Origin of the sequence: Microcoleus sp. BR0-C5, assembly GCF_036705045.1 — a bacterium.
GTDB lineage: Bacteria > Cyanobacteriota > Cyanobacteriia > Cyanobacteriales > Microcoleaceae > Microcoleus.
The window spans coordinates 1-110806 of record NZ_JAUBTR010000006.1; the positions used below are offsets into that span (position 1 = coordinate 1).

A 110806-nucleotide genomic window follows, 5' to 3' on the forward strand; every position below is an offset into this window, starting at 1 on the left:
GAAGAACGCTCACAGTTTGACCCTCAACAAAGATTTAAAGGAGATAAAGCTTACGTTGGAGAAGCTTTAATTACAACTCCTATTAAAAAACCCAAAAATCGAGAATTAACAACTGAACAAAAAGAACAAAACAAAGCATTTTCGGCTAAAAGAATCTTTGTTGAACATCGAATTCGCTCGCTCAAAATATTTCGAGTTGTCCAAGAAAGATTTAGGTTGAATCCCCAAAAATATGAGCAAGTAGTGTTGACGATTTGTGGAATAGTAAGGTTGCGAATTAGAGCGCTAATATTACCATGAGAAATATCTGCTACATCATCAGGTTAAAATCAACGCACATAACTAGATATTTTGGCTTAATTATCAACAATAAATATCTCAAAGCCTTATTAGAGCGTACAGAGTCGCTAATTTAGGATGATTGCATTTACGTCATACAGCCGGCGTTACACAAAGGCTTTAATTGTTTTTGGAGATGTCTATAGTGCATTATATACCGCTCCCAATTGAGAAATGTTAATTAATTTAAGATGGTTAACTCGTGTAACGCTGAGCCTCAAACAAGCATGGCAACTGGTATCTCAATTAAATGAATCAAAATTTAAGTCTAGTTCTGTGACGGGATATAGTTGGTCAGAACACAAAAGTAATTATGGTGGAATTACACAAAGATGGTTAGTAGTAGAGAGCAGTTTACGTCGTGATGCCGACCAACGTAAATTAGAAAAAAAACTCAAAAAAGCTGAGAGTGAGGGTCAGAAAAAGCTGCGAGAGTTATCAAATATTGAATTTGCTTGTGACAGCGATGCCTTGTCAGCAGCCTGTCGTTTATCTACGGAAATAAAATATCATAATTTAACCCAAATTAGTATCAGACAATCGACAGTAAAATCCGGTGCTAATTCGACCAGTTCTGACATTTCTAGCTCCAAGTTAATATTTAAAGTTCAAGCACAACTAGAATTAGATGAAGCGTGCGGTAGCCAAAGCAACCAAAGCTAGTGGCAGATTTATCTTAGCTACTAATGTGCTGGATGCTTCACTATTAAATCCTGATGAAATGATTATAAAACATAAGGAACAGCAGGCAGCAGAGAGAGGGTTTGGCTTTTTGAAGGACCCACTATTTTTTACGGATAGCGTGTTTCTGAAGTCGCCGGAAAGAATCGAGGCTTTAACTTTGGTAATGGGTTTGTGTTTGTTGGTTTATACTTTAGGTCAAAGATTACTCCTGCAAAACTTGCAACTCACTAATAAAACCATAAAAAATCAGTTGGGTAAAGAAACCAATCGACCTACTTTGCGCTGGATATTCCAAAGTTTTCAATCAGTTCATGCCGTTGGGATTCAAGGAGTTCAGCAAGTTTCTAATTTGACAGCCGAACGGTTGGCGATATTAAATTTGTTTCCAGTTACTTGTCGGTCTTATTATTTATTGCTGTGAAATAAAGTCGCGCAGTGAATTAGTAAATTTGATTTAAATTTAATCGATAGTTGATTCAGCAGTGATGTTAATCGTCACCATGTGGGCGATATATGCTGGGAATTAATACTTAGTTTGGGTGTGATTTTTGACGTTTTATAGATTAAGAAGATTTACTTCATGCCCGAACGTCAATTTTGAGGAATGGACAACCGGGTGATGCTTTGTTACACAAATCTTTAGGTTTTTTTACTCACTATTGTCTCGGAAGATCGACTTTGAGCTACTCAATTCGCGTATGTGCCAGTTGGGGGTACGGAATGTGGGTTTAAATGTCTTGGGAATCATGAATCGGCAAAACACTCTTCATGCTTATGTTTCAGAGCAGACTATTAATTCGCTCTGTAATCATAGCCTGCATAGATACTTTCTTTGCTGTGGTGGAGCGGCCAACAGTTATTGTAGTAGATCAAGCTTCTATTCATACTAGCAATGCCATTTTCGAGAAAATTGAAGAATGGAAAGAACGCGGTTTAACTATATTTGAATTGCCTACTTATTCACCTGAATTAAATTTAATAGAGATTTTGTGGCGGTTTATCAAATATCAATGGCTCGAAATAGATGCCTACTCTAGCTGGCAATCTCTTGTTTCATCTGTAGAAAAAATTATTAAAGAATTTGGAGATAATTATGTAATTAATTTTGCTTAACTACTTAAGTAGGTAGGCGCTGTAAAACACAATTATGTAAACGATCGTAAAGTATCCAAATGCCCTAAGCGTGGCTAAGTTAGCCCTGTTTACATACTGTTAGATAGCTGTGTTTAATCCCGCTTACCTACTTAGCTACTTGGTCAGGTTCGATAAGCCTGTTAAGAATATTCGGCAATCAGAGTTTGAGCCTTCTGACTTGATGAAGCTTTAAATGGCGATTGCTAGACATTGTGGTAGAAATTGTGCTATACAGCAATGTCTAGTTACTACTAGACATAATCTAGACAGATTGCTACTATCTGACCAGACAAGCGCTAGACAGGTACTAGACATTACAGACAGAGTACAGCTTAATTTGAGATTGGATGGCAAGCGGGAATTACTCGAAACAATTAAGGAAGTAGCACCAGCAGAGGGCTTGAGCGTTAATACTTGGGTAGTGCGAACTTTAGAGCAAGCGGCCAACCAGGCAATATCAGCGCCACCAATTCAACATCAAACACAAGTGTCCGAAATTTCGGACATCGAACCAGTGCTAGACAAATTGCTAGAAACTAAGCTAGACACTCTGCTACCGGCTAAATTAGCGAAGGATGAGCGGAAAGCGTAAGTTTTAATGGCGTAACCAGCCTGAAACTATTGATGTACAAAGCGTTAAGAGTAGTGCGGATAAAAGGACTTGAACCTTCACTCCTCTCGGAACCAGAACCTAAATCTGGCGCGTCTGCCAATTCCGCCATATCCGCATTTTGACATCTAAATACTATAGCACACCACAGAGCGATGGGTCAATAGATTTTAGATTTTAGATTTTAGATTTTAGATTGAAGGAAGCGACACACTGATAAATCCGCAGGCTGATGACCAAATATAGCCTTTCTCAGTAACAGGAGGTGATCATAGGGCTCCGTGGCCTCCGTGGCCTCCGTGGGCATAGGCATAGGACTCGCCCCCATACCTCACAACGCGATCGAACCGCTATAGCTCGATCGGTCAATCGATTTTAGATTTTAGATTTTAGATTTTAGATAAAATAAAGCGACCCACTGATAAATCCGCAGGCTTATGACCAAATTGCTCGATCGGTCAACATCGAGAAACCCGGTCATTTGGGGACACCGGGTTCAATCGTGAGTTATCGCCACAGCAATTTTCCGTTTTTTTCACTTGTCACTTACTTTTGGCCGAGCGCTTTCCAGGTTGTTTCGTCCACCATGCCGCTAGCGGTCAAACCCTTATTCTCCTGAAAGTTCTTGACAGCCGTAGCAGTGCGAGCGCCAAAAATGCCGTCGATCGGGCCTGGATCGTAACCCTGCATTTCCAAACGCACCTGTAGCGTCTTTACCTTGGAACCGACAGCGCCTTTATTTAGAAGAGTTGGAGGATTGCCGGCAACAGCAGCATTGCTCAGAATTGGAGCATTGCTCTGCACAGTTTCAGGAGCAGACGCCGGATCTGCTGCTAAAGCTGTCCAAGTTTCTTTGTCCACAATGCCGTCTGACTTCAACCCCTTAGACTGCTGAAAGGCACGAACCGCCGATGTAGTGCGAGAGCCATAGGAACCGTCGATCGTCCCCACCTTGAAACTGTGCACCTGCAAGCGCTGCTGTATGGCTGCAACTTCTGGCCCGTCAGCACCCGCCGAGATAGTTTTTTCCTTTTTCACTGGCGCCTGCTCGCCCGCGTAAAAAGGCTTGTTAAACATATCTGCTTGGGACTTTCCCTCCGGCGATGCTGACGCACCCGGATCGGCGGGAGCCGTAAAGTCTCGGCGGTACTCTTCCTGCACCAAGGGTTCGGAGTCAAAAGCAGCAATTGCCTTTCGGGTTAAGCCGGGAGCGAGCAGAGCGAGCAAGCTGAAAATCGTAACAGTAGTCACACGCATAAATTTCATCCTGTTAGTGAGGTTTGACAAGGTTTCCCTGTTTTCATGTTTCTAAATCTAATTGTATTACCCGGACAGCTTTCTGAGACATATAGCAGAAGCAAGAAGGAAGAAGCTCCTTCGACTTCGCGATCGGGTAACAAGAAGTCCGAGGGAAGGGGTAATAGACCGCATTGGTTTAGGCCATTAAGAAACTTCTAAGCGTCTGGCGCGGTTGCTATATCTGCCCCGGTCTCTAGAATTTCGGCAATCGGGACACCAGCACTCAGAAGTTGCGAGTTGGAAGTTACCTGTTAGAAGTAGGGGCCGGTTCGCACTATTCCTAATAAACCCGGTTGATTCCGAGATGTTTTGTTGCCAAAGCCAATATTTTCGTATAAACCACGTCTTTTAGCCTCAGTCTTATGGTACAAAACCTGCCGTCATTCACAAATCTTTACAGGCGTCTTTTGTACAAAGTTGATCTATCAAAGGCGAAGTTTTTTCCTTGAATCCCCCCGTAATATCAATTTCGGTTGTATCTGAGATGTTGCACCATTCTCAATTACTTGTTTAGGAACAGGCTTTTCGGCCTGTTCCACAAGAAAATTCATCTCTTGTGGAATGGGCCGTTTAGGAACAGGCTTTTCGGCCTGTTCCACAAGAAAATTCACTCTTTGTGGAACAGGCCGAAAAGCCTGTTCTTGACAATGGTGCAACATCTCAGTTGTATCGGAATTATTAGACCTCTCTTGACGCAGAGGATACAGAGAAAGGGAAGAGAGAGAGGAATAATTCCGATACCAACGGATTTGATATAAAAAGCAAAACTCGCCTCTTATCGATTTGCGTGTTCTGCCAATAAAGCCTTGGCTCTTGGCTTGTAAATCAGATAAAACAGCGATTCTATGTAGCGGAGCATATCTTCGCGGTTTTCCTTGGACGAGTAGTTCCAGAAACCGTAAGTCCGCGCCAGTGTCAGCAGCTTGGCAGTGTGAATTTTCCAGGTATACGTGCTGTAAACTCGGTCAATCCCTCGCGTTGAAATTTCATACCAATAGTTGGGATTGTCTTCGCATTTCGATAAAAAATCTAGAATTTTTTGGGCGGTTTCCGGGTGGTTTGTCGGGTTGATATAAAACCCATTTACCCCATCTTGAATGATTTCCAGCGGGCCGCCAAACTGCGTCCCGAAAGTGGGAATGCCGGTAATCATTGCTTCGAGAATTGTCAAGCCGAAAGCTTCAAATAATGCTGGCTGAACAAATATACCTTGGGTGTCGGCGATTACCCGGTAGATTTCGCCGGACAGGCTTTTGGAAAGCCTCACTCCCAGCCAGCGAATTTTACCGTGAAGGTTGTATTGGTCGATAATTGCGTAGAGTTTTTTAATTTCTTCTGCTTCTTCGTAGTCTTCGGTTTCTTCTACCCGCAGCTTGCCAGCTACTAGAATTAAGTTGCATTTCTCTTGCAGTTCCTTGCTTTTTCCAAACAATTCTGCTAAGCCTGTCAGGTTTTTAATGCGATCGAGCCGCGCCATCGAAAATAAAGGGCGCTTTTGCGGGTCGTCGAGTTTGCCAAAGACTTGTTCGGGGTCTTCTAGAGTAAACAGCAGTTCGCCCGGCCGATCGCGATCGCCTTGCACCCGGTCTTCTATCCGCGTGTAGGGAAAGTACACACTTTCGTTGACTCCCGGCGGCACTACGTTGAATTTAGGGCTGAACAGTTCAATTCCGTTCACAACATGGTACAAATCCGGCCTGGTAAAACAATGGTAAGATTCGTACTGACCGACACTATCGGGTTGGCCCACAATCTCTTGATAGGTGCTGCTGACAATACAATTAGCTGCATTCATAGCAATTATATCGGCCGTAAACTGCAGCGAAAAATGGTATTTATCCTCTGATTCTTGCCAGTAGAGATTGCTGAACAAATATTTAGATTTTTCCAGCGCATGGGCAATATTGCACTGAGTAGTTTTGAGCTTGCGACACAGCAAAAACGCTACCAAGTTGCCGTCGGAATAGTTGCCGACAATTAAATCTGGTTTGCCCTGAAACTCAGCCAGCACTTCTTTTTCTGCATCGATCGCGTAAGTTTCCAAATAAGGCCAAATCTCAAATCTAGAAATCCAATTTTGAGTCAGTTTGGGATTGAACTCGCGGAAGGGAACCCGCAAAATCCAAGCATTTTCTGTGCCGTGAACTTTTTCCAAACGTTGGTTGCAGGGCGTGCCGTCGCTGTTAGGAATTAACCGGGTGAGAATAATGACTTTAGGTTTGACTCCTAAACTATCGAGGCCGGCAAGATGAATGTCTTCTTGCAATTGTTTCTCTAAACTCTTGGCTTGATCGAGAACATAAACTACCTGACCTCCCGTATCCGGTCGCCCCAAAACTCCTTCTTGGCCGAACCAGCCGTGAGGAGAAACTAGGACGATTTTGAAAATCATCGGGATGCGAGAAATAAATGCTTCTAGGGTTTGCGGATCGGGGGAATCAATTAATTCGTCCAGAATTCCTAGGGTTTCTTGCACGCGGGCGGCGGTATTGCCCCAACCGGCCTCAAAACCCATCATTTGCAGAACCAATCGAAATCTCTCGTAGGGTTCTTCTTCCGAAAGATCGTTGACAAAGGTGAGGGCTTTTTTGACTTGTTCTGAAAGTTTTTCTTGGGATTTTATGCGATCGTTAATTAGTAATTGTACGCCGTTGCAGCGGTGAATCCGCAAGAAATTAAATAGACTTTCCTGCCACTGTCTGGCGTCTTGAAACAGTTTGCTAGAAAGGTATCGGTTGAGGAATTGCACTCCTTTACCGATGTTTTTGGGGTCGCGAATTGTGGGATAATAATCGTAAAAAGAGCCGAAATCTAGTTCTAGAATGTCACCTTCTTGGGGGTGAAAGTGGTTGACGAAATGATCGCGCACGTCGAGCAATTCTTGCACTGTCATCTGCTCAACAGTCAAGTCGTCTGCAACTCGGACTATTTCCATTGTAGCAATTTTGGGTCGCAGCAGGACGCAAAGGCTGCCATCTTCGAGAATAATTTCCTGAACGTAGTAAATTAGTTTGCTTAAAAGAGAAGATTGATGGAACTGTTCAGGCTTTTCGTATTTGGTGCAGTAGGCGGCAAAAGCGTTAACTATGTCGTTTCGCAGTAAATATTTGTTTCCCAAAGCGCGTAAATCGCTGACAAACTGATGCAAGTCGGTTTTTTCTTCGCTGGCGATCACAGCCTGAAAGAGTTCAGACATACATACTCCCTTATTTAAGACTTTTGATTTCCGCTGTGAAATTAGGCGATACTCAAACAGTATCGCCCTCTTTTTTAAGCGGCTACTTTTTTTGTAATTTTAAAGTCTGCAATCTGAACTTGCTATCCTTCAAATGACATAAAACTCCCCGTATTTGTGGCGAATGTAACGGATAAAGGGATCGATCGTTAAAGGTGAACCTGTAACGCGATCGATCAATTCGACAGCAGTGTATTTGCGGCCGTGCTGGTAGATGTTTTGTTTGAGCCAGTTGTGGAGTACGCTAAAATTGCCCCGTTCTATTTCTACGGGAATTTCAGGATTGATTTTTACTGCTGTTTCGTAGAATTGGGCGCTCATCAAGTTGCCGAGGGTGTAACCTTGGAACATTCCGCCGATCGTACCAACATACCAGTGAACATCTTGCATGGCGCCTTCGCCGTCGGTGGTGGGGACAACTCCCAGGTCGTTTTGATAGCGTTCGTTCCAGGCTTCGGGGAGGTCTCGCACTGCTAGTTTTCCCTCTACCATTGCCAATTCTAGGTCAAAGCGGATGGCGACGTGGAGGTTGTAGGTTACTTCGTCGGCATCGGTGCGGATGAGCGATCGCGAGACTTTGTTAATTGCCCGGTAAAATGCGTCAGTGGATACGTGTCCCAACTGTCGCAAAAATATGCCTTGAAGTTGCGGGTAGAAACATTCCCAAAAACCGCGGCTGCGCCCGACCATATTTTCCCAAAGTCGCGATTGACTTTCGTGCACGCCGGAGGAAATGCCACCTGCCAGAAGCGTGCCTTCAAATTCCGGGGAATTTCCGAGTTCGTAGAGGGCGTGGCCAGCTTCGTGGATGCTGCTGAAGAGTGCTTGATCCAGGTGGTCTTCATAGACGCGGGTGGTAATTCGCACGTCGTCTATGGAAAAGTTGGTCATGAACGGGTGCAGGGTGGTGTCTTGCCGTCCCCGTTGGAAGTCGAACCCCATGCGTTCTACAACTTTGCGAGTGAATTCTAGTTGTTGGAATTCGGGGAACTCTTGGTGCAAGCAGGAGTCGTCGGCGGGAGGTTGGGAGGTGATGGCTTCGACTATCGGCACTAATTCTTGACGCAGTTGGGCGAAAAGCGGGCGCAGCAGGGATACTTTCATGCCGTAGTCGCTACGATCGATCAAAGGATCGGCGATGTGTTCGTAGCCGGGGAAAAAGTCGGCGTATTGCCTGCTTAATTCTAGGGTTTTTTCGAGATACGGCTCGACGGCTGCGAAGTTGTTGGCTGCCCTGGCCGCGGCCCAAGCTTCGTAGCAGTCGGCTTGGTGGCGGCAGAGTGCGGACATGAAGGTTGCCGGGAGTCGGGCGGCGCGATCGTAGTCTCTGCGGGCTATGCGGATCAGGCTGGCTGCGGTGGAGTCGTAGGGGAGGGTTTGTTCGTAGAAACGCAAGTCTTCTAGGAGTTCACCTATTTTTGGATCTGTAAATTTTTCGTGGGATATTTGTTTGAGAGTGGCCAACTGGCGGCCTCTGGCACTTCCACCTTTGGGGGGCATATAAGTTGATTGATCCCAATGCAGCAGCGACGAGGCTGATTCGATGTCGTTAACTTCTCTGAGGTGGGCTGCCAGTTGAGCGAATTTTGCTTGAGTTTTGTCTAGGGTTTGCATGATTGGGGTTTATGGTGCTGTTTTGCCTACAAAGGTTGCAGTGCGGCATCCGTCTCCATCAATCATAGCTACCCTGAAATCAAGCTAAAAACCGCACTTCTTCCCGTATTGTACGCAATTTAGAGTCATTTTTGCACAATTTGCGGTATTTATGCGGATTGAGTTCGATCGCCTTGGACAAGTTTTCGATCGCCAGCCGGATACTGGTAGTTACAACTTCCGGGCTGTTTGTGAGCTCGCCTGCTTCTTTTTCTAGGGCGTAAATGCAAGCTTTTTGATAGTACAGGTTTGGATCGTCGGGTGTGAGTGCGATGATTTTATCGTAGGAGGCGATCGCTTCGGTAAAGCGTTGAATTTTTTTGAGGGCGACGGCGCGGTTGTACCAGGCTTCGGTGTTGTCTGGCTGCAACTCTAGGGTTTTATCCCAAGAGGCTATTGCTTCTTCAAAGCGTTGTAAGTTGGCGAAGGCTAAGCCGCGGTTGTAAAAGGTTTCGCTGTCGTTTGGGTTGAGTACGAGGGCTTTGTCCCAGGATGCGATCGCTGCTTCAAATTGTCCCATTTGTGCGATCGCCGTGCCGCGTTTGTTCCACGCTTCGGCGGAATTCGGCCGCAGTTGCAGGGTTTTGTCGTAGGAGGCGACGGCTTCCGGGTATAGTTTTTCATCGGCTAGGGCTAAGCCGCGGTTGTACCAGCCTTGATGCAAGTCTGGTTTAAGTTCGATCGCTTTGTCGAAGGAGGCGATCGCTGCTGTATTTTGGTCGGATTTTCTCAGGGCAAATGCTTTGTTGTACCAAGCTTCGCAGTTGTCTGGTTTGATGGCTATGGCTTTGTCGTAGGAGGAGATCGCTTCTGATAATTTCTCTAAGCTGACGAGGGTGTTGCCGCGGTTCGTCCAAGCTTCGGGGTAGCTGGGATTGAGTTCGATCGCCTTTTCGTAGGATGCGATCGCTTCTGAAAGTCTGTTGACCTTCCGCAAAACGTTGGCGCGATTGTACCACGCTTCGGGATTGTTTGGTTTGATTTGTAGGGATTTGTTGTAGGCTGCGATCGCTTCTTCTAGCTGGCCCAGTTTTTTGAGGGCTACGCCTTGGTTGTACCAGGCTTCATAAAATTTTGGTTCAAGTTTGATCGCTTCTTCCCAAGATTCGATCGCAGCTTGGAATCGTCCCATTGCTTCTAGGGCGTTGCCGCGTTCGTACAAGGTTTGAGCCTTTTGGGTGTTGACTGCTATGGATTTTTCCCCTGAGTCGATCGGCTTTTCTATGCTGGCTAATTTTTGCAAGGGGTTTCACCTCTTTATTTTCTGTCTAATTGATTCTTTTCTTTTTTATATGCGATCTTTTTCGCCTGTGAGTGCTTTCGATCGCGACTATTTGGTTATTTATGGCAATTTTACAGGAATTTGGGGACTTTTTCAATTTTTCTCAGGATAATTCTAGAGGTGGGATTTGTAGGTATAGATTAATACTATTTTTTTAATCTGACTGCGTAGAAGAGAGGAAAGGGCGATCTGGCTGACAGAATTAAGTTAAAAGCATAAATAACCGCGATCGCCAGAAACCCGATTTTTCAAACAAACCGGGTTTCTGAGCATTTATTCGGGGTTAAATGCTATCTGGATCGATGTTCAATTCGCGCAGTTTAGCAGCTAAACGTTGAGCAATTTGATTGGCTTGTTCTGCTCTTTGATCTGCTTGTTCTGCTCTTTGATCTGCTTGTTGTAGGCGCTGACGATCTAATAACCTCTCTTCTTCTAATTCCGCATAGGAAAGAAACTTTTCTCCATTAGGCCGATAAATTTCTAACCCATCTTCTCCCAACTCAAATCGCACACCTAATCTCGGACTAATCCATCCCTCCATCGGCTCAATAACTTCTAAATTTCCCTCAATTCTTTGCCAACCTTCCAACTCATTTCTTTCTGGATCGTAAAGGTAATACTCCTCAACTCCATGACGCTGATAAAATGAAAGTTTCTTATTCATTTTAGTGTTGCTGTCGTTGTGGGAGCGAATCTCAAAGACGACTTGAGGGCCAATATTATCCTCTCGATATTGTATGTAGGAAAGGCGATCGCCCTTTGGCCTCCCAAATATCACCATCGTATCAGGTGCTTGAGAAATTTCCGGTTTCCCTTCAACTGGATACCACAGTAAATCGGCAGCTACAAAAACGTTTTGGTCATCTTTAAACAGCGATTCGCAACCTTCTTTGATTTTGACAATTAATTCGTATTGAATTGTGCTTTCTGCCATTGGTTGACCGTCGCTGGAAGGATAAATGATTTCTTGGGTTGTGACTTGCATAGTCGTTGTCTCCGAGAAGTATCTAAGTTTAATTGTACTATTTATTCAGATCAGCCGGCGGTTGAAACCGCGTCTACACCAACCAAGTAGCAGCAGAGGGGGACTAAGAAATAATAAGAGTGTTTGTGATGCTGTAGGGGCGGGTTTTACCAACAATAATTGCCTAAAACCGACAATCTCATAAACCCGCCCCGCCCAAGGGCAAATCCCTATTCTTGAATCAAGGCTTGAAACCGAGTATGCGATCGAATGCTATCAAAATCCGAGTCAGTTTTTGCCATTTCTCGGTATTTGTCAGGATTCAGATTGATGGCTTGCTGCAAATTCTGAATCGCTTGGTCAATTTGACTCTGTAACGCATAGCAGCAAGCTTTATTATAAAATGCAGATGTGTTATCTGGTTGAATTTCTAAGGCTTTGTCGTAGGAGGCGATCGCATCTTCTAGCCTGCCTAAATTACCCAGTGTATAGCCCCGATTGTTCCAGGCTTCGTGTTGATATGGTTGAATTTCTAAGGCTTTGTCGAAGGAGGCGATCGCTTCTTCTAGTCTGCCTAAATTATGCAGTGCAGAGCCCCGATTGTTCCAGACTTCGTGTTTATTTGGTTTGAATTCTAAGGCTTTGTCGAAGGAGGCGATCGCTTCTTCTAGTCTGCCTAAATTATGCAGTGCAATACCCCGATTGTACCAGACTTCGTGTTTATCTGGTGTGAGTTCTAAGGCTTGGTCGAAGGAGGCGATCGCCTCTTCTAGCCTGGCTAAATTACCCAGTGCAATGCCCCGATTGTTCCAGGCTTCGTCATCATCTGGTTTGAATTCTAAGGCTTTGTCGTAAGACGCGATCGCTTCTTCTAGCCTGCCTAAATTACCCAGTGTATAGCCCCGATTGTACCAGGCTTCGTGTTTATTTGGTTTGAATTCTAAGGCTTTGTCGAAGGAGGCGATCGCCTCTTCAAGCCTGCCTAGATCACCCAGTGCAATACCCCGATTGTTCCAGGATTCGTCATCATCTGGTGTGAATTCTAAGGCTTTATCGTAGGAGGTGATAGCCTCTTCTAGCCTACCTAAATTACCCAGTGCAATACCCCGATTGTTCCAAGCTTCGTCATCATCTGGTGTGAATTTTAAGGCTTTGTCGTAGGAGGCGATCGCCTCTTCTAGCCTACCTAAATTACCCAGTGCAATACCCCGATTGTTCCAAGCTTCGTGTTTATCTGGTGTGAATTCTAAGGCTTTATCGTAGGAGGTGATAGCCTCTTCTAGCCTACCTAAATTACCCAGTGCAATACCCCGATTGTTCCAAGCTTCGTCATCATCTGGTGTGAATTTTAAGGCTTTGTCGTAGGAGGCGATCGCCTCTTCTAGCCTACCTAAATTACCCAGTGCAATACCCCGATTGTTCCAGGCTTCGTGGTCATCTGGTTTGAATTTTAAGGCTTTGTCGTAGGAGGCGATCGCCTCTTCTAGTCTGCCTAAATTACCTAGTGCACTGCCCCGATTGTACCAGGCTTCGTGTTTATCTGGTTTGAATTCTAAGGCTTTGTCGTAGGAGGCGATCGCTTTTCGATACTCTTCAGCAAAGCTATATAATAAAGCCTGTTCAAAAAACAATTCAGCTTTTTGTTCAGGTGTTTGCCTATCCTCATCAATTAAACCTTTAATCCTCACCAATTCCTGTTTGTGTTCTTGGGGAGTCAAAGCTAAATAATCTTCTTGCTTCGATCTTTCCGAACAAGCTTGCATGGATTCCAGTTGCAAACTTTCTCCATCCATCGACAACTTAAATAAACTCGATCGCCAATCAAAGAAATCCGGTGCTCGTTCAATCAAATAATTAACGGCAAAACGAGGTAAGATAAACACAAAACAAATATTAAAATTATCTCTAAATCTTTCCCGCTGCTGGTTGAGATTGATCAAAACCGGTGGCACACCCCGCCAACTATAGGAATAAATTTCCTCACTTTTCCATCCCAGTTCTCTTTTTTCTTGTTCATACTCATAAAGTGAATATTCTAAGCCTGTCACAAACAAAATATTAATTTCATCTCGCTTTGGCAAATCTTCAATTATCTTATAAAAATTATAAACAGACTTATCCAGCGGTAACACCTGAATCTTTTTCTGGGATAAATCTTCTCGAACTTGCGTAATCAATCGTTCCCCCTCCGCCGGCACACACTCAACAAACAACAACCGGAAACCATTCGTCCGTTTGAGAGTGCGTAGCAGAGACTCATATTCTTCCTCTGCTGTTGCTGGCGGTAAATCGGCATCCCAATCAATTATTTCTGGAGTCATGGCTCAATTTCTGGAAGTGGTGCAAGACTATCTTGAAATTGCTTAATTCCTTTAATCAGCGGGTGAACGTCATGCCAATACTGGATTTCACCTGCTTCATCAAAGTAACGGTATTCCAAAATACAGCGGTTAAACAATAACTTGCGGCATTCATCCTCATTTTTGATTTCTTTTGAGCGTGAAACCTCAGCTAAAATTTTCCATTCTCCATCGTTTACATTTCTGCGAAAAGGATCTCGTGCTTTTGTAATAGCTCTTTGCACGGCTTTTGGAGAAATCGGCAATTCTTCAGTACGCTGAATAGCTTCTTCCATTAACTGTAACATATTTCGGACATGACCGCCACTCATCAAGCAAATTTGATTGAGTATTTCTAGGTTTTCAAACAGTCCAGTTTCCAGAGACAAGTTAGGAGAAAAAGGGCTGACTCGTTTACAAATCAACTCTTTCATTTTATTCAATCCTGGTTCGTAGATATTGCCATCACGAGTTCGCACCATAATCATCGGCAAAATTTCAGTGTTATCGTAATTGGAGGCTAACTCATTGGCACGATCGGAATACATCATGGAAATTGGTAAAGTATAGATAACGTGACAATCTAATCCTTTAAGTTGTTCGCAGCGGTTGATAAAAATGTCATCATGATTGTTGCTGCCTTCAGAGCCATTCAATATCACGATTCTGTCTAAATTATCCACAATAACTGCTAGTTGAGTATAGCCTTGAGGCAGATTTTCTTTAGCGCCAGCAATGTATTCATTTAGCGCAGTAATTAAAGTTGTTGTGTGAGGGTTTATTTTGCGGCGAATTTCTTGGCGCAAACTTGGTACAGCTTTAATATTTGCCGTGAGTTTGGTAAACAAAGTAATTTGAGATTCTAGACTGATAGAATCAAGGTTTACTTCCATTTGGGCCAAATCTTTTAATTCATTTCCTCGACTTTTTACCCAATTTAATAAAGCTTGAGATTTAGAGTTTGAGCTAAGTTTTTTCAATAAATGTTTGGTACAAGCGAGGAGAATATCGGTATATTCAGTATCTTCTGGATCGATATCTTCTTCTTCGGCGGCGAAATAGACTACAAAACAGCCTTTTGTTTGTAAATATTGTTGAAGTCGCAGCAATTCTGTTGATTTTCCCGCACCGCGATGTCCAGTATATAACTGACAAGTCATCCGTTCCGATCGCCGCTGAATCTTTATGCCCAAATCTTCTATAATATTCCCATCTCCTCGCGCTTCCTGACAGTCAACATACTGCGGATCATTTGCGGGCAAAGGATAGAATGGGTCAAAGGCATTGTAGAGGTTCGTTATTAATTTTTCGGATTCTTGAGTCATAATTTTATATTGTTTATAGTAGATTTGTCGTTGGTGGGGGCGGGTTTTTGAGATTGTCGGTTTTAGGCAATTCTTGTTTGTAAAACCCGCCCCTACAGGATTTATCAGGCTTGATATTTTTTCAGAATAGCAACTTTTTCGGGGAAGATTTCGATCGCCATTTTGTCATCATAACGAGTCGCGAGCGATCGTCTCACTTCGCCCAAAAACAGCGGCTGCGACAGCCCAGGTTCGGGATGTACAACTGTACGAACCCGGATTGTCATGTAGTCTCTGCCGCGTCCAGACCGCCCTGGAGAGTACAAATCTGCTGCTACTTGTCGCATCGTTGCTTCTAATTCCGATTCTGTGATCGAAGGTGGCACAGTAACTACTGTTTGAGCGCCGCCTGTATCGTAAACTAAAGAATAGCGCACCGCACCCGGAATTTCTGTGCGAGTAAACAGTCCCAAACCGAGACCGAATATACTCGCAGCAATTACTGCCATAAAGCTTGTCACTCCTACCAATCGGAAGCGAAAACCCCATTTGAAGATAAATGCTATAACTGTTAGAATAGCCAAGGCTCCTGTCAGAATTCCCGCCCATTGGGCGTACATTAAAAGGTTAGAATTTACGTTCATTTGATGATTTGTTGACTGTTGACTGTTGACTGTTGACTGTTGATATTAGTTACCGATACCCGATGCCCAATGCCCTGTTTTGCCAATGCCCAATGATTAATTAAGGGTTTCGGGCCACAAGCAGATAAGTCATCATATCGCCTTTCCCCTTCACTGAAATCACGCCACGCTCCTCAAAAACGTACTTACCCCGCAGGCGCTCGTAGGTAGCAACTGTCACCTGAATGCTGCCGGGGACGCCTTGAGATTCCATCCGGGAAGCTGTATTTACCGTATCTCCCCACAAATCGTAAGTAAATTTTTTAGTACCGATTACCCCAGCTTCTACCGGGCCTGTGTGGATGCCGATGCGAATGCTGAGTGGCTGACCTCCCTTGGTACGCATCTTTGTCATTGCTGCTTGAATTTCCAGCGCCATTTCGGCGATCGACTCGGCGTGGTCCTCGCTGGGCGTCGGCAAACCGCCAACCACCATATAAGCATCGCCGATCGTCTTAATTTTCTCAAGCCCGTAGCGCTCGGCCAACTCGTCAAAAGCCGAAAAAATCTCGTTGAGCAACTCCACCAATTGGGCCGGCGATAAATGAGCCGAAAGCTGAGTAAAACCGACCAAATCGGCAAACATCACCGTTACCTCAGCGAAACTGTCTGCGATCGTAATTTCCCCGTGTTTCAGGCGCTGCGCGATCGCCTTCGGTAAAATATTTAACAGCAAACGCTCGGACTTTTCCTTTTCCAGGGCCAACTCCTGTAAATACGCTTGCTCCTTATCCCGCAGCCGCTTCTTTTCCAGACAAGCGCTAATCCGAGCCTTGAGCAATACCGGATTGAACGGTTTAGAAAGATAATCCTCCGCCCCCAACTCAATACACCGGACGATACTATCGATATCGTCCACCGCCGAAATCATAATTACCGGGATGTAGCGCAACTTCTCGTCCGCCTTCAGACTTTCGAGCACCTGATAGCCGTTCATTTGCGGCATCATAATGTCTAGGAGAACCAAATCAAAAGGAACGCTTCGCAACATTTCCAGAGCTTGGAGACCATCTTCAGCAACAGTCACCAGATGGCCTTGACGCTGAAGTCGGCGGGCCAGCAAATCGCGGTTTACCTCATTGTCGTCAACAACCAGCACGCTGCCCTCGTCACCTTTCATGTCAGGGCCTCTTTCAGAAGCGTTTCAATTTTACCCAAAAGTCGGGGAAACTCCACCGGTTTGGTGTCGTAGTCATTGCAGCCGGCGGCAAGACACTTTTCACGATCGCCCGCCATTGCGTGAGCCGTCAGCGCAATCACCGGAATCCTGCTAGTTTCCGGAGCTGCCTTAATTTGCTGCGTTGCTTGCCACCCGTCGAGCACAGGCAGACTCATATCCATCAGAATCAAATCTGGTACTTTCGCGAGCGCCATCGACACTCCCTCAGCACCGTCAACAGCAATAAAGACCTCGTGTCCCTTGCGGGCCAGACGCCTGGAAAGCATATCTCTGTTCATTTCGTTATCTTCGACCAACAGGATTTTAGCCATTGGTGTTCTCCTTGCCTTTCGAGTCGTACCTGCGATCGAACCTGTCATTGACTATAGAGCGAACATCGCGCAACAAACTATCGCAACTGTAGACTCCCTTTTGTAGTACCCGCTCGACGTAGCCGTTTAGCTGCTGGCTTTCGGCCGGTGTCAAGTTTTTCCCCGTGAGCACCACAATCGGTATAGGATCTCCCGAATGGGATTTGCGAATTTCCCCGATCAACTCAAAACCATCCATTTCTGGCAACATCAAATCCAGTAATATCAGGTGCGGGCGAGCAACTTGTAGCCGATCGAGAGCAGCGCGTCCGCTGTCAGCTTCCGTTACTGCCCAGCCTTGTGTTTCTAGTACGCATCGCAGTATTTCGCGCGTGGCCACGTCGTCTTCCACAATTAGAATCTGACAGGTCAAATTGTTACTTGCAACGCCGTCTTGGTCGCGTCGGTACTTGTTCAACAAGGCAGCCAGCCGTTTGCCGTCCACTGGTTTGGTGAGGTAGTCCGAGGCACCCAATGCAAAGCCGAGGCTTTTGTTGCCCACAAAGGATAGCAGGATTACGGGAATTTCGGCAAGCTCAGGATCTGCCTTCAGCGCTGAGAGTACCGCCCAGCCGTCCATTCCTGGCATGATCACATCCAGGGTAATGGCGTCTGGCCGTAGTTGCTTAGCGAGCCGGAGAGCTTGCTCGCCGCCGCCGGCGACTTCTACGTGCAGTCCTTGGCGACTGAGGGTGCGCTGGATTAAATCCCGCGATATCGGGTCGTCATCAACTACCAGCACCGTGCCGACCGCGGGGGCGTCCAGATGGCTAGTGCTGTCGTGGACATTGTTGGGGATTTCCGGCTGTTTGATGACGCTGGGCAAGAGCACGGTGAAAGTGGTGCCGGAGCCCAAGGTGCTGCTGACCTCAATGCTGCCGCCCATCATCTGACAGAAGCGCTGGCTGATTGCTAGTCCCAAACCGGTGCCACCGTACTCGCGGGTAGTCGAGGCATCAGCTTGGATGAAAGGTTGGAAAACTCGCTCCAATTGCTCTTGTGTCATGCCGATGCCGGTGTCGGCGACGCGGAAACTTAAAAATTCGGAGTTGGAAATTAAAATTTGGGAAGATTCCTCTTGATTTTTCATTTTTAATTGTTCATTTTTAATTCTTTCCACTCCGATCGCAATTCTCCCGTTTTGTGTGAACTTGGCAGCGTTGCTGAGCAAGTTAAGCAGCACTTGCCGCACTTTGGTCATGTCCGCGTGCATGGTGTCGAGGTTGTCTGGACAGTACACTTCTAGGGTATTACCGTTTTTCTCTACCAGCGGCCTGGCCGTGGCAACAGCACTTTCAATTAAGCTATGGATGTCGAAGGTTTCTAAGTAGAGATCCATTCGGCCTGCTTCAATTTTAGAAATATCTAGGATGTCGTCAATCATGGACAGCAGGTGTTTGCCGGCGCTGCAGATTTTTTCGAGGTCGGGGACGAAAGCTTCATCGCCCAATTCTTCGGCTTCTTCTTGGAGCATTTCGCTGTAGCCGATGATGGCATTGAGGGGTGTGCGAAGTTCGTGGCTCATGTTGGCGAGAAATGTGCTTTTTGCCCGGTTGGCTGATTCTGCTGCTTCTAGGGCCAACTGCATGGCGGATTCTGCCTGTTTGCGATCGGTGATGTCTTGGACTGTGCCTTCGTAGTACAAAACCCTGCCGTTTTCGTCGCAGATGCTGCGGGCGTTTTCAGAAATCCATATCGTGCTACCGTCTCGGCGGTATATTTGGGATTCAAATTTTGCCACTTGGCGGCGCGCGCCCAATAGGGCTATAAACTCGGCGCGCCGATTGGGGTTAACGTAAAATTGACGGTTGATATCGGTGAGTTCGGCGAGCATTTGGGTACTGGATTCGTAGCCGTAAATTCGGGCTAGTGCGCTATTGCCGCTGAGGTAGTACCCGGTCGGCGTTGTCTGGAATATGCCTTCGACTGCGTTTTCAAAGATGCTGCGGTATTTTGTTTCGGATTGTCTCAAGGCTGCTTCTGCTCGCTTGCGCTCTAGGACATTGGCGAGCATTTCTCCTACCATTTTTAGCTGTGTTGATATTTCGGTTGCTCGACCTGCTGTTTGCTTTAAGCCCTCGAATCCGAGAAATCCTACTAGGTTTTTACTACAACCAATTAGGGGAATAATTATCAGCTCTTGGATATTTTTTAGCGGTTTTTGTGATTCTAAATTATTGAGGGAAGCGCCCATTGCAGGTATTGAGGCGGTTGCTGTTTGATTGACTGTTTGGGAGGGGGAGTCTGTCTGGAATTGGGCTGAATTTTTACCGATAAAATAGGCAATTTCGGCGATTGCTGAGGGCGGGAGTTCGCCGATTTCTGGAATATTAAGGCATTCGGCGCGATCGAGCTTTTCTGCAATCCAAGGGATTTGTGCGATGTCTATTGGTTTGTCGGTGCTGTTTTTGACTGCCGGAATGCTTTCGCCGCACCACTCGTAGGTTTTGTCGGCGCGGGTTTTGTCGAATGATAACAGGTAGATGTAACTGCGGTCAAACCCGCTCAATGTGGCGATCGCTTCCAGGGTTTGATCGATGCCTTTGTCTATTTCTGATAAGGGCTGGCTGATGAAATGGGTTGACAAACGGGCAATCAACTGAGCGAATTCTATTCTATACTGCAAAGATTGTTCTACTTTTTTGAGTTCGGTAACGTCTCGAAAGCTCCAGACTCTACCGATTGTTTTCGCTCCGACTTTTGAGGGCAACGAATTTAATTCAAGAATTCTTCCGTCTTTAAATTCTAATAATTCGCTGATTTGAGTATCTGAATCTGCAGACACTTTGAGCAGGTTTTGGAGAAATCCTTGCGGGTCTTTTAATTGTTCCCTGTCGAAGGGGAATCCTGTTTCGAGCGTGTTTTTGACTACTGTGCCGAAGCTCGATCGGCTCAACTTTCCTTGGCTGGCGGACAAACCCCACATCTCTAGAAATTTCTGATTATAATTACATATATTGCCGTTGATGTCAACCGCCAGAATTCCTGCATCTGTAGATTTTAGAACTGCTTGCAGTATCGAGAGCGATTGCTTGTGTTCTCTAATGTCAAAAATGTCAAAAATCTCAAAAAACACCAAAACTGATATTTCGCTGCCCTCAACTGCGGGATGGAAAAAATAGGAAACTGGTAAAATCTTGCCGTCGCGACACAAAAACTCGTCGTCCCAGTTGTTGCAAGGTTGACCGGAAGCGATCGCCTGTTGTAAATCTAGTGTAGGTGCGATCGGCCTATCTTCAGTCTTGCGGGGCGACTGTTTCGGAGCCGTCAAAACTTGGGATTTGTTGCCTTTGTTTTGCTTCCCGATGCGCTCTAGCAGGGAAACGCCTGCAAGTTCCGACTCTCGCCACCCCAGCAAGCGTTCGGCTTCTGGATTCACCGAGATTACACAGCCCTTTGCGTCAAGGATACACAATCCCGCTCCCCAACTGTTGACACTCGCCCGCAGTCGATCGAATTCTGAAGCTGTTGGAGAGTCTTGAGGGGAATGGAGCGAGTCAGTTAAATCCTTGAGCGCCACTGTCTCCAAGTTAAAACAATCTTCCTGCTCAAGTTCTTGCTGACTCTGAACTTGGTCATAGCTAAAACTTACCTGCTCTAATAAAAGCTGCCACTGCTCAGCAGTGGGAGGGGTAGACTCGCCGACTAAACCGAGCTGTTCGAGTTGGCGCTGGAGGTGGGGGTGCATATTTTCTGGCGCTTTGTAGGCAACTTTCTACAGTATATCTTTTTAATTAATAGTATATATAGCAATCCTCGCATCATTTGCATAATTATTGTAGGGGCAATCCCACGCCCGGTTGCCCGATAGATAGGGGGTAGGCAAAGAAAGGCACTACCCCTACAAATTTATCTGAATCATTTAGGATTGCTATATACGTAGGTATACCATTAGGGGACAAGTACGCGATCGAAATCTATAACAGGTTTTATAGAGAAGCCGAGGGATCATCTCTGCTCTCCAAAATCTTTCAAACTGCCCTAATTATATTATTTCTCAGAACTTTTAAGGGTGGTCCACAAACCTCTGCTCTGAATGTCGGCAGCACGCTAAAAAATAATAATAATATCATCTTATCAAGTCAATACTCAGGAAAGTTTGGGTAACGATAATACAAGCTTACGCGGGGCAAGGAGCATAAAAAAGTCGAATTCAATGCCATCCCTGGGTGGATCTGACATTAATTTAATTATCCACAGTCTATCAAAGTCCTAGAGTATCAGCCATTGGGCCATAGAAAAACTGTTCGAAGTATTAATCAAGTGAACTTACCCTCAAAAACTAGGTGGCAGCCAAAAAACGATCGCGGACGCGGGTACTGGACAGGAAAAATTCTTATTCCCATGCCAGCGGAAACAATTTCAGGACTTTTCGTATTTACTCATAAATTAATTAGGGTGATCTAACCCGCCCTAATCTTCTACCTCTATAGCAATCCTCGCATCATTTGTGAATTTATTACTCCCGATCGAGCGGGTTCGGGGAGGCTTGGGGTGGGGTAAAAATTTTACGACTCTTTTAATATTACTATATATTATATTAGAAAAACATAGTAAAAAAAACTGAGTTTATAAAGTGATAAATTATGTACCCAATCTCCATAACTGCTAGCGAAATAATCAGCAAACTGCGGCGGAGAGAAATAAAATTGGCAGGCATAGAAAATAACTGTCAAAAAAGCTTATTGGTCAGACTTTTCGGTTGAGATTGAAAGGTCGGGGAAAATAGCTGGCAGCCGAATGGTAAAAGTAGAACCTTTGCCCTCCTCGCTCAATGCAGTAATGTCTCCGCCCATCATTTCGCAGAATTTCTTAGTAATCGTCAGCCCCAAACCAGTGCCGCCATACTTCTTAGTAGTTGAGGAATCGGCTTGGGTGAAAGGCTCAAAGATTCTGGCTAACTGTTCGGGACTCATGCCAATGCCGGTATCTTTGATTGTAAAAACGATCCATTCTTGAGGGGAAGACAAGAGAGACAAGGTATTTTCAGCTTGACCATCTCCTCTATATGCTCCAAGTCTTTTGCATCTCTTGGCAGCCTCGGCGGGGGTTTCGACAGAGCGAGTAACGGCGAAGGTAATCGCGCCGGCGCGAGTAAATTTCGAGGCATTGCTGAGGAGGTTGAGCAGAGACTGCCGGAGTTTAGTCAAGTCGGTGTGCATCGAGCCAATATCCTTGGGGCATTGTATTTCTAGCATATTGGTATTTTTGTCTGCCATCGGCGCGATCGTGGCAACTACTTCCTTAACCAGAGTTGCAATGCTGAAGGTTTCGAGGTGGAAGTCGATGCGGCCTGCTTCAATTTTGGTCAAGTCGAGAATATCTTTAATCAGCGCGAGTAGGTGCTGGCCGGCCGTGTTAATTCTCTGGAGGTCGTCGATGAACTCTTCGGCACCAAGGTCTCGGGCGTCTTCTTGCAGGATCTCGCTGTAGCCGATGATGGCGTTGAGGGGGGTTCTGAGTTCGTGACTCATGTTAGCGAGAAAAATGCTTTTGGATCTATTTGCAGCTTCGGCGGCTAATGCGGCCCGGCGGAATTCTTCGGAACGCAAGCGTTCGGTGATGTCGGTGGTCATGATTAAAACGCACTGAGTGCTGCCGAGGTGGATGAGTTCCACTGACATCAGCCAGTCGCGCACTTCGTCGGCTTTGGTGCGAATTTTGATTTCTTGGTTGCTGATCGAATTTTGTGATTGCAAAATCTGGGCGAGCCGCCCCCCGTCTTCTGAATTGACAAACATTCCTAAGTCGCTGGGAGTCCGGCCGATAAATTCGTGCCGCAGCCAGCCTAATGAGCGCAAAAAGCTTTCGTTGGCATCGAGGAAGCATCCGTCTGTGAGGGTGCAGATGCTGATCCCGACTGGGGAGGCGTGAAAGGCCTTGGAAAATCTTTCTTCTGAAGAACGCAGGGCGGCTTCGGCTTGCTTTCTGTCTGTGATGTCTTGGACTGTGCTGGTGATGTAGAGGGAGGTGACGGCGGCTTGTTCGTAGACTGTGCGGTTGCTACCGTCGGGGAGTATGAGCCTGTAGTCGATGCTGTAAGGCTGTTGCTGAAATAAAGCGGCTTCGATCGAGGTTTTGACTAATTCTTTGTCTTCAGGGTGCACGTATTCCAAGAAGCCTTGAAGGCTGGGTTCAAAAGTTCCCGGTTCCTCTCCCAGGATGCGATAAATTTCCTCTGACCACCGCAATTGCTGGGTATTGCGGTCTAAGTCCCAGTTGCCTAGCTGGGCGATGCGCTGGGCGTTAGCGAGGCTGGCTTCGCTGGCGCGCAGGGAGGCTTCTGCTTGGTGGCGTTCGGCGACGGTGGCAGCTAAGACTAAGCCGGTGACGGCGATGACGGCGATGAAGGCTTGCAGGGATAACAGTGCTTGGGGGATACTGCTGGCGTGTTTTAGGAAGGGGCCGCTGCCTCGGGCGATACCCCAGATGGCGAAGCCGCAGAGGATGAGGTTGGAGAGGGCGGTGTAGCGCTGACCGAATCGAAAGGCAGCCCAAACTACTAGGGGAAAGGGTAAGTATTCGAGGGGATAGCGGGCGTAGGCGGCGCGGGTGCGGGAGCAAAAGACGAGCCAGCCGACTGCTAGTAGCAGCAGCAGCCAAATCGCTCGTTCAACTATCTGTTGGCGATGGGTGGGGACTTTGGGCAATTGTTGCCACGTCAGTAGCAGCGGGGCGACGAGCACAATTCCCATAGCGTCTCCTACCCACCAAGTCCCCCAAATCGTGCCAAAATCGCTCCAGCTAGATAAACCGGTCAGGCATACGAGGATGCTGCCGATGGTGGAGTTGATCAGGGTAGATCCCAAGGCTGCTAGTCCGACTATTCCTAAAACGTCTTTGAGCCGATCGAGCCTAGCGCTAAAGTTAATGCCCTGGAGTAGATAAGTTCCCGTCCACGCTTGCAGGGTTCTGGCGCCTGCCGAGATCAATGCCGTGCCGATGTTGGCCGACGGTACGCTCATGCTGAATAGGAAGCCTCCGATCGCGATTCCCGGCCACAGTTGTCGCCCAAACAGCAGCAGGGCGACTTGGGCAATTCCTGCTGCTGGCCACATCGGGTAAATTTCTGAACTGAGGGTGAGGCTGGAAATGGCGAATTGCGAGGCCCAATAGTAGACCAGGGCGATCGCGCCTACTGCGAGGAAGTACCGCCAGGAATGTCCTTTGATTGCATTAAGGAACTTTGTCTGCATTGTCGTTTGGGGAAAAGGTGAACGGTTGTTGGGATCTCAGTATGTGGCACGGGACAGGCACAGGGTAGGGAAAATGTTTCTATTAGGTGATGGTAGGTCATGAGTGGTAGGTACTGGGAGAAGCTTTTGAGCTAAATTTTTGTGGCCGTTGAGGGAGCGGTTTTTTTGTTCGATCAAATCTGCCCATGAATTTCGGGAGTGTCGCTTTTTTGTAAATATATCTCTAATGGCTAAGCAATTGGTTTGTAATTTTTTGGTTTTTGTTAAAAATTTATTACCAAGCGAGAGCGGGTGTCTTTTTGTGTCGGGCGATCGTAACTCAATTCACCATCACATCTTGCATCACGATCAATAATACCTAAAATACCTAAAATACCAATAACAGCGACGTAAAATCTATGCTTTTAGGTCTGTTTGGGGTAAGCAAAACGGTTTCTGATTAGAAGTGCAGGCGGTAGTGATTTTCCCTTGATTTTTAACCAATCAATCGAGGCTTCAAGTCTTTCGCTTGAATACAGTGAAAGCGGAGAATTTACAGCTAATAAAAATATTTTTTATTGTCTATTTCTCCTTGGCTGTTGCAATATCTAAGGTTAGTGTCAAACGCTCTTGAGATTCTTTAAGGGCGTCTTGGGGGTTGCGGCCCAGAAGGGTTGCCTCTATGGCGCGACCGAGGTTTTCTGACAGGCGGGAGTAACCTGATATAATGGGTCGCGCTCTGGCTGAGTTCATTTGTTCTAAAAATACTCGCAAAACAGGGTTTTTTTCCACAAAGCTTTGATAAGCTTGGCTCTGTCTCGATTTTAAGTTAATGGGCAAGTAACCTGTTCCCAATGCCCATGCTGTTTGGAATTCTTCACCTATAACGTATTCTAAGAATACTAGGGCTGCTCGCTCTCGTTCTGGCGAGGTTTTCATTAAAAATAGGTTTTCACCCCCTACTACGGCTGCGGGGCGTTTGAGGATCGGTAAAGGCATTGCTGCGTAGTCGATCGCACTTTGCTGCAACTGTGCTAGCGTCCACGGCCCCGTGAGTTGCATGGCGACTTTCCCGGCGATGAAATTGTCGAGTTCGTAACCGCGTTCGGGTGCTGACAATATTGCTGAACCTTCTTTTAACAAGTCGCTCCACAATTCTAAGGCGGCGTGAGAACCGGGATTATCTATTTGGGGTACAGGACTTTGAGGTATTTCGCCTTTGAATTCGCCGCCTGCGCTGAACATGAATGGCAGCCAGGTAAATACTGTCCATTCTCCTTTGCCTAGGGGGATCACTATGCCGTGTTGGTCTGTGCGGCCGTCTCCGTTGGTATCTCGCGTGAGCGATCGGGCTACTTGCTTTAATTGCGCCCAATTCTGGGGCACTTTTTTGATTCCTGCTGCTGCAAATAAGCTGGGACGGTAAAAGATGGCGACGTTGTTTGTGCCTAGAGGAACTGACCAAGTGTGTCCGCCAAGTTCCATTGACTCGAAGAGGGCCGGGTCGATTTCGGCTTTCCGGGGCGATTTGTCGAGCCAGTTTTCTAAGGGTTCAATTGCGTCGAGTTCTGCTAGTTTTCCTGCAATTGAGGGGCCATTCCACAGCACATCCGGCGGTGCATTTCCAACTATTGCTGTGAGTATTTTTGGTAGTTGTTGGTCGGGCTGACCGATGTAAACTGGTTTGATCTGGATGTTGGGATGTGTTTTGTTAAATTGGTCTGTGAGGGTTTGAAATACGTCGCGGTTTGGCGGAGGATTGATGCCGTGCCAGAGTGTGAGTTCGATCGGTTCGCCGTTTTTTGATGCGGGTGTGATGCTGTTTTGACAACCGCTTAATATTAGCAAACTTAAAGTTAGGAAAATGCAGGCTGCACGTTTTGTTTGCAGTCGATAGCGGTTGTCATTTGAGTAGGTACACGGCAGTCCCAAGGCGTGAAAAATTAAGACCAAAACCCATAAGAAATCTCGCTTGTCGTCGAGTCTATATCCCCCTAAATCCCCCTTAATAAGACCCACTTTGAGAATATTTCTTGTCCCCCCCTTATTAAGGGGGGTTAGGGGGGATCTAGACTTTGATACAAACAATAGAGACGATCGGTTTAACGTTAAGTTGTCACCTCTTGGCAGTGCCTTGTCCCTACTGTATTTCAGATAATTAAAAAATGCTGCGGTCGCATTGTGTAGCTGTCGGTAAATTGCTGTAGCGAATTGAGATAAAATCATTTTCAATAAAAGCGGATAATTACAGAGTAAAACGAGCTAAATCTAGAAAATCTGCTGGTAGCTGATTTCTCTCTCCATCCGAGGTGTTTTGAAACAAAACGGTGAAAGCTCCTGCTCCTAGTCTATCTTGCGGCCACATCCGATAGCAAGGAATTTCTGTCAGGTGCGATCGATATTTTTCTAAATGAGGAACAGTGACTGGCCGAAATTCGGGGAATTTGCTTAACAGCCATTCGATGACTTGTTCATTTTCTGCGGTTGAATAAGTGCAGGTCATGTATGCAAGATAACCTTGGGGCGCTACAATTTTAGCAGAATTGGCTAAAATTCTTTTTTGGCGGTTGGCATTGCTGTTGATGGTGACATGATGAAAGCAGCCGGGTGCTTTGTCTCCTTTTGCTAAGAGTGATTGACCGGTACAAGGAGCATCTACTATTACTAAATTAGCCGTTTGTGGCATCTTTTCGGCAAGTATTTTGGAATCGACGTTAGCGGCGGCGGATGGTTGAATTTGGCAGCGTCTTAAATTAGAGATCAGCATTCCCATGCGTTTGCCTATGACTTCGTTGCACAACAGCAATTCTGGGTTTAATGTTTTCCAGGCCAATATACTTTTTCCTCCGGGGGCGGCGCACATATCTAAGATTAGTTTGATTGGCTGGGGTATTGTTAATAATGTGGAGGCGGCGAAGATTGAGGAAAAGTCGAGACAGTAGTAATGTCCTGTTTGATGTAAGGAATGTTTTCCCGGCTTGGATTCTAAGACCAGTCTATCTACAAATTCTGGTTGCCAAGCCACAGGAGTTTCTATATTAAATGGGTTTTCTGTTGGTTTTGGTTGCAGCCACAAGATGGCAGGATTAAAAGGTTGGGGTTTGCTGACTGCTTGAATAAATTTTTCTTGTTCTGCGGTGTCTGTAAATAAGCTGCGGCTGAGTTTAAGCAAGAGATTCGAGGGTTTTTCCATGTTCGAGGAGATATGATCGCAATTTTGACAACTTTACCACCTATAGATTGTAGGCGATCGTCCTTCGGAACACCCCTCTCTCACTTTAATCAAGCAGTCCTAGGGTGGGTCGCCATTAAAAATCCCAAAGAGGGGGGGGAGGGGGTTTTGATCGTTTGTCGATGGGTAGCAAATATGTGGATGAACCCGCCCCTACATGAATGGTAAAATTATTGGTATAATCTTCAATAAAATCCGTAGGGACGGGTTCACCGCTCAATTTTGCCACCCACCCACCAATCATCTGAATAAACCCGCCCCCACCCCAGCAACAGCCCCAAATAACGCTTAGATTCCATCAATATCTTGTTGATCAAACCTTAACCCTACAAAATAGGAGCAATTTTTTATGACGAAATCATTACCAGGAAAAAAAAGTGTTTTGGTTCAGATTAGAGATGATGCTAATGCGAAACTTTTTTCCCCAGAATATCAAGCAGATATCCAAGCTATAACCGCCCTCTCTATTGCCAATATCAATGCAGACACTGCGATTTCTATTGCCAACCAAGATTAATTCAGAAAACGCTAACAAACAAATAAAACTACAAGAAAATATTTCTATTCTCCAAGCCTTGCAACATCACGCCACCCTTGATGTCACAAGGGAACAAGGCGAATTAAACCGAGGTTTACAGCAATACCTCGCAGAAATGAATATCGCTTTTCAAGGCAATGAAGGTATGCTTAACCGCGAGTTACAAGATAAATTAGCGCATTTTAATTGGGATTTTCAAGCCAATGAAGGCAAACTAAACCGCGAACACAGCGCCCAATTCGAAGTATTGCGCGCCGAATTGCAAAAATTCTGCATCGCCGAACAGCGTCAACTCCAACTAGAATTAAAACAGTTAGATGCTCTCTTAGCACGAGAGATTGCTCAGGCAAATCGCGAAACAGCAATTGCCACCATTGTCAAACAAAAAAACTTAGAGAATTCTCCAATTCTAGTCACCGCCGAAAACATTATTGCCAACATCAACCCCGAAGATATACCCATTTTACGAGTTTTCTTATCACCGCCAGTCTTGACTCACGATGCTGCTAGACCAAATCAAAACTTTCCGGTATCTGAGGAATTTTTAAGCAATTATCTGCGAAACTTCCTAGACAAGTATATCACCGAGGGCCGGTCAGTGCAATTTATGGGCGGTTATTGGCGGAGTAATGTTTTTCGGGAAGAAGCGGCGGCGGAAAACTTATTTGCAGGTTTGCGGGTAATTCCCACACTCATTTTAGACTCATCCGCCACGCCCGATGACTTTTATTTGCGCTTTGGCTTTTGGCATATTAATTTCAAAAAATATCGTTACCAAACCCCAATTCATCAATTACCTTGGGTTGAGGTATTGTATGATTTTGCCAAACAACGGGCTGTGAATTGGCAAGGGAAACGACAAGCGTATATAGACTCTGGTAAGCCTGTGGCTGATTTTGATAGCCGTTATGGTGAGGAAACAGTTCAAGGCTATCAGCAAAATTTACGAATTTCGGAAATTGAACGCCGTGCCCTAGAGGAAGGAGAAGATTTAAGCGAAATTCATCGCCCTTATCATTTGCACAAAAATGATTACAATGATTTGGCCGAATTTATCGGGATATTCCATGCTTTAATCGCGGGGTTAATTGTTGATGAATATTGTCTGATATTTCTGCCTCCCAACGAGCAAAAAACACCTTTGCTGCCGCAGTTACTCCCGGAAATGTTGGCAAAAATGCCCGCAGAGGAACAGCAGACTGTCATAGAAATTGCAGTGGGTTATTATCAGGCATTATATGACAACTTGGCTGAAGAAGAGTCGGCATTAATTCCTGATTTGCGTTTGGATTTAGCTGTATCTCTGTTGAGTTTGACTGACAAGCAGTGGGCCACAGCACAGTTATATTTGTCTGTCCAAGATTGGTTAAAACTGCATGGTTTGCCGATTCCAGAACAAAGTCAGTTATTAAATGCTTTGGCTGCGGCTTTAACCATTGATGATTTGCCCTATGTAACAAAGCTAAATCAATGTTTGCAAGGTTGGGGGGCGGATTTACAACTAAGCGTCATTGAGTCTTGTTGGCAACGGGGTTTACAACGAGCAAACAATGGGGAATATTCCTCGGCAATTACCGATTTTTCTCAAGTTTTACAGTTAGATAATTCTCGCTTATACGCCAAGATTCAGCGCGGTTTGGCTTATTATCAAGTTGGCGAGTATCAGGGCGCTATTGCCGATTTTGACCAGGTACTGCGATTAAATTCTAATGATGCTCATACTTACCATCATCGCGGGCTAGTTTATCATAAATTAGGACAGTTAGAACAGGCAATTGAAGATTTTAATCGCGCTTTGCAAATTGATCCGAGTTTACCGGGTGTACTCCCTATTTGCGATGTGGCTTTGGGTACATTAGAGGAGAGAAAACGGGAAGCAGAAGCGGAACGTCAGCGCGAGGACGAAGAAAAAAGGGCGCGTCAACGCCGGGAAGCAGAAGCAATAGTACCTCAACGTCAAGCAACCGCAGGGAAACCTTTGAACCCGGAGGAAGAAGATAGCGCAGGGCTGTCTTGCCTGTGTGTAATCTTCTTTGGTTTTGTGCTCTATTTCATGTTCCGGTAGTGCGTTAGCGCTTTAAAAAAATTTCAGGAGCGATCGCAAATCCGGTTAAATAGACATAATTTCGGTAGGGGCGGGTTCACCGAAATATTTGTCACCCATCGACAAATTATCAAACCCGCCCCCACCCCACCGAGATGTTAAATAATTGATGGAATTTAAGGGTTGTTTGGGGTTATTGGTTGGGTGGGGGCGGGTTTATAGATATTTGGGGTGTCAATTAGAGATTGTTGGTGAACCCGCCCCTACAGGTTTTATTGAAGATTTTACCAAGAATTTGACCATCTATGTAGGGGGGGTTCACGCCTGATACTTACAACCCATCGACAAACGATCAAAACCCGCTCCCACCTCACTATAAACTGCCGGCTTGTATAGATTTTGGCTAAACACGCCTCTATAATATGTTATGGTTTTTTGGGGCCGTTCTATTTAACTAAAAGTATATGAAAATTGTTTTTTTTGGCACTCCAGATTTTGCTGTTCCTACTTTATCCAGTCTGCTAAGTCACCCAGAATTTGAGGTAGTGGCTGTGGTGACTCAGCCGGATAAACGTCGGGGAAGAGGGAATCAATTGATGCCTTCACCTGTAAAAGATGTGGCTTTAAATCACAGTCTCCCGGTTTGGCAGCCGCAGCGAATCAAGAAGGATGCGGAAACACTTGCTAAGTTGCGGGAAGTGGAAGCTGATGTGTTTGTGGTGGTGGCTTATGGCCAAATTCTTTCTCAAGAAATTCTGGATATTCCTAGTTTGGCTTGCGTTAATGTTCACGGTTCAATTTTGCCGAAGTATCGCGGTGCGGCGCCGATTCAGCGCTGTCTTTTTGACGGGGAAAAGACAACAGGAATTACTACTATGCTGATGGATGCGGGCATGGATACTGGGGCGATGCTGTTGAAGGCTTTTGCTGGTATATCGCTGTTGGATAATGCTGATTCTTTGGCGGATAGGTTGGCGGAAGTTGGGGCGGATTTGTTGATAGAAACTTTGGTTGAATTGAGGGATGGGGAAGTTAAGTCTGTTGTTCAAGATGATGCTGAGGCGACTTATGCACCGATGATTAAGAGTGCCGATTATGTGCTCGATTGGTCGAAAAGTGCGATCGACCTTCACAATCAAGTTAGGGGCTTTTTCCCGGATTGCACAACCAGTTTTCGCGGCAATTCTCTGAAGGTGATAGCTACTGTGCCCGTCGGGCCGGAATATTGGCTGCAAATGCCAGCGGATTTGAGAGTTTTGGAACGCGAATGGCCTGTTTTGACCACGTTGTCGGGCGCAAATGGGGAAGTTGTTAAGGTTGTGAAGGGGTTGGGGGCGATCGTCCAAACCGGCGATGGTTTGTTATTGTTGCGGGAGGTGCAGTTGGCGGGGAAAAAGGTGCAGTCTGGGGTGGATTTTGCCAACGGAACTCGGTTGGTTGTAGGGGAAGTTTTTGGGGGTTAAATTGTATGTTTAGGGGGGCATCCTGCCCACCCTACAATATTTGGCAGCCAAATCATCCTGTAATTTAGATGCGCGATTCTTGACCTAAAATTCCACCAAAACTTCCTCCGGGCCGCCCAACAAACCCTGTGCCGCCTCTAACATACTCTCAGCAACATCTTTCAAATCTTCGCGACTTGCCAGATAAGTTTTCAAAGCATCTAACGGTTCTATACTATTATTAGCATTCAATTCTGGCAACCGCGGCCTTGCTAGCTGACTGACTAATTCCGGTTGAATTGTGTAGCTGTGCGCTTCGCCCAGAAGTGTGTGCAATTCTCCGTTGTCGATTAAATCCAATTGTTCCGATCGCAATTGGTAAATTAATCTCACAACCGCGTCTTGGATCTCTTTCTTGCCAATAGCTTTAACTAACTCGGCTTGCGGGTTTTCCGATTCGGAAACATTCACTTTAATAGTCTGAAACACCCGCACGGGCAAAGTGCAAAATTCCCACTCAGCTTTTCCGCGTTCCAAATTAACTAACACAAAACCTTTGTCTTCTTTCTCTTCACTAAAATCAACTCGTTCGATACTTCCCGGATAAATTACGGGCGGATTGTTGGAAGCATTAAGATTTTGGTGTTTGTGTACGTGGCCGAGGGCGACGTAATCAAAACAAGGGCGAGTTAGCATGGAAACGGGAATGTTAAAACCTTTTCCAACTGCTAAAAAACGTTCGGCGCCCAAACTTGCTTTATCTGCCATTAAGTGCGCTAAAAGTACGGTTGGGATTTCGGGGTTGAGGCGGCGGATTTCGCCTTCCATTGCGATCGTCAGTTTTTCGGTTAATAATTGGTTAACATCGCCCATAGACAGGCTTTCAGTCTCGGATCGTGTCATTAAGGTCGATCGAGTCAACCAAGGTAATGTTACCACCTGTACGGGCCCGCTGCGAGTTTGAATCAGGTGAGTGTCCAGGCGATCGCCTACAATAAACTTAGGTATTCCCAAAGTCCGATATATCCCCAAACTCGCACCACCTTGTCCCTGGGAATGTTGGTCGTGATTTCCTACTAGCAAAACCGTCGGAATTTGCGCGTCAACTAAACGGCTGAATTGGCGAGCAAAAGCCTCTTTGACAAACGGTGGAGGCGTCGAATCCGGGAAAGCATCACCGCCGAATATGACTAAATCTACGGGTTCAGAAATTGCTCTATCCATACATTTGCTCAGCGTCGCCGCGAAGTCTTCCAGCCGCGTATTTAAACCGGTTTCTGGATTAATCCTGCCGTGAGAAAAGCCGCTGCCCATGTGGATATCTGAAAGGTGAAGAACTTTAATCATTGTTTTTTCTATTTGTTAGCTATCGTTTCGTTTCCTAGTAATGACTTCAGTCCTCAGAATAAGGACTTGCATTCCTGAGTGCGAACCAAAGAAAGTTTTTTTTCATATATCACAATATCAGGCCGGGGACTTTTTGATAAACTTGTGCGATCGGGCAGCGAAAATCTATACTCATTAACTCTAACTCATCTCCTTGTCGGTAAATCTGAGAAAACCAATTCCCCTCAGCATTGAGTCGAAAACACTCAATTTTAATCTCAGATTGAGTGATTAACACATATTCTTGTAAACTCGATGCAGTTTGGTAATCGACAAATTTATCGCCCCTGTCAAAAGATGCAGTTGAGGGCGACAATACCTCAACTACCAAAGATGGATATAAAATGAAGTCTTCAGTAGAACTTGTATCTCTTTCGTCGCAAGTCACCGCTACATCAGGATAGTAATAGCAATTTGCCTCTTCCAGTCGGACTTTTATATCTGATGAAAGAACTAAGCAGGAACTCTCGCGCAGATGATTGTTAAGCAAACTTGCTAAATTTACTGAAATAACAATATGAGGTTTTTTTGCCCCCGTCATTGCATAAACGTGTCCGCGTCTGTATTCGTGTTTGATGGGGCTTACTCGTTCGCCTTCTAGGTACTCTTCTGGGGAGATGTAGAAATTATTTTTGCTAACAAACATTGATGTGTCCTCCGATATTTTTATTTGACACTATTGGTTAATAATCGCATACCCGCCTGGGAAACAGCCGTGCCGTTTCCCTACAAATTTAACAAAATTCCAGAAATCGTGCGTGCCATAATTTGCCACTTTCCGTCAAACCCTGCGATCGCACTTTAATTTTGACACTTTTGGGGTTAGCCTCGTAGAGTCGGGCAATTTCCTGCATTTCCTCCCCGCTAAACCCGGTTCCCACGGTTCCTACTGGGACTAATTTGCCATCAATTTCTTGCGCTACTTTGACGGCGCTAAAGGGTCGCCCCGCAACTTTTGTCGCCGTCAAACCCACAATAAACAAATCGTGTTCTTGACAGTATTTAGTCCTCACCATCGGATATTTCTTAACATCTTTTCCGCCGACATAGTGACAGTTGTGCAACACCCAAACTTCGCCTTCTTTATTTTCAGATTCCTGCTGATTTGCCAGGAGGAGTTTTTCGGCGGTGGTGCGAAATGTCGGTACAACTTCAAAGGCTGGGGATAAATTCGCCAGCAGTTCGCCAACTTCAACTCCCGCTGCAATACGTTCGGATTCTGCCACGGTAGTTAAATCATTGCCTTTGAAAAACAAAATTTTAAAAATGGCATAAATTGCGTTGGGATGGATTGTCGGAAAACCACTTTCAATATTAACTGTAGCAGCTTGGGCGCCGGTGCGGTGTTCGCTGCCCGTACAGCTTTTGTAATACAGTTCGCCGTCTAAAACAAAGGTGCCAATTTTAGCGGCTGTGTCGATTAATGTGCGATCGATCTCAACCGATGCCTGTTGCCGCAGGTTAGTCGATCGCGATTGGTAGTATACTTTATCTGGCGTCGCAATGACCACTACTCGATTGCCGTCGCGCTTTGGCTGTCCCCAATAATCGGGGTTTTCTATGTAATAAGAACGTTCACTCGGCGCGTCCACTGGCTGCATCGTTACTATCCTTCCCGGCTGTAAATGCGGTGGCAATTCGGGAACTACGGGGTTATTAACAGTCTCTATTTTGGCAGTGGTAGTTGATTTTGCAGCCGGAGCAAGATTGGTGCTAGAGTTGTTGGGAGGATTTTGGGCGATCGGCTTTTCTCCGGTTTCCAATTCAAACGCTCTTTTCCAAAAGCCAAAAGCCATTTCCGGGTATCCTTCCGACTCCGCGCACAGTGCAAAACCAATAACTTTTGCCGTACCAATTCCGCGCCCGTAATCAGCCAAATACTGCACTGCCCCCGCTTCTCCCATCAAGTGCAATCCTCGCGTGACGATGCGATTGTTCCAGCGTTCTCGAATGTCGGCGCTAATTTTTTTGGCTGCTTTTCGCTTGGCTTCTGCGTATTCGGTGCAGTCCATACTGCCTCCTTTATGTAGGGATATTTATATACTATACTAGACCTTGATTTATTCGTCAAGTTTGATTTGACAATTAGGTGGTGTGAATAAATTTAACTCTTTCATTTGTGAACTAGATTTATTTTTTAACCGCAGAGGCGCAGAGGGCACAGAGGAAGAGAAGAAAGAGAGGTATGGGGTTGTAGTGTTTTGATTGTCAAGCGCGGTAATCTGTTCGCTGCCAATGCTAAGATAACTTCGATCGCGCATTGCGACCAATAAAGCCGTGAGTTGCGTCTTACTCGCGTTGAGTTCGCCAATTTGCGATCGCACGTTCGAGAATTTAAGATCCAGTTTAATCTTACTGTTATGATGCGATTGATTTTGTACAGCAAACCCGGATGCCACTTGTGCGAAGGGTTGCAAGAAAAACTCGAACAGATTGAAAGCCTCAAGTTTCAACTCGAAGTCAGAGATATTACCGAACGCGATGACTGGTTTCAAGCTTATCAGTACGAAGTTCCAGTTTTGTTTAAAGTGCAGCCCCAGCCAATAAATTCTGTTGGCGAGGCTGCTTTTTCCGCTGAAGAACTGTTACCCCGTCCTTCTCCCCGCTGTAGTGTTGCCCAATTGGAGCAAATGTTACAGAAATATTTGCAAATTGATCTGTCACAATAATACGATTCACCCCAAAACTCAGGTTTTAATCCTGACATCGGGGTGCTCGGTGTGCAGCTTACTCTAGGTCGATAGATTTTACACCGCACATAAAAAAAACTAATGGTTTGCACCGCGCACAGCAAAAACCTGTAGAGAATGGCTCAAACAATGTGTTCCGCCAGTCATATTCAAGACATTCAAGTGAGGAGTTTTTCAGATGAAATTGAGAGAATTATTAGCAGCAGTTCCCAGTATTTCCTTTGACGCCCAACATCCCGCCCTCGATGCCGAAGTCAAGGGTTTATCGACTAATTCCCACGCTTGTCAGGCGGGCGATTTGTTTTTGGGAATGCCGGGAACTCGGGTTGATGGGGGAGATTTTTGGCAAAGTGCGATCGCCAGCGGTGCAATTGCGGCCATAATTTCCACCCAAGCAGCCGAGAAGACACCCCCCCAACCCCCCCTTAGCAAGGGGGGGCGAGAAGAGGTTCCTTCCCCCCTTAGCAAGGGGCTAGAAGAGGTTCCCTGCGTCATCGCAGCAGCCGATATGGCTCAAGTTTGCGGTCAAATAGCAACTGCTTTTTACGACAATCCAGCTAGCAAATTAAAACTTGTCGGCGTTACCGGGACTAACGGCAAAACTACAACAACTCATTTAATCGAATTTTTGCTCAATGAAATGCAGTTGCCGACGGCGATTTTCGGCACGCTTTACACTCGCTGGCCGGGCTTCCAACAAACTGCACTTTACACCACACCTTTTGCAGTTGACCTGCAAAAACAATTATCAGAAGCTGTAGCTGCCGGATGCAAACACGGCGTGATGGAAGTCAGTTCCCACGCATTAGCGCAGCAGCGAGTTTTAGGGTGTAGTTTTGAAGTGGCTGTCTTTACAAATTTGACTCAAGACCATCTCGATTATCACCGTGATATGGAGGATTATTTTGAGGCTAAATCGCTTTTATTTGGTTCGGATTACCTCAAAAAGCGCGCTGTAATTAATATTGACGACCCCTACGGGCTGCGGATAGTTGAAAGCATCAAATCTGACCGAGTTTGGAGTTACAGCACTGTTCTGAAAACCGCAGATTTGTATGCTTTTGATTTGGAGTATCAGCCCAATGGAGTTAAGGGAATGCTGCACACTCCGAAGGGCGAAACTGCTTTTTCTTTGCCTTTAGTCGGTCAGTTCAATTTATCAAATATGTTGGCTGCTGTCGGTGCTGTTTTAGAATTGGGTTTAGATTTGTCCGCCATTGTGGAGAAATTATCTCAGTTTTCTGGAGTTCCGGGACGGATGGAACGGGTGCAGATTAGTCCCGACCAAGATATTAGCGTCATTGTCGATTACGCGCACACTCCCGACAGTTTGGAGAACTTGTTGAAAGCGTCGCGGCCGTTTATTCCGGGTCAGATGATTTGCGTGTTTGGCTGCGGTGGCGATCGCGATCGCACTAAGCGCCCGATTATGGGTAAAATTGTTGCAGAATTAGCCGATTTAACTGTTGTTACTTCCGACAATCCGCGCACGGAAAATCCCGATCGCATTTTGGAGGATGTTTTAGCAGGAATTCCCGCCGCAGTAAAGCCGATCGTGATGTGCGATCGAGCCGCTGCAATTCGCACTGCTATTATGGACGCTAAACCCGGAGATGGCGTGCTGATTGCAGGGAAAGGACACGAAGATTATCAAATTTTGGGCACCGAAAAAGTCCATTTTGACGATCGAGAACAAGCGCGAGATGCCTTGAAAGCCCGAATGAATTCGGTTAACTGAATTCGCTTAACTGTTAACGGTTAACCGAATTCGGTTAACCCTTAACGGTTAGCTGTTCGCGGGCTGCGAAATTTGTTATATTTTTAAGTATTAAGACGAAGGAAGAATCTGATTTGCACTAGATTATAATAGTAAAACAAAATATTTTAACAGCAAAATAATTATTGTTATGATAGAACTAACTGGCTATCAAATTCTCGCTCGAATTTATTCAGGCACTCGCACCCTAGTTTATCGCGGAACTCGCCTCTGCGACCAAAAACCTGTCGCCATCAAAGTCTTGCGAAACGAGTATCCCAGCTTCAGCGAACTCTTGCATTTTCGCAATCAATACACGATCGCCAAAAACCTGAATTTGCCCGGAATCATTCAAACCTACAGCTTGGAACCCTACCGCAACGGCTATGCCCTGATTGTGGAAGATTTCGGGGGAATTTCTCTGAAGGAATGGACGGGGAAAGGGAAAACGGTGCAATCTTTGGTTGAGTTTTTCCAAATTACGATCGACCTCTGCAATACATTAGATATACTTTACCGCCACCGCATCATTCACAAAGACATTAAACCCGCTAATATTTTAATTAATCCTGAGACTAAACAAGTCAAACTCATTGACTTTAGTATTGCATCTTTGCTGCCGCGAGAAACTCAAACACTGATGAGTCCCAACGTGTTCGAAGGAACACTCAGCTATCTATCTCCCGAACAAACAGGAAGAATGAATCGCGGCATTGACTACCGCACAGATTTTTATTCTCTCGGTGTCACCTTTTACGAGTTGCTGACGGGAGAGTTGCCGTTTCAATCTAACGATCCGATGGAATTGGTACACTCTCATATTGCCAAACAACCGCCGCTGCTGGGCGAAAAAAAAAGGGGGGAAATTCCCCAAGTTCTCTGCGACATCGTGATGAAATTGATGGCGAAGAATGCCGAAGACCGTTATCAGAGTGCTTTGGGGCTGAAATTTGATTTAGAATTTTGTTTGCGTCAACTAAAAGAAAGTGGTAGAATAAAAGATTTTGCGATCGCGCGGCGGGATGTGTGCGATCGGTTCATCATACCAGAGAAACTCTACGGCAGAGAAACCGAAGTTGCCCAATTATTGGCAGCGTTCGATCGCATCTCTGGTTCCGAGACTCTTCCTGGGAACGAGGGAAAGCGCGAGTTAATGCTGGTGGCGGGTTTTTCCGGCATTGGCAAAACTGCCATTGTTAACGAAGTTCACAAACCAATTGTTCGCCAGCGCGGCTACTTCATCAAAGGCAAATTTGACCAATTTAATCGCAATATTCCCTTCTCAGCTTTTGTCCAAGCATTTCGAGAATTAATGGGTCAGTTGCTGAGTGAAAGCGAGGTTCAATTAGCAGCTTGGAAAACCAAAATTTTAGCTGCTTTGGGTGACATCGCGCAAGTAATTATTGAGGTAATTCCTGAACTAGAGCAAATTATCTCTCAACAGCCAACCGCAACAGAACTGTCTGGGACGGCGGCACAAAACCGCTTTAATTTACTATTTCAAAAATTCCTGCAAGTATTCACCACAAAAGAACATCCCTTAGTAATTTTCCTCGATGATTTGCAGTGGGCTGATTCGACCTCTTTGAAATTGATGCAGTTGTTGATGAGTGAGTCAGACGGCAGATATCTATTATTAATTGGAGCTTATCGCGACAATGAAGTTGCCGCCGCTCATCCTTTGATCTTGGCGCTAGAGGAGATTGGCAAAACACAAGCTGCAATCAAAACGATTACATTAGCCACGCTGAGTCAAACGAGTTTAAACCAACTGGTTGCCGATACGCTTAGCTGTTCCCCAGAAATCGCACAACCATTAACTCAAATAATTTATCAAAAAACCAAAGGCAATCCATTTTTTAGCGTGCAATTCCTGAAAATGCTGCACGATGAGGGGCTGATTCAGTTTGACTTTGATGGGGGCAATTGGCACTGCGACATTGCCAAAGTCCAAGCATTAGCAGTGACAGATGATATCGTTGACTTTATGGCGTTGAAGTTGCAAAAATTGCCGCCAGCGACTCAGAATGTGTTAAAGTTGGCAGCTTGTATTGGCAATCAATTTGATTTGGGTACTTTGGCTGTTGTTTCTGAGCAATTGGCAACGGAAACGGCGGCGGATTTGTGGAATGCCTTGCAAGAAGAGTTAATCCTGCCTGAAAGTGAAGTCTACAAGTTTTATCTGGGGCTGGAAAAACAGGATAGGGCACAAAATTCCGAGGTGGTGAATTACAAGTTTCTGCACGATCGCGTCCAGCAAGCCGCCTATTCCCTGATTCCTGAAGACCAAAAACAATCCGTCCATTTGCACATTGGGCAATTGCTATTGGCTCGAACCTCAGCAGAGCAACTAGACGAGAGAATTTTTGCGATTGTCAGTCAATTTAATCTGGGCATCGATCGCATTGGAATTCAGGAGCAGCGAGACCATCTAGCCAACCTCAATCTGAAGGCTGGGCGTAAAGCGCGACTCTCGGCTGCTTACCCAGCATCGGCTCAATACTGTGAGATAGGGCTGCAACTTTTAGCCACTGACAGTTCCGATCAATGGATCAGACAGCCCATTCTTACTTCCGAACTGCACATTGAAGCTGCTAATTCCGCCTGTCTGATTGGCGCATTTGAGCGGGTAGATGCTTGCGTCGAGGCAGTTCTCCAACATACGTCAAACCCCCTAGAACAAGTTAAAGCCTTAGAAATAAAGATTCAATCCTTGATTGCCCGCAATCAATTATCAGAGGCGATTCAGGTGGCACGGGCAATCCTTGAAGAGTTGGATGTGGACTTGCCAGAACATCCCACCCAAGACATGGTAGCCCCTGCTCTCAATGCTATTGGCGATCGACTGATGAGCGTAGATGTAATGAATTCACCAAGGATGAGCGATCCACAGAAGCTAGCTGCAATGAATATTCTCAGCAGTATGGCTTCAGCAGCCTATATGGGTTCGCCAGCCCTCTATCCCTTGATTGTTCTCAAACAAATTGAATTGTCACTTCAGTTTGGAAATGCTATCGAAACACCCTATGCTTATTCAACCTATGGACTAATTCTCTGTGCATTTGGTGGGGAAATTGTAGCCGGTAATCGTGCTGCTGATATCGCGATCGCCTTGATGGAAATGTTTAAAGCATCAAGTTTTAAAGCGAAAATTATCAATTTAGTTTATCCATTTGTTCGCATTTGGCAGGAGCCACTTCATACTGTACTGATGCCTTTGCTCGAAGGCTATCAAGCGGGTTTGGAAACGGGAGATTTGGAGTTCGCCGCTTACTGTGTGCATAACCGATGTGAACTTGCTTATGCGGCCGGAAATGAACTTCTACAACTGGGGCAAGAGAAAGAAATCTATGCCGAGGCGATCGCCCAACTCAAACAAACAACTGCTCTGAACTTTCACCAAATTCATCAACAAGCAGTTTTAAATTGGACAGGTGAAGCCGACGATCCGCAGAAACTCGTTGGAGCAGCTTACGATGAAACGACGCGATTACCTCAGCATCAGTCAGCGGGAGATACTTACTCGATCGGGAGCGTCTATGCTCATAAATTGGTTCTAGCTTACCATTTTGGGCAACCCCAAGAAGCTCTGGAAATGGCTCAAATTGCCGAGAAAACTATTGGTGGCATTATCGGAACTGTGTTCTATGGAGTCTTTTATTTCTATCATGCACTGACGTTACTCGCAAACACAAACACCTTGCCAATTAGTGAAGCGGTTACGAAGGATCTTGAGCAAATTACGAATTGGGCAACTCATGCACCCATGAACTTTGCCCACAAATGCGATTTAATTCGAGCCGAACAGCAGCGAGTTTTAGGACACAAAGCAGAGGCGATCGACCTCTACGATCGCGCCATTCAACTCGCCCAAGAAAACCAATTCCTCAACGAAGAAGCCCTCGCCCACGAACTCGCCGCTAAATTCTACCTCGGCTGGGGCAAAGAAAAAGTCGCCGCAGGCTATATGCAGGAAGCCTACTATTGTTACGCTCGCTGGGGAGCAAAAGCCAAAACCGATGACTTAGAAAAACGTTATCCCAATCTGCTGCGCCCCATCTTACAACAGTCCGGCCAACCCATCACTATTTTAGAAACCCTATCCACCCTTACCAATCCCACCTACTCAATTCATTCGATCACCCACCACACTACCTCAAGCACCTCCATTAACCAAGCTCTAGATTTTTCGACTCTGCTGCAAATCTCCCAAATGATCTCAAGCACGATCGACCTGGAGGAGTTGCTGCAAATTGTGACCCAAACCATGCTACAAAACTCTGGAGCCGATCGCTGTGCACTGATGCTCTGCCAAGATCAACAATGGCAAGTGCGGGCGATAGCTACGTGGGAAAACATGAGCCTGCAAAGGTCACCCCTAGAGAACAATCCCACCGTTCCCGTTAAATTAATCCAGTATGTCAAAAATACCCTAGCAACAGTTGCCATCGATCACCTCAAAACTGATCTGCCTGTGATTGACGATTATTTAGACCACCACCAACCAGAGAGTTTGCTGGGTTTGCCAATTCTAAATCAGGGAAATTTGGTCGGCATTTTGTATCTAGAAAATCGGATAACCAGGGGGGTGTTTAGTCGCGATCGCCTCCTAGTGCTGAATTTTCTCTCTAGTCAAGCGGCGATCGCTCTGGAAAATGCCCGCCTCTATCACCAAGTGCAGCAGACTTTGAATGAACTTCAGCAAACTCAGATGCAAATGATCCAAAGTGAAAAGATGTCAGCATTAGGTAATCTAGTGGCAGGGGTTGCCCATGAAATCAACAACCCCGTTGGTTTCATTGCCGGGAACATTAATGAAGCTCATGCTGGAGTCCAAGACTTAATTGATTATTTGCACCTCTATCAAGAAAAGTTTCCTCCATCGGAAGCAGAATTGATTAAGAAAGCAGAGGAAATAGATTTAGATTATCTAGTAGAAGATTTACCCAAAATGTTGAGTTCCATGAAAATAGGATGCGAGCGCATCAAAAACATCAGCACATCCCTCCGCACTTTCTCTCGCGCGGATACGGCACATAAAGTTGAGGCCAATATCCACGAAGGCCTCAATAGCACATTGATGATTTTACGCCATCGCCTGAAAGCGAATGACAAGCATCCTGAAATTGAAATCATTAAAGAGTACGGCAATATTCCCAAAGTAAAATGTTATTTGGGACAATTAAACCAGGTATTTATGAATTTGTTAGCAAATGCGATCGATGCCTTAGAAGAATCGAATCAAGGACGGAGTTTTGCCGAAATTCAAGCCCATCCCAATCACATCACTATTCGGACAAAAGTAGAAAGTGAAAAAGTAAAAATTTCCATCGCCGATAACGGAAACGGAATGTCAGAGGAGGTAAAAAATCGTATTTTCGATCATCTATTTACCACTAAAGATGTGGGCAAAGGGACTGGGTTAGGACTGGCGATCGCGCGTCAAATTGTAGAAGAAAAACACGGCGGCCAACTGAGTTGTTTTTCTACACCGGGAGAAGGAACGGAGTTTGTCATTGAAATTTTAATTGATTAATGCGATCGTGCTGTAGGGGCGGGTTTTACCAACAATATTTGAGGCTCACAAACAATCTATAAAAACCCGCCCCCACCCAACCAATAGCCCAGATTAACATGAGTTTCGCCCCCCTTCAAAAAATATCAATTCGGATTGGTCGTAGGGCTGGGGCGGGTTTATTATATTGTTCGTTTCTGACATAGATGGTTGGTTAAACCCGCCCCTACCGATTTTGCCAATAATTAATAACTATTGCAGCGGCAAAAATACCGTCATCACCTCGCCCTTTTGGGGTCGCTGGCGAATTACCAACTTCCCGCCAGCAGCCCGAAATAAATTCTTAGTCACGCTCAAGTTTAAACTCAAACTTCCCGTCTCCGGCTGCACCATCAACAAAGGCCCGATCGATCGCAAAGGAGCATTCGCCTTAGCTGCAAAAGTCGATGCGACATTACCTTCAGGTAGGTGTTCCGATTCCAACTGCAACTTTAACTGATCGCCCGCCAATGTCACCTCCACCTGAATGCGACTCCCGGAGGGCAAAGTTCGAGTAAAATTCTCAATCAAATTAGTTAAAACCTGATCCAGCATCGTCGGATCGCTGACTACCGCAGGCAACTTTTTCGGCACAATAACTTCCAAAGTGTGGTTTCGCACAGCCGCCTGTTTTTGCCAGCGGGGAATGCTATTTTGCAGCACTTCACCGAGGGACATTGCTGTTAGCTGCACGCCAGAATTTTTAGCTTGCGACATTTCCAATTCCACGGCCCGGAAAATTAAACCGAAGCGATCGATCTGAGCGGTACACTCAGCATCAATCATTTCCAAACGCTTGACCACCACCGGATCGAGTTTGGGACGTTTCAGCAACAATCGAGTCAGCGTGCGGATAGTAGCCAAAGGAGTGCGGACTTCGTGGGCGATCGCCTGTAGCAATTCCACCTCTTTAGTAGCGAGAGGAATTGGAGATTTGCAGTTGATATCTGTACCCGATAAATTGTGATGTCTATGGTTCAAACCATCATCAATTCTTTCATCCTTTATCCTGCCTGCTTCATCTTTCCCAACCGGCAAATTATGCAACAGCAACCGGCTGAACTGCATCACTGTTTGATAATTTGGCTCCACAGGCAAAAACTGCTGGAACAGCGCGTCTAATTTAGTAGAATTATTAGTTAATTGGCTAACGGGTAAATTGAAGCTACCGTCAGAATTGGCAAGCAAACATTCGCTTTCAGTCACCCTGCGCCGCAAAACCTCCCAAGCTTTGGCGACTACTTGCGGATCGAAAGAAAATAGAAAAGCCGGAATTCCTGCAGAATTTTCACCCAAAACCATCACCAGGCTAAAACTAGCAGTTAAAACCAAACAAAACTGCTCGTTGGCTAAGGGATCGCCACTTGCCAAAGCCAAAGCCGGGGCCGCCGCAGGGACTGATGTTTGCACATCCGCCGCCGGCATTAAAGCTAAAGTTTGTCTAGCCCGAAAAGACCACAAAGCTGCATCGTTGTCGGGAATACTGGTAAAAATCCAATTGGCAAAGCCGTTGGCCACAGCGGGCTGAGTCAAAACCGAAGACGGGCCCGACAAAACCAATCCTTGACAGGAATGGGGGATTGTCGATCGACAATTTGCTCGATCGGCATCTGTTTTTTGTCCTGATTTTTGCCGATCGAGCATTTGATTCAAAGTTGCGATCGCCCCGTACCATTCCTGTTCAGCTTTCAGCCGAGAAGCCCCACGGCTTACAGGACACCGATGGCGGTTGTTTTCTCCCGCCAACTTAGCATCAAAGAGACTCAGGTCATTTTCTTGGCCTTCGGAGGCTAAAATTTCGCTTATTGTCGGTAAAAAGTAAGTATTCACAGTTATAAACCCACCTTCGGAGGCATGAAGGGTGAAGTATTTATGTATAGGAAAGTTCAGGAGTTAGGAGTCAAGCACCAGCACGATCGAAAAATCCCGCATAATTTCTTGCGCCTTCCTCCTAACTCACAGGATATCCATATTTGTCAAGTAACGATATTGGCAGAACCGTACCAATAAGTCGCAATCTCCGCGCTTGGGGCGATATTTTGCACGATCGCCCTGACAAAAGTGCAAAATGAAGTAAGTTAAACACCGTGCTTTCCTTATGCCCACCTCGATCGCCGACTCGAAAAATCTGCTGTCAGACTTAATGGCACGCTACCGCCACCAAGTCGATTATCTGGCAATTCGACTGGAAGAAGCCGAAGGCACCGACATCCTGCTGCGGGGCGAAAAAATTGAAACCCTCAGCGAAGGAGTCTCAATTGGCGGCCAAGTCAGGGCTTGTCACAAAGGCGGCTGGGGCTTTGCCAGTTTTAACCGACTTTCCACCCTCGCCGAAAGAATCGAAGAAGCCATCGCCGCGGCTAAACTGATTGGCGAAGAAGAAACGATTCTCGCGCCAGTCACGCCCGTACAAGACATTTGCTTGCTGCCGCTGACAGGAACAGACCCCCGTCTGGTTCCCCTAATTGACAAAAAGCAATTGTGCGATCGCTACGCGGCCATTCTCCGCAGTATTGACCCCCGCATCGCCACAATCTCCGTGCGCTACGGCGACAGCACCCAGCGCATCATCCTCGCCACCTCCGAAGGCACCATGCTCGAACAAGGTTGGGCAGACATGGAAATGCGCTTTGCCGCCACAGCCCGCAGCGGGGAAACCGTACAAACCGGCCGCGAAACCACTGGTTCCCGCAAAGCTTACGAAGATTTAACCGATCTCGATGTTCAAGTTCGCAGCGCCGCCCAGAGAGCCGTAGACTCCCTAGCCTTACCCCCCGTCCAAGGCAACACCTACACCGTCGTCATCGACCCAATTTTGACCGGATTGTTCGTCCACGAAGCCTTCGGACACCTTTCCGAAGCCGACATGGCTTACGAAAATCCCGACATTTTGGAAATTATGACTCTCGGCCGCCAGTTCGGCCCCAAAAACTTGCAAATTTTCGACGGTGCAGCGCCAGAGGGACACCGGGGCAGCTATTTCTACGACGACGAAGGCACTCCCGCGACTACTACTCAGTTAATTAAAGACGGCGCTTTAGTCGGGCGGTTGCACTCGCGGGAAACGGCGGGCAAATTGGGAGAAACACCTACTGGCAATGCTCGCTGTTTGAATTATCATTATCCGCCGATCGTCCGCATGACGAATACTTGGATCGAACGAGGTGACACGCCAGTTGCTGACTTATTTTCTGGTATCAAAGAAGGAGTTTATGCGCGCAATTGGCAAGGCGGCATGACTAACGGCGAAATGTTTACTTTCAGTGCCGGCGAAGCTTGGATGATCCGCGACGGAAAACTCGACAATCCGGTGCGAGATGTTACTCTTTCGGGTAATGTTTTCAGCACTTTAGCTGATATTGAGGCGATCGGCGACGATTTCTACTGGGATGAATCCGGCGGCTGCGGCAAGGCAGGACAAAGCGGTTTGCCCGTGGGCTGCGGCGGCCCGAGTTTGCGGATTCGCGATGTCGTTGTTGGTGGCGAAGCTGCGGAAGAAGATTAAAGCTCCAAAAGTTGAAAAAAAAAAGGTAAAGCGTAAGATTCCTACTCGCGCTTTACCTTTCTTTTTTTTTGAGTGCAACATTTCCCGCCCGTTGGTGGTGTCTGATATCTTGAGGACGCTTGGCCAAAAAATCGGAATAGCGAACAATTATGCTTTGAGTCGTCAAATACGGCTGAAAAATCGGTTTTTTTGCTACGCAGTACGTAAGTCCGCAATTAATGGCTCGAAATCTTCAATTTTTATCTTTTTCTCCCAATTTTATATTCTCGCATTCTCCCCCTAATTCCCTGCAATTATCGCTTTTTTCGGCTTTATCTCCCGGTGCCTCGTTGTGGCGGCTCATCTTTACCGTTATCTGCGTCAAAAGTCGGAGTGCCAGCTAGAGTCGTTAAAATTTCTGAAGCAGAGTTGTCTTGAGCAAAAAAGGTCGATCGAGTTTCTAAGCTTTGAGCATTAACTGCGCCAGCACTCAGTAACAGGCTTGACATCAGGATGGAAGAGTAAACGCGCATCATAAATTTTGGTGTTTGTATTTTCCCCTTCTTAATACGCAGTCTGTACTCTGCTATCAGGATAAAAAAAATAATTGCGGTGAAATCATCAATTAGTAAGTGACTGCACCTACAATTTTTTTCAGTTTTGGTTAAAAGCTGGTGAAATCTATCATCTAGCTCGCTTGTTCGCGGGTAATTTCTAGTTCTCTGCTACTTGCGGGCTACCAGCAGAATTCAAGACCATGTTCAAAAAAATAATGCTACTCTTCTATGCCAGTCTTCCCAACCCTGGTAGTTATAAATCATTCCCAAATCTCAAATCTCAAATCTAAAAGGGTATCGCCCCGGGAATCCTTTTGAAACAGTCTTCCAAGAAAGAAACAAAAACCGCCAATTGTAAAGTTGTACTACTTTTATGATTAACTTGATAATTTATTGAGGTGAAGCGGCAACCCGGGGATTAAAGACACAACAGGAGAGTACCCAGGCGCGCCATCAGCACGTTATACTAATTCTCAAAACTCATGCAACAGTAGCTGTAGGGTGCGTCGCCACCCTTAAATCCTAAAAAAGAGCGACAATCTCCAAGCGACGCACCTTACCTGAAGCGTGAGCGTAAACAAACCAAAAACTCATAATTGTTGCAAGAGTTGGGAGAATTGGTATTACATATAAATATCTTGGTGAATGAGATTCCTTAAAGGGGGCCATGCCTAATTTTTCACATTAACTTCATAAATGGTTGCTATTGTATTTTTAAATAAATTGTGAAGTTTTTATTTTTTCGGATCTTTTCGGATCTTTTCTGATGTTGGTTTGTGACAAGAGCGCTTACGCGCCATTCCGAAGAAGGAGTCGAAAGCGGTTGAGGGAAAAAAGCCCATTTACAAAATCGTGGATTCAATCTCAAATATCAAATCTCAAATCGACTAACTGGCGCGCAGGGATTAAAAAACCTGGTTTGAAAACCGCTATCGCGGAGTCAATCTCAAATATCAAATCTCACAGCGACTGACTTGCACATCTACCTGCTGGAATAGCGAGTCGAGGGTTGACGAGTTGTCCAAAACAGCATCAGCTTGTTGACACTTTTGAGCTAGCGGCAACTGGGCGTTAATGCGGGCATTAGCTCGATCGTAACTCAAGCCGTCTCGCTGCATTAGTCGTTCTAACTGCACTTCGGGTGAACAGTACACTACCCAAATTTCGGTACACAAGTCAGTCATGTTAGCTTCAAACAGCAGCGGCACTACCAAAACCAAAGTCAACGTGTTAGTGGGGGCGCAGAAACCGGAGTTTTTTTCAACAATACTTCGTTCTAGCTTTTGATCGCGGTGAAAAAACCTGGTTTCTTGAGTCTTTGTACCTAAATTCTGTGTGTCCTGGGATACGGGAGTCAATGCAGCTATGCAGCTTTGAGTTTCCTCAACTAATCGGCGGCGCACGTAAGGGTGAATCTGTTGTTCCAACCACTGCCGCTCGTCTGCGTTACAAAAAATAATACTTCCCAACTCTGGCCGATTTAAATTGCCGTCCGGGAGCAAAATACCCGCGCCGTATCGTTTTACAATAGAGTCAAGTATTGGCGAACAGGGGTTCACAGCTTCGCGGGCGAAAATATCGGCATCTAAAATCGGAAATCCACAGACATCTGCCAGATAATTAGATATAGCGGTTTTACCAGTGGCGATGCCCCCAGTTAAACCAATCAGACGGATAATTTGATCGCTCATAATTTTCTCTGTTTAAACGGAACTGTGTTTCGACACTTACTGTCAGTCTTTGCTATGTTGGTGACACAATCAAATTTAGACTTAAATTTTAAGATTTGCGATCGAGAGTTCGCGTTAGGAAGTGTCAGCATTGGGGTGCGATCGACTCTTTTTTACCTAAAATCTCAATTTTAAACTCGAATTAAGGTCTAGACCGAGGCAAACTTATGAATGCTCAACGTGCTGTGCGGTCGATTCTGGCAGCAATTCCCATTGCTGGATTTTTGATATTAGATTTTTTCCCCAACCTGGTTTTCCTCAAAGAAAACAGCAACGGATGGGTACTCGTGGCAATTTATCCCCAATCTCAAATTGCTGCGGCACAATCTATTACTCCAGCCCCAGACGGCACCGGAACCAATGTCACCGCCCCAAATACAGGGTCGCCTCCTCGCTACGACATTAAAGGCGGCACTACCTCCAGAGACGGAGCAAATTTGTTCCACAGTTTTACTCGGTTCGGTCTGAATTCTGGCGAAACTGCCAATTTCATCTCCAACCCAAGCGTTAAAAATATCCTCGGCCGCGTTGTCGGCGGGGACGCTTCCTTAATTAACGGTCTAATTCAAGTTAGCGGCGGCAATTCTAACTTGTTGCTGATGAATCCCGCAGGCATTATCTTCGGAGCAAATGCCAGACTCGATGTGTCCGGGTCTTTTTTTGCTACCACCGCTAGCGGTATCGGTTTTGACGACCGTTGGTTCAACAGTACAGGGGCGAACGACTACGCAGCCCTAGTCGGAACGCCGAATGCTTTTATTTTTGGCCCACAGCCGGCGAGTATTGTCAATGCTGGTAACTTGGCTGTCGGCACCGGGCAAAATTTGACTTTGCTGGGCGGTACGGTCATCAGTACAGGGCAACTTTCAGCCCCAGGCGGTCAAATTACTGTGGCGGCTGTTCCAGGCGAAAATCTGGTGCGGTTCAGTCAAAACGGACTTTTGCTGAGTTTAGAAGTTTCTCCAGCAGCCGGAGTGTCGGGTTCGGAAGCTCTTCCCTTCTCTCCCCTGACTTTACCTCGGCTGCTTTCGGGCCCCGGCGTGGCTAACGCTACGGGTATAACTACGAACGCTCAAGGTGAAGTCGTACTCACAGGCGGCCAAACAGTGCCTGGAGGGGCTGGAAATGCGCTGGTGGCGGGTTCTGCGGACGTGTCTGCCAGGGGGGGCGCGGGAGGAAGCGTCAACGTGTTGGGCGACAAGGTAGGGCTGTTTGGAGCGAAGATTGAGGCTTCGGGGCCCGACGGTGGCGGAACGGTGCGGATCGGGGGAGATTACCGAGGCGAGGGAACTGTGCCGAATGCAACAATGACTTACGTGGATGGCAAAAGTTCGATCGCCGCCAACGCAACTGAATCAGGCAACGGCGGCAATGTTTTTGTCTGGGCTGACAACACAACAGCATTTTTGGGCAGCATCAGCGCTCAGGGCGTTTCTGCAACAACCACCGCAGGTGTTGGGGGGTTTGTGGAAGTTTCGGGCAAGCAAAGATTGATTTTTAACGGTACTGTTGATACCTCTGGGACAAACGGTTTGGGGACTTTGCTGTTAGATCCAGAAAATATTTTAATTACAGATTCTGCCGAAGAGGCGGGCGATGCGGAAATAATTGCCAACAATAATATTTTGGCAACAGGAACGCTACCAGGACAGGAAAACAAATCTGAGCCTTCGCTGACAATTTCGGCTAGAGCTTTGGAAAGTATGTCGGCTACGTCAAATGTGGTTCTCGAAGCGCTCAATGATATTACAATTGCTGATTTGGCGGACAATCAGTTGAGCTTTCAAGCAACTACTGGATCGGTAACATTGAAAGCAGATGCTGATCGCAATGGTGCGGGTGTTTTTTCGATGAATGCGGCCGATACAATTAGCACCGGTGGCGGTGCGATCGCCCTGGAGGGAAGTCAAATTACTGCGGGCAATTTGTCGAGTAACGGCGGAAATATTAGTTTGATTAGTCCGGGTTCCACTGTTGCAAACAACATTTCTTCATCCAATCCCAGCACCGGCAGGAGCGGGAATATTGCGATCGACGGCCTGAACGTAACAGCCCAAAAACTTGATGCCAGCGGCACGGAAGCGACCGGAAATGTAAGTGTGACGGCTCAGAATGTTCTGGGAGTGAGCTTCGTCGCAGCGGGTTCGGGAAACATTACTTTGACTGGTAATGAAATTAATTTCAAAGGTGACAAAAATTCAGTCAGCGGCACTGGCTTTTTGGTAATGCAACCTTGGAGTCCCGGTCAAAATATTGCGATCGGCGGTTCTGGAGATGTTGGCACTAATATTTATTTGAATCTGACGGCAAACGACCTCGGAAGTTTGGAAAATGGGTTTGCTGGAATTACGATCGGCCGCAGCAACGGTATCGGTTCAATTCTGATGGCTAACGATTTCACATTTTACGATCCGCTAATTATTCAATCGCCAGCGGGTTTGGGAACAATCACTACCACAAGTTCCTTGACAGGGGCAGACAATGCCTCAATTACTCTCAAAGCTGACGGCAATATCCGTACCGGAAATATCACTACCAACAATCAGGAAATTAGCATCGTCAGCACAGCGGGCAATGTCACAACCGGTCAGCTACTTACTGGAACTGCCCGCACCATCAACACTTCTGTCAATTCTTCCGAAGATATAGGCAATTCGGTGGGAGATGTTAGCGTTACCGCACAGGGCACGGTGACTGCAGGGGCGATCGACACCAGGGGCGATCGCGCGGGGAATGTGACGCTAACGGGGCGCAATGGAGTCACAGCAGGCGCGATCGAAGCTAGTGGCTCGAAAACACCGGGAAATATTACTTTAACCGGCAACGATATTGACTTGACGGGTGGCAACAATTCGATCGCCAGCAACGGCAATCTGGTGCTGCAACCGGCCGATCCAAGCCAAAATATTATCATTCAAGGTTCTGGCGATACAGAAGCTCTGAACTTGACGGCTGCTGAATTGAACACTTTTCGGAATGGGTTTGCTTCGATCGCGATCGGGCGCGCCGACGGTAGCGGTGTGATTTCGATTCCTTCTGGAACGCCAAATTCAACGCCAGTGGCGGTGACATTTCAAGATCCGACGACGATTCAATCGCCCAATGGCACTGGCGAGATCGTGGGAACAAGTGCGATTGTCGGAACTGATAACGCCACGATCTCTCTGATGGGCGGTACTGTAGCCGTCGGAGACGTTACCTCGACTGCGGGGATTAACATCACTAGCACTCAAGGCAAGTTGACTGCTGGTACAGTTTCATCTCGCTCAAGTTCCGGGGTGGCGGGCCCTATCAATATTCGCAGCGCCGGTGCGGTAGAAACCGGTAACATCGATGCTTTTGGTGCCAGAAGCGGGGGAGATATTTCGATTGCGGCGCCGGGCCGGATCGTTACAGGGGTGATCAACTCGAGTTCGCAATCGGGAAGTGCCGGTTCGAGCCAAATTATCGGGCAGAAAGATGTTGAAGTTGTTTCGATCAAAGCTCGTGGCAATACGGGCGGCGATGTGGCAATCGAGGCTGGGGGAGCGTTTCGGGCTGCGGGAACAGGAACTGCTGCTGAACGCGCCCAGGTCAGCATTTCTACAGACGGGCTGGCTCAATCGGGTTCACAGACGCTGCTGCAAAGCACTTGCTCGTCGGGAACCTGCACGGTGGCGACTGTTGGGACGGGAAACTCCAAGTCGAACACTGCCACCTCCTCAACTGCGATCGGGCCGCTGGCGATCGTGCCGAGTCCGACACCAACTACCAGCGTGGAACTGAAAACTACAGCCAATTCTCAACAAATTGTGACTCAGGTGAGTATCGGCCCTGCAGCGTCGGTGCCCAAGAACACTAACGCAAATGTCTCGCCAGAAGCTGCTGCTGTCTCTTTTGAGGCTCAGTCGAACGAGACTGTGGCCGGCCCGGTACTGCTGTCGCCGTCGGTGTTACAAGACAATTTGGCCCCGCCTGCAGCGACAGAAAACGGTAACTTGCAGGCAACTGCACAGAAGCCGGCGAGTGCGGTAACAGCAGAAAGTATGGGGAATGTGAGGGTTCCTGAGATTTCTCGATCAAGTTCGATGGCGCCGATAAATCCGATCGACGCAGTGCAGCAAAGGGATAGAACTCAGGGCCGGGAATTTGAACGTTACTTTGGGGGCACTGTCACTGAAAAGTCAGTCACGCAGCAAAGTATTCGAGATACTCTCAGCAGCGTCAATCAGTTGACTGGGGTTAAACCCGCCATCCTTTACGTATGGGCAAAAGACAAACATTTAGAACTTGTGTTGTTATTGCCAGACGGCAAAAATGTTTTTAAAAGCGTGCCTGCAAGCCGCGAGACAGTCCTGCAAGTTGCTAAAAAATTCACTAATGCTATCAGAAGTCCCAGGAGATTGAATGCTGTTGATTACAAGGAACCTGCCGAGGAACTTTACCAGTGGTTAATTGCACCGCTGCAACCGGAATTGGAGGCTAACAAGATTGACACCTTGGTGTTTTCGATGGATGTCGGTTTGCGAACTTTGCCTTTGGCTGCTCTTTACGACGGCAAGCAGTTTTTGGTAGAAAAGTATAGTTTGGGGCTGATTCCGAGTTTGAGTTTAACTGATACTCGCTATGCGGATGTTAAGGGTTCTGAAGTGTTAGCGATGGGTGCGTCGAATTTTCCCGCCAAATACGATCAAAATCCTTTGCCTGCGGTGCCGCTGGAAATATCGACAATTGTGGGCAAGATTTGGCCTGGTTCGTCTTTTCTCAATGAAGCTTTTACTTTGGCAAATTTGAAGCAGAAGCGCAATCAACCGCAATACAAAATTATTCATTTAGCTACTCACGGCGATTTTCAGCCTGGGGGGGCCCAAAATTCTTACATTCAGTTTTGGGATACTAAGTTGCGGTTGAATCAGTTGGATCAGTTGAAGTTATCTAACCCGCAGGTGGAGTTGTTGGTTTTGAGTGCGTGTACTACGGCGGTGGGAGACGAACAAGCTGAGTTGGGGTTTGCGGGGTTGGCGGTGCACGCGGGGGTAAAATCGGCTTTGGCGAGTTTGTGGTATGTCAGCGATGTCGCTACTTTGGGGCTGATGACTGAGTTTTACCAGGAGTTGCGTACAGCGCCGATTAAGGCTGAGGCTTTGCGGCAAGCGCAGTTGGCGATGCTGCGGGGTGAAGTGCGGTTGCAAGATGGTTATTTGGTAAGATCGGGCAACAATCAAGCTCTGCCTTTACCGTCGGAGTTGGTCACTAGGGGCGATCGAAATTTCTCGCATCCTTATTATTGGGCAGCTTTTACTATGATCGGTTCGCCGTGGTAATTCTGAAGACAGAAGGAAGAAGGAAGAAGGAAGAAGGAAGATTAATGCCCCATGCCCCATGCCCTGTTTGGCCAATCCCCTGTTTGGCCAATAATTACTGACTAATCACTATTTGACTCAAGCGTTTGAGGATGCGGAGTACATCATGTAAATTATTGGTGCGATTGTTAATTCCAAATAAATCAGATGTGCTATATCGAGGTGATTCTCCTTTCACTAATTTAACAAAGATGAAACTTCCGCCTGTAGCAATCATGCCGTAACTAGGTTTGTCCGGGTTGGGATTTGCCAGCATATAAGCTAAGATTTGCGCCAATCCCGCTTCGATCGAAAATGAAACTCGTTTCGATTCTATTACCATCAGCCACAACTGCTCTTTTAAAACTAAAGTATCAAGGCTGCCTTTGATGATAACGCCTTCATCTTCTTCGTAAATTTCGACGGATTTTTCTGGTTTAATGTAGAAAGGATGCAGATAAAACTCGCCTGCAAATAACAGCGGAGAGACGATCGACAAACTAATGGTTTTTTCCAGCATCGGCGGATACGACCGCATGTTGAAGTAACCCGCTTTAATCTGATCTAGCTGTCGTTTTTGAAAGTCGGTAATTTCTGGTAACTCATCTTGCCATTCTCGGAAAAATTGGTCGTCTGTGACAAGTTGAAGGTCAAAAAGTGTTTTTAATTCTTCTAATGTGACATTTTTAGCTTGAATTGTTTGAACCATAATTCTAGCGCGTTAATTTTATGGGTACTTATAATTTTATCAAATTTCCCGGTAATATGATGTCCCGTCGAGCGATAATAACAAAATTGGTTCGTAGCGAGGACGGAGAGTCCTGACCCAATTCGCTCGGAATTGCATTCCTCACTAGGAAATGGTAACGGTTATTTTATTGAAGATGATATAATAAGTCAAAATTAAATTCTGCTAATTCCAAATTTTTTGCAAATTGAGAACAAATCCCGGCAAAACATTTTCCCCAGAAAGAGTGAGAGGAGATTGTAAAACTTCCACATCTTGATCGGGGCGATAAATTTCAAATTCGCGTTTTTTGCGGTTAATCAGCCAACCCAAACGGCAGCCATTTTCCATATATTCTTGCATTTTTTCCTGAGTCTTTTTCAAGCTGTCCGTTGGGGAGAGAATTTCGACAGCAAAATCGGGACAAAGCGGGATAAATTTTTCTCTTTGTTGAGGTGTCAAAGCTGACCAGCGGGATTTCTCTACCCAAGACGCATCAGGAGATCGATCGGCTTTATTAGGCAGAGTAAATCCTGTGGAGGAATCAAAGGCTTCACCGAGTTGGGTTTGTTCGTTCCAAAGTCCAATCTGTAAGTTAAATTTTGAGTTGCTTCTTCCCGTTTCTCCTCCGGTTGGCGGCATGGCGATTAATTCTCCGTTGGCGCTGCGTTCTAATTTTAAATCGGGGTTTTCTTCGCACAGTTGATAAAACTGTTCGGAAGTTAGTTTAATTATGGAGTTGAGGTTTAAGGTTATAGCACTCATAGCATTTTTTTGAATTTTTAAAACTATTTATAACTCAAATTAATTCCAAATTTTTTGCAAATTTAGAACAAATCCCGGCAAAACATTTTGCCCAGAAAGGGTGAGAGGAGATTGTAAAACTTCTACATCTTGACCGGGGCGATAAATTTCAAGTTCCCGTTTTTTGCGGTTAATCAGCCAACCCAAACGGCAGCCATTTTCCATATATTCTTGCATTTTTTCCTGACTTTTTTTCAAACTGTCGCTGGGCGAGACTAATTCAATGACAAAATCGGGACAAAGCGGGATGAATTTTTCTCTTTGTTCGGGCGTCAAAGCTGACCAGCGGGATTTTTATACCCAAGAAGCATCGGGAGATCGATCGGCTTTATTGGGCAGAGTAAATCCTGTTGAGGAATCAAAGGCTTCACCGAGTTCGGTTTGTTCGTTCCACGTCCAGAGTTGAGCCCCTGCTGTTAAGTTGCGTTTCCCTGTTTCTCCTCCGGTTGGCGGCATGGCGATTAATTCTCCGTTGGCGTTGCGTTCGAGTTTCAAGTCTGGGTTTTCTTCGCACAGTTGATAAAACTGTTCTGAAGTTAGTTTAATTATGGAGTTGAGGTTTAAGGTTATAGCAGTCATGGTTATTTACCTGCTGTTTTTATGAACTACATTAAGAATTAAAAATGGGATTACTCATTTTTAATTCTTAATTAGGAATGAGAATTAAATAACTTAGAATTTTGATGGCTCTTGTGGGATGGGCGTCCCGCCCGTCCAGAAAGGGCGGGCGGGACGCCCAACCCACTTTCAAGAGTGTAAATTATTTAATTCGCGATCCTTATTAACTTCTCATTCTACTGCAATTGCTTGATTCTGTTGAGCGCGTCTTGATAGGCGCTGGTTCTTCCGCCTTGCTTGTAAAGTTCTGCTGCTTTTTGAAAGTCGGCAATTGCTTTCGGTTGGTCTTGGTTATCCAGGTAAGCTAAAGCTCGGTTGTAGTAAGCGTCGGCAAAACCGGGATTGGCTTCGATCGCCCGCGTGTATGCTTGAATAGCAGTGGAACCGCGTGTGGGTTCGGTTTGAGGCAAGCCGGCGGTGATGAAAGTGCGGGCATTACCGATATTAAAATACAATTCAGGGGTATATTTGGGCTTGAAAGCGAGTGCTCTGTTGAAATCCGCGATCGCCTCCAAAGCCTCCGAAGCAGTTCCTTCATCTAAGCGCGAAAGCCCTCGAAAATAATAGGCTTGGGCGTCTTGCGGATTGGCGGTGGATACGGGGCCGCTCGTTGCGGGAGTATTGTCTACTTTCAACTCGGATTTGTTGATTCCCGCCGCCACTAGCTTCGCGATAAATGTATTGATGGGAACTGCTGCGTTAAATCCGGTTTTAATCGGGGCGACTTCGCCGGAACTCGTTTGCGCGAAACCGAATTCCCCTTGTCCGTGTAAACCGATGACTCGGCCGTCGGAGTCAAAAACTGGGCCGCCACTCATGCCGCTCCAAGTTACGGCCTGATACCGCAAAGTGTAACCTTCTGGGCGGTTGCGTGGGCGGCTGGTAACGAGTCCGGGAGAGAGTTCTGGTTCTCTTTCCGCGCCGAAAAGTCCGCCCGTAGCAGGATAGCCGTAAACGAAGATTTGAGTGCCGATGACTGCTAGATCGGAATCGGCGATCGTCGCGACTGGATATTCTTCGGGGCTTTCAAATTTGACTACGGCTAAATCCGGGTCAGTTTCGGCGGTTTGCAAGCGGGTGACGGCAGTTGCTGGATAGTTTTTGCCTTTAGACGTGCGAACGGTGTATTTAACGTCTGCTTTTTCTACGACGTGATTGACTGTTAAAACTGTGTAAGTTTTACCTGTTTTGGCAATAATTACCCCAGAACCGTCTCCGAGGGAACTGTTAATTTGTACTGTCAGCGGCCCGGCAATGCTGGCGACTTCTTGGGGGGTTTTGGCGATCGCACTTTGGCTGATGACTATGGTTAAGGCTGCGGTAGTTCCTGCTAGCAGGGTGGCTAAGGTGTCGTAACGAGAAAAGTTTATATTCATGGCTGTTGGTAATTTGTAGTTGGGTAGGGATAATTTGCGGATTTAGGGCGATCGATCGTTTTAATTCTTAATTCTTAACTTCAAATTCTACTGCAATTGTTTGATTCGGTTGAGCGCGTCTTGATAGGCACTTGTTCTGCCGCCTTGCTTGTAAAGTTCTGCGGCTTTTTGAAAGTCGGCAATTGCTTTGGGTTTGTCTTGTTTTACAAGGTAAGCTAAAGCCCTGTTGTAGTAGGCGTCGGCAAAACCGGGATTGGCTGCGACCGCCTTCGTGTATGCTTCAATAGGGTTTGGATAGCGGCCGTTGTCCAATGCGGGATCGAGTAGGGCGACGTATAAAGTGCGGGCATTACCGATATTAAAATACAATTCAGGGGTATATTTGGGCTTGAAAGCGAGTGCTCTGTTGAAATCCGCGATCGCCTCCAAAGCCTCCGAAGCAGTTCCTTCATCTAAGCGCGAAAGCCCTCGAAAATAATAGGCTTGGGCGTCTTGCGGATTGGCGGTGGATACGGGGCCGCTCGTTGCGGGAGTATTGTCTACTTTCAACTCGGATTTGTTGATTCCCGCCGCCACTAGCTTCGCGATAAATGTATTGATGGGAACTGCTGCGTTAAATCCGGTTTTAATCGGGGCGACTTCGCCGGAACTCGTTTGCGCGAAACCGAATTCCCCTTGTCCGTGTAAACCGATGACTCGGCCGTCGGAGTCAAAAACTGGGCCGCCACTCATGCCGCTCCAAGTTACGGCCTGATACCGCAAAGTGTAACCTTCTGGGCGGTTGCGTGGGCGGCTGGTAACGAGTCCGGGAGAGAGTTCTGGTTCTCTTTCCGCGCCGAAAAGTCCGCCCGTAGCAGGATAGCCGTAAACGAAGATTTGAGTGCCGATGACTGCTAGATCGGAATCGGCGATCGTCGCGACTGGATATTCTTCGGGGCTTTCAAATTTGACTACGGCTAAATCCGGGTCAGTTTCGGCGGTTTGCAAGCGGGTGACGGCAGTTGCTGGATAGTTTTTGCCTTTAGACGTGCGAACGGTGTATTTAACGTCTGCTTTTTCTACGACGTGATTGACTGTTAAAACTGTGTAAGTTTTACCTGTTTTGGCAATAATTACCCCAGAACCGTCTCCGAGGGAACTGTTAATTTGTACTGTCAGCGGCCCGGCAATGCTGGCGACTTCTTGGGGGGTTTTGGCGATCGCACTTTGGCTGATGACTATGGTTAAGGCTGCGGTAGTTCCTGCTAGCAGGGTGGCTAAGGTGTCGTAACGAGAAAAGTTTATATTCATGGCTATTGCTAATTTCTAGTTGGGTAGCGGGATTTGCGGGAGAAAGGGCGATCGGCGGTTGGTGCTATTTTCTGTTTAGTTTTATTACTGATTTGACGCAAAGGATCTCGGCTTTGTTCTTTAGTGATAATTTTACTCGCTTTTTTGTTCCGCGATTCGCTATTTCAATGTAACGTGAGTACGCCGCACCTTACTTAATCTCAACGTAGGCTGCCCAACTTACTTATTAAAACTTAAAAATACCTGACTCGATCTCGGTGGTTAGTTCTTCCTTAGTTATGCTTCCCCGCGCGACTCGCATGACTAAATCATATACTTCATCGTCGGTCAAATTCAGAGCGCAACCATTCAAACGCAAAAAGGTATCTGTCACTGCAAAAGCCGTTCGTTTATTGCCGTCAATAAAGGGATGACTCATCGCTATGTGATAGAGATAGGCTGCAGCTTGTTCGCTAATCGTTGAATGCAAAAATTGACCGCCAAAAGTTGCTTGCGGTTGAGCCAAAGCCGACTCCAACAAGCCTTCATCTCTAACGCCGGGAGTGCCGCCAAACCTCTCTATCTGTCTGGCGTGGATACTTAAAACCATACTTTTGCTGACCAAATTAGGAGTTGGCAAGGCGACGGTAAACCTCCTTTCTTTCGTGTTCGGAATTTAGATATGCCTGCCATGCTTTGGCTTCTAGTTTTTGTTGTTCTTCTTCAGTCTTTAAGGAACGGACAAATTCAAGCACTTTCAGCAGCACGGGTTCTGGTACTTGGTCTAGTTCTTGAAGAAGTTGGTCTTTTGCGGTCATGTTTCTTTCCTCCTAATGATCGTACAACTATTTTACAACCTCGCTTGTGCCCATTGGACGATCGCCTCAGTCAATCCGTCTAAGGTATATTCTTTGGCTTCTACGTCTAACTTACCCAATAATTTCTGGCAGCTTTTGGAAGTTTCCGGGCCGATGGATGCAATGCAAACGTTTTCCAACCAATCCTTAGACAGGGATAAGTCTGGGCTTTTTTCGAGGAGATTGCAAAAGTTATGCACAGTTTTGGAACTGGCAAAGGTTATGATATTTACGGCTTGATTTTGGAGTGCGGATAGGGCGATCGGATCGATGGTTTCGGGACAGCAAGATTGGTAAGCTGGCACTTCTATTACTTGCGCTCCTTGGGCGGTGAATTCTTTAACTAAAACTTCTCTGCCGCCGCTTTCTACTCTCGGAAATAGAATCTTGCAGTTTGTAGGGGCGGTGCCCCCGCGCCCGCCCTGCCAGGGGAAGTTCTCGACTAGGGAATCGGCGACAAAGTTGGGGGGAATAAAGTCTGGTTGTAGAGAGTGCGATCGCAAACTTTCTGCTGTTTTTTTCCCGACAACTGCGATTTTAATGCCAAACAAGCTGCGGGCGTCTTTGCCTTTTGCTTGTAATCGTTGAAAAAAGCAGTCTACAGCGTTGTGGGAAGTGAGAATTAACCAGTGAAAGCTTGACAATTGTGCGATCGCACTGTCTAATGGTTCCCAAGTGGACGGTGGCCCAATTACCAAGGCAGGCATTTCGAGCACGCGGGCTCCTTGTTGCTGGAGTTGATCGCTAAATTCAGCCGACTGAGAAACAGATCGCGTGACTAAAATGGTTTTTCCTGCTAGTGGCAATTGGCTGTTATTAGTGGTGACTGGTGTATCGATCATATTTGTGCTTTCTGGCTGGATTAAATATTCGCGCAATCTAACTACTTCCCCAATTACGATCACGCAAGGCGATAGAGATTGACCTGCTGTTTGCTGTACAATGTTGGAGAGATTTCCCAGCCAAATTTGCTGTTCTGGACGGCCGCAATCTCGGATAATGGCGATCGGAGTTTCTGGCGATCGTCCGTGCTTTTGCAATTGCCAAATTATCTCGCTTAAATTTCGCCCTCCCATCAATATTACCAAAGTTTCTATCTGCACTAATGCTTCCCATTCCAAAGCATCCGGTTCATGGGCGCTCATCACTGCAAAACAGCGGCTCATCACCGGATCTGTGAGGGGAATTCCTGCTAGTAAAGGTGCCGATAGGGCGGAAGAAATTCCGGGTATGACTTCAAACTCGCAGCCCGCTGTGATTAAGGCTTGAATTTCGGAACTGGAACGACCAAAAATAAACGGATCGCCGCTTTTTAAGCGGATTACTTGTTTTCCGACTTGGCAATTTTCTACCAGCAAACGGTTAATTTCTTGCTGCTGGGTGGAAGGTTTCCCGCCGCGTTTGCCGACTTCTATTTTCCGACAAGTTGGTGGGATTAATTCGAGTTGCGGGATGTCGATTAGAGCGTCGTAGATTAAGACTTCGGCTTGGGATAGCAGTTTGTGCGATCGCACTGTCATCAAGTTACAATCTCCGGGCCCCGCACCGACTAAATAAACTTTCCCTTTGTGGTTTTTCACAATTCCTCCTCCGTGCTATACTTTATCTCAGAGTAGTTGGTTAAATATCACATATTTCACCATTCTCAAGAACGGGCAAGATGCCCGTTCCACAAAGAGTGAATTTTCTTGTGGGGTGTGCCGAAGAGCCCGCCCATAAAAAGCTTCTTGAGAATGGTGCAATATCTCAGTTATATTTAATTTTATGCAGATTATCATGATTACGGCCGCCGATGCAAATTACTTTGAATTGGTGCGAGGTACTATTTTATCGGTGCGGGAAAAACCCGAGGGCGAAAATGTGGCGATCGGCTTTTTCGATCTCGGCTGCACTCCCCAACAATTGCAGTGGCTGGAAACACAAGTTAATATCATTCAAAAGCCCGATTGGGACTTTGACTTTCCGGGCAAAAATGAAGCCCCCGAACATTTAAAAGGGCTATTAGTTAGACCTTGTTTGCGAAAATACTTCCCCAATTTTGATATATACCTTTGGATAGATGCGGATGCTTGGGTTCAAGACTGGAGAGCAATTAATTTGTTAGTTGAAGGAGCATCGCGCCGGGGACTGGCAATTGTTCCCGAAGTTCACAGGGCTAGCTTGCAGCAGTACGGACAACTTCCTCAGTTTTGGCAGTGGGTTTATCAACAATACGAAGCTAACTTTGGTGAAGAAGTCGCTAATAAATTATACAGTTATCCGATATTAAATGCCGGAGTTTTCGCCCTCCGAAAAGATGCTTTGCACTGGGAAATATGGGCTGAAAAACTCAATCAAGGATTGCAAAAATCCGGCTGTGTCATGACAGATCAATTTGCCCTAAACCTAGCTGTTTACAGTGGCGAATTGTTCAATCTGACTGAAATGCTACCAGCTTGGTGCAATTGGATATTCAACGGTTTTCCGGTTTGGGACAAGCAGCGAGGCTGTTTTGTGGAGCCGTACTTGCCGCAGGAGGCGATCGGCATTTTGCATTTAGCTGGCCGCCAGCAGTTTGACCGAGTACAATTGATGGCAACTGACGGCGATATACTGGAAATTAGCGTCCGTTATCAACCTAAAATACAGGCAGCAATACCAATATTTCAAGAACTAAAAATGACTTACCAACAACCTGAACTAAGCAAAAATAATTTATTACAACCAGGCGATTATGTTTCCCCAGGGTTCCAAATAATTATACCTGACTCCTATTTCCCCAATATGATTATTGCCGATCCAAATGCGAGTAACTGGCCTTATTTGCGCCGGGAAATTCCGCATAATTGGTATGCAGACAAGCGCTATCCATTCATCGGCTTTTTGAATCGCGACGAAGCGCACATCCTTTACAATACAGCTCTGCAATTCAAAGGTAAAAAAGCCTTAGAAATAGGTTGCTGGCTAGGCTGGTCGGCCTGTCACTTAGCCCTCGCAGGAGTTGAGTTAGATGTCGTAGATCCGCTGTTAGAAAGAGAAGACATCAGACAAAGCGTCATCGATTCAATTCAAGGTGCTCTAAATGCGTCGGGTGTTCAAACATCAGTCGAGCTAATACCCGGCTATAGCCCCCAAAGAGTAGAAGAATATTCCGCTCAATTCAACCGCAAATGGTCGTTAATTTTTATTGACGGAGAACACGGAGGTGATGGGCCGTTAAATGATGCCATTGCGTGTGAAAAATTGGCTGAGGAAGATGCAATAATTTTATTTCACGATTTAACCGCTCCAGATGTTGGTAAAGGTTTAGATTACTTGAAGCAAATGGGATGGCAAACGGTAGTATATCAAACAATGCAAATTATGGGGGCTGCTTGGCGGGGCAATGTTGAGCCAGTAAAACATCAACCAGATCCCAATATTTCCTGGCAGTTTCCAGCACATTTGCATGGTTACAATATTAGCAGTTTAGAGGCAATTAATTCTCAAACAGGCAGCCAAACCAATCAAAACCAACAGTCATCTTATACAAGAGATTTTTACCCATTAATCGGAGAAGGAACTCGCACTTCTGCTAGAGAAATTATTCCCCTGCTGTTAGACTTGCTGCAACCCATTTTACCTAAAAGTGTGGTAGATGTGGGCTGCGGTACGGGAAGTTGGTTAGCTGCGTTTCACAAGTTGGGAATTGCTGATTGTTTGGGAATAGATGGCGATTATGTCGATCGCACTATTTTACAAATTCCTTTAAATCAGTTCCAATCCGCCGATTTAAAGCAACCGCTGCAAATAAACAGAAAGTTTGACTTAGCAATTTCTCTGGAAGTTGCCGAACATTTACCGGCTACCTGTGCCGAAAACTTTGTTAATTCTCTCACTCAACTAGCACCAGTGATTCTGTTTTCTGCTGCGATACCATTTCAAGGAGGCGTCGAACACGTTAACGAACAGTGGCCACAATATTGGGTTTATTACTTTCACAAAAACGGCTATGCAGTTATTGACTGCTTGAGAAAAAAAATATGGAACAATGAAAAAGTCGAGCCTTGGTACGCTCAGAATATCTTGATTTTTGTTAAACAAGAGCACTTGTCGGGATATCCGAGGTTAGTAAATGAGTATCAAAATACCGAGCTGAATCAATTAGCGATCGTCCATCCCAAGATTTATTTTTATAGCTTGCAAGCTGCTCGAAATTCCGCCCAAAAATTACAGTCAGAAAACGTCAAAAAAGTTGCAGCACCACAGTTGGAATATCGGCCTTTAATATCTGTGATTATTCCCTGTTACAATCAAGGTCATTTTTTGTCGCAAGCAGTAACTAGCGTTATCAATCAAACTTACAAAAATTGGGAAATAATCATTGTTAATGATGGCAGCTTAGATACTACTAGCACAGCAGCCAAAAATTTGATAGCAACAAATCCCCAGCATCAAATTAGGCTAATAGAACAAGCTAATCAAGGGATATCAATGGCTAGAAATACTGGCATAGCGTCAGCAAACGGCCAATACATAATGCCCTTAGATGGCGATGATATTTTATCTCCAAATGCCTTGATGTGTCTTTTAGAAATATGTCTAAAATCCAAAGTACCTTGCATAGCATTTGGTTCTTATCAACTTTTTGGCGGCAATGAAAATCACACAATACCCAGTTATGATTTATACTCACCAAAAAATATTAAACAATCTAATATGATTTGCACGTCTTCATTGTATCACAAATCAGTTTGGAATTTGGTCAACGGTTATAAAGCAGAGATGAAAGAAGGTTATGAGGATTGGGAATTTTGGGTTAATTGTCACAAACATAGCATTCCTTTTTTGGGAACGAGAGAAATAGTTCTTAATTATCGTCGCGTTCATGGTTCGAGGAATGAAAAAGCTCAAAGTTACCATCATAAATTGGTAGCACAAATTGTTTATTACAATCCAGAACTATACGATATTGAAAGTGTAAATAGTGCTAACAAACTATTGGAATTAATCGAAAATTAATCTTTTTAAGAATGACTAAAGTCTTTACTACGAACAATTTTCCGAAAGTGTGTAGTCAGGACTTTAGTGTTATCTACATATCGGCAATCACATCCAAAAAACGCTTAACCTGTTTTTCCCAAGTCCAATCCAGCATAAAATTAGCCGCAGCTAAACCGCGAGTTTTTGATTCTTCGCGATTAGTATAAACTTGTTCCAAAGCCTGGACAACTTCTGCCACATCAGACTCTCCCCAACCTTCTACACCGGAAAAAGGAGGAGTTAGTTTAACTCGTCCTTGACTCCATAAAGGATAGCAAATGTGGCTGTAAATTAAGTCTAAATGACCAGTATTTGCTGATAAAATAGTCGGAATTCCGCAGGCCATACTTTCCATCGCGACTAAATTAGTGCCACCTTCGCAGCGGTTAGTGAAAACAGCACAGTCGGCTTCTCGCAAAATTTGTCCAGCGAGGTGATTGGGAATTAAGCCGATGTCGATAAAAGAGTCAATCGGCAAACCGTTAGCCACTAACCATTGGGAAATTTCCAAACTTCCGTCGCGGTTGATATTGGGAAGTCCGGCCACGTTTCCGGTTTGTTCGATTCCTAACATATACTGAGGCCAGAAGTTGTGCCATGTTGTTAGTAACAAAGCCTCTGGATGTTTGGCGCGAAATCGTTTGAAAGCGGCAATTACAATATCTTGACCTTTGCGATATTCCAGTTTGCCGCCGGAGAAAATGACGAAGCGATCGCCAAATAGATTAGATTTGGGTGCAGGATGAAAAATTGTTGGGTCAATTCCTTGATGTACCATCGCCACATTAGTCAAGCCGCGGCTTCTCAAAACATCCGCATTCCAGTTAGAACCTGCGACAATCGCGCTATATTTTTTGGCTATTTCTAGTGCTTCTGCTGTGATTCGTGTGTCTTCAAAAAATATGACTCCTATTTGACAAGCGCTGGTAATTTGATTGTCAACTCCAGAGGATGCTAAATTATTCCCCAAAGCGTAAAGTACGGGAAAATTACAACTAATTTGTTTGTCGGAATTTGCTGCTACTAATTCCTGAAAACTTTTGTGCTTTTCAATTACAGGTAACAACAGCGATTTATGCAGCGGATTCATTGATTCTGAGGTGATTGATGGCGGTGTTAAAAGTGCAACTTCCCAGGCAGGATTTTGCCGCAGTTGTAGTGTTAAATTCATGGCGTAAATTCCCCAGCCGCTGGTGATACTGAGGGGCCAACTAATGCCGATTCCTGTAAGTTGTGGGGGAGTTTCTGGGGGTTGGATTTGAGGCGGAGTATAAAAATCTGCGTTACCAGGCTGAGTCTGGGAACGAGTAGATTGTAGGGGCGGTGCCCCCGTGCCCGCCCTCTCTAGCAAGGCTGCTTTTATACGATCGCAAACTCCATCCCAATCACCAGCTTTTTGCTGCCTAAACAACCGCGCAGTGGGATACCAAGGGCTATCTTCGCGTTCCAGCATCCAGCGCCAATCGGGAACAAAAGACAGCAAAATCCAGACTGGTTTGCCCAAAGCACCGGCCAAGTGCCCGACAGAAGTATCTACGCAAATTACTAAATCGAGTTGCGAAATAATTGCTGCTGTGTCGGCAAAATCGACGCACTGTTCGCTCAAATCTTCAATTTGGTGTTGATTTAATAAAGTAATATCGCCCGCTGACAAATCTTTTTGAAGGCTGTAAAAACTCACTCCCGGAACATCTACAAATTGCACAAAATCGCTCAATTTACACGATCGCCGATGATTGTTGCGGTGCAGCGGGCCGCCCGCCCACACAATACCTACTTTTAGTTTATTGTTCGGCTCTAGGGAAAATTTAAAATCCTGTGGTGGAGCTAAATAAGGAATATTTGCCGGTATATTTTCCAAAGTCGTTCCCAGAATTCGCGGCAAACTTAGCAGCGGGGCTTGCACTTGAAAATCTATCAAATCGCTCGGCCTGACCCCTACTCGATCGACTCCTGTAATTCCTTCAAATAAACGCTTCAGCAAGACATGACAAGCCACAATAACTTTGCCGCCTTTTTGCTTAACTAAAGGCGCGTAGCGGATAAATTGTATCGTATCGCCAAAACCTTGTTCAGGGTGCAATAAAATTGTTTTTCCCTGCAAATCCGAGCCGTCCCAAAGTGGTTGATCAAATGATCGCTGATCCAATTGTTGAGTTTGCCAGCGCGATTCGTACTCCGCAAAACCACGCTCATAATTTCCTGTTAAAAGCAAAGCTAAGGCTAGTCTCAAGCGCCAATTGGGCGAGTTGGGACGTAGTTGAATTGCTTTATTGTAGAAGTCGATAGCCTCTGCGACTTGTCCCTGTTCTTCGAGGGCAGAACCCAAATATAAGTTTGTTTCAGCCTGGTTGGGATTGATTTTTAGCGATTTTTGGTAATGAGCAATAGCCTCGGCTATTTCCCCGTTTTCCTGTTTGATATCACCTAAACAACTGTGGGCTTCTGCGTGGCTGGGTGAGGCGGCAATTACTTGTTCGTAGCGATCGGCTGCCTCTGCTTTTTTACCTTGTTTTTCTAAGGCCTTTGCTATGTAAAATTGTACCTGTGCGGGCGATAAGGAAAATCGAGGCGAAGCTTCGGTATCTCCGTTACCAGGTACAGCCTGGAAACGAGTAGATTGTAGGGGCGGTGCCCCCGTGCCCGCCCTCTCTAGCAAGGCTGTTTTTACGCGATCGCAAACTCCCACCCAATCGCCCGGTTTTTGCTGCCGAAACAGCCGCGCCGTCGGATACCAAGGGCTGTCTTCGCGTTCCAACATCCACCGCCAATCCGGCATAAAACACAGCAAAATCCATACCGGTTTACCCAAAGCACCGGCTAAGTGCGCGATCGCAGTATCAACAGAAATTACTAAATCTAGTTGCGATATCACCGCCGCAGTATCGGCAAAATCGTTCAAATTGTCGCTCAAATCTATCACGGCAATTTGAGTTAACAAACTACGATTGTCAGCCGATAAGTCTTTCTGAAGGCTGTAAAAACTTACACCGGGAATATCTAACAATGTCAGGAAATAGCTTAAATCGCTCGATCGCTGAAAATCCTTCAAATGTTCCGAACTTCCCGCCCACACAATCCCAACTTTGAAATTGCGATCCAAATTTAGGGAAAATTGCCAATTCGGCGGCGCAACTAAATAAGGAACATTTGCCGGTATATTTTCTAAATTTGTTCCGAGAATATACGGCAAACTCATCAGCGGTGCTTGCAGTTGGAAATCCGGCAATTCATCCATCCGACTCACCACTTGTTCAATCCCAGGAATCTGCTTAAATAAACGCTTCAGTTCTGGATAGCAAGAAATGATTACTTTGCCACCTTTTTGCTGCACAATTGCCGCGTATCGCACAAATTGAATGGCATCGCCCAAACCTTGTTCGGATCGGAGCAAAATAGTTTGGCCGTTCAAATCTGAACCGTCCCAAACTGGTTGGTCAAAATTCAACCGTGGTAATTTTTTCGCCTGTTCTGTTTGCCACCGCCACTCGTATTCTGCTAAACCGCGCGGCAAATCCCCAGTCAACAGCAAGACTAAGCTTAAATTGAAGTGAGCTTTAACACAATTTGCATCAAGCTTTATAGCTTTAGTGTAGCACAAAATTGCTTTATTAACGTCTCCTAATTGTTCAACCGCACTGCCTAAATTAGTAATAGCTTCTAGATAATTAGGGTGCAAAGATATGGCTAGTTCCAAGCTAGAAATTGCCTGTTCTATTTTGCCCGCAGCCAAGCATAACGTTCCCAGGTGATAGTGTCCTGTAGGATTGTGCGGTTCGGCTTCAATTGCCAGCTCGTAAAGGCGTTCAGCCTCGGCTAGCTGAGATTCTGTTTGCATCGCCGCACCCAAATTTACCAGCGCTGGCGCATAATTGGAATTGACAGAAAGTGCTTGATGAAAACAGGCGATCGCACTTGGCAACTCGCCCTGCTGCTGGAGTGTGGCGCCGAGATTGTTGAGAGCTTTGACGTAAACCGGATTCAGGGCGATCGCCTTTTGAAAGCAAGATATAGCAGCCATTATATTGCCTTGATCTTGCAGCAAAATACCCAAGTTATTGTGGGATTGAGCGCAGTTTGGATCAATCTCGGTCGCGCGCTGATAATAGGCGGCAGCTTCGGATAAATTGCCTGTTTGGTGCAGCGTCACTGCCAAATTAGTGGTAGCCTCTATCGAATTGGGCTGCAAAACTAAAGCATTTTTAAAATAAGCGATCGCCTCGGCAAATCTTCCTTGCGACTTGAGAATATTCCCCTGATTAAACTGTCTTTGATATAATTCAATATTGGTTTGAGTTTCTCTGGGCGGTAGATATTCTTGATGCTGACAAATTCTTTCTTTCAGCGCCAAAGCAGCTTCTTCTAAAACTCCTTCCCAATCTCCCGCTGTTGACTGGCGAAACAGCCGCGCCGTGGGATACCAAGGACTATCCTCGCGTTGCAACATCCACCGCCAATCCGGCACAAAACACAGCAAAATCCACACTGGTTTGCCCAAAGCACCAGCCAAGTGCGCCACAGCAGTATCTACAGAAATCACTAAATCCAGAGCCGATATTACAGCCGCAGTATAGGCCATGTCTTGCAAATTAGAGCTTAAATCTGTTACGGGCATTTGCTCTAACAAAGCGCTATCGTCTGCTGTCATTTCCTTTTGCAAGCTGTAAAATTCTGCTCCGGGAATATCTAACAGTTGGGACAACAAATTTAGCGGTAACGATCGCACCTTATTTTGCGAATGTTGAGGATTGCCAGACCACACAATCCCTATTTTCAAATTAGCAGTTTCGCGAATAGTACATTCCAAACCGGGCGGCGAAGCTAAATAAGGAACATTCGCCGGTATACTTTCTAAAGTTGTCCCCAAAAGGTGCGGCAAACTCATTAGATGCGCGCGCACTTGAAAATCCGGCGCATCCTCTGGATTAACTATTAACCCATCGATTCCAGAAACTTGTGCAAACAAGCGTTGTAAGTGCGGCAAACACCAAACAATTACCCTACCGCCTTTTTGCTTGACTAAATCAGCGTAGCGGATAAACTGAATTGCATCGCCTAAACCCTGTTCCGGGCAAAGCAAAATAGTTTTTTCCTCCAAATCTTTACCATCCCAAAGCGGCTGAATAAAGTTGTGGGAGCGGAACTGTTTTTCTTTAACTAGAAGTCGCCATTCGTACTCGGAAAAACCGCGCTGAAAATCTCCCGCCAGCAGCAAAGCTAAACCTAAATTTAGGTGAGATTCGGGGCTAGCGACATTGAATTTAACTGCTTGGCTGTAGTAGGTGAGAGCATCCGCAAATTGTCCGCGATTATGCAAAGCACTTGCCAAACTGTAGAGGGGATTGATATAACCGGGTTTGAGTTCGATCGCCCGACGGTAACAATCGATCGCCTCTGCCATTTTTCCCGCTTCCTCAAAAGCTTTGCCGAGATTGTTCAAAGCTTCAGGAAAGTCGGGTTTCAGGCTCAAAGCTTGCTGATAGCAGGCGATCGCATCTTCAATTTTGCCCTGTTTGTGCAGGACAATTCCCAGATTGCAGTGAGCCTGTGCACTGGCAGGTAATTGCTGAATCGCTTGCTGGCAAACGGCTAGAGCCTCATCTAACTTGTCTTCTTGTTGCAGGGCGCTCCCCAAACCGAGCAGAGTTTCTGCTAAATCCGGTTGCAGTGCAGTCGATCGCTCGTAGTATGCGATCGCACGGTCAATTTTGCCCTGTCGGATCAAGGCGTAAGCTAAATGGTGCAGGGCATCCGCATAATTTGGCTCGATTGCGATCGCGCGTTCGTAATTCGCGATCGCTTCTGCTTCCTCCCCTTGTTCCTCCAAAGCAATTCCCAAATTCAAATAAGCCACCGCGCAATTAGGATTGACTTGAATTGCTTGCTCGTAGCAGCTTATAGCCTGCGCCACATCCCCTTTATCTTCCCGCAACAGGCCCAAATTAATCAGCGCTTCCGCGCAATTCGGGTTCAAAGACAGCGCCCGCTGATATTCTGCGATCGCCTCTTCAGTCTCCCCTGCTTCCGCGAGCGCGCTGCCCAAATTGCTCGCAGTTTCCGCCAAATTCCCGTCGATTGCTAGCGCCTGTCGGTAGTGCGCGATCGCCTCTGTTACCCTGCCGGTATGCTGTTTGACAACGCCTAAATTGCTGTGCGCGGCTGCGTAACTAGGATCGATCGCGATCGCTCGCTCATAACATTCGATCGCACCACCAAAATCCGCTTGCTGCTGCAAATCCACGCCCCGCCGAAACTCTGCATCCGCCGAATCCGACGGCACAAATGCAGCAGCAACCGCGCCTAGAGCTTCCGCAACCCGATCGAAAACGTCCTCCCAGTCGCACCGCTGATGCTGGCGAAACAGCCGCGCCGTCGGATACCAAGGACTATCTTCGCGCTCCAACAGCCACCGCCAATCCGGCGAAAACGCCAGCAAAATCCACACCTGTTTGCCCAAAGCCCCCGCCAAATGGGCGACAGCGGTATCGACACTAATGACTAAATCCAGTTTGGCGATCGCAGCCGCAGTATCGGCCAAATCGCCAAAATACGGGCTCAAATCTACGATCGACCTTTGATTCAACAGCGCGCGATCGGCCTCAGAAACCTCTTTCTGCAAGCTATAAAAACTTACCCCCGAAACCTCCAAAAGCGGCATAAACTGGCTTAAACTGCACGAACGCTGCTTGTTTTTGCGGTGTTTTGGATTCCCCGCCCAGACAATGCCAACTTTCAAAGTGCGATCGGGCAAAAGTCCAAATTCAGCACCTGCAGGCGGAGATAAATAAGCAGTATTTGCCGGTATTGTTTCCAGCTTTGTACCAAGAATATAGGGCAAACTCAACATCGGCGCTTGCACGTCAAATTCCGGCAGTCGCTCGCCTTTAACTATTAGCAAATCAATACCGTCAACCGTTGCAAATAAACGGTGCAATTGCGGGTAACAGCCAACAATTACCCTACCGCCTTTATTTTTGACTATCGCAGCGTAGCGAATAAACTGAAGCGAATCGCCTAAACCTTGTTCGGCGTGCAGCAAAATAGTCTTTCCCACCAAATCCGAACCGTCCCATAGCGGCCGATATTCTCTCGCCGAAACAGTATTTTCCGCTCCCGCCAAAAAACAGGAATGACCAGTGTGAAATTCTTTAATTTGCCAGCGCCACTCGTATTCAGCCAGACCATTTTCCAAATCTCCCACCAACAGCAAAGCCAAGGATAAATTCAGGTGAGCGCTAGCGTGATTAGGACTTAAATGAATCGCTCGTCTGTAGCAGGATATGGCATTTTCTACCGCGCCTTTTTCCAGAAATGTCCTGCCTAAATTGTTGATAGCTTCCACAAAATCCGGCAGCAATTCTAGAGCTTTGTGATAATACTCTAGCGCCTCTTCTAAATTGCCCTGTTCTTGCAATACTGTTGCCAGATTGTTGTAAGCTTCCCAGCTATGCGGATGAATTTCCAGCGCTCGCCGGTACAGATCGATCGCCCTGAAAAGTTCGCCTTTTTCTTGCAGCGCCACGGCTAAATTAATTAACGCAGGTACGAAATCCGGTTGAGCCACAAGAGCTTGTTCGTAATGTGCGATCGCCTCTTCCGCTTGACCTTGTTCCTCAAAAATCTTTGCCAAGTTGTAAGCTGTTTGAGGAATATTTGGAGCGATGGCTAAAGCTTCTCGGTAATGCGGGATAGCGGCTTCTAATTCGCCCTTTTCTTGCTTGAGAAAACCAAAATTAATCCGCGCTTGAACGCAATTTGGCTGAAGAGATATGATTTGTTCGTAAAGGGCGATCGCCTCTTCCTTATCGCCTGTTTCCATTAAATGTTCTGCTTGCCGCAATAAATCCTCTAAAACAACCAAATTATCGCCCGTTGTTCCGATCGCAACAGATGTCTCAATCCCCTGCGATTGCTTAGCTGCAGAGCCTTCTGCTAACCCTTCGCTCGCAATCACAAATATTTGTTTACTCTCTTGAACTACGCTTGCATCTGTCATTGCGATCGCCACATAATCGAGGTCAGCCTTATGATTAGCAGTCATTGCGAGTGAAACGAAGTCAAGCTGATCGTGGGCAGACTCCTCGGAATAACTAGCAGTATTGGCGATCGCAAATAAACTCAAAGCCGCCTGTACTTCCTCAAACAATTCTTGCCAACTTTCCGGCTGACTTTGGCGAAAAAGCCTCGCAGTTGGATACCAAGGATTGTCTTCGCGATCCAGCAACCAACGCCAGTCAGGAGCAAAAGAAAGCAGCACCCAAACCGGTTTTCCTAAAGCACCGGCTAAGTGCGCCACAGCCGTATCGACACTAATGACTAAATCCAGTTGAGATATAGCCGAAGCGGTATCAGCAAAGTCGTTCAAATGCGGAGTTAAATCCGGCACTAAGTGTTGGTGCAACAAAGTGCGATCGCTCTCGGACAAGTTTTTTTGTAAACTATAAAAAGCAATTCCCGGAACATCCAAAAATAGAATAAAATCGCTCAAGCTGCAAGAACGCTGATTGTCTTTCCGCCTTGTAGGATTCCCAGCCCAAACAATCCCTACCTTCAATTTGGCATCAGAAGAAAGCGCAAATTTGCACTCAGCAGGCGGCTCTAAATAAGGAATATTTGCCGGTATTGTTTCCAGAGTTGTCCCCACAATTCGCGGCAAACTCATCAGAGGTGCGTGAACGTCAAATTCTGGCAAAGCTTCCAGACTAACTGATAAATATTCAATACCAGGAGCTGTCGCAAACAACCGCATCAGTTCTGGATAGCAAGCCACCATAACTTTAGCGCCTCGGCTCCGAAGAATTGGGGCGTAGCGAATAAACTGAATAGAATCGCCGAAGCCTTGCTCGACGAGCAGTAAAATAGTTTTCCCCTGCAAATCCGAACCATCCCAAACCGGCTGTTTAAATTGCCTCGGTTGTAGTTGCGGAGTGCGCCACCGCCACTCATATTCAGCAAAACCGCGCTGAAAATCTCCGAACAATAGCAAAGTTAAACTTAATTCCAGGTGGGCGATGGCGTTGTCTGGCTGCAATTCCAAGGCTCGACTGTGACAAGAAAAAGCCTCTTGAAACTCTCCTAAATCGACCAAAGCGTGTCCGAGATTGTTAATAGCCTCAACGAAATCTGGCTTTAACTTTAATGCTTGTCTGTAGTAGGATATTGCTGCTTTTACATTGCCTTGTTCGTGGAAAAATGCTCCTACATTGTTGTGAGCTTCGGGATTGTTGGGTTCTAGTTTTACAGCTTGCTGGTAGCAGTTGAAAGCTTCGGCTAATTTACCTTGCTGCTGCAAAACTGTTCCCAAGCCCATCAGGGAATATGTTAAATTGGGATTTATTTTTAAAGCGTGGAGGTAACAAGCTATCGCCTCGTTTAATTGATTTTTTTGTTTAAATAAATGTCCTAAGTTGTGCGCTGTTTCGTGCAGGTTGGGGTCGAGTTGCAGCGCTGTTTGGTAATATAAAATAGCCGCGTCTATTTCGCCTAATTGCTGTTTGACCCAGCCCAAATTATTGTAAGTGAGTGCGGAATTTGGCTGGATTTTGATTACTTGTTCGTAACTGGCTATCGCCCTTTGATATTCGCCTACATCCAGCAAAAGATTAGCCTTATTTAAATGTGCTTCTACAAAATCGCGGTTTTGGGCGATCGCCTTTTCGTAAAAGTCGATCGCCTCTGCAATCTTTCCCTGCTGTCTCGCCGCTATTCCCAACAAACACAGCACGTTTGCTGATTCCGGCTGCACTTCTATTATTTGCCGATACAACTTCTCAGCTTCTAACAAACGTCCCGCTTGGTGATGTTCCCAAGCTAATTTCAAAGAGTCTTCGGCACCCAGTTTGCAGGCAGATTTCCGCGATTTTTTTTGAGAAGCCATAGTTGTCTTGGTTGTTTGGGAGTTCGCTAACTTGTAATTGCCAACTTTTTCTAATTTGTTAACTCTTCCTTCCTTCTTCCCCCTTCCTTCTTCCTCCTTCCCCCTTCCTTCTTCCTTCTTCCTTCTTCCTTCTTCCTTCTTCCTTCTTCCTTCTTCCTTCTTCCTGACATCCGTTACATCCGTTACAGAATCCGTTGCCGAACTTCCTTCTTCCTTCTTCCTTCTACCCCAACAAACAAGCTGCGGGAAAAATCAGATATTCTAAGAAAAACAACTTCCAGATAAACTGATAAAATGCAGCAATTTCTATTTTATCGTCCAAATCAACTTTCGCGCTCCAAAACCACATCAAACCCAAAGCCGCCAAATGAGAAACTGCCAGAAACACTAAATTAACATTAGACAATACGATCGCTCCCGCCAAAGTCGCGCCCAAATAACAAACCGTCAACACCCAGCGAGATAAATTAAAGACGGCAGGCTTGCCCAGCTCAATCGTAAACGTAGTAATATTATATTGCTTGTCGCCTTCCATGTCGGGGATATCTTTAAAAATGGCGATCGCAAACGTAAACACCACAACAAAAACCGTCAGCACCCAAACTTCCGCAGGAATCCGAAAAGACACACTCTCCAAACTCCAGCCCGAAAAAGCGCTTTTCGCCCCTCCCAAACCCAACACCCAATTAAAGTGCAAAAATAACCCTAAATTTACGATCGCGCCCCGCACAGTAAAAATGCACAGCGCCGCCCACAAAGGAAAGCGTTTCAGCCGAATTGGCGGCAGAGAATAAGCAGTCCCAATCGCCAAACTAACGCCAACGGTAGCCAGCAAAAACGGGCCTTGCAAAACAGCCGTCAAAATTGCTACAATTCCCGTGGCAATTACAATTAATTCCCCGGTTTTCCGAGAAAACGCTCCCGAGGCGATCGGCAAATACGGCTTATTAATTTTATCAATTTCAACATCTTCTAACTGGTTCAATCCCACAATATAAATATTGCCACAAATGCAAGCCAACCAGGCAAAAGCTAGGGGCCAAAATACAGGATTCACAAACAGCCGCGAACTTTGGGCGATCGCGTACAAAGCCAATACACTCAAGCTAGTACCCACAATTGTGTGCGGCCGAGAAAACTCCCAAAATGCCCTCACCCAGCTTTGCGGAGCCGAGCCATTTTTATCAATCCAAGACTTGCCAATCGAATCATTGCCCATAAATCTCACACCCGCACCAAACAAATAATATTCTGTAGGGTGTGCAATGCACACCTTACTCATCAACTCAAGACTCAAAACTTCTCTGATATATGCCTGTTATTTTACAGCACAAATCAGCCCAAAACGAATCAACCCGCTCTGATATCCACGGCTCATCAATCCGAGAGCAAGTGCAGCTTGAATAGTCGTCCAACCGCTAGTTAGCAAACCCCAAATCGCGCTCGGAGTCAAAGCAGAATCGATCACCACATCCCAAAAAGGAGCAACAGCTTTTGACCAATCAGCCGTGCGAATACTTGTCAAAGGCAAACTGCGGACAATTTCCTCATATTCCGGCAAAGAAATCACATAAGGCAAAGCATAAACCCGGTAAATTTCTGCCAATTCCTTTCTCTCTTCATCAGTTAATTCACCCGCCGTTTCTCCCAGCGGGCGGTGACACCAAGTTGCCAAGATCAAAGTTCCTCCCGGCTTGAGTACGCGGCAGCATTCCTGCAAAAACTTAATTTTGTCTGGCATATGTTCGCCACTTTCGAGCGACCAAACCAAGTCGAATGACTCGTCAGGAAAAGGCATATTCAAAGCATCGGCCACCAAAAAATTCACATTGCTTTCAAGCCCTGCAATTTTAGCGCGTTCGGTCGCTCTGTTGGCCTGTACCGGACTCAGAGTAATGCCGGTAGCTGTAACGACGCTAGCGCCCGTTTTATTTTGTTCGGCCGATCTGCTAAAATCACGATCACTCCTGCCATCCAACTTTAAATTATTTTCCGCGATCGAACTAAACTTTTGAGTCAAATACAGCGTGCTGCCGCCGATCCCGCAACCGACATCGAGAATGCGGTAAGATTCACAGAGTGCCTTCTCTGACGGTACTCCAGCCCAGCCCAGCAGTTCTTCTATCAAATCTATCTGAGCCTGTCGGCGCTCTTTTTTCAAATTGCCATCCGGGCCGTAGTAACCGTGGTGCATATGTTCGCCCCACACCTGCTCCCACAAACCGCTAGAAGCGTCGTAAAGTTGCTGAATTTGCTGGTAAAGTGTTGATGTCATCGCCGGATCGCAAGTTATTAAAGGAATTCTACCGTTATTTTCCCGTTGTTGTCATAGAATTTGGCGATTGAGTTCGATCGGTCTCCGGCCTTCACCAAACAGAGATGTCCTGATTCCAAGCCCGACGCTCTATTTGTGGGTTCCCTCTAAAACCTCAAATCTCAAATCGATTTGTGGGTTTCCTCTAAAACCTCAAATCCAAAATCGATTTGTGGGTTCCCTCTCAAATCTAAAATCTCCCATCTAAAACCTAGAATCGAATGACTGTCTCGCGAACCATTGCTTTGGGCTTTCTCGCTGTCATCCTCGCAGGTGCTCTATTACTGATGATGCCCTTTTCCACAATTGATGGAACTTGGAGCGATCCAATAACAGCACTGTTTACCTCTACTTCCGCTGTCTGCGTCACGGGCTTGTCGGTTGTGGATGTCGGAAAATATTACTCTTTTTGGGGGCAACTGTGCCTAGTTTTACTGGTGCAAATAGGAGGCTTGGGCTACATGACAGCCACGACTTTCTTGCTGCTGTTATTGGGGCGCCGCTTTGGCTTGAAAGACAAAATTGCTCTGCAACAATCTCTCGACAAATCCGGGCTAGCCGGCGTAGTACAACTCGTGCAGTCAATTCTAGCAACAACGCTTTTGTTTGAATTAACAGGAGTGTTTTTGCTGATGACGGTTTTCGTCCCCCAATACGGATTTAAAGAGGGTGTGTGGTCTGCTATATTTCACAGCGTTAATTCCTTTAACAACGCGGGTTTTAGCATCTATTCAGATAATTTGATCGGCTACATCAGTTCGCCTATGGTTAACTTCACAGTCAGTGGTTTAATCATATTTGGAGGAATCGGCTATCAAGTAATTATGGAAATGTACCTGTGGCTGCGCGATCGCTTCAACAAAAGCCCTATATGCACAGTTTTTTCCCTGAACTTCAAAGTTGTTACCACTACAACGGCTGTCCTTTTAATTTTAGGAACGCTAGCCTTTTTGGTGCTGGAATACGACAACCCAGACACTTTCGGATCTCTAAATTTTCCTCAAAAGCTGATGGCAGCTTGGTTTCAATCTGTTACTCCCCGCACGGCGGGGTTCAATACAATTGACCTTGGCAAAATGACCGAAGCCTCGCTATTTCTGACTATCGCGCTGATGTTTATCGGCGCCAGTCCTGGCAGCACCGGTGGCGGAATCAAAACCACAACTTTTAGGATATTGTTTTGCTGTACCACAGCAGTTCTCGAAGGCCAGGAAGATGTGGAGTGCTATCAGCGTCAAATCCCGCCAGCAATGATTCTGAAAACCATTAGCGTACTCTTTGGTTCCCTGTTGGTCGCGTTCACATCTGCAATTTTAATCGAGCTGACCAATCCCCAAGTAGAATTTATCGCAGCGCTGTTTGAAGCAGTTTCAGCTTTTGCCACGGTCGGCCTGTCCACTGGGATTACACCCACGATTTCAGCGATCGGTAAGCTGGTTTTGATTGCTACAATGTACATAGGTCGGGTTGGGGTGCTGCTGCTGATGAGTGCTGCATTCGGCGACCCAAAACCCAGGTCTTTTAAGTATGCTGAGGAAAGTTTGTTAGTGGGATAAAAAAATCCTGCCTCCTTGCTGATAATCTAAACAATGGGTGACAACCCAAATCAACTTTTACTACTTACCTAAAAACCAAAAGGAGGCGGCGCTGTCTCTGCTAAAATTTAAATAGCAAGACGCTCAGCGCTGGATATTCAGTGAACCTGTCATCTTTAAATTTTTTTCGCACTTTGCGCGCCGAAAACAAGCAGTTTGCAGTTATTGGTTTGGGACGCTTCGGCAAAGCTGTGTGTTCTACTCTGCACGGCTTGGGTTACGAAGTCTTGGGAGTTGATACCGATGAAAAAAAAGTAACTCAAGCTTTGAACGATCGGATTGCTGCTCACGTTGTGCAGTTAGATTCTACTGAGCCTAGCGCTCTTGGGGAAGCCGGTATATTTGAATTTGAAACCGTGATTGTTGCGATCGGCAATTACCTAGCAGAAAGCATTACCACCACCCTTAATCTTAAGGAAGGGGGGGTAAGTCACGTAATAGCCAAAGCTTCTTCGGAAACTCACTTAAAACTGTTGAAAAAAGTTGGCGCAGATCATGTAGTTTTTCCAGAACGAGAAATGGGCTGCTCTTTGGCTCGCCTTCTTACAAAACCCAGCATTTTAGAACGCTTTGACCTCGACCCAGATCACAGCATTGTGGAGTTGCTCGTTCCTGAAAAATTTGACGGTAAAACCATCTCCGAATTGGAGCTCCGGCGCAGGTATGGTTTGAACTTGCTAGCAGTCGGTCGCGCCGAAAAGTTCGAGATTAATCCGGAGCCAAGCGAACGCTTGAGAAAGGGCGACGCGATGGTAGTAATTGGTTCTAATAAAGATATCAATCGCTTGCCAATTTAACAGCTCGCCATTTTATGCACATATAGCAACAGTCCTGGACTCAGAAACCAGGTTTCTTGTGTTCCGACTGTCTAAGTCCTAAGCAATTCTTGCGGGATGTTTGAAAATTTCAGCCCCCCACAAACCCGGTTTATCTAAGATGAACCGGGTTTCTCTGTCGATCTTGATATTCTAATTTTTAACCGAAATATGTAAATTGAATTTCACCAGTTCTGGGGTTGGTTCCGTCTTTGCGACCCCCTCTGAGAACCTAGCCAGACAAATTGCGAAAAATTTTAACAACGTATTTAACAACGTAGCAGCACCCGATCGCGCTCCCGCAAATCATAGGAGCGCTAGCCCTGAAAATTCAGCCGACTTTCAAGATTTTTTGCAAATAAGCTTTGCCGAAAACCAGCACCGCTAAGACTAGAGCGAGTTCAACAGGCCAAGGACACACCGCCACCAACCAAATTAACGAACACATTCCAATAATTGCAGCTATGGGAGCCGGAATTCCGTCTAGCGTTCTGTTGTCAGTCCCGGCAGTCACCCACCAAGCAATCAAGCATATCGTCAACGGAATCAAGCAACTTGCGATCATGATTTTTACCCCATCAATTTTTTTTACATATGGCATCTGAGCATATTGTTACAATACATCAAAGATTCAGAAATGCACCATCAATTGCGATAAAATTTAAGGTTAGGTAATTCATACTATGGGGTGATATATTTTGGAATTTTTAGCTTAGCCTCTCTCAGAAGGCAGAAGTAGGTTGGCATCAGGCAGGATTGTGGGATTTTTATTTCGGCAGAAGTCCTGAAAGCTTTCTACCTTGAGATGAATTGCGATGCGCCCATCTCTGCAAGCTATACTCAGGATTGCAGTCAGTTACTGTAGAGCGTGAATCAATGCTGGGCAAATTTTTTCGCAAGCCAGAATCAGAAAACAGTGATCGCGTCCCCCCGGGTCAATACCTCGCCAACGGCTTTCCTGTGCTGACCTACGGCGATACACCCTCTGTCAGCATTGAAAGTTGGGAATTTAAAGTCTGGGGATTGGCAAAACCAAAAACCTTCACTTGGTCGGACTTCCAGGCCATGCCCCAAACTAACTTTACTGCGGATTTTCACTGCGTCACCCGGTGGTCAAAACTCGACGTGCAGTGGACGGGAGTCAAAGTCACAGATTTTATGAACTATATAGAAGTCGATCCGAAAGCTATGCACGTCTTGGAACACTGCTACGGCGGCTACACTACCAACATTGCGATCGCCGACTTCCTGAGAGAAGAAAACTTTTTCGCCCACACCGTCTTCGGCGAACCTCTATCCGCAGACCACGGCGGCCCAATGCGGCTCGTAGTTCCCCACTTGTACGCTTGGAAAAGCGCCAAATGGATTAACGGCCTGGAGTTTACAGAAACCGAAGAACTCGGTTTTTGGGAACGCAACGGCTACCATCGGCGGGGCGAACCTTGGGCAGAGGAACGCTACAGCGGTCTGTTTTGATGCGGTCGATCGGGAGCAAAGACGGGCCCACAGCTTCTCCATACAATCTTTGTTGAGGGGCAATCCGGTCTTTTACCGCTTCAATCGGCTGAAATTGCATCTGCTCGATCGCATCTTTGGGATATCTCACGCCACGGGAGCTATTTAATTCAACCAAAATACGTAAACCCGACGATCGCATTTTGTACGTAATTTACCCGATAGATAAACTACTTTAACTCCCCTACACAAGCCCCAAAAAACAAATATTCCCAGTTTCGGGTTAATAGAAAACTTCTGGAACTGTCAGTAGCCACGAATATTACCGTATTTATACTTAAGTGTTTGCTATTGAGGATTTAGACTTGAGAATATAATAAAAAATTAGCATAAGCCCCATCCCCATCACTTTGGCTGCCCCGCGCTCCCATGCCCGCGACTGCAAGGTTTCAAGCCACAATATTTATAATTATTTAGTGGGTATTATGAGGGAGCGCTCGCCCGCGAGCCGAGGCGATAGACAGCATTTGTGAAGGTTATGTAAAGGCTTGATAAAGAATATGTCAAACTTTACCTAAAGTGAACCAAATACAAAAAAGTATCGCATAATGAAATTATTAAGACCATCGCACAAAAGGAATCAGGTTATGAATACCAAACTATTATCCGTCCTCACAGCTACCGCAGCCGCTACAGCTCTGTTTGGCGCCGGAGCTCCAGCTCAGGCCTTCTCCTTTGGTACCAACGGCATCAAATTCGACCAAGATACAACTGTCAACTTTAAGTTCAAAGAATCTCACGGTGCGTATACTTCCTCTTTCGGAATCTACAGTGTTAATGGCCAGGCGCCCACTCTAATTAGCACCCTGTTTTCGGAAATTAAACCCTCAGACAACGGCTCGATGAACGAATGGAAAGGAACTCAGGGTAATACAGTCTTGGGTACTGGATCGAAAGTATTCACATTCCTGGCCAATCAAATTTATACTTTGGGACTCAACAGCGGCAGCAAGGGCAGTGTCTACTCGACCTCAGCCTTGAACAATAGCCAGCAAGCGGTGTTTGGCGCGCAATCGCAACTGTGGAACGCACTCAGCAAAGAAACAACGAACGCCTTCCAAGCTGCCGGACAATACACAAACGGAACAAGTTCTCTGTTTAATGGAGGCACGCTAATCTCATTCGACGATCGTGGTAACAGCAAGGACTCAGACTTCCAAGACTTCACAGTCAGCGCAGAAGCAGTTCCAGAACCGATGACAATGACTGGTTTGGCTCTCGGTTTGGGTGGCTTGGTTGCAGCACGCCGCCGCCGCGCTAGCAAGACGACTTCCTGATTTTTTTCAAATGGGAACAATCTCCTCAATGACGTTTGACAAAATAAAATTCAATTAGGAGGCGCGCTCATGAGAAATCGGCTCGCCTTTTGCTTGATTTGAAATGTCAGAAGGGAGAAGTCATATCAATTCTGGTTGCACACCTCCGGAATTGTTGACTGTTGACTGTTGACTGTTGAGTGTTGACTCGGCGTCGCCAAACTGACGACTTTCGAAGCGCGGATTTGATATCAGAGGGAAGTTCGGCAACGCCCAGTGTACGGGATTTAATGGATTTAACGGATCGGTGTTGAGGGAAGAAGTCAAGCGTGAAACAAGAGGATTTTTCCCACTACCCCACTCTCCCACTCTCTCCCTCTCCCAACTCAAAATTCAAAACTCACTCACGGTAAATTGTTTGATCGTACAAAGTCACCAGTAATATCATTTCCGGTAACACCGGAATGATATTACTGGTGACTGTTGACTGTTGACGCCGTGAACAGTCAACAGTCAACAGTCAACAGTCAACTCGAATTTACTATTCCGATGAAGAGTGGATTTGATATAAGCTGTTCGACATTCAAACTGCAATATTTGTGGGCCAGACCCCATACTGCAAGGGGTGGAGGCAATAAATTTAAATGACTAACAGCTTACCGGTTGAGGAATTTTAATGTCCGCCCGGATGCACGCTACTTTAATCGCCACCACAGCCCTGGTGTGTGTCCGTCGCACCTGTGCTTGTTCGCGCAGCGTCCAATAGCGGACAATAAGATGCAAAGAACCATCGTTAAAGCCTGAAGTATCAACATCATAGGCTAAATTTAAAGGCAAGTTAGTTCGCCTGTGGGGCAGACCTATTAGTAAACTGTTGTGCATTTAAATTGTATATTGAGGGCGTGATCTCCTGCCCAACCCCTACTCCCCACACAAGTAAAGATTTATTTGACTATGCAATTTAAAGGCGGATTAGCTTACCCGCACTGAATTGGTAAATACGATCCCCTTCGGCATGATAACTCGCTCTCCCCGATCGCTAATAACTTGAGTTGAACGCCGCAAAATCTTTTCAACAGTACCTTCAAAGCCTTATACAATTATCCGATCGCCCAATTGAAACGGTTCGTGCAACAGCAACAATATTTCCGCTAAAAAGTATTTGAAGATGTCTGGGAACGCGAAACTAATCCCTACTGAACCCAGTCCTAAGCAACTGATGATATCTGCCGGACGCAAAGCCGGGAACGCAATCAGGCAGGCGCTCAAACTGCCAGCAGCCCAAGTGAGAGTGTCCAATAATTCCCGAACGCCACGCTAACACAAAAGATTGAGCTCCATCGGCCGACAGGAATGTTTGACTCTCACTGTGGGGGTGACTCCATCGACTCGTTCGCTAATCATTAAAACATAATCAAAATTTAAGATTAGCAGCGCCGACCCCGATCGAGTAAAATCACAGCACTTGCCCGCCGATGACTTAATCTGCTAAAACTAACAAAGTTTGATGATTTCTGAGAAATAACATACATGGTTGCTACATCCGTCAAGATTAAACACGAAGTCAAAGACTTGTCCCTCGCCCCCTTGGGAAAGCAACGCATCGAGTGGGCCGGCCGGGAAATGCCCGTTTTGCGGCAAATTCAAGAACGCTTCGCTAAAGAAAAGCCTTTCGCTGGCATTCGCTTGGCTGCTTGCTGCCACGTAACCACAGAAACAGCTCATTTGGCAATCGCCATCAAACTCGGCGGTGGCGACGCCGTACTGATCGCCAGCAACCCCTTGAGCACTCAAGATGACGTAGCGGCTTGCTTAGTTGAAGACTACGGCATTTCCGTCTTCGCCCTCAAAGGAGAAGACGCAGCTACCTACGAACGTCACGTCTACACAGCCCTAGATCACCGCCCCAATATTATCATCGACGACGGCAGCGACGTGGTAGCGGCACTGATCCAGCACCGCCCGAACCAAATTTCCGACTTAATCGGAACTACCGAAGAAACTACTACTGGCATCGTGCGCCTGCGGGCCATGTTGAAAGACGGGGTGCTGACTTTCCCCGCCATGAACGTCAACGACGCCGACACCAAGCACTTCTTTGACAACCGCTACGGCACCGGTCAATCTACCCTAGACGGCATTATCCGCGCTACCAATATTTTGTTAGCCGGTAAAAATATTGTGGTTGCAGGTTACGGTTGGTGCGGCAAAGGCACGGCACTGCGCGCCCGTGGTATGGGTGCTAACGTAATTGTCACCGAAATCGATCCGATTCGGGCGATCGAAGCAGTGATGGACGGTTTCCGCGTCATGCCGATGGACGAAGCAGCAACAGTCGGAGATATATTCATTACCGTTACGGGCAACAAACACGTCATTCGTGCTGAACATTTCGAGACAATGAAAGACGGCGCAATTGTTTGCAATTCCGGTCACTTCGACATTGAAATTGACCTCAAATCCCTCGGCGCAAAAAGCACCGACGTGAAAACAGTCCGGTCTTTCACTCAAGAATATCACCTCAATAATGGCAAATCGATTATTGTGTTGGGCGAAGGCCGTTTGATCAACTTGGCAGCAGCCGAAGGACACCCCAGCGCCGTGATGGATATGAGCTTTGCTAACCAAGCTTTAGCCTGCGAATATCTAGTTACGAACAAAGGCAAACTAGAGCCTGGTATTCACTCAATTCCCGTGGAAGTTGACAAAGAAATTGCCCGTCTCAAATTGGAAGCAATGGGTATTCACATTGATACCTTGACTGCGGAGCAAATTGAGTACACAAACTCTTGGACTTCGGGCACTTAATCATCGTTTATCGTTCCCACGCTGTGCCGGGGGAATGAATATAAGGAGGCTCTGCCTCCCTCATGGGGAGTCGAGGCAGAGCCTCTAGATATGTGTTCCCAGGCACAGCCGGGGAACGAGCAAAAACGAGCAAAATACAAAGTACCTATTACCAATATTTAAATCAAAATGGTTGAATGGATAACTAACACCATGCAGTCGATGGGCTATCTCGGAATTGGCCTGTTGATGTTTTTAGAAAATCTTTTCCCGCCCATACCCTCTGAATTGATTATGCCACTGGCAGGATTCACGGTATTCAAGGGCGGAATGGAGTTTTCACAGGCGATCGCAGCAGGAGTAATCGGTACAGTTTTGGGGGCACTTCCCTGGTACTATGCCGGTAAATTATTGAGCGAAGAACGCTTGAGGAATTTAGCCGACAAATACGGTAAGTGGATCACAGTATCGGGTGCCGATATTGACAAAGCAAATAGATGGTTTAACAGACACGGCAACAAAGCCGTGTTTTTGTGTCGCCTAGTACCTGGAGTTCGCACCCTAATTTCCCTGCCCGCTGGCATCAATAATATGCCTTTAATTCCTTTTTTAATCTACTCAACAGGCGGCACTCTTTTATGGGTAAGTTTCCTGACTTTTGCAGGATATAAACTAGGGGAAAATTATACACTTGTAGATGATTATCTGGGCCCGGTTTCCAAAATTGTTGTGGTGATTATTGTCATTTGGTTTATATTGTGGGTTGTCAAAAAGAATATGCAGAAGGAAAAATATCGCAAATAAATGCAAATTTTGTGAAAATAATCGGCGTTTATTTGCGTTCATCGGCTACAATCACCTTTTGATCCAGCCCAAAAACGCATACAACTTTCCGACAGAAGTCGTGCGTTATCAACCCAAAATTTTAGACTAAGGTTCAACCTCCCAGATTCATGTGTGGAGTAAATCTAAAATCTAAAATCTAAAATCTAAAATCCCCTGACTTGTTTCCAGCATCTTCTCAACCTTAGCGCTGAAAGATAGAGAGGGAGATTTGATAGAAACTTCTGCTATCTTTGCTACTTTTTTAAATTTACGTTTAAATGGGCGATCGCCCAAAACTCACAGTGACGGGCAGCCGATCGCCCAAAAATCCAACTTAAATTTATACAAATATTTAGGATTGGTGGAGGTTTAGGCAGATAATCGTGGCAAAATAGGGAACATTGCTATCCGCGCTGTTAAAATATGTACGAAAAGATTGTAGCCCCGACAACAGGTTCTAAAATTACTTTCAAAGACGGTTTGCCGATCGTCCCCAATGACCCAATTATTCCCTTCATTCGCGGCGACGGTACCGGCGTTGACTTGTGGCCTGCATCCCAGAAAGTCATGGATGCTGCGGTAGAAAAGGCTTACGGTGGCGATCGAAAAATCAACTGGTTTAAAATCTATGTAGGCGACGAAGCCTGCGATGTCTACGGTACTTACCAATATCTGCCCCAGGATTCCTTAGACGCCATCAAAGAATACGGAGTCGCCATCAAAGGGCCGCTGACAACGCCCATAGGCGGCGGCATTCGATCCCTAAACGTAGCTTTGCGGCAAATCTTTGACCTTTACGCCTGCGTGCGGCCCTGCAAATATTATGCTGGAACACCATCGCTACACAAAACTCCTGAACTCCTAGATGTAATTATTTACCGGGAAAATACAGAAGATATTTACCTCGGAATTGAATGGGCCAAAGGCAGCGAAATCGGCAAAAAATTGATTGAATTCCTGAATAATGAGTTAATTCCCGCAACACCAGAACATGGCAAAAAACAAATTCGCCTCGATTCTGGAATCGGAATAAAACCCATTAGCAAAACAGGTTCTCAGCGTTTAGTACGGCGCGCCATTACCCACGCTTTACGGTTGCCGAAAGATAAGCAGCAAGTGACTTTGGTGCACAAAGGCAACATCATGAAATATACCGAAGGAGCTTTCCGAGATTGGGGTTATGAATTAGCAACCACCGAATTTCGCGAACAGTGCGTAACGGAAAGAGAGTCTTGGATTCTGGGAAACAAAGAAAAAAAATCCGACATTAGCTTAGAAGATAATGCTCGCCAAATAGACCCAGGATACGATGCTTTGACCCCAGAAAAACAAGCCAAAATTCGTCAAGAAGTAGCCGACGTTCTGTTTGCAATTTGGGACAGTCACGGCAGCGGCAAGTGGAAAGAAAAAATCATGGTCAACGACCGAATTGCTGACAGTATTTTCCAACAAATTCAAACCCGACCGGCAGAGTATTCGATTTTGGCGACAATGAATCTGAACGGGGATTATTTGTCCGATGCGGCCGCCGCCATTGTCGGTGGATTGGGCATGGGCCCCGGTGCGAATATTGGTGATGAATGTGCAGTTTTTGAGGCGACTCACGGCACTGCACCTAAACACGCTGGTTTGGATAAAGTCAATCCCGGTTCCCTGATTTTGTCCGGGGTGATGATGTTAGAATACATGGGATGGCAGGAAGCAGCAGACTTGATTAAGAAGGGTTTGGGAGCGGCAATTTCTAACGGTGAAGTTACTTATGATTTGGCGAGGTTGATGGAGCCGCCGGTGCCTGAGTTGAAGTGTTCGGAGTTTGCTGAGGCGATTATTAAGCATTTCGCGGATTGAGTTTGAGGGCTTTTTTTGAACGGGCTAGAAGCCCGTTCCACAAAAGTCAATTTGCTTGTGGGGAGTAGGGGTTGGGCTTCTAGCCCGCCCGCTGTTTATTAAGAACGGGCTAGAAGCCCGTTCCACAACCAGTCAACTTGCTTGTGGGGTGTCCCGCCCTCCCGACAATACAATTTAGATGGGGGGTTTATAATGATGGAACAGCCATTCCGCGCTCAACGGCGGGACGCTTCTGCAAAGTTTCTACCCAACGTTTGAGGTGGGGGTGGTTGTCGAGGGTTAATCCTTGAAATTCGTAAATAGCAACCCAGGGATATGTAGCAATGTCGGCGATCGAATAGTCGCCGCAGATGTATTCATATTTTGCTAGTTGAGTGTCTAATACTCCGTAGAGGCGCAAGGTTTCTTTTTCGTAGCGCCCAATGGCATAGGGAATTTTTTCGGGTGCAAAGCGTTTGAAATGGTTTAGTTGACCAAACATCGGGCCGACGCTGGCCATTTGAAACATCAGCCACTGCATAACTTGAAAGTATTTTTGTTTGTCGGTGGGCAGAAATCTGCCTACTTTTTCGGCTAGATATATCAGGATGGCGCCTGACTCGAAGACGGTGATGCCGTTATCTCGATCGACTATCGCCGGAATTTTGCTGTTGGGGTTGATGGCGATGAACTCTGGGCTAAATTGGTCGTTTTTTGTGATGTCGATGACGTGCACGTTGTAGGGTAAACCTATTTCTTCGAGCATGATCGAGACTTTGCGACCGTTAGGGGTGGTAAAAGTGTAGAGGTCAATCATAGTTGTGATGTTAAGTTGAAAGTTTGCAAGGCAGGAAATAACCTCATATACTATCACAATTTGGACGAAATTTGCGGATTTTATCTCTATTGTGTTAAAATTATATTCTAATAATAGAAGAATAACGATCGCTCGAAATGGACATTATTGAAATTCTCAAAGACGATTATCAAAGATTTCCCGATAATCAGACTTACAGCATCTATGCAAAAGATGTTTATTTTGAAGATCCGGTGAATCGATTTACCGGAGTCGATCGCTACCGCAAAATGATCGGGTTTATGGGGACTTTTTTTCAGGATGTAAATCTCGATTTGCACGGGATTTCGCAGTCGGGAGATACTATAGACACTCGCTGGACTCTGAGCTGGAGCGCACCGCTACCTTGGAAACCGAAAATGGCGATCGCCGGTAGGAGCGAACTGAAAGTCAACAGCGACGGTTTAATTGTTTCTCACATCGATTACTGGGACTGTTCGCGGTTGGATGTGCTCAAACAGCTTGTATTTCCTGTGAAAACTAATGTTTGAGAATTTGGCTTAGGTTTTTTAGCAATAAAAAATAGTTTTTCAAGAGCGAGAGCCCTTTTTTAACCGCAGATGTTAGCAGATAAACATAGATGAACGCTGATGGATTTTTATCTGTTGCAATTGATATCTGAGATAAATAATTTTAACTTATCTTGACATTGCAGCACTTTCGTGTATCACGGGAAATGTGGTATGTCCGGCGGCGCGATCACCCAAATTAATTTCCCCACAAAATTAATTTTCTTTACATAACGTTACAATATAGGAGTAAACTACTTTCAGGCGAGCTAAACAATCAATGCGCTTAATATTAATGACCGGAAAAGGCGGCGTCGGCAAAACATCCGTAGCCGCTGCGACAGGGCTGCGCTGTGCCGAATTGGGATACAAAACCTTAGTGCTGAGCACTGATCCCGCCCACTCCTTAGCCGACAGCTTTGACATGGAACTCGGACACGATTCGCGGCTGGTGAAACCGAATTTGTGGGGAGCAGAATTAGACGCTCTCAGGGAATTAGAAGGCAATTGGGGAGCAGTTAAGCGCTACATTACTCAAGTCTTGCGTGCCCAGGGACTCGAAGGGGTGCAAGCTGAAGAATTAGCCATCTTGCCAGGAATGGATGAAATCTTCGGTTTAGTGCGAATGAAGCGGCATTACGACGAAGGCGAATTTGATGTTTTAATTATCGATTCTGCTCCGACTGGCACAGCATTAAGACTGCTAAGTTTGCCGGAAGTTGGCGGCTGGTACATGAGAAAATTTTACAAGCCGCTGCAAGGCATATCAGCCGCCCTTAGACCTTTAGTTGAACCTATTTTTAGACCGATTGCGGGTTTTTCTTTACCAGACAAAGAGGTGATGGATGCACCTTACGAGTTTTACGAACAAATCGAAGCTTTGGAAAAGGTTTTAACTGACAATACTGTCACTTCAGTAAGGTTAGTTACCAATCCAGAAAAAATGGTAATTAAAGAGTCTCTGCGGGCTCATGCCTATTTGAGTTTGTACAATGTAGCCACTGATTTAGTAGTAGCTAACCGGATTATTCCCGCAGAAGTAACTGATCCTTTTTTCAAACGGTGGAAAGAAAGTCAGGAACAGTACCGTCAGGAAATCCACTCAGATTTCATGCCGCTGCCCGTTAAGGAGGTGCCACTTTATTCCGAAGAAATGTGCGGTTTGCCAGCTTTGGAACGGTTGAAAGAAACGCTTTACAAAGACGAAGACCCAAGTCAAGTTTATTACAAAGAAAATACGATTAAAATCGTCCAGGAAAACAATCAATATAGTCTTGAACTGTATTTGCCCGGAATTGCTAAGGATCAGATCCAGTTGACCAAAACGGGAGATGAGTTGAATGTTCGGATTGGGAATCACCGCCGTAATTTGGTGTTGCCGCAAGCTTTAGCGGCGCTGCAACCTTCGGGGGCGAAGATGGAGGATGATTATTTGAAAATTAAGTTTGCTTAACAAGACTTACGCACTATCAACCTAAAAAACCCGGTTTCTAGGAAAAATCGTGGATTATCCCTTGAGATATTCACGCAGAAACCGGGTTTTTGGCCCGCGTGCAGGTATTGAGCTATTCAGCAGACTTACGCCATTCTTGTCCGAGGGGAACTGCTTTGTCAAAAGTAGGATGGTTGCGTCTGCGTTTATGAGACAGTGACGTTTGTAATGGTATCAATTCCGATTGTACCGGAATGATTTAACCGCAGAGGGCGCAGAGTCTCCAGAAGAGAGAGATGAATAATTCCGATGTCAACGGATTTGATATGAAATGCTGCTGGCTAGACACAATTAACAGGACTCAGCACGAAGGACTTCGTTTAATGCCTCATCAATAACTGCATCGCTGACACCTCGACGCTTCAAACTTGCTACTAAAGCTGTCACTGTCTCGCTCTCAAATCGTTCTAAATCAACGCGCAAACCTTGACCGATATAAGCACGAATTAATGGCTGATAACCCGAAAAACCTAACAAGGGTGCAACTTTCTTTAGATCTTCGACAACATCTTCGGGCATACGGATCGTTACGCTAGTCATTGGACGGTTTCGGTCTAATCGCTGCTTTAATGCTTCAACCTTCATACTCTGCCCTCTCCTGACGAGTTGCTTTACGTGCTGAAATAATCCGAATGACATTCTCTTCACGCTCAATGTGAACCACATACAGTAGATTCCACCGACTATCTAGCCCAATCACAGCATCACGCGCTTCCTGATTGCGGCTGGCATCAACGACAACTAGAAATGGGTCAAAGAAGCATTCAGCAGCTTGTTGAAAAGTAACCCCATCATGATTTGTGGGATTGATCCGCGCTTTTGAGTCGTCCCATGCGAAGGTAATGCCATTGAGCACGAAGTATACATTCATGCTCCCTAGTATAGGTAAAATGTATTTACAATGTCAATACGTTATTCACAAAAAACGATCGTGAACACGAACGACAAGGTTTTGTTTATTTTTTCACTATTGAATAGCTTGTATCCGAGCCACTGATAAAGACGAATGTTGCGACTCTTGTGCCCGGTGAACAATTCCCTGTTATAAGTCCCCGCAATTATCTTAGAAAATCAATAATTTTATTCCATGTGTCAATCTACTCGGTTCAGGCGATAAACGAAGCAATCATCGTCACCGAACTTTCGGTACTCGATAAATTGAAAGCCAAGACGTTCGTAGAAGTGGTGAGCGCGAGTATTATTGGCAAGCGGATCGACGAGGACAGCCTTCACCGCCGGATCTGCGAAACATCTGACAATTGCAAGCTGCATCATTTTTGTTCCATAGCCTTTGCCTAAATCAGCCTCTTTCCCAATCCAAATGTCAATGGCACGAAGATCCGCCGTAACATCACCCCAATAGTTGCTCTCCTCACGTGCCGGATCGATGATCTGGATAAATCCAATGGGACGACCATCGATTTCCGCAATCAATTGCTCCCTCCAATCTGGCGCGCGCTCAAGTTCCATCTCCCAAGCCCAGTCATCGTTAGGATCTGACGAAATTACGTGAGGTTGCTCATCCCAGTGTCGTAACAGATCCAAATCAGCGGAAGTCGCCGAGCGTAGATTAATCATAACTTCACGTTTGAACGTCACACTTGTAATAGCTGATATCCGAGTTTTCCGAGGTAATGTTAGATAGATCGCCCTCGCTTACCCTAACTAAAATCATAATCTGCTTCCATGACTATTCCTCTCCCTCTTCTTTTCCATCCTCTGTGCCCTCTGCGGTTCGTTCAATCTTTCCTGGATTAAACTCAATCTTTTTCGGCTGGCGTTCCGACGCAGCTTTTTGCAGCATTTTCAATTTTTCTGGGTCAGCATTCGATCGCCAAAACAACTTATGACCCTTAATTTTAACGCAATTTTCTTCCAAACACTTCATCCATTCCCGATGTTTCTTAACTACGCCACGATCGAGAATACCTAACTTTTCTTCTTGGCGGGTGAGTTTCGCAAACTTGTCATAATGGGGATAACTAGCAGTAACAAAAGCTTCTTTTCTCAATAAAATTGGCGGATTATACACATCAGAATAGTCTTGATAGCTCACAGAAAGGTCGCGCAAATCTATGTGCATAGAAGTGTGAAGGGCTGGATGCGGGTTAGTGTCAAAATCGGGATAAAATAGATAGGAAATCTGAGGTCTGCGAGCGTAAAATTTGATAATTGTCGCGCCGTCAAGTCTGCCAATTGTGCGGTTGGCGCAGCCTTCGTAGAGCCTGAGCAAAGGATCTAGTTCTTCTAATGCAGAGACGTGAACAGAAAGGGAACCATGCTGTTTGTAGCCGATCGCACTATCTTCGCAGCAGTCCGCAACAATATCAGGTTTGCCCAAACTATATAGCATTAAATCTGCCAAAGTGCAAGCTTTTTGATAATTGTCAAACAAACCTTTGATGTCGTTGCGGATTTGAGCCGGGAGTCGGCGGATTGAAGGTCGATCGCCCAAACCGTTGAGAGCGAGATATACCAGCAAATCTTGGCGGCGCTTGTCGGCGATTTTCTCCCAATCATCCGCATCCGTTGCTTGCAAAATGATCCTCCAAGCGCGATTAAAACTGTGAAATTCCCCCTTAATCGCCGATTCTTCCGCTAGTTCGCCTTTAACCGGAAGGCGGCCCCGATCGCTCACAAAAGCCATCAAAGGAGCCAGCATTTCCGCATAATCCTCAAACCGCTTAACTTGCGATCGCACTCTGGGAGTCGATAAGTGCGATCGAAACCGAGAAGCACGAAAACTTTCACCCTCCGCCGCATCCCGAAACACAAAATAAATCCCCAAAGCAACAGGAATTGCATCAACATTCAAAACTTGGTCGATATAAACCTTCAACTCTTCCTGTTCGTAATACTTCTGAAAAGTATTTCGAGAAGTAATCACCCCATCCCCGTAAGCAATTTGACCTTGTTGGCGATCGTCAATCAAAACTTGAGCCGCCACAACTAATAAATTCTTAGTTAATTCCCAAGCATTGAGCAAAGCTTCTCGGCGTTCCGCCAAAGATTCAATCACATTAATCACGTAACCAATATTCACAATATCAGCACAAATTCGCGGAGTATCCGGCTGATAGTATGGGTCCCAACCAGAAATAGCATAACCCTCTTGTGCAATATATTTAACATCCCCGCCGAAACCGCAACCGTAATCAAAAAAAGTCGCCCCGTCCCTCGCTAAATCAGCCTCTAAAAGCAGACGCAGAGGTTTAGAAAGCGAATTGCGTACCATTGCAGCTTTGTGCCGCTCGATCTTAGGAATTGATAGCTCACTATTCTCCTGTTTCAAACGCTCGACAACAGTATGATCTTGGATTTCTACACCGCAATATCCCAAATATTTGAGCCAACCCTCGCGAGTGCCGATAACGCTAGTATTGTCCAGCAGCCCCCACTTTTCCTCGCAGCGAGTCAGCCTCGCAAACTTTTCGTAATTGGGATAATCCGCAGCTACAAAAGTTTCCTTGCGGTGCAAAACAGGGGGATTTTCGCTGTTGCTGTAATCGAAATATTTCACTTCCCCTGTTGCTAGATTAATTTGGATGCTGGTTTGCAAAGCAGGATGAGCATCTGTATCGAAATCAGGGTAAAAAAGATAAGATATTTTAGGTTGATGGAGCAAAAATTTCACTAACGTTGCTTCATCAATCTTTTCGAGAGTGCGTCTGGCACAATTTTCGTAGATTCCGAGGACAGGGTTGAGTGTCTGCAAAGCCGAAACGTGAACGTAAAAAGCCGTAGGTAATTTTTTCCCCACCTTGCTTTCCCGACAGCACCGAGCGACTTTTGCCACCAAATTCTCAACACAATAATTATTGATTTCGTCGGGTAAGTACGGCACAGCATTTACAGAATTTTGCTCAGCAATAGCCTTATTTTCATACAATAAAACTTCTCTCGCAAATGTCATCAAAGGCGTGAGCAGTTTTTCATCATTTTCTAATGAATCGCTATCTAAAATAGTGTTTGTACTGGTATCGTAATTCATAGCTAACTTAATTATTTTTTAAATTAACCGCAGAGAACGCAGAGGACAGGGAGTGAAGAAAGAAACAAACTAAATTTCCCTATTATAAATTTTATATCTAGGATGCACCCTCCGTACCGTACCGCTTTATTTCTTAGTCTCTTAGAGAGGGACTTCGTTTTTGTAATGACGATTTTAATCGCCGACTAATATCGACTCCGAGCGAGTAAGATATTAACCAAACATTCGAGTTTCCACAAATTCTTGAACCCGGGCTAAATGACTAGACAAACTCACTAATATGTTCTCAATCCTCTCAATATTTAACAATTCCACCTCTGGTGGTTCAGATTGAAAGCCTCGCGCTTGATGCTCCAATTGTGCGGCCAAATCGGACATCAGAACAACTCCCACATTAGCAGAAGTTCCTTTGAGACGGTGGGCTTGATATTCCACAGCTTGCCAATCTTTAGCTTCTAGAGCTAGTTTGGCAGCAGCCATATCAGCTTGGGCGTCTGCCACAAAAGCTTGCAAAAGTCGCTCTGGTAATTTAATATTAACTCGTCCGAGTTGCTCCAATCTGCTCTTGTCGAACAGTCCGTCGCAGTCTCTATGTTCCCAAGTTTGAAGTGCGATCGCCCTTGGTGCGGGCAGAGCCACAACCTGCGCTTTTTCCACAAGTTCTGTATAATTTGTTGCTAATTGAGATTTATTTTCCGAGTTAATACTTTTTACTCCATACTTATTTTCACCCTGAACCTTTAGGGCTTCATACTTTTTCAGGGCCGCCGCCAAAGCATCTAAATCTACAGGTTTGCTGAGATAATCGTCCATCCCCGCCGCCAGACACTTTTCTCGTTCCCCCGGCATAGCATGAGCAGTTAAAGCCATCACAAAAGTATGCCGATCGCTTCCTTCGATTTCCCTCAGCTTTTGCGCCGTTTTGTAACCGTCAAGTACCGGCATTTGACAGTCCATCAGCACTAAATCATAGCTTTTTTTTGCCAGCAAATCCAGCGCTTCTTGACCGTTGACCACGCAGTCAGCCTGATAGCCTAAAACTGCCAACTGTTCGACAAGAACTTGTTGATTGATCGGGTGGTCTTCCGCCAGCAAAATTCTCAGGGATGACGGCGAATTGGGAGTAACATATTGAGAATTAACTGCTGGCAATTTGCAAGTATTAGCAGCCTCCCGCCTCCCAAACTCTCCCGTTCCCTTAACCGGCGCAAGCATTGCCTCAAGCAGCCGGCTTGGCCGCACCGGCTCGATCAAATATCCGTTAAAATCCCCACTGCAAAGCGCTTCAGCTTTTGGCTGTTCCCGCAAAGCAGTCATGGCGATTAACGAGCCAACTTTCGAGGTCGATCGCACTTTTCTCGCAAATTCCTCCGCATCCAACTCCGGCATTTGCAAGTCCACAAGCACCACATCCCAGCTTTTTCCCCCCTCCCCCGAATTCTGAGAAATCCCGCCCTGGGCATTGTTCAACCAACTCCAAGCCTCAGCAACAGTTTCTGCCTCATCGCAGCGGGCACCCCAACTTTGAGCGAGCGATCGCACCGCTGCCCTCCTCAAAGCGCTTTCCGATACTACTAACAGCTTCTTGCCCGCAAGTTCGGGATCATGGGGCTCAACTGGCAACTGTTTTTCCAAAGGTACTGTAAACCAAAAAGTAGCACCGCTGCCTAGCAAACTGCGAACTCCAATGTCCCCTCCCATCATCTCCACTAATTGCTTGCAAATAGCCAAACCCAAACCCGTGCCGCCGTAAGGCCTAGTCGGAGAATCGTCTACTTGAGAAAAAGATTGGAACAGCTTTGTTTGCCCTTGGGCCGAAATTCCAATGCCAGTATCCCGCACGGAAAATAGCAATCTTGCCCCTTGTCTACCGTCTGCGAGTCGGTTGCCCTGTTTCACCGTTACATGAACTAGAACTTGACCGCGATCGGTAAATTTTATGGCATTCCCCGTCAAATTCAGCAAAACTTGCTTCAATCTGCCCGAGTCGCCCACCAACTTTCTCGGCACTGAGCTGTCAACTAAAATATTCAATTCAATACCTTTCTCTTCGGCCAAATGCGCTATAATTTCTATCACAGACTCAACGCAAGTATCCAAATCAAAATTAGACTTTTCCAGTCGCATTTCTCCCGCTTCAATCTTAGAGAAATCGAGGATATCATTAATAACATTTAGCAAATGTTCAGCACTGCGGTAAATCGTCTGAGCACAGTCCCGCTGTTTCTGTTCCAGAGGAGCGCGCAGCAGCAATTGAGCCATTGCCAAAACCCCATTCATCGGAGTGCGAATTTCGTGACTCATGTTCGCCAAGAATTGCGATTTCACCCGGCTAGCTTCTAAGGCAGTTTCCCGCGCTTCCACCAACTCATTAATCTTGTCGGCAACCATCACAATTCCCCCGACTTTCTCGTCTGGATCGTACCAAGGGTGAGCAGCCCACCGCAGGTACAGAACAGATCCGTCGGCTCGTTCCCAGGCATCTTCGCTCACAGAAACTACCTGACCTGTGAGCGCTTGTTGGTACATTACTTTCCAGCGATTCGGCGTATCTGGAAACAATTCGTAATGGCTGAGATTATTCAGGGACGGCAACTGCAAATTAAATTGACTAATCCATTTTTTAGAATTAGCCATATAGCGCATTTGTGTATCGAACATCGCCATTGCTACAGGCACGCAATTAATAATTTGTCTCAGTTGCAGCCGTTCCCTTTCCAGAGCATCTTCCGCCTGTTTGCGCTGGGTAATGTCGCTAATCATGCCGGCCATCCGCAGCGGTTTTCCTTGGGAATTCCGCTGAGCTTTTCCCTGAGAAGTGCAGTAGCGGTAAACACCGTTCGAGTGTAGCAGCCGGAATTCTACATTATAGTCTATTTCTTGTTCCAAGTGAGCGGCGATCGCCGCGACGATTCCCTCCTTGTCATCGGGGTGCAGGCGGTTGTATAGAGCGTCCATCGTCCTGCCAAATTGCTTTCGCGACAAACCGATAATTTCCAAAAGGCGATCGTTCCAATATACCTCATTTTTACTTAAATCCCAATCCCAAATTCCGTCGTTAACTCCCTCTAAAACTAACCTGTATCGTTCTTCACTTTCCTTGAGTTTTTGACTGGTGTGAAACGCCTGAGATTCGGCACGGTAAACGCGCATTGCATTGTACAAACTGCGAGACAAACTCTCTGGAGAAAGCTTGTTTTTAGCGATATAATCAGAAGCTCCTGCCTTCATCAATTCCACAGCAATTTGTTCGTCACCTTGACCAGTGAGCACAATTAAGGGAACTTTTAGCCCCGCTTCTCGTAGATTTTTTACCAAACTCAGTCCGTCTCCGTCCGGCAATCCGTAATCGAGCAATACGCAGTCAAATTTGCACTCAAATATTTGATTTAATAGCAGCCCATTTTCTATCTCCTCAACCTCGCTTAAAGGTTGAGATTTATTTTGTTTGGATAGTTTAGCGGTAGCCTGAGTATAATTTTTGCTGACCGAGAGTTGGGCCAGGGCATCCGCGCAGTCTTCTGCCTCAGTAACTTCTGCCGAAACACCAGCGGACTTGAGCGAACGTTTGATCGCCATTCGATCGACTGCATCGTCATCAACTATCAGAATTGTGAGAATTTTGTCCATAAGAACCGAATTGTGGATTACTCCGAAAAAGCTGCGGCCTACAAAAAGTAATTAAAATAAATGCACCACTGAAAAATCACCAAAGCCACCTTGAAACTTTTCCTGTTAAATTTTCTCTTATTTAGGGAATTTCGCTCAGCATCCAGTATCTGTTGAGGGTAGCCATCACTTCCACAAAGTTAGAAAAAGTAACAGGTTTAAGAATATAGCCCGCTACATTCAAATTATAAGCTTTTACTTTATCTCTATCTTCATTAGAAGTCGTGAGGACGATTACCGGAATCGACCTCAAACATTCATCCAGTCGCAATTCTTGCAAAAACTCGATCCCGCTCATTCTCGGCATATTCAAGTCCAGCAAAATCAACCGGCGCGCTTGAGGCATGGGAGGATCTATTTTTCCTTCGCCACGCAATATGGCTAGAGCTTCTAATCCATTGGCAGCAATGTAGAGGGGGTTGACGATGTTATTTTTTTTGAACGCTCGCCGGACGTTCATCACATCAACCTCATCATCTTCTACCAAGAGGATATGAATTTTTTTGTTTTGCATAAATCAGCCATTTTATAGATGTTTTTTAAGCGCCCGTTTCGTTTGCGAGGTTTAGCCAGCACGGATCGCGAACCCAGCAGGTTTAATCTCTATTGTCCTTTGTCAAGAATCATTTATGCCGGGGCCGATGAAGGTATCTACCTACAGGTGTACTCGCCCCTCATTCGATTTTAGATTTTAGATTTTAGATTTTGGATTGACCCCACGGATAAATGCGGGGGCTTGAGGATTTTAGATTTTAGATTTTGGATTGATTCCACGGATAAATCTGGGGGCTTGTACCCTCAAGAAATTCTTGGTCAGAGAATGAGCGGTGCAGCCGAGATCCAAAAACTCGCCAATAACACCCGATCGAGCTACGGTAAAATCTAAAACTCATCTACATTATTAATCGCCATGTCAGCCGATCGCAAACTCTACGAAGGCAAAGCCAAAATCCTCTACTCCACCGAAGACAGCGAAATTTTGCTGACCCACTTCAAAGACGACGCCACAGCCTTTAACGCCCAGAAACGCGGCAGCATCGTCGGCAAAGGCGAAATCAACTGCGCCGTATCCGCCCACCTGTTTCGGATGCTAGAAGCCAAAGGCATTCCCACCCACTTCATCGACACGCCGGCCCCCAACCAAATGCGAGTCTGTCGCGTCCAAATCTTGCCCTTGGAAGTCGTAGTCAGAAACATTGCCGCCGGCAGTCTTTGCAAGCAAACCGGACTCGCCCTAGGCACAATTGTCAATCCGCCGCTGGTCGAGTTTTATTACAAAAACGACGATTTGGGAGACCCGCTGCTGACCCGCGACAGGCTGCTGCTAATGCAGTTAGCCACCCCCGAACAAGTAGACCAACTAGAAATCGCCGCCCGCGAAATTAACGAAATACTCAAAGAATTTTTCAGCCAGTGTGGCATCACCCTGGTAGACTTCAAACTAGAATTCGGTATCGACCAACATCAAAATCTGATCCTCGCCGACGAAATCAGTCCCGACACCTGCCGCCTCTGGGACAACGCAGAAGCCGACCCCGACGCCCGTGTTATGGACAAAGACCGATTCCGCCGCGACTTAGGATCGGTAGAAACTGCTTACCAGCAAGTTCTGCAACGGGTTCTAGCTCAGAAAGTCTAGAGGCCTTGGTAATGCGCTAGAATTGCACAGTTTGTCACCCTTCTGTTTTCGATGTCAGCAATCAGCGGTCAACAGTCATCAATTAGCGGTCAGCGCGAAATTCCACCGACTTAAATAACTAATGACTAATGACTAATGAATAATGACTAATGTGGTGTGTGGATTGCCCAAAAAAGTGAACAAAAATGCGTTTATCTGCTGTATTGGTGGCAGTTTTTACTGCCTCAGCAACATTCGGGTTATCAAATTCTGCAAACGGCCAAACATCCTACTCTGAATCAGCAGAGGAAGCTTTGGCTGCCGCCCAGCCCGCCCCGTCGATCGAATTACCCGATCGCCCCATTCCAGAATTAACCCAAAATCATCCTCAAAACCGCAAAGCCGGTAAAACCAGCAAAGGGGAAGCCCTAAAAATAGCGGAGGCCCCAGCCCGAGGAGAAAACGACCGCAAACCCCGAGACGGATTCACCGACACGCCCTCCCCGGTTTCGCCTTCCTTGCTTCAACTCAAACCCGAGCTAGCATCCAACCCCTCCCCTGCCTCTAGCAGCCAAAACGCCCTGCCAGAGACGCAACAGGACAGCTCGCTCCCCCCATCGGAAGCGGCGGTAACGCCCGCCTGGATCGCAGCAGAGCTAGGGAAACCAGAGGAATCAGGGACGATCGCTCAAAACGCCCAAGTTACCCCCAGACCGGCCCCGACCAGACCGGCCCCGACCAGACCGCCCACCGACACCGTTCCCCCATTGCCCCCTGGCCTGGCACCGCAGCCCAGACAAACCCCTGCACCCGCCGGGGCGGCCGAACCGCAAGTGCTAGTTGCAGAAGTTACAGTCACCGGGGCGACGGAAGACTTGGAAAGCGAAATTTACCGAGTCATCAGCACCCAACCGGGACGCACGACCAACCGCAGCCAACTGCAACAAGACATCAACGCCATTTTTGCCACAGGCTTTTTTAGAAACGTGCGGGCAGTACCGGAAGACACCCCGTTGGGCGTCCGGGTGACTTTTATTGTGCAGCCAAATCCGGTGTTGCGGGGAGTGACAATCACCGGTCAGCAAGTGCTGCCCCAAAGCGTAATTGACGAAAGCTTCCGCGATCAATACGGCAAAATTCTCAACCTCCGCCGCTTTGAAGAGGGAGTGAAAAAAATTAATGCGTGGTATCAAGAGAACGGCTATGTTTTGGGCCAAATCACTGATGCCCCGCAAGTAGGAGACGACGGCACTGTCACCCTGGTAGTGGCAGAAGGCCAGATCGAATCCGTTGATGTCCGCTTCCTGAACAAGGAGGGAGAGGCAACAGATGCCACGGGTCAGCCGATCGGAGGCAACACCCGTCAGTTTGTCATCACCCGCGAAGTAGAACTCAAGCCTGGAGACATCTTTAACCGCACCAAGGCGGAAAGGGATTTGAGACGGGTGTTTGGTTTGGGAATTTTTGAAGACGTGCGACTTGCCTTGGAACCGGGAACGACTGACCCCCGCAAGGCAAGGGTAATTGTCAACGTCATTGAGAAAAATACTGGTTCTCTGGCGGCTGGTGCGGGTTTGAGTTCCGCGACGGGTTTGTTCGGTACGCTGAGTTACCAGCAGCAAAACTTGAGAGGTAGGAACCAGAAATTGGGGGCTGAAGTACAAATCGGGGAACGCCAAAATCTGTTTGACTTGAGTTTTACAGATCCCTGGATTGCGGGCGATCCTTACCGGACTTCTTATACGATTAATGCGTTTAGAAGACGATCGATCAGCGTGATTTTTGACGGCGGCGAACGGGAAGTCAGATTGCCCAACGACGATCGACCCCGCATCAATCGCACCGGGGCCGGCATCAATTTCACCCGTCCCCTGTCGCGCAATCCTTTTGCCGATCCTGAGTGGACTGCTTCAGTCGGTTTGCAGTACCAGCGAGTCTCAATTACCGATCGCAAAGGCCGTCGCGAGTCCGAGGACGAACTCGGCAACCAGTTGAGTTTTAGCGATTCGGGTTCGGATGACTTGACAACTTTGCAAGCAGGTGTTGTGCGCGATCGACGCAACGACCCCCTCCGCCCCACTAGCGGTTCCCTGCTCAGGTTTGGGATGGAACAATCGATTCCTGTAGGTTCCGGCAGCATCCTCTTAAACCGCCTGCGGGCCAGCTACAGCTTGTACCTACCAGTCAAGTACACTAACTTTACCGCCGGCCCTCAAACCCTGGCATTCAGTTTTAGGGGCGGCACCGTATTCGGAGATTTGCCTCCATACGAAGCCTTTGCCTTGGGCGGCGCCAACTCGGTGCGCGGATACGACGAAGGCGACCTCGGAGCCGGCCGCAGCTTCCTAGAAGCCAGCGTGGAGTACCGTTTCCCGATTATTTCGTTTATCGGCGGAGCACTATTCTTGGATGCTGGCACTGACTTGGGCACAGGCAAAGATGTCCCAGGCGACCCTGCCGGTATCCGCAAAAAGCCCGGTAGCGGTTACGGTTACGGCCTCGGCGTGCGGGTTCAATCTCCTTTAGGGCCGATCCGGATCGATTACGGTATCAACGACACTGGGGACAATCAAATTCACTTTGGAATTGGTGAGCGATTCTAAGTTGGCAGTTGGCAGTTGGCAGTTGGCAGTTGGCAGTTGGCAGTTGGCAGTTGGCAGTTGACAGTTGACAGTTGGCAGTTGGCAGTTGGCAGTTGGCAGTTGGCTTGACAATTGACAGTTGACAGTTGACTACTAACTACTGACTACTAACTAATGACTAATGACTACTAACTAATGACTAATGACTAATGACTAATGATTATTGAACGTACCCTAAAATCTGAATTTGAACTGTCGGGAATCGGTTTGCACAGCGGCGAACCAACTCGCGTCCGAGTTTTGCCGGCGGATGTTGGGGAAGGCCGCTATTTTGTCAGAATTGACTTGCCTGGTGCTCCGATAATTCCTGCCAAAATTGAGGCGGTTTGTCAGACTGCACTTTCAACGGAACTGGCAGGTATCGATGCTCAAATTCGCACTGTAGAGCATCTATTAGCCGCTTTGGCGGGGATGGGAGCGGATAATGCTCGAATTGAGGTTGATGGGCCGGAAGTGCCTCTGCTGGACGGTTCGGCTCAGGTTTGGGTAGAGGCGATCGCCCATACCGGCTTAGTTCCTCAAGAATCGAAGCAAGCCCCCACTTCCTCCTTCGTCCTAGAACAGCCAATTTGGGTGCGCCACGGGGATGCTTTTGCAGCGGCTTTACCCTCAGCCGAAACTCGATTTAGTTACGGAATTGATTTTGAGGAACAGGCGATCGGCAATCAATGGTACAGTTGGTCGCCAGAAGCAGAAAGTTTTGCGACGGCGATCGCCCCAGCCCGCACTTTTGGACTTGCTCGCCAAGTTGACCAATTGCGACAAGCAGGTTTGATCAAAGGTGGTACCCTAGAGAACGCCCTAGTTTGCGATCGATCCGGCTGGCTTAACCCGCCTTTGAGATTTGCGAACGAACCAGTGCGCCATAAAATCCTAGACCTAGCAGGCGACCTCAGTCTGCTCGGAACTTGGCCAAAAGCTCACTACTTGGCTTACAAAGCCAGTCACAACCTGCACGTTCAACTCGCCCAAGCCCTGAAATGGGAAGCTCTAGCTACCCTAGATAAAAGTTAGGAAAAAACAGGTGATCTTCTGTTAAGATTGCATCTTCCTTCTGACTTCTGCCTTCTGCAATACCACACTCAAAATTCTTCAAGAAATGTCTACGCTGACTGAAGTTAACACCCTCAATACTGCTAATTCTGAATCCGTCCCCACCCAAAACGGTGAAGATTCTCCAGTGGTTAAATCTACTTTTACTCTCGAAGAAATTCAGAAATTATTGCCTCATCGCTATCCTTTTGCACTGGTTGACAAGATTGTTGATTACGTGCCGTCGGAGAAGGCTGTAGGAATTAAAAATGTGACTTTCAACGAACCGCATTTTCAAGGGCATTTTCCCGGACGGCCGATTATGCCTGGAGTATTAATTGTCGAAGCGATGGCTCAAGTTGGCGGTATTGTTCTGGCTCAGTTGCCCGACATCAAGCAAGGATTGTGGATGTTTACCGGCATTGATCAAGTCAAGTTCCGTCGTCAGGTTGTACCGGGCGATCAGTTGCTGATGACTGTAGAATTGCTGTGGGTAAAACGCCGCCGCTTCGCAAAAATGCAGGCTGTGGCTGAAGTAGACGGACAAAAAGTTTGTGAAGGAGAATTGACGTTTTCGATGGTAGATTAAGTTGGTGATTGGTGATTGGTGATTGGTGATTGGTGATTGGTTATGTGTTATTTGGGAATTTCTCTATATTCCTGATAACCAATGACAATTGACAATTGACAATTGACTACTGATACTAAATCCTGGTTGGTTACTCCTTGATGATTCGGCGATTGAAATCGCTACTACACAAACGAAGTCCGCCGCGGACTAAGAAATAAACGGGGTATTTAAGCTTGATTTTGTATGAAAACTGAAAACTGAAAACTGAAAACTGACTAATAAAAAATGCTTACTTTGATTCACCCAACTGCTGTGATTCATCCCGGTGCTGAACTTCACCCGACTGTAGAAGTGGGAGCTTATGCTGTAATTGGGGAAAGAGTGAAAATCGGGCCGGAAACTAAGATTGGCGCCCATGCAATTATCGACGGGCTAACTGAAATAGGCGCTCGCAATCAAATTTTCCCCGGTGCGGCGATTGGTTTGGAACCTCAAGATTTGAAATACGAGGGTTCTCCGACTAGGGTGAAAATTGGCGACAACAATCTCATTCGGGAATATGTGACAATTAACCGCGCTACTGGAGCGGGGGAAAGCACGACTATTGGCAATCATAATCTATTGATGGCTTATGTTCATGTGGGACACAATTGCGCGATCGCCGATCGAGTAATTATCGCCAATGCTGTAGCCTTAGCCGGACACGTTAAAATCGAGTCTCAAGCCCGATTGAGCGGTGTTTTGGGCGTTCATCAGTTTGTCCACATCGGCCGCTTGTCTATGGTGGGCGGCTTGAGCAGGATCGATCGAGACGTACCTCCTTATATGCTAGTCGAGGGGAATCCTTCGAGAGTGCGAGCCATCAACAAAATAGGCCTCGAACGCGCTGGTTTTACAGCAGAAGATTTGCTAGTTTTGAAGAAAACTTTTCGTATTCTATATCATTCTGGCTACACTCTAAATCAAGCTTTGGAACATTTGGATTTGTTGCCGGAAAACCCCCACTTGCAGCACCTGCGGAGATTTGTGCAGCAGTCTATAACCAAAGGGCGGCGCGGTTTGATTCCTGGCAAGAAGTAAATGAGGCTTATATTAATTCTTTCGCGCCAGAAGAATTAGTATTATTGAACCGCGAAGACGCGAAGGAAACGAAGGAAGAAGTAGAAGAAGTAGAAGAAGTAGAAGGAAGCTGTAGGGTGCGTCAGTCACCACCTAGAGGTAACTCAAAGAGTTTTTAGTCTGACGCACCTTACCGATGATATTGAGGAGTTTATGAAAATTTTTATTAGCACTGGTGAGGTTTCGGGCGATTTGCAAGGATCTTTGTTAGTTGCAGCCTTAAAACGTCACGCTGTCGCCGCTGGTTTGGAGTTAGAAATAACCGGATTGGGCGGCCCTCGTATGGCGGAAGCGGGTGCTACTATTTTAGGCGATACTGTGGGCATTGGTTCTATGGGCATTATAGAATCAGTGCCGTATATTTGGCCCACAATCAAAGTTCAGCAAAAAGCTAAACAATATCTCAAAAACTTTCGCCCCGATGCTGTTGTATTGATTGATTATTTGACTCCAAATCTCGGTATTGGCAGCTACATCCGCCGCTGTTTGCCTGATTTGCCGGTGGTTTGGTACATCGCACCTCAAGAATGGGTTTGGTCGATTTCTCCTCGCAATACTGATCTGATTGTCAATATTTGCGACCAACTTTTGGCAATTTTCCCAGAGGAAGCTTGTTATTATCGAGAAAAAGGAGCCGAAGTGAGTTGGGTTGGTCATCCTTTGGTGGATAGAATGCAATCTGCGCCCAGCCGGGAAGTTGCCCGCAAAACTTTGGGAATTGTGCCGGAACAGGTGTCGATCGCCCTAATTCCCGCTTCTAGACACCAAGAACTCAAGTACCTGATGCCGGTTATATTTGAGGCAGCTCAAATTATTCAAGCTAAATTGCCGGAAGTTCATTTTTGGATTCCGCTTGCTAACAACGCTTTTCGCAGCAAAATCGAACAGGCGATCGAGAATTACGGTTTGCGGGCTACTCTGTTAGAAAATCAAACTCTGGAAATCTTGGCTGCTGCCGATCTGGCGATCGCTAAATCTGGTACTGTTAATCTGGAGCTAGCTTTGCTCGACGTTCCGCAAGTTGTCGCCTACCGCGTCAGTCCGATTACGGCGGTTATTGCTCGCCACGTGCTGAAATTTTCGATTCCTTTTATGTCTCCGCCCAATTTGGTGCAAATGAAGCCGATCGTCCCGGAGTTGCTGCAAGACGAGGCGACTGCGGAAAATATAGTGCATCACGCATTGGAATTGCTGCAAAATGCCGATCGACGCCAGCAAACTTTGGCAGGTTATCGGGAAATGCGGCAAAATCTCGGAGATGTGGGTGTGTGCGATCGAGCCGCTGCGGAAATAATGAAAAATGTTAAATTAAATAGAGCAAATTAAAGCAATTTTGGTATTGAAAGGTTATGTATAAACCCGGTTCCTTTGTGGCTGACTGGTGGACAAATTCACGATTTATTACCAGAAACGCGGTTGATTTCCTTAATTTCTATTAAAGCAACTTTTTTATTGAAATGTTATGCCAAGCAATCGGAAAAAGCGACCGATCGCTGTTGATTTATTTGCAGGCGCGGGCGGCATGACCCTGGGCTTTGAACAAGCAGGTTTTGATGTACTTGCATCCGTCGAAATTGACCCTATTCACTGCGCTACACACGAGTTTAATTTCCCGCTGTGTTCTATTCTGTGCAAAGATGTCACACAGCTTACGGGCTCAGAAATTAGGAAAAAATCGGCGATCGGGCGGCGCGAGATAGACGTAGTAATCAGCGGTTCGCCCTGTCAAGGATTCTCCATGATGGGCAAGCGCGAGGTGGACGACCCACGAAATTCTTTAATTTTTCACTTTCAGCGCTTAGTTTTGGAGCTAAAACCCAAGTTTTTCGTAATGGAAAATGTACCGGGAATTGCATCAGGAGAACACAAAGAGCTCCTGAATCTTTTAATTAGCTCTTTTCTCAAATGTGGCTATAAAGTAGAAGAAAATTATCAAGTTCTCAACGCCGTTCACTACGGAGTTCCGCAAGCTCGCAAACGATTATTTTTGATTGGGTGCAAAGAAGGTTATGAGCTACCAAAATACCCTCAGCAAACTACTATACTGCCGAAAATTAAAATTCCTAAACGCTATAAAAAAATTAATTTACCTGCTGTCCCGACAGTTTGGGATGCGATTGGAGATTTGCCGGATGTGGAAAAGTACAGCGAGTTGCTGCACAGAGATTGGGTAATAGCGGAGTACGGAAAGTGCAGCAGTTATGCGAGTATAATGCGCGGAATTGATGGTTTGGATGATGATTATTCCTACGATCGCGAGTACGATCGACAAATCCTATCTTGTAGTTTGCGAACTAAACATTCTGAGGAATGTATGGAAAGGTTTCAGGCGGCAAAACACGGCGAAAAAGAGCCGATCAGCCGTTTTTACAAGCTTCACCCCCAGGGAGTTTGCAACACTCTCAGGGCGGGAACCGACAGGGCGAGGGGGGCTTATACTTCGCCGAGACCGATTCACCCGATCGCCCCTCGGTGCATTACAGTCAGAGAAGCTGCGCGACTGCATTCTTATCCTGACTGGTTTAGATTTCACGTTACAAAATGGCACGGTTTTCGCCAAGTCGGAAATTCTGTACCGCCGCTACTGGCGAAAGCTGTCGCAGCCCAGATTATTAGCGCTTTGGGCGTGGAAGCAATTAAGCCGAGTCTCAAGTTGACCTGGGGAGATGATTCGTTGCTTAAACTGAATTGGTCGGAAGCAGAACAATATTATCTAAAAAGTTAAGCATTACACATCTCCTAAAAAGCAGGTTTTGAACAGGCAGGATGCCTGTTCCACAAGAATTACGGGAGATGTCTATTAGATTAAATTATCTCTAATGGGGAATTGGAAATTGGTGAGTAGTAATGGGGAATGGGGAATGGGGAATTGGTACAAGTAGTGATTTTTGCCTTTCATCTCCACACAGTGGGTTACATCAAATTGCATCATTACTTATGTAGGACTACCCCCAATTAAGCGCAGGGCAATGTCCCTGTATCAGTGATCACAGTTCGATGACCAGCACGAGATGTCCTGGTAGTTAAACAAACCGGGAATGTATTCCGGCGCGCTGTGCAGGTTTTTCAAGGTAAAAGTGGGAACTATTTCGACTACTGATCTGCAATCCAAGGCGTCGCGATCGTCATATACATAAAATAGGAAAATCAACATCTAGATATCAGGGGAGATTTGAGATTGTGAAAGTCTGCCGGAAAACATTTTGAAAAATTTCACTGAGTTTTGCAACAATTACGAGTCTTTTGGAATTCTAGAGCTATTCTGTAAAAAGTGTATTTTCAGGAGACTCAACTACTATGGGTTGGTTTAAAAGACTGTTCGGACTCGAAAAGCCTGAAGCCCCGGCTGAACCGATGGCACAAGTAGTACAGCAAGCAGCACAAGCGCAATCCATCGCTCCTGCTAAAGTCGGCCCAGACGGAAATTTTGACGAAAGTGGCTTAGCGAAGCGGGTTGCTTTAGCTTTTGACGCCGATTCAGAAGTTGCTGATATCGAGACTGTTTATGTAGCTCAGCTCAGCAGCACGGTTGTTCTCAAAGGTCAAGTTCCCAGTCAGGCAATTCTCGACAAGTTGGTGGCGATCGCCTCTGCTGAAGAAGGTGCCACAAACGTGCAAACCGATCAGGTGACAGTTGGCTAGTTCTTCCGAACTCAAGCAGTTTCGATCCGGCTGCGGCTCGAATTAGTCAAAAGTTCGATTAAACCCGCTGCGGCGGGTTTTTTGCTGCCCTCTCCCCGCTCAAAATATTAATTCTTGTAAATACAACCGATTTCTGTTAAAAAACAGTATAATTGAATACAGAAACTAAAAAAGTTTTAGCGAAGAAAAGCAAACCTGACCTGACTGCCCTTTTTATCGACCTATAAGGATCAAAAAATATGAAACTCACTTATCGCGGCTCAAACTACGAGTACGACATTCCGACAGTCGATATGATCGAAGGCGAAGTCGCGGGCAAATACCGGGGCCAAAACTGGAACTATCGGTATCCGAGACACATTCCCAACCCCAAAAAATACGGCGGCACAAACTATACCAAAAAGCGAGATGCTCAAGCTGGCGATCGGGATGTCGCAGCAGCTCGCGCCTCAGCGACTGTGGATTATTACCCAACAGTTGTGGAAGTGGCGCAAGTACACCGGGCGAATATTTGCAATATTCTCGATCGTAGAAAGCAAGCAGCCAAAGCCAAGGGCGATGAAACACTGCTGCGCTTGCTAGAAATTGAGTCGAGACAGATGGTGTGTTAGAGAAAAGCTTCAGAAAACAAAGCGTTTGTCAAGAGGGGGGAAATCGAGTTAAGCTCAATTTCCCTCTTCTTCCTATACAGCAATTTTTAGCTAAGTGAAGTACAAATAAACCAGTTTCTGTCAACCCTTGACACAAACCACCTGCTTCAGAGTCGCCACAACTTCCACCAAATCTGACTGCTGACTCATCACCTCATCAATAGACTTGTAAGCCCCCGGAATTTCATCTAAAAATTGCTCATCTTTCCGGCACTCAACCCCCTCAGTCTGCCGCACCAAATCATCGAGAGTGAATACATTCTTCGCTTGAGATCGAGACATCAAGCGCCCCGCACCGTGACTGCAACTACAGTAACTTTCAACATTACCTTTACCCTTAACAATGAAAGACTTCGCCCCCATCGAACCCGGAATAATCCCGTAATCCTGTACATCCGCGCGTACAGCACCCTTGCGAGTAACATACACATCTTCGCCAAAATGCACCTCTTTTTCCGCGTAATTGTGGTGGCAATTCACCTCTAATAATGGCTTAACAGATTTGCCACCCGCGACGTGCTTTTCCACAATTCGCTTAAACCGATTCATCATTACATCGCGATTAAAACGAGCATAATCTTGCGCCCACTGCAAATCGTGCCAGTAAGCCGCAAACTCCCGCGTACCCGCTACAAAATAAGCCAAATCTTTGTCAGCTAGATTAATTTCGGCCAGTTTAGCTAAATCTTTAGCAGTCTCGATGTGCTGCTGTGCGAGCAAATTTCCAATGCCGCGAGAACCGGAATGCAGCATCAGCCAAACAAAGTTTTCAGTATCAACGCAAACCTCAATAAAATGATTGCCGCCACCGAGGGAACCCATTTGTTTTAAGGCTTTATTGTTTTGATGCTGCACACCTTGATGAAGTTCCTTAAACTCCCCCCATCCTTGCCAGTTGGTGACAGTTGTTTCTACTTCTTTGTTTTCGGAAAATCCAACAGGAATTGCGGCTTCGATATCGAGTCGAATTTGTTTGAGTTTGCCATCTAATTTGTGAGCCTTGAATGGCATTTTAATGGCAGCCATCCCACAACCCAGATCAACGCCCACAGCAGCCGGAATAATCGCTTCTTTTGTGGCAATTACGGAACCGACTAAAGCACCTTTTCCTAAATGTACGTCGGGCATTAGTGCGACGTGTTTGAATACAAAGGGCAAAGATGCTACGTTTGCGGTCATCTTGGTTTCTTTTTCGCCCAGGGCGTGATTTGCCCAAGATAATACGGGTTTTGGCGTTGATATGTCTAATTTTTCGTAGGGCATTTTTATTGAGATTTATTTTGCTTATTGCTGTGTAGTATATATTGTAGCATAAATAATTTATGATGTCAAATTCACCTTACTGGCTGATTTTATTACGGTGCGTCAGCTTAACATCAAATGCAGCACCGATATTTTTGGTAAGTCCGACAGTCCGACAGGGAATGAATTCCCTGTCTCATAGCTAAAGTCCTCTCAAAGAGGACTAAAATCCCTCGCACTTCCCGTCAAACTCTACAGTCGGTTTTAACCGACAGTCCGACAGGGAATGAATTCCCTGTCTCATAGCTAAAGTCCTCTCAAAGAGGACTAAAATCCCTCGCACTT

71 protein-coding genes, 1 tRNA gene and 4 pseudogenes are annotated in these 110806 nt (G+C 46.2%); 32 read left to right on the plus strand and 44 right to left on the minus strand.

Features of this window, described 5'->3' with window-relative positions:
* The 4 genes and pseudogenes from QUB08_RS04440 to QUB08_RS04460 form a co-directional block, all read left to right on the plus strand.
* Positions 1–300: transposase family protein (locus QUB08_RS04440; RefSeq protein ID WP_333223637.1), on the plus strand; the 300-nt coding region annotated here is incomplete at its 5' end.
* 183 nt (positions 301–483) lie between these two features.
* A pseudogene (locus QUB08_RS32095) lies at positions 484–1444 on the plus strand (IS1634 family transposase); the annotation flags it as partial.
* A 307-nt stretch (positions 1445–1751) separates the two neighbouring features.
* Positions 1752–2136, plus strand: a pseudogene (locus tag QUB08_RS04455) (transposase); the annotation flags it as partial.
* A gap of 292 nt (positions 2137–2428) precedes the next feature.
* Positions 2429–2749 (plus strand): hypothetical protein, encoded by a 321-nt coding sequence (locus QUB08_RS04460; RefSeq protein ID WP_333223641.1) that lies wholly within the window; start codon positions 2429–2431, stop codon positions 2747–2749.
* Between the two features lie 54 nt (positions 2750–2803).
* On the opposite strand, the gene QUB08_RS04465 is transcribed toward QUB08_RS04460, so the two are convergent.
* The 15 genes from QUB08_RS04465 to QUB08_RS04535 form a co-directional block, all read right to left on the minus strand.
* A tRNA-Leu gene (locus QUB08_RS04465) sits at positions 2804–2885 on the minus strand.
* A 428-nt stretch (positions 2886–3313) separates the two neighbouring features.
* The gene (locus tag QUB08_RS04470; protein ID WP_333223642.1) at positions 3314–4024 is read right to left on the minus strand and encodes a peptidoglycan-binding protein; all 711 of its coding nucleotides are present in this window, start codon (positions 4022–4024) and stop codon (positions 3314–3316) included.
* Positions 4025–4841: 817 nt separating this feature from the next.
* On the minus strand, positions 4842–7262 hold the full coding sequence (locus tag QUB08_RS04475) for a sucrose synthase (RefSeq protein ID WP_333223643.1): 2421 nt from the start codon (positions 7260–7262) through the stop codon (positions 4842–4844).
* Positions 7263–7391: 129 nt separating this feature from the next.
* Entirely contained in the window at positions 7392–8915 is a 1524-nt protein-coding gene (locus QUB08_RS04480; RefSeq protein WP_333223644.1) for a carboxypeptidase M32, read from the minus strand.
* A 79-nt stretch (positions 8916–8994) separates the two neighbouring features.
* Entirely contained in the window at positions 8995–10197 is a 1203-nt protein-coding gene (locus QUB08_RS04485) for a tetratricopeptide repeat protein (protein WP_333223645.1), read from the minus strand.
* Between the two features lie 322 nt (positions 10198–10519).
* Positions 10520–11221: a Uma2 family endonuclease gene (locus tag QUB08_RS04490; protein ID WP_333223646.1), complete on the minus strand. Its 702-nt coding sequence runs from the start codon at positions 11219–11221 to the stop codon at positions 10520–10522.
* A gap of 209 nt (positions 11222–11430) precedes the next feature.
* Positions 11431–13521, minus strand: coding sequence for a tetratricopeptide repeat protein (locus tag QUB08_RS04495; protein ID WP_333223647.1), 2091 nt, complete (start codon positions 13519–13521; stop codon positions 11431–11433).
* Complete coding sequence (locus tag QUB08_RS04500) at positions 13518–14864, minus strand: ATP-binding protein (protein WP_333223648.1); 1347 nt, start codon at positions 14862–14864, stop codon at positions 13518–13520. Before QUB08_RS04500 ends, QUB08_RS04495 begins: the two co-directional genes overlap by 4 nt.
* A gap of 104 nt (positions 14865–14968) precedes the next feature.
* Complete coding sequence (locus tag QUB08_RS04505; RefSeq protein WP_333223649.1) at positions 14969–15487, minus strand: Ycf51 family protein; 519 nt, start codon at positions 15485–15487, stop codon at positions 14969–14971.
* A 100-nt stretch (positions 15488–15587) separates the two neighbouring features.
* Entirely contained in the window at positions 15588–16646 is a 1059-nt protein-coding gene (locus QUB08_RS04510) for an adenylate/guanylate cyclase domain-containing protein (RefSeq protein WP_333223650.1), read from the minus strand.
* Entirely contained in the window at positions 16643–17017 is a 375-nt protein-coding gene (locus QUB08_RS04515) for a response regulator (protein ID WP_015177895.1), read from the minus strand. The genes QUB08_RS04510 and QUB08_RS04515 overlap by 4 nt, the downstream gene beginning before the upstream one ends.
* Entirely contained in the window at positions 17010–20744 is a 3735-nt protein-coding gene (locus QUB08_RS04520) for a response regulator (protein WP_333223651.1), read from the minus strand. The genes QUB08_RS04515 and QUB08_RS04520 overlap by 8 nt, the downstream gene beginning before the upstream one ends.
* A 994-nt stretch (positions 20745–21738) precedes the next feature.
* The gene (locus tag QUB08_RS04525) at positions 21739–24252 is read right to left on the minus strand and encodes an MASE1 domain-containing protein (RefSeq protein ID WP_333223652.1); all 2514 of its coding nucleotides are present in this window, start codon (positions 24250–24252) and stop codon (positions 21739–21741) included.
* Between the two features lie 561 nt (positions 24253–24813).
* A complete protein-coding gene (locus QUB08_RS04530) occupies positions 24814–26121 on the minus strand; it encodes an ABC transporter substrate-binding protein (protein ID WP_333223728.1) in 1308 nt (435 codons plus the stop codon).
* 355 nt (positions 26122–26476) lie between these two features.
* Positions 26477–27403 (minus strand): RsmB/NOP family class I SAM-dependent RNA methyltransferase, encoded by a 927-nt coding sequence (locus QUB08_RS04535; RefSeq protein WP_333223653.1) that lies wholly within the window; start codon positions 27401–27403, stop codon positions 26477–26479.
* A gap of 409 nt (positions 27404–27812) precedes the next feature.
* Between QUB08_RS04535 and QUB08_RS04540 the strand changes: the two genes are divergently transcribed.
* The 3 genes from QUB08_RS04540 to fmt all read left to right on the plus strand — a co-directional run bounded on the left by QUB08_RS04540 (position 27813) and on the right by fmt (position 31508).
* Positions 27813–27980 (plus strand): hypothetical protein, encoded by a 168-nt coding sequence (locus QUB08_RS04540; RefSeq protein ID WP_333223654.1) that lies wholly within the window; start codon positions 27813–27815, stop codon positions 27978–27980.
* Positions 27943–30066, plus strand: a complete 2124-nt coding sequence (locus QUB08_RS04545) for a tetratricopeptide repeat protein (RefSeq protein ID WP_333223655.1) — start codon at positions 27943–27945, stop codon at positions 30064–30066. The genes QUB08_RS04540 and QUB08_RS04545 overlap by 38 nt, the downstream gene beginning before the upstream one ends.
* Before the next feature lie 443 nt (positions 30067–30509).
* On the plus strand, positions 30510–31508 hold the full coding sequence (gene fmt, locus QUB08_RS04550) for a methionyl-tRNA formyltransferase (RefSeq protein WP_333223656.1): 999 nt from the start codon (positions 30510–30512) through the stop codon (positions 31506–31508).
* Between the two features lie 84 nt (positions 31509–31592).
* On the opposite strand, the gene QUB08_RS04555 is transcribed toward fmt, so the two are convergent.
* The 3 genes from QUB08_RS04555 to QUB08_RS04565 form a co-directional block, all read right to left on the minus strand.
* Positions 31593–32834, minus strand: a complete 1242-nt coding sequence (locus tag QUB08_RS04555; protein WP_333223657.1) for an exonuclease SbcCD subunit D — start codon at positions 32832–32834, stop codon at positions 31593–31595.
* Positions 32835–32943: 109 nt separating this feature from the next.
* Positions 32944–33519 carry a Uma2 family endonuclease gene (locus QUB08_RS04560; protein ID WP_333223658.1) on the minus strand — a complete coding sequence of 192 codons (576 nt, stop codon included), beginning with the start codon at positions 33517–33519 and terminating at the stop codon, positions 32944–32946.
* An 88-nt stretch (positions 33520–33607) separates the two neighbouring features.
* Positions 33608–34885, minus strand: coding sequence for an ATP-dependent DNA ligase (locus tag QUB08_RS04565; RefSeq protein WP_333223659.1), 1278 nt, complete (start codon positions 34883–34885; stop codon positions 33608–33610).
* Between the two features lie 351 nt (positions 34886–35236).
* Between QUB08_RS04565 and QUB08_RS04570 the strand changes: the two genes are divergently transcribed.
* From QUB08_RS04570 to QUB08_RS04580, 3 genes are all read left to right on the plus strand, one after another.
* Positions 35237–35542, plus strand: a complete 306-nt coding sequence (locus QUB08_RS04570; protein WP_333223729.1) for a glutaredoxin family protein — start codon at positions 35237–35239, stop codon at positions 35540–35542.
* Positions 35543–35741: 199 nt separating this feature from the next.
* A complete protein-coding gene (locus QUB08_RS04575) occupies positions 35742–37301 on the plus strand; it encodes a UDP-N-acetylmuramoyl-L-alanyl-D-glutamate--2,6-diaminopimelate ligase (RefSeq protein ID WP_333223660.1) in 1560 nt (519 codons plus the stop codon).
* A gap of 169 nt (positions 37302–37470) precedes the next feature.
* Positions 37471–42855, plus strand: coding sequence for an AAA family ATPase (locus QUB08_RS04580; RefSeq protein ID WP_333223661.1), 5385 nt, complete (start codon positions 37471–37473; stop codon positions 42853–42855).
* Between the two features lie 231 nt (positions 42856–43086).
* On the opposite strand, the gene QUB08_RS04585 is transcribed toward QUB08_RS04580, so the two are convergent.
* Entirely contained in the window at positions 43087–44703 is a 1617-nt protein-coding gene (locus QUB08_RS04585) for a HAMP domain-containing sensor histidine kinase (RefSeq protein WP_333223662.1), read from the minus strand.
* Between the two features lie 268 nt (positions 44704–44971).
* Here QUB08_RS04585 and QUB08_RS04590 point away from each other — a divergent pair, with 268 nt between their 5' ends.
* The gene (locus QUB08_RS04590) at positions 44972–46378 is read left to right on the plus strand and encodes a TldD/PmbA family protein (protein ID WP_333223663.1); all 1407 of its coding nucleotides are present in this window, start codon (positions 44972–44974) and stop codon (positions 46376–46378) included.
* Positions 46379–46689: 311 nt separating this feature from the next.
* Here the strand turns inward: QUB08_RS04590 and patX are convergent, their stop codons facing one another.
* Both patX and coaE read right to left on the minus strand, forming a co-directional pair.
* Positions 46690–46893: a heterocyst-inhibiting protein PatX gene (gene patX, locus QUB08_RS04595; protein ID WP_333223664.1), complete on the minus strand. Its 204-nt coding sequence runs from the start codon at positions 46891–46893 to the stop codon at positions 46690–46692.
* 974 nt (positions 46894–47867) lie between these two features.
* A complete protein-coding gene (gene coaE / locus QUB08_RS04600) occupies positions 47868–48605 on the minus strand; it encodes a dephospho-CoA kinase (protein WP_333223665.1) in 738 nt (245 codons plus the stop codon).
* Positions 48606–48811: 206 nt separating this feature from the next.
* Between coaE and QUB08_RS04605 the strand changes: the two genes are divergently transcribed.
* A complete protein-coding gene (locus QUB08_RS04605; RefSeq protein ID WP_333223666.1) occupies positions 48812–53947 on the plus strand; it encodes a CHAT domain-containing protein in 5136 nt (1711 codons plus the stop codon).
* A 94-nt stretch (positions 53948–54041) separates the two neighbouring features.
* Here the strand turns inward: QUB08_RS04605 and QUB08_RS04610 are convergent, their stop codons facing one another.
* From QUB08_RS04610 to cobA, 8 genes and pseudogenes are all read right to left on the minus strand, one after another.
* The gene (locus tag QUB08_RS04610; protein WP_333153162.1) at positions 54042–54674 is read right to left on the minus strand and encodes a restriction endonuclease subunit R; all 633 of its coding nucleotides are present in this window, start codon (positions 54672–54674) and stop codon (positions 54042–54044) included.
* Between the two features lie 204 nt (positions 54675–54878).
* The gene (locus QUB08_RS04615; RefSeq protein ID WP_333223667.1) at positions 54879–55457 is read right to left on the minus strand and encodes a Uma2 family endonuclease; all 579 of its coding nucleotides are present in this window, start codon (positions 55455–55457) and stop codon (positions 54879–54881) included.
* A 39-nt stretch (positions 55458–55496) separates the two neighbouring features.
* Positions 55497–56075, minus strand: a pseudogene (locus tag QUB08_RS04620) (Uma2 family endonuclease).
* Between the two features lie 215 nt (positions 56076–56290).
* Positions 56291–57490 carry a tetratricopeptide repeat-containing serine protease family protein gene (locus tag QUB08_RS04625; RefSeq protein ID WP_333223668.1) on the minus strand — a complete coding sequence of 400 codons (1200 nt, stop codon included), beginning with the start codon at positions 57488–57490 and terminating at the stop codon, positions 56291–56293.
* An 87-nt stretch (positions 57491–57577) separates the two neighbouring features.
* The gene (locus tag QUB08_RS04630; protein WP_333223669.1) at positions 57578–58780 is read right to left on the minus strand and encodes a tetratricopeptide repeat-containing serine protease family protein; all 1203 of its coding nucleotides are present in this window, start codon (positions 58778–58780) and stop codon (positions 57578–57580) included.
* Positions 58781–59006: 226 nt separating this feature from the next.
* Positions 59007–59369, minus strand: coding sequence for a type II toxin-antitoxin system death-on-curing family toxin (locus tag QUB08_RS04635; RefSeq protein ID WP_333223670.1), 363 nt, complete (start codon positions 59367–59369; stop codon positions 59007–59009).
* A 16-nt stretch (positions 59370–59385) separates the two neighbouring features.
* The gene (locus QUB08_RS04640) at positions 59386–59577 is read right to left on the minus strand and encodes a DUF2281 domain-containing protein (protein WP_333053201.1); all 192 of its coding nucleotides are present in this window, start codon (positions 59575–59577) and stop codon (positions 59386–59388) included.
* Positions 59578–59609: 32 nt separating this feature from the next.
* On the minus strand, positions 59610–61196 hold the full coding sequence (gene cobA / locus QUB08_RS04645) for a uroporphyrinogen-III C-methyltransferase (protein ID WP_333223671.1): 1587 nt from the start codon (positions 61194–61196) through the stop codon (positions 59610–59612).
* 184 nt (positions 61197–61380) lie between these two features.
* Here cobA and QUB08_RS04650 point away from each other — a divergent pair, with 184 nt between their 5' ends.
* Complete coding sequence (locus tag QUB08_RS04650; RefSeq protein WP_333223672.1) at positions 61381–64596, plus strand: glycosyltransferase; 3216 nt, start codon at positions 61381–61383, stop codon at positions 64594–64596.
* Between the two features lie 73 nt (positions 64597–64669).
* Here QUB08_RS04650 and QUB08_RS04655 read toward each other — a convergent pair whose 3' ends face one another.
* The 3 genes from QUB08_RS04655 to QUB08_RS04665 form a co-directional block, all read right to left on the minus strand.
* Positions 64670–74494 carry a tetratricopeptide repeat protein gene (locus QUB08_RS04655; protein ID WP_333223673.1) on the minus strand — a complete coding sequence of 3275 codons (9825 nt, stop codon included), beginning with the start codon at positions 74492–74494 and terminating at the stop codon, positions 64670–64672.
* A gap of 223 nt (positions 74495–74717) precedes the next feature.
* Positions 74718–75776 carry a homogentisate phytyltransferase gene (locus tag QUB08_RS04660; protein ID WP_333223674.1) on the minus strand — a complete coding sequence of 353 codons (1059 nt, stop codon included), beginning with the start codon at positions 75774–75776 and terminating at the stop codon, positions 74718–74720.
* A 36-nt stretch (positions 75777–75812) separates the two neighbouring features.
* Positions 75813–76769: a methyltransferase domain-containing protein gene (locus QUB08_RS04665; RefSeq protein ID WP_333223675.1), complete on the minus strand. Its 957-nt coding sequence runs from the start codon at positions 76767–76769 to the stop codon at positions 75813–75815.
* A 260-nt stretch (positions 76770–77029) separates the two neighbouring features.
* Between QUB08_RS04665 and QUB08_RS04670 the strand changes: the two genes are divergently transcribed.
* Positions 77030–78364 (plus strand): TrkH family potassium uptake protein, encoded by a 1335-nt coding sequence (locus QUB08_RS04670; protein WP_333223676.1) that lies wholly within the window; start codon positions 77030–77032, stop codon positions 78362–78364.
* A gap of 140 nt (positions 78365–78504) precedes the next feature.
* Complete coding sequence (locus tag QUB08_RS04675) at positions 78505–79200, plus strand: TrkA family potassium uptake protein (RefSeq protein WP_333223677.1); 696 nt, start codon at positions 78505–78507, stop codon at positions 79198–79200.
* Between the two features lie 349 nt (positions 79201–79549).
* Here QUB08_RS04675 and QUB08_RS04680 read toward each other — a convergent pair whose 3' ends face one another.
* Positions 79550–79819 carry a hypothetical protein gene (locus QUB08_RS04680; protein WP_333223678.1) on the minus strand — a complete coding sequence of 90 codons (270 nt, stop codon included), beginning with the start codon at positions 79817–79819 and terminating at the stop codon, positions 79550–79552.
* 275 nt (positions 79820–80094) lie between these two features.
* On the opposite strand from QUB08_RS04680, the gene QUB08_RS04685 reads away from it, so the two are divergent.
* Both QUB08_RS04685 and QUB08_RS04690 read left to right on the plus strand, forming a co-directional pair.
* The gene (locus tag QUB08_RS04685) at positions 80095–80694 is read left to right on the plus strand and encodes a sulfite oxidase-like oxidoreductase (protein ID WP_333223679.1); all 600 of its coding nucleotides are present in this window, start codon (positions 80095–80097) and stop codon (positions 80692–80694) included.
* Positions 80695–81320: 626 nt separating this feature from the next.
* On the plus strand, positions 81321–82010 hold the full coding sequence (locus tag QUB08_RS04690) for a PEP-CTERM sorting domain-containing protein (RefSeq protein ID WP_333223680.1): 690 nt from the start codon (positions 81321–81323) through the stop codon (positions 82008–82010).
* A gap of 627 nt (positions 82011–82637) precedes the next feature.
* Here the strand turns inward: QUB08_RS04690 and QUB08_RS04695 are convergent.
* The 3 genes and pseudogenes from QUB08_RS04695 to QUB08_RS04700 all read right to left on the minus strand — a co-directional run bounded on the left by QUB08_RS04695 (position 82638) and on the right by QUB08_RS04700 (position 83288).
* On the minus strand, positions 82638–82871 hold the full coding sequence (locus QUB08_RS04695; protein WP_333223681.1) for a hypothetical protein: 234 nt from the start codon (positions 82869–82871) through the stop codon (positions 82638–82640).
* A gap of 90 nt (positions 82872–82961) precedes the next feature.
* Positions 82962–83069 (minus strand): annotated as a pseudogene (locus QUB08_RS32100) (mechanosensitive ion channel family protein); the annotation flags it as partial.
* Between the two features lie 12 nt (positions 83070–83081).
* On the minus strand, positions 83082–83288 hold the full coding sequence (locus tag QUB08_RS04700; protein ID WP_333223682.1) for a hypothetical protein: 207 nt from the start codon (positions 83286–83288) through the stop codon (positions 83082–83084).
* A 231-nt stretch (positions 83289–83519) separates the two neighbouring features.
* On the opposite strand from QUB08_RS04700, the gene ahcY reads away from it, so the two are divergent.
* The 4 genes from ahcY (at position 83520) to QUB08_RS04720 (ending at position 87449) form a co-directional block, all read left to right on the plus strand.
* The gene (gene ahcY, locus QUB08_RS04705; protein ID WP_333047387.1) at positions 83520–84797 is read left to right on the plus strand and encodes an adenosylhomocysteinase; all 1278 of its coding nucleotides are present in this window, start codon (positions 83520–83522) and stop codon (positions 84795–84797) included.
* Between the two features lie 168 nt (positions 84798–84965).
* Positions 84966–85580 (plus strand): DedA family protein, encoded by a 615-nt coding sequence (locus QUB08_RS04710; RefSeq protein ID WP_333223683.1) that lies wholly within the window; start codon positions 84966–84968, stop codon positions 85578–85580.
* 250 nt (positions 85581–85830) lie between these two features.
* Entirely contained in the window at positions 85831–85974 is a 144-nt protein-coding gene (locus tag QUB08_RS04715) for a hypothetical protein (RefSeq protein WP_333223684.1), read from the plus strand.
* A gap of 50 nt (positions 85975–86024) precedes the next feature.
* Positions 86025–87449, plus strand: a complete 1425-nt coding sequence (locus QUB08_RS04720) for an NADP-dependent isocitrate dehydrogenase (protein WP_333156581.1) — start codon at positions 86025–86027, stop codon at positions 87447–87449.
* Positions 87450–87636: 187 nt separating this feature from the next.
* Here the strand turns inward: QUB08_RS04720 and QUB08_RS04725 are convergent, their stop codons facing one another.
* The gene (locus QUB08_RS04725; protein ID WP_333223685.1) at positions 87637–88245 is read right to left on the minus strand and encodes a glutathione S-transferase N-terminal domain-containing protein; all 609 of its coding nucleotides are present in this window, start codon (positions 88243–88245) and stop codon (positions 87637–87639) included.
* Positions 88246–88382: 137 nt separating this feature from the next.
* On the opposite strand from QUB08_RS04725, the gene QUB08_RS04730 reads away from it, so the two are divergent.
* Positions 88383–88775 carry a DUF2358 domain-containing protein gene (locus tag QUB08_RS04730; RefSeq protein WP_333223686.1) on the plus strand — a complete coding sequence of 131 codons (393 nt, stop codon included), beginning with the start codon at positions 88383–88385 and terminating at the stop codon, positions 88773–88775.
* 298 nt (positions 88776–89073) lie between these two features.
* Positions 89074–90246: a TRC40/GET3/ArsA family transport-energizing ATPase gene (locus QUB08_RS04735; RefSeq protein WP_333053180.1), complete on the plus strand. Its 1173-nt coding sequence runs from the start codon at positions 89074–89076 to the stop codon at positions 90244–90246.
* Between the two features lie 330 nt (positions 90247–90576).
* Here QUB08_RS04735 and QUB08_RS04740 read toward each other — a convergent pair whose 3' ends face one another.
* The 6 genes from QUB08_RS04740 to QUB08_RS04765 form a co-directional block, all read right to left on the minus strand.
* Positions 90577–90825, minus strand: coding sequence for a hypothetical protein (locus QUB08_RS04740; RefSeq protein WP_333223687.1), 249 nt, complete (start codon positions 90823–90825; stop codon positions 90577–90579).
* 34 nt (positions 90826–90859) lie between these two features.
* Complete coding sequence (locus QUB08_RS04745; protein WP_333223688.1) at positions 90860–91156, minus strand: BrnT family toxin; 297 nt, start codon at positions 91154–91156, stop codon at positions 90860–90862.
* A gap of 221 nt (positions 91157–91377) precedes the next feature.
* Positions 91378–91863: a GNAT family N-acetyltransferase gene (locus QUB08_RS04750; RefSeq protein ID WP_333223689.1), complete on the minus strand. Its 486-nt coding sequence runs from the start codon at positions 91861–91863 to the stop codon at positions 91378–91380.
* Between the two features lie 112 nt (positions 91864–91975).
* Positions 91976–94276 carry a DNA phosphorothioation-associated putative methyltransferase gene (locus QUB08_RS04755; protein WP_333223690.1) on the minus strand — a complete coding sequence of 767 codons (2301 nt, stop codon included), beginning with the start codon at positions 94274–94276 and terminating at the stop codon, positions 91976–91978.
* A gap of 213 nt (positions 94277–94489) precedes the next feature.
* Entirely contained in the window at positions 94490–97906 is a 3417-nt protein-coding gene (locus QUB08_RS04760; RefSeq protein ID WP_333223691.1) for a response regulator, read from the minus strand.
* Between the two features lie 121 nt (positions 97907–98027).
* Complete coding sequence (locus QUB08_RS04765) at positions 98028–98459, minus strand: response regulator (protein ID WP_333223692.1); 432 nt, start codon at positions 98457–98459, stop codon at positions 98028–98030.
* A 396-nt stretch (positions 98460–98855) separates the two neighbouring features.
* On the opposite strand from QUB08_RS04765, the gene purC reads away from it, so the two are divergent.
* The 9 genes from purC (at position 98856) to QUB08_RS04810 (ending at position 109180) form a co-directional block, all read left to right on the plus strand.
* Positions 98856–99584: a phosphoribosylaminoimidazolesuccinocarboxamide synthase gene (gene purC, locus QUB08_RS04770; protein WP_333041222.1), complete on the plus strand. Its 729-nt coding sequence runs from the start codon at positions 98856–98858 to the stop codon at positions 99582–99584.
* A 185-nt stretch (positions 99585–99769) separates the two neighbouring features.
* On the plus strand, positions 99770–102166 hold the full coding sequence (locus tag QUB08_RS04775; RefSeq protein ID WP_333223693.1) for a BamA/TamA family outer membrane protein: 2397 nt from the start codon (positions 99770–99772) through the stop codon (positions 102164–102166).
* A gap of 195 nt (positions 102167–102361) precedes the next feature.
* Positions 102362–103219 carry a UDP-3-O-acyl-N-acetylglucosamine deacetylase gene (gene lpxC, locus QUB08_RS04780; RefSeq protein WP_333223694.1) on the plus strand — a complete coding sequence of 286 codons (858 nt, stop codon included), beginning with the start codon at positions 102362–102364 and terminating at the stop codon, positions 103217–103219.
* 85 nt (positions 103220–103304) lie between these two features.
* Entirely contained in the window at positions 103305–103826 is a 522-nt protein-coding gene (fabZ, locus tag QUB08_RS04785) for a 3-hydroxyacyl-ACP dehydratase FabZ (RefSeq protein WP_333223695.1), read from the plus strand.
* A gap of 267 nt (positions 103827–104093) precedes the next feature.
* Positions 104094–104888 (plus strand): acyl-ACP--UDP-N-acetylglucosamine O-acyltransferase, encoded by a 795-nt coding sequence (lpxA, locus tag QUB08_RS04790; RefSeq protein WP_333223696.1) that lies wholly within the window; start codon positions 104094–104096, stop codon positions 104886–104888.
* Positions 104889–105080: 192 nt separating this feature from the next.
* Positions 105081–106253, plus strand: a complete 1173-nt coding sequence (gene lpxB / locus QUB08_RS04795) for a lipid-A-disaccharide synthase (RefSeq protein ID WP_333223697.1) — start codon at positions 105081–105083, stop codon at positions 106251–106253.
* Positions 106254–106389: 136 nt separating this feature from the next.
* The gene (locus QUB08_RS04800) at positions 106390–107652 is read left to right on the plus strand and encodes a DNA cytosine methyltransferase (protein WP_333223698.1); all 1263 of its coding nucleotides are present in this window, start codon (positions 106390–106392) and stop codon (positions 107650–107652) included.
* 572 nt (positions 107653–108224) lie between these two features.
* Positions 108225–108569 carry a BON domain-containing protein gene (locus tag QUB08_RS04805; protein ID WP_333223699.1) on the plus strand — a complete coding sequence of 115 codons (345 nt, stop codon included), beginning with the start codon at positions 108225–108227 and terminating at the stop codon, positions 108567–108569.
* 239 nt (positions 108570–108808) lie between these two features.
* Positions 108809–109180 carry a DUF4278 domain-containing protein gene (locus QUB08_RS04810; protein ID WP_333223700.1) on the plus strand — a complete coding sequence of 124 codons (372 nt, stop codon included), beginning with the start codon at positions 108809–108811 and terminating at the stop codon, positions 109178–109180.
* A 120-nt stretch (positions 109181–109300) separates the two neighbouring features.
* On the opposite strand, the gene QUB08_RS04815 is transcribed toward QUB08_RS04810, so the two are convergent.
* Positions 109301–110482 carry an RtcB family protein gene (locus tag QUB08_RS04815; RefSeq protein WP_333223701.1) on the minus strand — a complete coding sequence of 394 codons (1182 nt, stop codon included), beginning with the start codon at positions 110480–110482 and terminating at the stop codon, positions 109301–109303.
* Positions 110483–110806 lie beyond the last annotated feature (324 nt).

What these genes read in the sequence shown, in the direction of transcription:
- QUB08_RS04470 (WP_333223642.1), bottom strand. Translation starts at nt 4,024, where the DNA reads ATGCGTGTGACTACTGTTACGATTTTCAGCTTGCTCGCTCTGCTCGCT.
- QUB08_RS04475 (WP_333223643.1), bottom strand. Translation starts at nt 7,262, where the DNA reads ATGTCTGAACTCTTTCAGGCTGTGATCGCCAGCGAAGAAAAAACCGAC.
- QUB08_RS04480 (WP_333223644.1), bottom strand. Translation starts at nt 8,915, where the DNA reads ATGCAAACCCTAGACAAAACTCAAGCAAAATTCGCTCAACTGGCAGCC.
- QUB08_RS04490 (WP_333223646.1), bottom strand. Translation starts at nt 11,221, where the DNA reads ATGCAAGTCACAACCCAAGAAATCATTTATCCTTCCAGCGACGGTCAA.
- QUB08_RS04495 (WP_333223647.1), bottom strand. Translation starts at nt 13,521, where the DNA reads ATGACTCCAGAAATAATTGATTGGGATGCCGATTTACCGCCAGCAACA.
- QUB08_RS04500 (WP_333223648.1), bottom strand. Translation starts at nt 14,864, where the DNA reads ATGACTCAAGAATCCGAAAAATTAATAACGAACCTCTACAATGCCTTT.
- QUB08_RS04505 (WP_333223649.1), bottom strand. Translation starts at nt 15,487, where the DNA reads ATGAACGTAAATTCTAACCTTTTAATGTACGCCCAATGGGCGGGAATT.
- QUB08_RS04510 (WP_333223650.1), bottom strand. Translation starts at nt 16,646, where the DNA reads ATGAAAGGTGACGAGGGCAGCGTGCTGGTTGTTGACGACAATGAGGTA.
- QUB08_RS04515 (WP_015177895.1), bottom strand. Translation starts at nt 17,017, where the DNA reads ATGGCTAAAATCCTGTTGGTCGAAGATAACGAAATGAACAGAGATATG.
- QUB08_RS04520 (WP_333223651.1), bottom strand. Translation starts at nt 20,744, where the DNA reads ATGCACCCCCACCTCCAGCGCCAACTCGAACAGCTCGGTTTAGTCGGC.
- QUB08_RS04525 (WP_333223652.1), bottom strand. Translation starts at nt 24,252, where the DNA reads ATGCAGACAAAGTTCCTTAATGCAATCAAAGGACATTCCTGGCGGTAC.
- QUB08_RS04540 (WP_333223654.1), top strand. Translation starts at nt 27,813, where the DNA reads ATGACGAAATCATTACCAGGAAAAAAAAGTGTTTTGGTTCAGATTAGA.
- QUB08_RS04545 (WP_333223655.1), top strand. Translation starts at nt 27,943, where the DNA reads ATGCAGACACTGCGATTTCTATTGCCAACCAAGATTAATTCAGAAAAC.
- fmt (WP_333223656.1), top strand. Translation starts at nt 30,510, where the DNA reads ATGAAAATTGTTTTTTTTGGCACTCCAGATTTTGCTGTTCCTACTTTA.
- QUB08_RS04555 (WP_333223657.1), bottom strand. Translation starts at nt 32,834, where the DNA reads ATGATTAAAGTTCTTCACCTTTCAGATATCCACATGGGCAGCGGCTTT.
- QUB08_RS04560 (WP_333223658.1), bottom strand. Translation starts at nt 33,519, where the DNA reads ATGTTTGTTAGCAAAAATAATTTCTACATCTCCCCAGAAGAGTACCTA.
- QUB08_RS04565 (WP_333223659.1), bottom strand. Translation starts at nt 34,885, where the DNA reads ATGGACTGCACCGAATACGCAGAAGCCAAGCGAAAAGCAGCCAAAAAA.
- QUB08_RS04570 (WP_333223729.1), top strand. Translation starts at nt 35,237, where the DNA reads ATGCGATTGATTTTGTACAGCAAACCCGGATGCCACTTGTGCGAAGGG.
- QUB08_RS04575 (WP_333223660.1), top strand. Translation starts at nt 35,742, where the DNA reads ATGAAATTGAGAGAATTATTAGCAGCAGTTCCCAGTATTTCCTTTGAC.
- QUB08_RS04580 (WP_333223661.1), top strand. Translation starts at nt 37,471, where the DNA reads ATGATAGAACTAACTGGCTATCAAATTCTCGCTCGAATTTATTCAGGC.
- QUB08_RS04590 (WP_333223663.1), top strand. Translation starts at nt 44,972, where the DNA reads ATGCCCACCTCGATCGCCGACTCGAAAAATCTGCTGTCAGACTTAATG.
- patX (WP_333223664.1), bottom strand. Translation starts at nt 46,893, where the DNA reads ATGATGCGCGTTTACTCTTCCATCCTGATGTCAAGCCTGTTACTGAGT.
- coaE (WP_333223665.1), bottom strand. Translation starts at nt 48,605, where the DNA reads ATGAGCGATCAAATTATCCGTCTGATTGGTTTAACTGGGGGCATCGCC.
- QUB08_RS04605 (WP_333223666.1), top strand. Translation starts at nt 48,812, where the DNA reads ATGAATGCTCAACGTGCTGTGCGGTCGATTCTGGCAGCAATTCCCATT.
- QUB08_RS04610 (WP_333153162.1), bottom strand. Translation starts at nt 54,674, where the DNA reads ATGGTTCAAACAATTCAAGCTAAAAATGTCACATTAGAAGAATTAAAA.
- QUB08_RS04615 (WP_333223667.1), bottom strand. Translation starts at nt 55,457, where the DNA reads ATGAGTGCTATAACCTTAAACCTCAACTCCATAATTAAACTAACTTCC.
- QUB08_RS04625 (WP_333223668.1), bottom strand. Translation starts at nt 57,490, where the DNA reads ATGAATATAAACTTTTCTCGTTACGACACCTTAGCCACCCTGCTAGCA.
- QUB08_RS04630 (WP_333223669.1), bottom strand. Translation starts at nt 58,780, where the DNA reads ATGAATATAAACTTTTCTCGTTACGACACCTTAGCCACCCTGCTAGCA.
- QUB08_RS04635 (WP_333223670.1), bottom strand. Translation starts at nt 59,369, where the DNA reads ATGGTTTTAAGTATCCACGCCAGACAGATAGAGAGGTTTGGCGGCACT.
- QUB08_RS04640 (WP_333053201.1), bottom strand. Translation starts at nt 59,577, where the DNA reads ATGACCGCAAAAGACCAACTTCTTCAAGAACTAGACCAAGTACCAGAA.
- QUB08_RS04650 (WP_333223672.1), top strand. Translation starts at nt 61,381, where the DNA reads ATGCAGATTATCATGATTACGGCCGCCGATGCAAATTACTTTGAATTG.
- QUB08_RS04655 (WP_333223673.1), bottom strand. Translation starts at nt 74,494, where the DNA reads ATGGCTTCTCAAAAAAAATCGCGGAAATCTGCCTGCAAACTGGGTGCC.
- QUB08_RS04660 (WP_333223674.1), bottom strand. Translation starts at nt 75,776, where the DNA reads ATGAGTAAGGTGTGCATTGCACACCCTACAGAATATTATTTGTTTGGT.
- QUB08_RS04665 (WP_333223675.1), bottom strand. Translation starts at nt 76,769, where the DNA reads ATGACATCAACACTTTACCAGCAAATTCAGCAACTTTACGACGCTTCT.
- QUB08_RS04670 (WP_333223676.1), top strand. Translation starts at nt 77,030, where the DNA reads ATGACTGTCTCGCGAACCATTGCTTTGGGCTTTCTCGCTGTCATCCTC.
- QUB08_RS04680 (WP_333223678.1), bottom strand. Translation starts at nt 79,819, where the DNA reads ATGCCATATGTAAAAAAAATTGATGGGGTAAAAATCATGATCGCAAGT.
- QUB08_RS04685 (WP_333223679.1), top strand. Translation starts at nt 80,095, where the DNA reads ATGCTGGGCAAATTTTTTCGCAAGCCAGAATCAGAAAACAGTGATCGC.
- QUB08_RS04690 (WP_333223680.1), top strand. Translation starts at nt 81,321, where the DNA reads ATGAATACCAAACTATTATCCGTCCTCACAGCTACCGCAGCCGCTACA.
- QUB08_RS04695 (WP_333223681.1), bottom strand. Translation starts at nt 82,871, where the DNA reads ATGCACAACAGTTTACTAATAGGTCTGCCCCACAGGCGAACTAACTTG.
- ahcY (WP_333047387.1), top strand. Translation starts at nt 83,520, where the DNA reads ATGGTTGCTACATCCGTCAAGATTAAACACGAAGTCAAAGACTTGTCC.
- QUB08_RS04710 (WP_333223683.1), top strand. Translation starts at nt 84,966, where the DNA reads ATGGTTGAATGGATAACTAACACCATGCAGTCGATGGGCTATCTCGGA.
- QUB08_RS04720 (WP_333156581.1), top strand. Translation starts at nt 86,025, where the DNA reads ATGTACGAAAAGATTGTAGCCCCGACAACAGGTTCTAAAATTACTTTC.
- QUB08_RS04725 (WP_333223685.1), bottom strand. Translation starts at nt 88,245, where the DNA reads ATGATTGACCTCTACACTTTTACCACCCCTAACGGTCGCAAAGTCTCG.
- QUB08_RS04730 (WP_333223686.1), top strand. Translation starts at nt 88,383, where the DNA reads ATGGACATTATTGAAATTCTCAAAGACGATTATCAAAGATTTCCCGAT.
- QUB08_RS04735 (WP_333053180.1), top strand. Translation starts at nt 89,074, where the DNA reads ATGCGCTTAATATTAATGACCGGAAAAGGCGGCGTCGGCAAAACATCC.
- QUB08_RS04740 (WP_333223687.1), bottom strand. Translation starts at nt 90,825, where the DNA reads ATGACTAGCGTAACGATCCGTATGCCCGAAGATGTTGTCGAAGATCTA.
- QUB08_RS04745 (WP_333223688.1), bottom strand. Translation starts at nt 91,156, where the DNA reads ATGAATGTATACTTCGTGCTCAATGGCATTACCTTCGCATGGGACGAC.
- QUB08_RS04750 (WP_333223689.1), bottom strand. Translation starts at nt 91,863, where the DNA reads ATGATTAATCTACGCTCGGCGACTTCCGCTGATTTGGATCTGTTACGA.
- QUB08_RS04755 (WP_333223690.1), bottom strand. Translation starts at nt 94,276, where the DNA reads ATGAATTACGATACCAGTACAAACACTATTTTAGATAGCGATTCATTA.
- QUB08_RS04760 (WP_333223691.1), bottom strand. Translation starts at nt 97,906, where the DNA reads ATGGACAAAATTCTCACAATTCTGATAGTTGATGACGATGCAGTCGAT.
- QUB08_RS04765 (WP_333223692.1), bottom strand. Translation starts at nt 98,459, where the DNA reads ATGCAAAACAAAAAAATTCATATCCTCTTGGTAGAAGATGATGAGGTT.
- purC (WP_333041222.1), top strand. Translation starts at nt 98,856, where the DNA reads ATGTCAGCCGATCGCAAACTCTACGAAGGCAAAGCCAAAATCCTCTAC.
- QUB08_RS04775 (WP_333223693.1), top strand. Translation starts at nt 99,770, where the DNA reads ATGCGTTTATCTGCTGTATTGGTGGCAGTTTTTACTGCCTCAGCAACA.
- lpxC (WP_333223694.1), top strand. Translation starts at nt 102,362, where the DNA reads ATGATTATTGAACGTACCCTAAAATCTGAATTTGAACTGTCGGGAATC.
- fabZ (WP_333223695.1), top strand. Translation starts at nt 103,305, where the DNA reads ATGTCTACGCTGACTGAAGTTAACACCCTCAATACTGCTAATTCTGAA.
- lpxA (WP_333223696.1), top strand. Translation starts at nt 104,094, where the DNA reads ATGCTTACTTTGATTCACCCAACTGCTGTGATTCATCCCGGTGCTGAA.
- lpxB (WP_333223697.1), top strand. Translation starts at nt 105,081, where the DNA reads ATGAAAATTTTTATTAGCACTGGTGAGGTTTCGGGCGATTTGCAAGGA.
- QUB08_RS04800 (WP_333223698.1), top strand. Translation starts at nt 106,390, where the DNA reads ATGCCAAGCAATCGGAAAAAGCGACCGATCGCTGTTGATTTATTTGCA.
- QUB08_RS04805 (WP_333223699.1), top strand. Translation starts at nt 108,225, where the DNA reads ATGGGTTGGTTTAAAAGACTGTTCGGACTCGAAAAGCCTGAAGCCCCG.
- QUB08_RS04810 (WP_333223700.1), top strand. Translation starts at nt 108,809, where the DNA reads ATGAAACTCACTTATCGCGGCTCAAACTACGAGTACGACATTCCGACA.
- QUB08_RS04815 (WP_333223701.1), bottom strand. Translation starts at nt 110,482, where the DNA reads ATGCCCTACGAAAAATTAGACATATCAACGCCAAAACCCGTATTATCT.